The following is a 113,280-nucleotide window of genomic DNA, read 5'->3' as shown; positions in this document are numbered from 1 at the left end:
TGGTTCCCTTCGACTACGAGTACATGCGCAACGCCATGCTGGTCAGCGCGCTGGTCGGGCTGGTCTGCGGCCTGCTCTCCTGCTTCGTGGCGCTCAAGGGCTGGTCGCTGCTGGGCGACGCGCTGTCCCACGCCGTGGTGCCCGGCGTCGCGCTGGCCTGGATCCTCGGCCTGCCTTTCGCCCTCGGGGCCTTCGCCTCCGGCCTGCTGGCGGCGTGGTGCATGGGCTTCATCCGCCGCAACAGCCGCATCCGCGAGGATGCCGCCATCGGCATCGTCTTCACCGCATTCTTCGGCGCCGGGCTGGTGCTGCTGACGCTCTGGCCGAGCAACATCCGGCTGCAGACCATCATCTTCGGCAACGTGCTCGGCATCGACCCGGCCGACCTGACGCAGATGCTGCTGGTCACCCTCGGGGTGCTGCTGGTCCTGGCGCTGCGCGGGCGCGACCTGGTGCTCTGGGCCTTCGACCCGGTGCAGGCCCGGGCGATCGGGCTCGACACGCGGCTTCTGCAGGTGCTGCTGCTGGGCTCGGTCGCCGCGGTGGCCGTGGCGGCGATGGTGGCGGTCGGCGCGGTGCTGGTCATCGCCATGCTGGTCGCGCCCGGCGCCACGGCCTATCTGCTGACCGACCGCTTCGGCCGCATGCTGGCCCTGGCCGGCGGGATGGGCGCCGGCACCGCCTTCCTCGGCGCCTATGCCAGCTACTTCCTGGATGGCTCGACGGGCGGGCTGATCGTCAGCCTGCAGGCGCTGCTCTTCCTGCTGACGCTGCTCCTGGCGCCGCGCCACGGCCTGCTGGCCGGGCGCCGGGCGCGGCGGGCGGCCCTGGCGGAGGGTGGCGGGTGATGGACCTCCTGACCGCGCCCTTCGCGCACGGCTTCATGCTGGAGGCGCTCGGCATCGGCCTGCTGGTCGGCACCGCCTGCGCCCTGCTCTCCTGCTACATCGTGCTGAAAGGCTGGTCGCTGCTGGGCGACGCCGTCGCGCATGCCGTGCTGCCGGGCGTCGTCCTCGCCTCGGCCGCCGGCCTGCCCCTGGCGCTCGGCGCCTTCGCCGCCGGCATGGCTTGCGCGCTGGGCGCGGGCTTCGTGCAGTCGCACAGCCGGGTGAAGGAGGACACGGCGCTCGGCGTGGTCTTCACCGGCATGTTCGCGGCCGGGCTGGTGCTGCTCGCCTTCCTGACCACCGAGGCGCATGTCACGCACATCCTCTTCGGCAACATCCTGGGCATCGAGGCGGAGGACTTCTGGCAGACCCTGCTGGTGGGCGGCGCGACGCTGCTGCTGCTGGCCTTCAAGGGGCGGGACCTGATCCTCTTCTGCTTCGATGCCGGCCATGCCCGCAGCATCGGGCTGAACACCACGGCGCTGCGCTATCTCTTCCTGGCCCTGCTCTCGGCCGCGGTCGTGGCCGGGGTGCAGGCGGTGGGCGTGATCCTGGTGGTGGCGCTGCTGATCACGCCGGGCTGCATCGGCTATCTCCTGGCCGACCGGTTCGGCCGCATGGCGGCGATCAGCGTGGCCGCCGCGGCGGTCTCGGTCCTGGGCGGGTTGGCGGCCAGCTTCCATGTCAACGTCTCGCCGGCCGGCGCCATCGTCTGCCTGCTCTCGCTGCTCTTCGCCGTGGCGCTGCTGCTGGCGCCCCGGCACGGGCTGCTCGCCGCCCGCCGGGCGCGGCGCCGCGCCGCCGCGGTGCCGCGCTAGGCGGGCGCTATCCCGCCGCCGTCTCGCCCGGAAGCCCGCCCGGCACCACCTCCGCCAGGCCGAAGGCGGTGCCGGCGCCGGTCGCCATCGCCCGCCGGGTCGGTGCGAAGGAGCCGAGATCGACCACCACGGCGGCCTTGAGCCGTTCGGGGACGCGGTAGGGCCTGGGTTCCGCTTCCGGGTGAGGATCCGGGATCGGCGGAGAACCGCTGTGCGAACCCCTGCTCTTCATGTCCGGCCCGAAGACAAAGAAAAACGGCCCGCGGCAGGGCCGGGGCCGTCGGTCGGGGCTGCAGGCCGCCTGCCTCAGCGGGGGCCGGCCTCCTCCTCGTTCCGGGTTCGGGGTGTGAGGCTCAGCGCCTGCTCCAACCGGGGCAGCATCCGCTGCAGGCCCGCCAGGCGGTGGCTGGCGGAGGGCACGGCCTCGCCGCCCAGGGTACGCGCGATATGGTCGCGGCGAGCCTGCAGGGCGCTGCTCTTCAGCACGCGAAGATTGTCATTCATGCTCATGGAATTCCTCCATCCCTTGTTCTTGTCCACGGAAGATGTGCCGCCCGCCGGAGCCGGGCAAGGGCCAGCGGGGGCAGTTCAGACCTGCGCCTGATTCAGGCTGCGGCGGATGACGTCGGTGGTCTCGGCGAGAAAGCGCCGCGCGGTCCGTGGCAGTTCGGTGCGGCCGGACCAGAAGGCGTAGGCGATGGAGGGAATGGCCGGCTCGAAGGGCCGGACCGCCAGTTCGCGGGGTGCCCGGCGGGGCGAGAAGGGGTCCACCACCGAGGCGCCGAGCCCGGCCGCGGCCAGGGCGCAGGCGGTGTCGGCATAGCGGACCTCGGCGCGGAAGAGAAAGGGCTGTCGCGCCTCCAGGAAGGCCTGCCGCACCGCCGCCCCCATGCGGCGCCCTGCCTCCAGCGCGATGAAGGGATGCGCGGCCAGATCCGCCGGCCGCACCACCGGCAGCGCCGCCAGGGGATGCTCGGGGCGGCAGACGCAGACCATGCGGTCCTCCAGCAGCGGCTGCGCCGTCAGCCCCGGCCGGTGCTCCAGGCTCAGGCCGAAGCCGAGATCCGTGGCGCCGGCCTCGATCTGCCGCTGGATCTCGTCGAGATCGCGGACATCGAAGAAGATCCGCACCCGCGGATTGTGCCGCAGGAAGAGATCGAGCGCGCGGGGCAGGGCGTGGTGCCCGAGCGGGGGCGTGCTGAGAATGCGCAGCCGGGTGATGGTGTCGTCACGCAGGTCCTGCAGCTTCTGCTCCAGGGCCGTGTGGATGGTGAAGAGCGGCTCCGCCTCCTGCTGCAGCATGCGCGCGGCCTCGGTGGGAAAGAGGCGGTTGTTGACGCGCTCGAACAGGGCGAAGCCAAGCTGCGATTCCATCTGCTTCAGGGCCGCGCTGACGGCGGGCTGCGACATGCCGAGAACCCGCGCCGCGGCCATGGTGGTCTGGAAGCGGAGGACGGCGCGCAGGATCTCCAGTTGCCGCAGGGTCATCCCGAGCAGCTATAGGCGGTTTCCCGGCCCCCAGGGAGCCCCCCAGGGAGCCCCCCAGGGAGCCCCCCCAGGGAAGCCGCGCAGGGGGGAGGAGCCGGGATGCAGGTCGGGCCCTCAGGCGCTGGCCTGATCCAGCCGTGCGATATCCTCCGGCCGCAGGGTCAGCGATACGGCCCTGACCAGGCTTTCCAGCTGGGTCCGGCTGGTGGCGCTGGCGATCGGCGCCGTCACGCCCTCGCGCGCGATGAGCCAGGCGAGCGCCACCTCGGCCGGCCTGGCGCCGTGCCGCTCCGCCACCTCGTCCAGGGCCGCCAGGATGGCGAGGCCACGGGGGTTCAGATACTTGGTGATGCCCTGGCCACGCTGGCTCTGCCCGAGATCCGCCTCCGAGCGGTACTTGCCGGACAGGAAGCCGGAGGCGAGGCTGTAATAGGTGATGACCCCCAGGCCCTCGCGCAGCGCGAGGTCGCGCAGCGGGCCGTCGAAGCCCTCGCGGTCGTAGAGGTTGTACTGCGGCTGCAGCGTCTCGTAGCGCGGCAGGCCCTTGTCGCGCGCCGTGGCCAGGGCCTCGGCGAGCTGCCCGGCATCGAGGTTGGAGCAGCCGATGGCACGCACCTTGCCTTGCCGCAGCAGCGCGTCATAGGCGCCGAGCGTCTCCTCATAGGGGGTGCGCGGGTCCGGCCAATGGGACTGGTAGAGGTCGATCCGGTCGGTGTTGAGCCGGCGCAGCGAATCCTCCACCGCCTTGATGATCCAGCCGCGCGACAGGTCGCGGTGGCCCTGCCCCATGTCGGAGCCGACCTTGGTGAGCAGCAGCACCTTGTCGCGCTTGCCGGGATTGGCCCGCAGCCAGTTGCCGATGATGGTCTCGGACTCGCCGCCGCGGTTGCCGGGCGCCCAGGCGGAATAGACATCGGCCGTGTCGATGGCGTTCAGCCCGGCATCGACGAAGCCATCCAGCAACCCGAAGGAGGTCTTCTCGTCCACGGTCCAGCCGAAGACATTGCCGCCGAAGACGAGGGGGGCGATGTCGAGGCCGCTGCGGCCCAGCGCGCGTTTCTGCATGTCCATTCTCCACAGCTCGGCGGAGGAGCCTCCGCCAGACCCTGCGGCATGTGGGACGGCGGGCCGGCAAGTCCAGGCTGCGGCGGGGCCGTCGGCCGCGCCGGGCGGCCCAAGGGCAACCGAACGGACGATCAACGGGACGATATCGTGCTACCTCAGAAAACACCTTCCCTGGCCGTGCAAGGAGTGGAAGCATGGCGCCGCACCGGGCCAGGGCGCCCAGGAGGGGAGACAAGAATGACCGACCGGAAGCCGGAAACCCGGCACCCCGAGACCCTGGCCCTGCATGCGGGCTGGTGGCGGGACGAGGCCACCAAATCCGTGGCCGTGCCGATCTATCAGACCACCTCCTACCAGTTCGACGATGCCGGCCAGGCGGCGCGGCTCTTCGCCCTGCAGGAGCTGGGCAATATCTACACCCGCATCGGCAATCCGACGACCGACGTGCTGGAGCAGCGGGTCGCGGCGCTGGAAGGGGGCGTGGCGGCGCTGGCCCTGGCCTCCGGCCAGGCGGCCTCGGCGCTCTCGGTGCAGAACCTGGCCAGGGCCGGGGACAATATCGTCGCCTCCACCGATCTCTATGGCGGCACCTGGAATCTCTTCGCCAACACGCTGAAGGACCAGGGCATCGAGGTCCGCTTCGTCGATCCCGCCGATCCGGAGGGCTTCCACCGCGCGACGGACGACCGCACGCGTGCCTATTACGCCGAGGCCCTGCCCAATCCGAAGCTGGAGGTCTTCCCCATCGCCGAGGTCGCGGCCATCGGCCGGCCGCTCGGCATTCCGCTGATCGTGGACAACACCGCCGCGCCGCTGCTGATCCGCCCCTTCGAGCATGGCGCGGCGGTGGTGGTGCATTCGCTGACCAAGTTCATCGGCGGGCACGGCAGCAGCATCGGCGGCATCGTCGTCGATGGCGGCAATTTCGACTGGGCGGCGCACCCGGCGCGGCAGCCGGCGCTGCACCGGCCCGACCCCTCCTATCACGGCGCGCAATGGGTGGAGGCGGCCAGGCCGCTCGGCCCCATCGCCTATATCCTGAAGGCGCGCACCACCCTGCTGCGCGATCTCGGCCCGGCGCTCAGCCCCTTCAACGCCTTCCTGATCCTGCAGGGCATCGAGACCCTGCCCCTGCGCATCCGCGAGCACAGCCGCAATGCCAGCCTGGTGGCGGAGTTCCTGGCCGGGCGGCCGGAGGTGACGCGGGTGATCCATCCGGCGCATCACAAGGGTGTGGCGGCGGCGCGCACCGAGGCCTATCTCCGGCGCGGCCATGGCGGGCTGCTGGGCTTCGAGCTGGCCGGCGGAGCGGAGGCCGGGCGGCGCTTCATCGACGCGCTGCGCCTGTTCCACCATGTGGCCAATATCGGCGATGCCCGCAGCCTCGCCATCCATCCGGCCAGCACCACGCATTCGCAGCTCTCCGAGGCCGAGCAGCGGGCGACGGGCGTGACGCCGGGCTATGTGCGCCTCTCGGTCGGGCTGGAGCATCCGGACGACATCCTGGGCGACCTGCGCCAGGCGCTGGAGGCGGCCGGGCTGGGGTGAGGGCACGCGCCCCGCTTCAGGCGTGTTCCGGCGGGGCGTGTTCCGGCGGGGCGTGCTGCGGCGGGGCCGTGACCGGCGCCTCCAGCCGCGCGCGCAGTTCCGCCTCCCGCCGCCGCGCCTGGATCAGGTGCCGCTCGCGCACCGGCCCATAGCCCCGGATAAGCTGCGGGATGGCGGCCAGCTCCACCGCCACGGCATGGCAGGCCGGGTTCAACCGGGCGCAGAGCCCGGCGATGGTGGCCTCGTATTCCCGGAGCAGCGCCCGGTCGCGGCGGCGCTCGGCCGTGTGCCCGAAGGGGTCGAGCCAGCCTCCGCGCAGCCGGCGGGCGCGCGCCAGCCCCCGCAGCACGGGCAGGATCCAGGGGCCGAAGGCGCGCTTGCGTGGCTCGCCCGTGCGCGGATCGCGCCGGGAGAGCAGGGGCGGGGCGAGATGGAAGACCGGCCGCGCCTCGCCCTCGAAGCCCTCCCGCACCCGTTCGAGGAAGCCCTCCGCCGTGTGCAGGCGGGCCACCTCGTATTCGTCCTTGTAGGCCATGAGTTTGTAGAGGTTGCGCGCCACGGCCTCGGCGAAGCCGCCGAGCCCCGGGGCGCGTTCCGCCTCCGCGCGGCGCGCCCGCTCCACCAGGGCGGCGTAGCGCGCGGCATAGGCGGCATCCTGATAGGCGGTGAGGTCGGCGACGCGGCGGGCCACGATCTCCTCCAGGCCCCGCTCCAGGGCCGGCGGGGTGGCGCCGGGGCCGGCCGCCTGCCGGACGGCGGCCAGGTCCAGCGCGGCGCGGCGGCCCCAGGCGAAGGCGGCGAGGTTCATCTCCACCGCCGCGCCATTCATGCGGATGGCCTGGCGCAGCGCCTCCCCGCCCACCGGCAGCAGGCCCTGCTGCCAGGCATAGCCGAGCAGGAAGAGGTTGGTGGCGATGGCCTCGCCGAGCAGGCCGGTGGCCAGGGGCGTCGCCGCCAGGAAGCTGGCGCCGCCCGGGCCGCAGGCGGCGGCGATGCGCCGCTCCATCTCGGCGGCGGGCAGGCGCGGGTCGGGCTGGCCGGCGGCATCGCCGCTGCGCGCCTGGGCGGCGAAGCCGCGCACCATGTCGCTGGTCGCCTGCTCATGCGCGTTGACCACGGCGCGGGTGTGGCCCGACCGCATCTTCAGCAGGCTGTCCGGCGCTGCGGTCACCACCAGATCGCAGCCCAGCACCAGCCGCGCCTCGCCGGCGGCGATGCGGGAGGCATGCAGCTGCTCCTGCCGCGCGGCCAGGCGCAGGTGCGACCAGACCGGCCCGCCCTTCTGCGCCAGCCCGGCCATGTCGAGCGCCGTCGCGGCCTTGCCCTCCAGCGCGGCCGCCGTGCCGATCAGCGCGCCGATGGTGATGACGCCGGTGCCGCCGATGCCGGTGACAAGGATGCCATAGGGCCGGTCCAGGGACGGCAGGGCGGGTTCGGGCAGCCCGGCATCGGGCGCCTGGAGCGCGGCGGGGCGCGGCCGGGGCCGACCGCCCTCGATGGTGACGAAGCTCGGGCAGAAGCCCTCCAGGCAGGAGAAGTCCTTGTTGCAGGCCGACTGGTCGATGGCCCGCTTGCGGCCGAACTCGGTCTCCACCGGCACCACGGCGAGGCAGTTGGACTTGGCGCTGCAATCGCCACAACCCTCGCAGACGCGGTCGTTGATGAAGACGCGCCGCGCCGGGTCGGGCAGCAGGCCGCGCTTGCGGCGGCGGCGCTTCTCGGCCGCGCAGGTCTGGTCGAAGATCAGCACCGTGGTGCCCGGGGTCTCGCGCAGCTCACGCTGCACCCGGTCCAGCTCCCGCCGGTGCAGGACGGGGATGCCGGCCGGCAGGTCCGAGCCGGCATGGCGCTCCGGCTGCTCGGCCAGCACGACGACGCGCGCCACCCCTTCCGCCGCCACCTGCCGGGCGATCCGTGCCACGCTGGGTTGGCCCTCGACAGGCTGGCCGCCGGTCATCGCCACGGCATCGTTGTAGAGGATCTTGTAGGTGATGTTGACGCGGGCGGCGACCGCCTGGCGGATCGCCAAGATGCCGGAATGCGCATAGGTCCCGTCGCCCAGATTGGCGAAGACATGCCGCGTCCCGGTGAAGGGCGCCTGTCCGATCCAGGCCACGCCCTCGCCGCCCATCTGGCTGAAGGTCTGGGTCTGCTCGGGGTTCATCCAGAGCGCCATGTAGTGGCAGCCGATGCCGGCCAAAGCGCGGCTGCCCTCGGGCACACGGGTCGAGCTGTTGTGCGGGCAGCCGGGGCAGTAATGCGGCAGGCGCTGCGCCGCCGCGGCGGGGGGCGGGGCGTCCTGCGCCTCCAGCCGCGCCAGCGCCGCGCGCAGCCCGGCATCCTCGCGCATCCGCAGCAGGCGGCGGGCGATGACGCGGGCGACGAGCCCGGCGGAAAGCTCGCCGGCGGCGGGGAGCTGCCAGTCATGCACCGGCAGGTCCCATTCGCCCTGGTCGTTGAACTTGCCGACGACGCGCGGCCGCACGTCCTGCCGCCAGTTGTAGAGCTGCTCCTTAAGCTGATACTCGATGAGCTGGCGCTTCTCCTCGACGACCAGGATCTCCTCCAGCCCCTCGGCGAAATGCCGCGTCCCCTCGGCATCGAGCGGCCAGGGCATGCCGACCTTGAACAGGCGGATGCCGGCCGCGGCGGCCGCGCCGTCATCGAGGCCCAGCAGCTCCAGCGCCTGGCGCACGTCGAGGTAGGACTTGCCGGTGCTGGCGATGCCGAGACGGGCGCGGGGGCTGTCGAGCACCACGCGGTTCAGCCCGTTCAGCCGGGCATAGGCCATGGCGGCATAGGCCTTGTAGCGCTGCAGCCGCATCTCCTGCGCCATCGGCGTGTCGGGCCAGCGGATGTTGAGCCCGTCCGGCGGCAGGGCGAAGTCGCCGGGGAAGAGTGTCTCGACCGCCATCGGGTCGAGGCGCACGGCGGCCGAGGTCTCGACCGTATCGGCCACCGCCTTCATCGCCACCCAGCAGCCCGACCAGCGCGACATGGCCCAGCCATGCAGGCCGAACTCGATCAGCTCCTGCACGCCCGAGGGGTTCAGCACCGGGATCATGGCCGCGGCGAAGATATGGTCGCTCTGATGCGGCAGGGTCGAGGACTTCGCGCCGTGATCGTCGCCGACCACCGCCAGCACGCCGCCATGGCGCGCCGTGCCGGCGGCGTTGGCGTGCTTGAACACGTCCATGCTGCGGTCGGCGCCCGGCCCCTTGCCGTACCAGAGGGCGAAGACGCCGTCATGCCGCGCGTCCGGAAAGAGCCCGACCTGCTGCGACCCCCAGACGGCGGTGGCCGCGAGATCCTCGTTCAGGCCGGGCTGGAAGGTGATCCGCTCGGCCGCCAGGGCCTCGGCCTCCTTCCAGAGCGCCTGATCCAGCCCGCCGAGGGGCGAGCCGCGATAGCCGGAGACGAAGCCCGCCGTGTTCAGCCCGGCGGCGGCATCGCGCCGCCGCTGCAGCAGCGGCAGGCGGGCCAGGGCCTGGATTCCGGGGAGGTAGAGCAGCGGCGTGGCCTCGGCCCGCCGCAGGGGCATGTCGGGCATTCGTCGGACCTTCCCTGTCGGCCGCCGGAAGGCGAGGCTGGCGGCGGGGCCGGAGGGTCTGTCGCCCCGCCTGGCCTATGCCGCAGCATAACGGGGCGGCGGCGGAAGAGGCTTCCGAAACCATACGGGAACCACCCTGGCAGGGGAATCATCCCCCGAAGGAGGGCGTATCCTCGGAATGATCATCCGATATTGCGCTGCAACACGGAAAATCCTGCTGCCATACGCCGGCGCGGTCGATCTGGAACGGCCGTCGCGCTGCGGCGTTGAATCGAGCGGACGCCCGGTGTCTCGCCGGGTGGAAGGAGCATCATGGCCAACAATCCCCGCTACAACACGGCCCGGCCGGACAATGTCGGCCCGCACGACCCGAACGAGGACCAGACCGACCCCAAGGCGCCGAAGCGGCGCCCGGAAGAGGCCTACAAGAACGAGACCGAAGGTCAGGCGGCCGCGGTCATCCCCCCCAAGGGCAAATCCGGCGACTGAGGGGCGGCTCAGGCCACGCCGCTGCGCAGCAGGTCATGCAGGTGGATGATGCCGGCCGGCCTGTCGCCTTCCATGACGAAAAGGCTGGTGATCCGCAGCCGGTTCATCAGTGCCAGCGCCTCCTGCGCCAGCAGGTCGGGCGCCACGGTGCGGGGGCTGGGCGTCATTACCTCCCGCACCGGGCGGTCCACGAAGGCGGCCTCGAAGGCGCGGCGGACGTCGCCATCGGTCACCACGCCGATCAGGCGGCCGGCCTTGTCCACCACGCCGGTGATGCCGAAGCGCTTGCCGGTCATCTCGACGATGGCCTGGGAGAGGCTGGCATCGTCCGGCACCAGCGGCACGCTGCTGCCGCCATGCATCATGTCGCGCAGCTTGCGAAGCTGCGAGCCCAGCTTGCCGCCCGGATGGAACTGGCGGAAATCCGTCGCGGTGAAGCCGCGCAGCGACAGCAGGGCCACGGCCAGGGCGTCGCCGATCGCCATCTGCATGGTGGTGGAGGTGGTCGGCGCCAGGCCGTTGGGGCAGGCCTCCGGCATCACCGGCAGGATCAGCGCCACATCCGCCGCGCTGCCCAGCGCGCTGTGGGCGGAGGAGGTGATGGCGATGAGCTTCACCCCGAAGCGGCGCGTGTAGGCGACGATATCCGACAGCTCCGGCGCCTCGCCCGACCAGGACAGGGCGATCACCACATCCTCGTTGCGGATGATGCCGAGATCGCCGTGGCTGGCCTCGCCCGGGTGCACGAAATAGGCCGGCGTGCCGGTGGAGGCGAGGGTGGCGGCGATCTTGCGCCCCACATGGCCGGACTTACCCATGCCGGTCAGGACGACGCGGCCCTCGGCGGCCAGGATCAGCCGGGTGGCCTCGTCCAGCCGGCTGCCCAGCGCCGCCGCCCCTTCCTGGCCGAGTGCGGCGCGCAGCGCGGCGAGCCCCTCGATCTCCAGCTCCACGGTACGGCGGGCCGCCGAGAGGGCGGTTCCGGCGGCGGGGGTGGCCAGGGTCATCCTGTCGCGGTCCTCATGCAGGGGCGGGGCCGGCTGCCATAGCAGAAATGCCGACAGTGGGTACAGACGGGGAGGGCGGAGCTGGCATGTTGCCTGGCGATGAGAATGACACTAAGAATCATTCTCATAATTTCCAGGCAAGGAGTCCTCGCCCATGGCGCTGCTGGAGGTCAGGGATCTCACCGTCCGCTTCGACACCGGGGAAGGCACCGTCCATGCGGTGAATGGCGTCAGCTACGACCTGGAGGCGGGCGAGACCCTCGGCGTCGTCGGCGAGAGCGGCAGCGGCAAGAGCGTGCATGTCCTGGCCATGCTGGGCCTCATCCCGAAGCCTCCCGGCCGCATCGCCGGCGGCAGCGTGCGCTTCGACGGGCGCGAGCTGCTGACCCTCTCGGAGCGCGAGCTGCGCAAGCTGCGCGGGCGCGAGATCGGCATCATCTTCCAGGACCCGATGACCTCGCTGAACCCGGTGCTGACCGTGGGCACGCAGATCACCGAGGCGCTGGTGACGCACGGGCTGATGTCCCGGCGTCAGGCCCTGGAACGCGCCGTCGCGCTGCTCGACCTGGTCGGCATCCCCGAGCCGCGCAAGCGCGTGACGCAGTATCCGCACCAGTTCTCGGGTGGCATGCGGCAGCGCGCCATGATCGCCATCGGCATCGCCTGCGAGCCCAAGCTGCTGATCGCCGATGAGCCGACCACCGCGCTCGACGTGACGGTGCAGGGCCAGGTGCTCGACCTGATGCGCGACCTGAAGAAGAAGCTCGGCATGGCGATGATCTGGATCACGCACGACATGGGCGTGGTCGCCGGCATCGCCGACACGGTGCAGGTCATGTATGGCGGCCGCGTGCAGGAGCGCGGCCCGGTCCGCGCCGTCTTCAACGACACGCGCAGCGCCTATACCTGGGGCCTGCTGCGCTCCCTGCCCGACCACGAGATGCCGATCGCGGCCGAGGGCGAGCGCGTCGCCGTGGTGGCGACGGAACGCCAGCGCCTCTACCAGATCCCCGGCCAGCCGCCGGATCTCTTCCAGCCGCCGGTGGGCGATCCCTTCGCGCCACGCAACCCCTTCGCGACCAAGCGCTGCCTGACCGAGGTGCCCCCGCTGGTGCAGGCGCCGGGCGCGGTGCCCGGCCATCTCGTCGCCGCCTGGTACGACCTCCGCGCCCAACGGGAGAAGGCCGCATGAACGCGATTGCCCCCAAGCCGATCCTGGCGGTCGAGGGCCTGACCCGGCACTTCGACACCGCGCACAACCTCTGGGGCCGCCCGACCCACACGGTGAAGGCGGTGGACGGCATCAGCTTCACCGTGGCGCCGGGCGAGACGCTGGGCCTGGTCGGCGAATCCGGCTCGGGCAAGAGCACGACGGGCCGCCTGGTGCTGCGGCTGGAGAAGCCCACCGCCGGCCGTATCGTCTTCGAGGGCGAGGACATCACCGGCCTGAAGACGCACCAGCTCATCAAGGTGCGCAAGAAGCTGCAGGTGGTGTTCCAGGACCCCTACTCCTCGCTCAATCCGCGCATGCGGGTGGGAGAGAGCGTCGGCGAGCCCCTGCGCGTGCATGGGGTGGTGCGGGGCGGCGCCGAGCAGCGCGACCGTGTGGCGGAGCTCTTCCGGCGTGTCGGCCTCGACCCGCGCTTCATGGACCGCTTCCCCCACCAGTTCTCCGGCGGTCAGCGGCAGCGCATCGGCATCGCCCGCGCCATCGCGCTCGGCCCGAAGCTGATCGTGGCGGACGAGCCGATCACCGCGCTCGACGTCTCGATCCAGGCGCAGATCATCAACCTCTTCCTCGATCTGCAGGAGGAGATGGGCATGGCCTATCTGTTCATCGCCCATGACCTCGGCATGGTGCGCTATCTCTGCCACCGGGTGGCGGTGATGCTGCGCGGCCGTATCGTCGAGATGGGACCGACCGCCGAGGTCTTCGCCAACCCGACCCATCCCTATACCCGCGCCCTGATCTCGGCGGCGCCGATCCCGGACCCGGACCGCGAGGCGGCCCGCCGGCGCCTGCCCTACGAGCCTTCGCCGCCGCCGCCCGAGGCGGAGCTCCGCGAGGTGTCGGCGGGGCATTTCGCCCTGGTGTGAGGCGGGCGGGCGGCCGGAGAGAGGATGACCTTTCTCCGGTCCGCCCGGCCATCAGGCGTCGGCGCGGATATTCGCCGCCCGCGCCACCTCGCCCCAGCGCTTGTGGTCGGCCTTCACGCGGGCATCGAACTCCGCCGCCGTGCCGCCGCCCGGCTCGTCGCCCTGGCCGGTGATGCGCTCCCGCACCGTGGCGTCCTGCAGCGCTGCGTTCATCGCCGCGTTGAGCCGCTGCACCACCTCGGGCGGCGTGCCCTTCGGCGCCGAGAGGCCGATCCAGCTGGTGATGATGAAGTCGTTCAGGCCCTGCTCGGCGGCGGTCGGGATATCCGGGAAGGCCGGCGCGCGCCGCTCCCCCGTCACCATCAGCCCGCGCACCTGCCCGGCCTTGACGAAGGGCGCCACGACCGAGGCGGCGTCGAAGAGGGCGCTGAAGCGGCCGGCGATGAAGTCCTGCATGGCCGGGCCGCTGCCGCGATAGGGCACGCTCTCCATCTGCGGATTGCCGATGCGGGTGCGGAACAGCTCCATCGCGCAGTGCGACATGCTTCCCGCCGCCGCCGTGCCGTAATCGACACCCTTGGGCTGCGCCTTCACCCAGGCGGTGAAGTCCGCGACCGTCCTCGCCGGAACCGAGGGGTGCAGGCACAGGATCAGCGAGCTTTGCAGCGCCAGCCCCACCGAGACCAGCTCCAGCGGATCGATGGTCATGCCCGGGAAGGTGTGCGGGTTGATGGCCATGGAGCTCGAATTGGCCGCCAGGATCGTGTAGCCGTCCGGCCGCGCCCGCAGCACCGCCTCGGTGCCGATATTGCCGCCGGCGCCGCCCTTGTTGTCGATCACCACCGGCTGGCCGAGCGCCTGCGACATGCCCTGCTGGATGACGCGGGCGGCGAAGTCGGTCTGGCCGCCGGGCGGGAAGCCGACCACCAGCGTCACCGGCCGGGTCGGCCAGGACTGGGCCAGGGCCAGGTGCGGCATGGCGAGGCCACCGGCGGCGGCGCCGAGGCCGGCGGCGAGCAGCCCGCGGCGGCGGAGCGGGGGCAGGGCGTCGTTCTGGAACGTCATCCGTGGGTCTTTCCGGGTCCGTGGAGCCGCCCTCGCGGGAACGGGGGCGGGTGTGACGCCGGGATCGGGGCGGGGCGGCGGCATGGCACGGCGCGCCGCTCGGGGGCGGGCAGTGGACCGGCTTTCCTCCACGGACCGCCTCGGGCCCGGTCCGCTTGCTGCGGAACTGTTCTTGTCGCGGTATGGTTAGGGGGCGGGCGGGATGCTAGTAAAGCGCAATCATCGGCGCCCGACATACCGAATCGGATATCCCTGCCATGGCCGCTTCCCCCGCCGGGGCGCCTCGCCCCCTGGCGCCGGACTGGTTCTCCCGCACCCGCCTCAAGCTGCGCCACCTGCAGCTGCTCACCGCCCTGGACGAGGACCGCAACCTCAACCGCGCCGCCCGCCGCCTCGGCCTGACCCAGCCCGCCGCCTCGCGCCTGCTGGCGGAGATCGAGGCGATGATCGGCGCTCCGGTGGTCGAGCGCCGGCCGCGCGGGGTGGAGCCCAACGCGCTGGGCGAGGTGCTGCTGCGGCGCGCCCGCGCCGTGCTGGTCGAGCTGGAGGCGGCGGCGGCGGAGCTGAACGGCCTGCGCGGCGGCTCGGGCGGCACGGTGGCCATCGGCGCCGTCACCATGCCGGCGGTGGATGCGCTGGTGCGGCTGGTAGAGCAGGCACGGCGCGAGGCGCCCGGCATCCGGGTGAGCGCGGAGGTGGACACCAGCCCGGTCCTGGTCGAGCGGCTGCGCGCCGGCCGGCTGGACTTCATCCTGGCGCGCCTGCCCGCGGGGCAGGACGCGGCCGGGCTGGAGTATCGCGAGGTGGGGGAGGAGGAGATCTGCTTCCTGGTGCGGGAGGAGCATCCGCTGCTGGCGGGAGGCACCCCGGCCCTGGCCGATCTCCGGGCCTACCCCTGGGTGCTGGAACCGCGCGGCAGCCTGCTGCGCCAGCAGGTGGAGATGCTGTTCCTGCGCCATGGGCTCGAGCCGCCGGGCCAGGTGCTGAACACCGCCTCGGCCCTGGTCGCCCTGGCGGCGCTGGCGCGGGGCGATGCCATCGGTGCCGTCAGCACCTCGGTCGCGGCCATCTTCGGGCCGCGCGGGCGGTTCCGCCGCCTGCCCGCCCCGCGGGAGGCGCCCCGCCTGAGCGTGCCGCCCTATGGGTTGATCCGGCTGCGCGGCCACCGTCTCTCGCCGGCGGCGCACAGCCTCCACGCCATGGCGGAGGCTTTGCTCTTTGAAGACATACCGAAACCGGCATAGATCGCCCCGAAGTTCCGATTGGAACGATATGCCTCGTCGGCCTAGCCTGCTCGGACGCGGCGCCCCTGCCGTCTCCCGAGGAAACGCGCCATGACACACGACAAGAAAACGCTGCGCAGCCAGGCCTGGTTCGGCCGGCAGGACAAGATGGGCTTCTACTACCGCTCCTTCCTGAAGAATCGCGGCATTCCGCAGGACCAGTTCGAGGGCAGGCCGGTCATCGGCATCTGCAACACCTGGTCCGAGCTCAACCCCTGCAACAGCCACTTCCGCACCATCGCCGAGCATGTCCGCTACGGCGTGCTGGAGGCCGGCGGCTTCCCGCTGGAATTCCCCGTCTCCTCGCTGGGCGAGGTGACGATGCGCCCCACCGCCATGCTCTACCGCAACCTCGCGGCGATGGATGTGGAAGAGGGCATCCGCGCCCATCCGCTGGATGGCGTCGTGCTGCTGATGGGCTGCGACAAGACGACGCCCGCGCTGCTGATGGGCGCGGCCAGCGCCGATCTTCCCGCCATCGGCGTCTCCGGCGGGCCGCAGCTGCGCGGCGTCTATCAGGGCAGGATGATCGGCTCCGGCACCAGCATCATCTCGATGAGCGAGCAGCTCCGCGCCGGCGAGATCACGCTGAAGGAGTTCCATGAGGCCGAGGCGGGGATGAACCGCAGCCATGGTTCCTGCATGACCATGGGTACGGCCTCCTCCATGGCCTCGATGGTGGAGGCGCTGGGCATCGGCCTGCCGACCAACGCCGCCATCCCCGCCGTCGACGCCCGCCGCAACGAGCTGGCCCGCATGGCCGGCCGCCGCATCGTCGAGATGGTGGGAGAGGACCTGACACCCACGAGGATCCTGACGCGGGAGGCCTTCGAGAACGCCATCCGCACCCTGGCCGCCATCGGCGGCTCGACCAACGCGGTGGTGCATCTCATCGCCATCGCGCGGCGCATCGGCGTCGACCTGACGCTGGAGGATTTCGACCGGCTGGGCCGCGGCGTCCATTGCCAGGTGAACCTGATGCCCTCCGGCGAGTACCTGATGGAGGATTTCTACTACGCCGGCGGCCTGCCCGTGGTGCTGCGCGACCTGGGCGAGCAGGGCCTGCTGCACAAGGACGCGCTGACCGTCAACGGCCGGAGCATCTGGGACAACGTCAAGGACGCGCGCTGCTGGAACCGGGAGGTCATCACCACCCCGGAGCAGCCCTTCAAGCCCGATGCCGGCATCGCCATCCTGCGCGGCAACCTGGCGCCCGACGGCGCGGTGATCAAGCCGTCCGCCGCCTCGCCGCACCTGATGCGGCACACCGGCCGCGCCGTGGTCTTCGATAGCATCGAGCACCTGCACCACGCGGTGAACGACGACAGTCTGGAGATCGACGCCGACTGCATCATGGTGCTGCAGAACTGCGGCCCCAAGGGCTATCCCGGCATGGCCGAGGTCGGCAACATGCCGCTGCCGCAGAAGCTGCTGCGCCAGGGGGTGCGCGACATGGTGCGGATCTCCGATGCCCGCATGTCGGGCACCGCCTATGGCACCGTGGTGCTGCATGTGGCGCCGGAGGCGGCGGCCGGCGGGCCGCTGGCCCTGGTGCGGACCGGCGATCTCATCACCCTCGACGTCAAGGCCGGCAGCCTGCACCTGCATGTGGACGAGGCCGAGTTGGCCGCCCGCCGCGCCGCCTGGGTGCCGCCGGCGCCGCATTTCGACAGGGGCTATACCAGGCTCTATGTCGATCACGTGCTTCAGGCGGACCAGGGCGCCGATTTCGACTTCCTGGTCGGCCGCAGCGGCTCGCCCGTGCCGCGTGACAATCACTGAAGGGAAGGAGACAAGACATGGCGCATCCGACGCTGTACCGGGGCGTGTTCCCGGTGGTGCCGACGATCTTCGACGAGCATGGCGCGCTGGACCTGGAGGGGCAGCGCCGCTGCCTCGACTTCATGATCGAGGCCGGCTCGGACGGGCTCTCGATCCTGGCGAACTTCTCCGAGCAGTTCCTGCTCGCCGATGAGGAGCGGGAGGTGCTGACCGAGGCCATCCTGCGCCACGTCGCGGGGCGGGTGCCGGTGATCGTCACCACCACGCACACCAGCCCGCGGATCTGCGCCGCGCGCAGCCGCCACGCGCAGGAGCAGGGCGCGGCCATGGTGATGATCATGCCGCCCTATCACGGCGCCACCTTCCGCTTCGGCGAGGCGGCGATCTTCGACTTCTTCCGCACGGTGTCCGACGCGATCGAGATCCCGATCATGATCCAGGACGCGCCGGCCGCCGGCACGCCGCTGCCGCCGGGCTTCCTGGCGCGGATGGCGCGCGAGATCGCGCATGTCGCCTACTTCAAGATCGAGACGGCGGGCGCCGCCGCCAAGCTGCGGCAGCTCATCGCCGAGGGCGGCGAGGCGGTCGAGGGCCCCTGGGACGGCGAGGAGGCGATCACCCTGCTGGCCGACCTCGACGCCGGGGCCACGGGCAGCATGACCGGCGGCGGCTATCCGGACGGGCTGGTGCCGATCGTCCGCGACTATCTGGCCGGCAACCGGGAGGCGGCCAAGGCCGGATACCATCGCTGGCTGCCGCTGATCAACCACGAGAACCGGCAATGCGGGCTGCTGGCGGCCAAGGCGCTGATGCGGGAAGGCGGCATCATCGCCTGCGACGCACCGCGCGCACCTCTGCCGCCGCTGCATCCGGCGGCGCGCCAGGGGCTGATCGAGATCGCACGCGATCTCGACGCGATGGCGCTGCGCTGGGGGAAGTAGGGCAGGCCTCCGGGGGGGGGCGCGGCTCCCCCGGACGCTTCCCGCGACCCTCAGGCGGTGACGTAGCCGAGCGCGCGGTCCGTCCGCCGCGCCGCCTCCGCCCGATCCTCCGGCCGGCCATAGCCGCCACCTCCCGAGGTCTCCAGCCGGATCACGTCGCCCTTCATCAGCCGCAGGTTGTTCACCTTGGAACCCAGCGGCCTGCGCTCGCCGTCGCGGATCAGCCAGAGCGCGCCGGCGCGGCCGGGCTCGCCGCCTTCAAGCCCGTAGGGGCGGAACCTGAAGCGCTCCAGGTTGGCGGTGAAGATCGCCTCCACGCTGTCGATGCGCCATTCGCGGAACAGGCCGAGCCCGCCGCGCTGCCGCCCCGCCCCGCCGGAATCCGGCAGCAGGCCGTAGCCCGTGAGCGTCAGCGGCAACTCGCTCTCGATCATCTCCACCGGGATGTTCGAGTTGTTGTGCATGCCGTAGGTGTAGCCGCTCAGCCCGTCCGTATCGGCATGGGCGCCGCTGCCGCCCACCTCGATCTCCACCAGCACGCCGCGCTCGCCATCCGCCCCGATGGTCTGGAAGGAGCAGACGTAGGAGACGCCGTAATAGGCCGCCGGCACGCGGTCCGGCACCGCCTGGTGCAGCGCGCCGAGCAGCGTGGTGGCGAGCCGGTGGCTGACCGCGACGCGGTTGGCGACGGGGGCCGGATGGCGCGCGTTGACGATGCTGCCCTCGGGCGCGATCACCGTGACGGGACGGTAGCAGCCGGCGGTGGGCGGAATCTCCTGATCGGCGATGGCCATCACCGCGTAGGAGACGGCCGAGCCCGAGGAGGCGAGGGTGGCATTGACCGGCCCCACCGCCTGCCGCCCGCAGCCGGAGAGGTCGATCACCATCTCCTCGCCCTTCACCTCCACCGCCGCGTGGATACGGATCGGTTCGGGATCGATGCCGTCGTCATCGAGGAAGTCCTCGAATTCATAGCGCCCGTCGGGGATGCGGCCGATCATGGCGCGCATCGCCCGCTCCGAGCCGTCGAGGATGCGGGCGCAGGCCTCGACCAGCGTCGCGGCGCCGACACGCCCCGCCAGCTTGCGCAGATTGGCCTCGCCCACGGAGAGCGAGGCGAGCTGCGCCTGGAGGTCGCCCCAGAGCATGTCCGGCCGGCGGACATTCTGCCGCATCATGGCCAGGACATCCTCGTTCAGCACCCCGCCCTTCACGAGCTTCAGCGGCGGGATGCGCAGCCCCTCCTGGAACACCTCCGTCGCGGCCGCGGCGTAGGAGCCCGCGGCCATGCCGCCCATGTCGAGATGGTGGCAGAGCGTGCCGACGATGGCGACGCGCCGGCCTTCCGCGTAGACCGGGCGGAAGGCCAGGATGTCGGGGATGTGCTGGCCGCCGCAGTAGGGATCGTTGGTGATGACGACGTCGCCATCCCCCCACCCGTCCAGCGGCAGGAAGTCGCGCACCACGGTGAGCAGGCCGGTGCTCATCGAGTTGAGATGCTGCGGGATGCGCGCCGACTGGGCGACATTGTAGCCCTCCGCATCGAAGATCGCCGTCGAGTAGTCGAGCAGCTCGCGCACGATGGTCGAGCGGCTGGTCCGCCAGACCGTGACGTCCATCTCGGCCGCGGCGGCGGTCAGGGCGTTGCGCAGGATCTCCAGCGCGACAGGGTCGAGCGAGGGGCTCATCGGGCGGCCTCCGTGCCGGCGCGGCGGGCGATCAGCGTGGCCTCGGGCCCGGGCGCGCAGTCCCAGCCGGGGCCGAGATAGATGGTGGTGTACTCTTCCTCGATCAGCGCCGGGCCGGCGATGCGGCCGGTGAGCCGCTCGCGCTGATGCACCGGCACCTCCCGCCAGCCATCGCCGAGCCAGACGCGCCGGGCCTCGGGCGCGCGCTCGGCGCCGCGTCCGGGGGCGCGGCGTGCCTCGGCCCTGGCGAGCAGGCCGGTCGCGCTGAGGCGCAGCGCCACCAGTTCCACCGGCGCCTCGGGGTTGCTGTAGGAGAAGCGCTGCCGGTGCGCGGCGTGGAAGGCGGCCAGGAGCCGCTCCAGCGCCGCCGGCTCCGCCGCCGGCTCTTCCCAGGGGGTCACCAGCTCGAAGGCCTGGCCACGATAGCGCAGGTCGGCGGCGACGGCGAGGCGCCGGTCCGCCGGTGCCACGCCATCGGCGTCGAGCAGCGCCGCGCCCTGCTGTCGCAGGGCATCGAGAAAGTCGCCGATGCGGGGCAGGCTTTCGGGCGCCGCCGGCATCACGCGGCTGCGCGCCACATCGTGCACGATGTCGGAATGCAGGATGCCGAAGGCCGAGAAGGTCGAGGCATCGGCGGGGAAGATCACCTCCGGAATGCCCAGCTCCTCGGCCACGGGGATGGCGTGCAGGCCGCCGGCGCCGCCGAAGGAGAGCAGGCTGAAGTCGCGCGGGTCGAGCCCCTTCTCGAACAGGCTGAGCCGGGCGGCGGCGGCGAGGTTGGTGTCGGTCACGGCCAGGATGCCGGCGGCGGCGGCCGGCGTCTCCAGCCCGAGCGGCGCGCCGACATGCTCGGCCACGGCGCGCGCGGAGGCCGCGGCGTCGAGCGGCATGGCCCCGCCCAGGAAGAAGCGGGGATCGAGCCGGCCGAGGGCGAGATTGGCATCGGTCACGGCGGGCTCGGTGCCGCCGCGCCCGTAGCAGGCGGGGCCGGGGCGCGAGCCGGCGCTGCGCGGGCCGACCTTCAGCCGCCCGGCCTCGTCCACCGAGGCGAGCGAGCCGCCGCCGGAGCCGATGGTGCGGATCTCGATCATCGGCAGGCGGACGGGCAGGTGGTCGATCTCGCCCTGGGTCATGCGCGTCACCGCGCCGTCGCGCACCACGCAGACATCGTAGCTGGTGCCGCCCATGTCGACGCCGAGCAGGTTCGGCCGCGCCAGCGCCTCGGCCATGCGCAGCGTCGCCAGGGCGCCGCCCGACGGGCCCGAGAGCAGCAGGCGGGCCGGCTGCAGCGCCGCCGTCTCGGCGCCGCAGACGCCGCTGTTGGACTGCACCAGCAGCAGCCGCGCGCCGATCCCGGCCTCGGCCAGGCGGCCGGTGAGCCTTTGCAGGTAGGCGCCGACCACCGGCATCAGCAGCGTGTTCAGCACCGTGGTGGAGCTGCGCTCGTACTCACGGATCTCCGGGCTGATCTCGCTCGACAGACAGACCGGAAGGTCCGGCCGCGCCTGCCGCAGCGCCCGGGCCAGGAGCTGCTCATGCGCCGGGTTGACATGCGCGTTGAGCAGGCAGACCGCCACGGCCTCCGCCTCCAGCGCCGCCAGGCGGTCGATCAGCGCGGCGATGGCGGCGGGCTCCGGGGCGCGCTCCACACCGCCATCGGCGCGGATGCGTTCCGGCACGCCGAGGCGCCGGTCGCGCGGGATCAGCGGCGCCTCATGCGCCGGCTTCAGGCCGTAGATGTCGCGCCGGCTGTGACGGCCGATCTCCAGGACATCCTCGAAGCCGGCCGTCGTCAGCAGCACGCCACGCGCCAGCCGGCGTTCCAGCACGGCATTGGTGGCGATGGTGGTGCCGTGCAGCAGCAGGCGGATATCGGAGAGGGCGAAGCCATGGCGGTCAGCCGCCTCGCGCAGCCCGGCCAGCAGGCCGATCGAGGGATCTTCCGGGGTGGTCGGCGTCTTCAGGCTGCGCAGGGCGCCGTCGCGCTCGTCCAGGATCTGCAGGTCGGTGAAGGTGCCACCGATGTCGATGCCGATCCGGATGAAGGGAGTGATGCTCACGGAGGCTCCGTGTGAAGGGGAGGACATGGCGGCTCAGCCCATCACGGCCGGCAGCCAGGTGGCGAGGCCGGGCCAGACCATCATGGCGGCCACGGCGATGAGGTAGGCGATCAGGAACGGCATCACGCCGACGAAGACATCGGTGATCGGCCCGCCCTTCGGGCGCATGCCCTGCAGCACGTACATCACCGTGCCGTCCGGCGGGCTGATCTGCGCGATCTCCACCAGCATGGTGACGACGACGCCGAACCAGATCGGGTCGTAGCCGAGGCCGACGACGATCGGGAAGACCACGGGCACCGTCGTGATGATCATGGAGAAGCCCTCCATGAAGGTGCCGAGCGCGAAGTACATGCCGATGATCGCCAGCATGATGGCCCAGGGCGGCACCGGCAGGTGGCTGATCGTGTCGGCCACGGTCTGCGGCACGTCGATCGCCGTCAGGATGTAGTTCAGCAGGTAGGCGCCGAGGATGATCAGCCCCAGCAGCGCGGTGTTGCGCGCCGTGGCTTCCGCCGCCGCGTTCAGCATCCTGAGCGAGAGCCGCCCTTCGATGACGGCGAAGACCGCGGCGCCGACGACGCCGAGCGCCGCCGCCTCGGTCGGCGTGGCGTAGCCGCCATAGATCGAGCCGAGCACCAGGATGATCAGCAGCAATGTCGGCACCAGGCCGCCAAGGGCGCGCAGCTTGATCGACCATGGCAGCGGCGGCGGCCGGTCGAGCGGGTTGCGCAGCCCGTGCACGGTGATGACGCCGATGAAGAGCAGCGTCACCAGGATGCTCGGCAGGATGGCGGCGATGTACAGCGCGCCGACCGAGGTCTCGGTGATCAGCCCGTAGACGATGAAGGTGATGCCGGGCGGGATCAGGTTGCCCATCGCGCCGCCGGCGGCGAGCGAGCCCAGCACCATGCGCGGATTGTACCGGGTGTCGTTGAAGTAGGGCAGGGCGACCGAGCCCATGGTCGCCGCCGTGGCGACGGAGGAGCCCGAGATCGCCGAGAACAGCGCGCAGGAGGCGATGTTGGTGTGCAGCAGCCCTCCCGGCAGGCGGTTCAGCCAGATGTTGAGCGCGCGGTAGAGCCGGTCCGACAAGCCGGCGCGCAGCAGGATCTCGCCCATCAGGAGGAAGAGGGGCACGGCGATCAGCACGAAATTGCTGGACGGGCCCCAGAAGGTCTGGCCGGCGAAGAGCCAGAAGGGGCGGTCCGAGAAGAGCACGCCGGTGATCAGCGCCAGGATACCGAGCACCGCCGCGATATGCACGCCGGCGCCGAAGAAGACCACGAAGACGGCGATCAGGCCGAGGATCTCGGGTAGCGGCAGCGCCGTCCCTCCCGAGGCGGCGGCGAAGACCAGCACGCCGAGCAGGCCGAGGAGGAAGACGATGGCGATCATGCCGGATGCCCCTCGCGTGCCATGGCGACGGCCTCCAGCGCCTCCTCCGCCTCGTCGTCGATGCTGCGGCTGCCGAGCATCTGGTCCACCTCCTGGAAGCGGCCGAGGAGCAGGCCCAGGATGGCCTCCACCAGCAGCGCCACGATCATCACGACGAAGCTCGCCATCCCGAAGGCCCAGATTCCCTGCGGGATCGCCATGGGCAGATGCAGGGCACTGTTGTCATGCGCGTCGAACATCAGCGATTCGTCGAGCAGCGACCAGGCGGCCCAGGCGACGAAGACGGCGAAGCCGCCGAGCAGGACCAGCGCGAAGACATGCAGGATGGTGCGCAGCCGCAGCGGCATGCGGTTCACCAGCACGTCCACGCGGATATGCGCCCGCGAGGCCAGGGTATGCGCCAGGGACCAGGAGATGCCGCAGGCGAGCATGTAGCTGGTGATTTCCACCGTCGCCGCGCTCGAGACCTGCAGGAAGGTGCGGCCGAGCACGTCGCCGGTGATGAAAAGGGCGCACAGGATGTAGTTCCAGCCGGCCAGGTAGGCCATGAACGCGACGGCCCGGGAGATGCCGTGGCGGACCGCCCGCGCGGCGCGGAGCGGCGCCGGGGTCCTTTCCCCGGCCCGGGTCATCACGGCCGGTACTCCACCCCGGCGATCGGCGCGACCACCTGGTTGAAGATCTCGCCGCAGCGCGCGCCGCAGCGCTTGACGAAGCCCGGCAGGACCGTGCTCTGCACCGCCTCCCGCACCAGGGCGCGGTCTGCCTCGGTGGCCTTCACCTCGGTCATCGGCTTGGCGGCGAGGGGATGGATCTTGCACGCCTCGGCCTTGCCGATGCTGCAATCGATGCCGTCCCGCGTCGCCGCGTCGCCGAGCGCCCAGAGCTTGTCGTTCATCTCGGCGAAGGTGCCCTCGAGGAAGCCGCGCACCTGCGGGTCGAGCCGGTTCCACCAGGAGAGGTTGACCATGTAGCCGGCGACGGCCCAGGAGAGCGGCAGGTCGGAGATATGCGTCGTCACCTCCGGCCACTTGGCCGAGGCGCCGCTGCCGGTGCCGGTCACGGCGCAGTCGGCGACGCCGCGCTCCAGCGCGCTGTAGACCTCGGGGAAGCCGATGCTGATCGGCTGGCCGCCGATGGTGTTCACCAGATCGACCAGCGAATTGCCGAAGGTGCGGATCTTGCGGCCCTTCATGTCGGCCAGCGACTGGAAGGGCTGGCGGCAGAACAGCACCTGCGCCGGGAAGGGGTAGAGCAGCACCAGCTTGGTGTTGAAGCGCTCCAGCTCCTTGTTGGCCACCGGCAGCAGCGCCTCGGCGATCCGCCGCGCCTTGCCGATATCGGGCGTCAGGCCCGAGAGATCGATGCCGTCCAGGATCGGGACATCGCCCGAGAGGGTGGAGAGGGTGCCGGCGCCGATATCGACCTGGCCCGAACGCACCAGCCGGACGATCTCATTGCCCGAGAGATTGCGTTCGGCATGGGTGCCGAGCTGCACGGTCAGCCGGCCGTTCGAGCGCTGGGTCAGCGCCTCGCGGAGATAGGGCACGTCGACGCGGGTGTACTGCGGCTGTGTCGGAAGCGGCTGGGTCACCGCGACGATGCGCAGCTTCGGCCCGTCCGGCAGGCTCGCCGGCATCTGCGCCTGGGCGCCGGGAGGGGCGCCGAGAGGGGCGGCGAGGCCCAACAGGGCCACGAGGCCAAGAGACCTGCCCCTGGCCATCCAGCGTGAAAATTCCATGGTTCCGTAGCCCCCATAGCCGCAGTGGTTCCATCCGCTGCTGGCGGTCTCTCCCTGGCCGCGTCTTTTCGGCGGTCCTGTCGCGCTTATCGAAACCAGAGCCCGATGGGCTGTCGAATCGTTAGTTTTGATCGGGGTGATAGATTTCCTTTATCGACCCCGCGCCGTCTCGCAAGCGCTGCGAGGCGATGCTAGCAGGGAGCATGGAGAAGGACAGCGGTATCCGCCCCGGGACGGAGGCGATGCCCGCCGGCTATGCGGCGTGGCTGGCGGCGTTGAAGGCACAGATCCGCGCGGCGCGGCTGCGCGCGTCCCTCTCCGTCAATGCCGAGCTGATCGGCCTCTACTGGCGCATCGGCCGCGAGATCCTGGAGCGGCAGGAGCGCCTGGGCTGGGGCGCCGGGGTGGTCGGGCGCCTGGCCGCCGACCTGCGCGCCGCCTTCCCCGGCACCGGCGGCTTCTCCCGTGCCAACCTGCTCTACATGCGCGCCTTCGCGGAGGCGTGGCCGGAGGCGGAGGTCGTCCAACGGGTCGTTGGACGATTGCCCTGGGGGCAGAACATCGAGCTGCTGAGCAAGCTGAAGGACCCCGCCGAGCGGCTCTGGTACGCCGAGGCGGCGCTGGAGCAGGGCTGGAGCCGCCCCGTGCTGGTCCATCAGATCGAGAGCCGGCTGCATGCCCGCCAGGGCCAGGCGGTGACCAATTTCGACCGGGCCCTGCCGCCCGCGCAGTCCGACCTGGCGCGGCAGATCCTGAAGGACCCCTATCATTTCGAGTTCCTCGGCCTCGGCCCGGCGGCGCAGGAGCGGGCGCTGGAGCAGGGGCTGATCGCGCGGGTGCGGGACGTGCTGCTGGAGCTGGGCAAGGGCTTCGCCTTCTGCGGCAGCCAGCATCACCTCGAGGTCGGCGGCCAGGACTGGTACGTGGATCTGCTCTTCTACCACCGCCGCCTGCGCTGCCTGATCGCGGTGGACCTCAAGACCGGTCCCTTCCAGCCGGAGCATGCCGGCAAGATGAACTTCTACCTCGCCGCGCTGGACGAGATGGAGCGGCAGCCGGGCGACAATCCCAGCATCGGCCTGATCCTCTGCCGCGAGCGCAACCGCGTGGTGGTGGAATACGCCCTGCGCGGCCTGGGCAGCCCGATCGGCGTCTCGCAGTACCGGGTGATGCTGCCCGAGGCCCTGCCCGGCGCGCTGGCCGAGGCGCTGCCCTCCGGCGAGGACATCGCCAGCCGCATGGATCTGCCGGATGGGGATCTGCCGGAGCCGGGCGGGGAGGGCTGAGCCGGCGCCGCCGCTGACGTCCGGGGGCCTCAGCCCGGCGCGCCGGCCTCCGCCAGGAGCCAGTCCCGGAAGCGGGCGAGGCCCGGTTCCGCCGCCCGCTCCGCCTCCTGCTGCAGCACGAAGCAGCGCCGGCTGCGGCGGATGAAGGGCGCGGGGACGACCAGACGCCCGCTTTCCAGGTCCGGCGCGACCAGGGCGCGGATCGCCAGCGCCACGCCCAGCCCGCCCGCGGCCGCATCGAGCGCCAGCGCGACGCTCTCGAAATGGCTGCCGCCCTCGGAATCCACTCCGGCGATGCCAGCCGCCGCCAGCCACCGGGCCCAGTCGCGCGGCCGCTGGCGGGAATGCAGCAGATGCTGCCGGGACCAGTCGAAGGGTGGGCCGGCAAGGGCCGGCGCGCAGACCGGCACGGTCTCGATCGGCACCAGCGGCCAGCAGAGCAGGCCCGGACGCGGACGGGGATCGGCCACGGCGATGACGGCGTCGAAGCGGGAAGGCCGCAGCGCCTGCGGGTCGGCGCTGGTGGTCAGCGCGATGTCGAGGTCCGGATGCGCCGCGCGCAACCGCCCCCAGCGGGGGATCAGCCAGCGGCTGGCGAAATGGGCGTAGGCGCCGATGGTCAGCGGCCGCCGCGCCGGCGGCAGGGCCAGGGCGTCGTCCAGTCCCGTGGCGATGCGGCCCAGCGCCTCGTGCAGGGCGGCGGCCAGGACCGCGCCGGCGGGCGTGGCGTCGAGCCCGCGGGCGCCGCGGATGAAGAGCGGCCGGCCCAGCTCCTCCTCCAGCAGCCGGACCTGGCGGCTGACCGCGCCGGGCGTCACATGCAGTTCCGCGGCGGCCCGGCGCATGCCGCCATGACGGGCGGTGGCCTCGAAGGCACGCAGGGCGGTGAGCGAAGGCAGCCGGCGGGAGACCATGGGGGTGTTGAGCCTAGCGCAACGGCTCCCGTCCTGAAAATCGGTTGCGGCGCCGGCCCGCCGCGCGCAGCGTCCGCCCACCAGGGACGACACCTGTCGGGAACACCGGGAACGAGGCCGCTCACATGCACATCCGCCCCCTCCACACGCCTGCCCCTCAGCCCACCGGTGCCGAGGCGGTGCCGGACAGCCGCGACCTCAACCTCTGGCGGGCCGATCCGGAGCTGGCGCGGCTGGCCGCGCTCTACCTGCCGGCGCCGCTGCTGGCGCATCTGGCGCCGCATCTCGAGCGGCTGGGCGGCCTGGCGGGCGGCCGGCTGGACGAGCTGGCCGGCATCGCCGACCGCAATCCGCCGGTGCTGCATCCGCGCAACCGGCGCGGCCAGGACGACCAGCATATCGACTACCACCCCGCCTATCGCGAGATGGAACGCCTGGCCTTCGGCGAGTTCGGCCTCGCCGCGCTCTCGCACCGCGGCGGCGTGCTGGGCTGGCCGGAGCCGATGCCGCCGGCGGCCAAGTATCTCATCACCTATCTCTTCGTGCAGGCCGAGTTCGGCCTCTGCTGCCCGGTCAGCATGACGGACAGCCTGACGCGCACGCTGCGCAAGTTCGGCGCGCCGGAGCTGGTCGCGCGCTATCTGCCGGCCCTGACCAGCCAGGACCTCGACGCGCTGCACCAGGGCGCCATGTTCATGACCGAGCAGGGCGCCGGTTCCGACATCGCCGCCACCAGCGTCCTGGCGGCCGAGCGGCCGGACGGAAGCTGGTCGCTCACCGGTGACAAGTGGTTCTGCTCCAACGCCGATGCCGGGCTGGCCATGGTGCTGGCGCGGCGCGAGGGCGGCCCGGAGGGTCTGAAGGGCGTCTCGCTCTTCCTGTTGCCCCGGATGCTGCCGGACGGCACGCCGAACCGCTACCGCATCGTCCGGCTGAAGGACAAGCTCGGCACCCGTTCCATGGCCAGCGGCGAGGTGCGGCTGGAGGGCGCGACGGCCTGGCTGGTGGGCGATCCCGGCGCCGGCTTCAAGCAGATGGCCGACATGGTTAACAATTCCCGCCTCTCGAACGGCGTGCGCGCCGCCGGGCTGATGCGCCGCGCCATGACCGAGGCGCTGTTCGTCGCGCACCGGCGGCGGGCCTTCGGCAAGCGCCTCGTCGAGATGCCGCTGATGCAGAGGCAGCTCGCCAAGATGCTGCTGCCGATGGAGCAGGCACGCAGCATGGTCTTCCAGACCGCCGAGGCGCTGCGCCGCGCCGATGTGGGGGAGGAGGGCGCCTATGCCCTGCTGCGCATCCTGACGCCACTGATCAAGTTCCGCGCCTGCCGCGATGCCCGCAAGGTCACGGGCGACGCGATGGAGGTGCGCGGCGGCTGCGGCTATATCGAGGAATGGCCCGATGCCCGGCTGCTGCGCGATGCGCATCTCGGCAGCATCTGGGAAGGCACCAGCAACATCGTCGCGCTCGACGTGCTGCGCGCCGCCGCGCGGGAGGGCTCGTTGCCGGTGCTGGAGTGGCATCTCCGCGGCCTTCTCGGCAATGGCGCCGCCCTGCCGGAGGCGCTGCCGCTGCTCGGCCGCACCCTGGCCCTGGCGGAGCGGGCGCAGGAGGAGCCGGCGCTGGCGCGGCAGGCCGCCTCGGCACTCTACCACCTGACCTCGGCCGTGGCCCTGGCCTGGGAGGGCGGCCATGCCGGGCTGGAACGGCGGGGCGAGCTGGCGCGGCTGGTGCTGCGGCACCGGCTGCTGCCGCGCGACCCCCTGGAGGCCGGGATGGGGGAGGCCGGGATGGGGGAGGAGCTATTGGCGCTGCTGCCCGATCCGGGCGCGGGCTGATCAACCGCCGGCTTCGGCCAGCAGGGCCCCGGCATGGCGCAGGAAGGCCTGCGCCGCCAGGGAGAGCGGGCGCTCGGCGGAATGGATCGCTTCCAGCGCCAGCTCGGCCGGCGCCAGCAGCGGGATCTCGCGCAGGCCGGGGAAGAGCGGGCCGATGCCGGAGAAGGGATCGACGATGGCGAGCCCGGCGCCGGCCTGCACCATGGTCCAGGCCTGGATGATGTGCTCGACCTCGGCCACCGGGCGATAGGCCAGTTCCGCCTCCGCGAAGATCCGGCGCAGCAGGGTGTGCAGGGTCTGCAACCGCGAGAAGCCGATCAGCGGGGCGGCCGCCAGCTCCCGCAGCGTCAGGCCGGCGCGGCCGGCCAGCGCGTGCCCCTCGGGCACCAGGCAGCGCAGCGGGCGGCGCGCCAGCTCCTGTCGCCGCAGCCGGGGATCCTGGCCGCTCAGGAAGACCAGCCCGAGGTCGAACTCGCCGCTCAGCAGGGCCTCGCTCAGCTCGTGCCGGCGCAGGATGGCGAGCCGGCCCTCGATCCCGGGGGCGGCGGCGGCGAAGCGCCCGAGCAGGCGTGGGGCCAGGGCCAGGCCCAGCGCATTGATGCTGGCGATGCGCAACAGGCCGGTCTCGGCATCGCGCAGCATGGCGGCGGCGCGATGCACCCGCCGGACCGCCTCGAAGACCTTCTCGACCTCCGCGAAGAGGCTGCGCGCCTCGGCCGTCGGATGCAGCCGCCCGTGCCGGCGCTCGAACAGGGTGAGGCCGATCCGGGCCTCGGCCAGCCGCAGCATCTCGCTCACCGAGGGCTGCGACACGCCCAGCGCCTGCGCCGCGCCGGTGACGCTACCCTCGTGCATGATGGCGTGGAAGACCTCCATCTGGCGCAGGTTCATGCGCGGCCCTCTTCGAACGGCATAGGATTTTCCTATGACCCCCACAAAGCTGCCGATTTGTCGAGCCGTGGCGGGCGGGACTAGCCTCCTTCCGGCCGCGCCGGAGAAGCGCGCCGGGATGGGGATGCCGGGGGCGGCCCAGGAAGGGAGAGTTCTGTCTTGATCGGACGTCGTGACGTATTCCGGGCCGCGATGGCGGCCGGGCTGCCGCTGGCCGCGCCCCGCCTGGGCCGGGCGGCCAGCGGGCGCGTGCTGCGCTTCGTGCCCCAGGCCAACCTCTCCACGCTCGATCCGGTCTTCACCACCGCCGCCGTCACCATCACGCATGGCTACTGCGTCTTCGACACGCTCTACGGCGTCGATGGGCAGATGCGGCCGCAACCGCAGATGGCGGAAGGCGCCGAGGCGGCGCCGGACGGGCTGAGTTGGCGCATCCGCCTGCGCGAGGGGCTGCGCTTCCACGACGGCGAGCCGGTGCTGGCGCGGGACTGCGCCGCCAGCCTGGCGCGCTGGAGCCAGCGCGACACCTTCGGCCAGACCCTCGGCGCCGCCGTGGAGGCCTTCGAGGCCGCGGATGACCGGACCCTCGTGGTGCGGCTGAAGCGGCCCTTCCCCCGCCTGCTGGAGGCGATCGGCAAGCCGCATTCCTCGCCCGCCTTCATCATGCCCGAGCGGCTGGCCCGGACCGACCCGACGAAGCCGGTGACCGAGATGGTGGGCTCGGGGCCCTTCCGCTTCCTGGCCGACGAATATGTCTCCGGCAGCCGCAGCGTCTACGCGCGCTTCGAGGGCTATGTCCCGCGCGAGGGCGCGCCGGACTGGACCGCGGGCGGCAAGCGCGCGGAACTCGACCGGCTGGAATGGATGGTCATGCCCGACCCGGCGACCGCCGCCGCGGCGCTGCAGTCGGGCGAGGTGGACTGGTGGGAGCAGGTGCTGCCCGACCTGGTGCCCCTGCTGGCGCGCAACCGCGCCATCACGCTGCAGCGGCAGGACCCCTACGGCTTCATCTCGGTGGCCCGCTTCAACCACCTGCAACCGCCCTTCGACAAACCGGCGATGCGCCGCGCCGTGCTCTCCGCCATCCGGCAGGAGGACTACATGCGCGCCATCATGGGCGATGACCGCGAGAGCTGGCGCGAATGCCGCGCCATGTTCCCCTGCGGCCTGCCCGAGGTGAAGCAGCCCTGGACCGAGGCCATGCCGGGCCGCCTCGACGCCGCCCGCGCCGCGGTGAAGGCCGCCGGCTACCAGGGCGAGACCGTCGTCATCATCAACCCGACCGACTACCCCTCGATCGGCCCGCATGGCCAGGTCACCGCGGCGCTGCTGCGCGAGCTGGGGATGAAGGTGGACCTGCAGGAGATGGACTGGGGCAGCGTGCTGCAGCGCCGCTTCTCCCGCGCGCCGGCCGGGCAGGGCGGCTGGAGCCTCTATCACACCAACTGGCCCAGCGTGTCGATCGCCAATCCGGCGATGAACGCCACCATCCGCGGCCAGGGCGAGAAGGGCTGGGCCGGCTGGTACGCCAGTCCGGAGATGGAGCGGCTGACCGCCGAGTGGCTCGCCGCGCCCGACGCCGCCGCCAGCCAGGGGCTGATGGACCGCATCCAGGCGCTCGCCTTCGAGGACGTGCCGAGCCTGCCGCTCGGGCAGTACTTCTCCAGCATGGCCTATCGCAAGGGCATCCAGGGCGTGCGGCCCGGCTCCGCCGCCTTCTTCTGGAATGTCCGCAAGGACGCGGCATGAGCCAGGCTCCCGACCTCGCCGGCCGCTTCGACGTCGTGATCCTCGGCGGCGGCTCGGCGGGCTGCGTCCTGGCCGCGCGGCTCAGCGAGGACGCGCAGCGCCGCGTCCTGCTGGTGGAGGCCGGGCGCGACCTGCGCCCCGGCGCCATGCCGCGCGACATCGCCTCGCCCTATCCCGGCCGCGCCTATTTCAACGCCGCCAACACCTGGCCCGGGCTGCGCGTCGGCATGGGGCGGGACCCCGGCAACCAGGGCGGCGTCACCGAGCGGCCCTACGAGCAGGCGCGCATCCTGGGCGGCGGCTCCTCGATCAATGGCATCGGCGCCAATCGCGGCTCGCCGCACGACTATGCCGAGTGGGAGGCCGCGGGCGCCGCCGGCTGGGGCTGGTCCTCGGTGCTGCCCTACTTCCGCAAGCTGGAGACCGATCTCGACCTGGCCGGGGACACGGCGCTGCATGGCGCCGAGGGGCCGCTGCCCATCCAGCGCATCCCGCGCGCCCTGCACACCGGCTTCGCCCGTCAGGTCGAAGCCGAGCTGAACCGCCAGGGCCACGCCTCGCGGGAGGACCAGAACGGTGCCTGGGAGGACGGGGTCTATCCGATCACCGTCAACCTCGACCGTGACGGCCTCCGCACCTCGACGGCGACGGTCTACCTGACCGAGGCGGTGCGGCGGCGCCCCAACCTGACGATCTGGACCGGGACCCGCGCCGAGGCCGTCCTCTTCGAGGGCCACCGCGCCAGGGGTGCCCGGCTGCGGCGCGGCGCCGAGCTGCTGGAGGTGGCGGCCAGGCTGGTCATCGTCAGCAGCGGCGCGCTGCATGCCCCGGCGCTGCTGATGCGCAGCGGCATCGGCCCCGGCCGCGCCCTGGCCGGCCTCGGCATCGCCGTGGTCGCGGCCCGGGAGGGGGTGGGGCGCAACCTGCTGGAACACCCCTCGATCGGCATGTCGGCCTTCATCCGCCCCGAGGCGCGGCTGCCCGGCGGCGAGCGCTACCACATCCAGTCGATCCTGCGCTGGTCCTCCCGGATGGAGGGCACGCCGCCGGGCGACATGCACACGGCGGTCAACACCCGCTCCGGCTGGCATGCCGTCGGCCACCGCATCGCCACCCTCTTCTCCTGGGTCAACAAGTCCTATTCCCAGGGCCAGGTCACGCTCGCCACGCCGGACCCCGACCGGCCGCCGCTGGTGGATTTCCGCATGCTCTCCGATGCGCGCGACCTGGAGCGGCTGGCCGACGCCTTCCGCCTGGCCGCCGGGGTGCTGCGGGCGCCGGGCCTGGCCGGCACGGTGCTGGAGACCTTTCCCTCGACCTATTCCGAGGAGGTGAAGAGGCTGCTCCGCCCCTCGCGCCGCAACGGCCTGCTGACCGCCCTGGCCGGGCCGGCGATGGACCGCAGCCCGGCGATCCGCCGCCGCATCCTCGCCATGGCGCAGGAGGGGGTGGCGCCCCTCGACCTGCTGCTGGCCGAGGAGGACGCGCTGCGGCTGCATCTGCGCCGGCATGTCGGCGGCGTCTGGCATCCCTGCGGCACCTGCCGCCTCGGCGACGAGGCCGACCCGCGGGCGGTGTGCGACCCGGCCGGGCGGGTGATCGGCGTGGAGGGGCTGATGGTCTGCGATGCCTCGCTCATGCCGACCATTCCCTGCGCCAATCTGAACGTGCCGGTGATCATGATGGCGGAGAAGATCGCCGACATGCTGCGCGGCCAGGAAAAGGCCATCCCCCTCATGGCCCTGGCCGGCCGCGGCTGAGGCCAGGGACGGCCGCCCGCCGGGGGAGGGGAGAGGGAGCGAAACGCGCCGGAAGCACGGCGAGGATGACGTACCACGCCTCAAGGAGGTTGCGATGTCTCTGCCTGTCCGTTGCAAGCCCGGGCTCCGGCTCCGCCGGCTCGCCCCCATCCTGCTTGCCCCCCTCCTGCTCGCCGGTCTCGCGGCGCCGCTGGTCCCGGCCCGCGCCGAGACGGTGCTGCGCTACGCCGCCTCGGCCGAGCCGCGCACGCTCGACTCCATCGTCAACGTGCTCTCCATCACCCATCAGCACAGCTATCTCGTCTACGACACGCTCTTCGCGCTGGACGAGACGCTGACGCCGCGGCCGCAGATGGTGGAGAGTGTCGAGGCGAGCGAGGACGGCCGGCGCCGCACCCTGACGCTGCGCCCCGGCCTGCTGTTCCACGACGGCCGGCCGGTCACCGCCGCCGATGCCGTGGCCTCGATCCGCCGCTGGGCGCGGCGCGACACCAGCGGCCGCAAGCTGGCCGAGATGGGCATGGCGCTGGAGGTGATCGACGAGCGCCGCTTCGCCGTCACCCTCGACAGCGACACGCCGCTGCTGCTGGAGGCCTTCGCCAAGCCGACCTCCACCGCGCTTTTCGTGATGCGCGCCGAGGAGGCGGAGAGCGACATCACCACGCCGGTGAAGCGGATCATCGGCTCCGGCCCGTTCCGTTTCGACAGCGCCGCGCACCGCCCGGGCGACCGGCTGGTCTATCGCCGCAACCCCGACTACCGGCCGCGCCCGGAGCCGGCCAGCGGCTTCGCCGGCGGCAAGGTGGCGCGGGTCGACCGGGTGGACTGGCTGATCCTGCCGGATTCCGCCTCCGCGGTGGCCGCGTTGCAGACCGGCGAGATCGACATCTACGAGACCCCGCCGCTGGATCTGCTGCCGGTGCTGGAGCGCAACCGGGAGATCGTCGTCGCTGTGCATGGCCGGCAGGGGCAGTACGGCTTCCTCCGTCCCAACCATCGCCAGCCCCCCTTCGACAAGGCGGAGGCGCGGCAGGCGCTGGCCATGCTGATGCGGCAGCCGGACTTCATGGCCGTCACCGCGGGCAGCGACGGGAAGTACTGGCGGGAATGCTACAGCTTCCTGTCCTGCGGCGGGCTGAACGAGAACCAGAAGCACGCCGAGTGGCTGCGCCAGGGCGATGCGGCGGCGGCGGCCCGGCTGTTCCGCGAGGCCGGCTATGACGGCCGGCCGGTGGTGCTGATCGCGCCGGGCGACAACGAGATCATCCGCGGCTTCGGCATGCTGGCGGCCGAGCGGATGCGCGCCGCCGGGCTGACGGTCGATCTGCAGACCATGGACTTCGCCACCATGATGTCCCGCCGCAACCGCCAGGACGCACCGGCGCAGGGTGGCTGGAACATCTTTCCCATGTGGTCCTACGGCTTCGAGCTGGACAATCCGGTGGCCAATGTGGCGCTCAGCACCAATTGCACCGATGCCTCCTACGCCGGCTGGGCCTGCTCGAAGCGCATCGAGGCGCTGAAGGATGCCTGGGCGCGGGAGAGCGCGCCGGAGAGGCGCGCGGCGCTCCTGGACCAGATCCAGCAGGAAGCCTCGGCTCTGGTGCCGATCGTCCCGCTCGGTCAGTTCTTCGCGCCTATCGCCTATCGCCGCACGGTCACCGGATTGTTGCAGACGCCGGTGCCGGTGTTCTGGAATCTGGAGAAGACGGCGCCCTGAGGCGGTTGACGGCACCGCCGCCGCGCCCTTCCCTGGCCGGGGAGAAGGGCCGGGGGAAGGAGGGTCGCGATGACGGAACGGCGCGCCGCGGTGCTGGAGGCCTTCAGGAAGCAGATCGCTTGGTGCGAGCGCCTGGGCTCGCCCTTCACCGCCCGCCTGCTCGGCCTGCTGGCGGAGGATATCGCGGCGGGCGGACCCGCGGCGGACCTGGCCGGGCACTGGCCCGGCGATCCGGTCGCCGATGCCCTGGCGCTGCGCCTGGCCGGCGCCCTGCATGCCCTGGTCCTGTCCGGCGAGGCGCCGGCGCTGGCCGCCTGCTATCCGCCCCAGGCCAATGCGCGGGCCGATGCGCCGGATGCCGCGGCCCTGCGCGCCGTGCTCCTGGCGCGGCGGGCGGAGATCGCCGCCTTCCTGGCCTCGCCGCCGCAGACCAACGAGGTCGGCCGCTCCGGCGTGCTGCTGGGCGGCTTCCTGGAGATCGCCCATCGGGCCGGCCTGCCCCTGCGCCTGCTGGAGATCGGCGCGAGCGCGGGGCTGAACCTGCTCTGGGACCGCTTTCACTACACCCTGGGCGATGCCGTCTGGGGCGATCCGGCGAGCCCGGTCCGTCTCGCGCCGCGATGGACCGGGCCCTTGCCGCCCCTGGCGGCGCCGGTCCGCGTCGCCAGCCGTGGCGCCTGCGACCGCAGCCCGGTCGATCTCCGCGACCCGGCCCAGAGGCTGCGCCTGCGCGCCTATGTCTGGCCGGACCAGCGGGACCGGCTGGCGCGGCTCGACGGCGCGATCGCCCTGGCGCTCGGCGCCGGGTCGCGGGTCGAGCCCGCCGATGCGGGCGACTGGGTGGCGGCGCGCCTGGCCGAGCCGGCGGAGGGCCAGGCCACCGTGCTCTACCACTCGATCATGTGGCAATACATGCCAGCCGCCACCCGGGCGCGCATCGCCGGCGCCCTGTCCGAGGCCGGTGCCCGCGCCACGGCCACCGCCCCGCTGGCCTGGCTGCGCTTCGAGCCGCCACAGGCCGAGGCCCGCCCCGAATTGCGGCTGACCCTGTGGCCCGGCGGCGGCGAGAGCCTGCTGGCCACGGCGCAGGCGCACGGCCAGACCGTCGACTGGACGGGCGGCTAGCGGGCGGAAGGTCCCTCTTTGTTCTCGCGGGCAGGCGGTGCTAGGCTGGCTGTTCGATGTCCGCCCTCGCAGCCCTGGCGGCGTATCGCCGCATCCTCCATATCGACATGGATGCCTTCTACGCATCCGTGGAACAGCGCGACAATCCGGCCCTGCGTGGCATTCCCCTCGCCGTCGGCGGGGCGCGGGAGCGGGGCGTGGTGGCGGCGGCCAGCTACGAGGCGCGCCGGTTCGGCGTCCGCTCGGCCATGCCCTCGGTCACGGCGCGGCGGAAATGCCCGGAGCTGGTTTTCGTCAAGCCGCGCTTCGACGTCTACCGGGCGGTCTCCCGGCAGATCCACGACATCTTCGCCCGCTACACGCCGCTGATCCAGCCGCTCTCGCTGGACGAGGCCTATCTCGACGTCACCCACCCGCTGCGCGACCTCGGCTCGGCCACCGCCATCGCCGAGGAGATCCGCGCCGCGATCCGCGCCGAGACCGGGCTGACCGCCTCGGCCGGCGTCTCCTACAACAAGTTCCTGGCCAAGCTGGCCTCGGACCACCGCAAGCCGGACGGCCTCTTCGTCATCACCCCGCGCCTGGGTCCCGGCTTCGTTGAGGATCTGGCGGTGGAGCGGTTCCACGGTATCGGCCCGGCCACGGCGGCGCGCATGCACCGCCTCGGCATCCATACGGGCCGCGATCTGCGTGACCGCGACCTGGCCTTCCTGACGCAGCATTTCGGCAAGGCCGGCCGCTTCTACTACGGCGTGGCGCGGGGCGAGGACGAGCGGCCGGTGAACCCCGACCGCCTGCGCAAGTCGATCGGCGCCGAGACCACCTTCGAGCGCGATCTGACGCAGTGGGAGCCGGCGTGGCAGGCTCTGCAACCCCTGCTGGACAAGGTCTGGCAGGCGGCCGGCGGGAAGGGGCATGCCGGCCGGACCGTCACGGTGAAGGTCAAGTTCGCCGATTTCCGCCAGATCACCCGCAGCCGCTCCGGTGCAGTGCCGATCGCCTCGCGCGAGGCCATGGCCCGCATCGGCGAGGAATTGCTGCGCCCGGTCTTCCCCGCGCCGGGCGGCGTGCGGCTGCTCGGCATCACCCTCTCCAATCTCGGCGCCGAGGCCGTGGAAGGACAGCCGCGGCAACTGGCGCTGGGGTTGTGAGGAGGCGGGTCCCGGAGGGTGCCTCAGCGGACCTGCCGCTTCTCCAGCTTGCGCGCCAGGGTGCGCCGGTGCATGCCAAGCCGCCGGGCCGTCTCGGAGATGTTGAAGCCGGTCTCCGCCAGGGTCTGGTGGATGCGCTCCCATTCCAGCGTCTTGATCGAGGTCGGCGTGCCATCCAGCTCGGCCTCGGCATCGCCCTCCGCCTTGCCGAAGGCGGCCTCGATGTCATCCGTGTTGGAGGGCTTGGCGAGATAGTGGCAGGCGCCGAGCTTGATCGCCTCCACCGCCGTGGCGATGCTGGCGAAGCCGGTGAGCACGACGATCAGCATCTCCGGATCATGCGCGTGCAGCGCCTGGACGCAGGCGAGGCCGGAGGCGCCCTCCAGCTTCAGGTCGACCACCGCGTAATGCGGCGAGCGGTGCTGCAGCAGGGCAAGGGTCTCGTCCAGGCCGCTCGCCAGCAGCACCTCGTAGCCGCGGCGCTCGAAGGAGCGCCGCAGGGTGCGGGAGAAGCTGGCATCGTCCTCGACGATCAGCAGCAGCCGCTCATCCGCCATGCTGGGCCCCGGCCGGCAGGGCCAGCGCCGCCAGCGGCAGCGTCAGGGTCACGGTCGCGCCGCCGCCCGGCCGGTTGACCGCGGCGACGCTGCCGCCGAGCTTGCGCATCACGTTCACCACCAGGAAGAGGCCGAGGCCGCGCCCCTCGCGCCCCTTGCTGCTGTGGTAGGGACGGCCGAGCCGCGCCAGCATTTCCGGCAGGAAGCCCGGTCCGTCGTCGCTGACGGTGAGGACGAGATCGCCATCCCGGCGCCGGGCGGCCATGCGGATGCCGGCGGGAGAGGCTTCATGGGCATTGTCGAGCACATTGGCGATGACCTGCTTCAGCACCGGATCGGCGATGATCGGGACGTCTTCGCCGATCCTGTCGGCATAGGCGAGGGCGGTTCCCGGCCGGCTTCCCTGCCACTCCGCCACGGTGGCCGCCAGGAAGCTCCTGAGGCGGATGAGGGCCGGCGCCTCGCCCCGCGCCTCCCCGGCGGAGCGCAGGATGCCGCCGACGATGGACTTGCAGCGCTGCACCGCCGCCTGCATCTCCTCCATCTCCTGTACCAGATCGGGCATCGCCCGCAAGGCCGGCATCCGGCGCCAGTCGCCCAGGATGACGGAGACCGTGGCCAGCGGCGTGCCCAGCTCATGCGCCGCGCCCGAGGCCAGCAGGCCCATGCGGACGATATGGTCCTCCTCGAAGGCCTGCTGCCGCATGCGGGCGAGATTGGCGTCGCGCTCCCGCAGGTTGCCGCTGATGCGGGTGACGAAGATGACCAGCAGGACGGCGTCCAGCAGGAAGCAGACCAGCGCGCCGCGGAGGTACAGGGCCAGGAAGTCCTCCCGCATCCCGGGCGGCAGCGCCAGCGGATGGTGCACCAGGGCGAGGCTCAGCCCGCAGAGGCTGGCCAGGGCCAGCAGGGCCCAGGTCCAGCGCATCTCCAGCAGCACCGCGGCCAGGGTGATCTGCAGCAGATAGAGCGAGAGGAAGGGATTGGTGGCGCCGCCGCTCAGATAGAGCTGCACGGTCAGGGCGATCACATCCGCGGCGAGGGTCAGGAAGAGTTCCGGCGAGCCTGGCGGGGGCCGCAGCAGAAGGCGGAGCTGGCTGGCCAGGTTGAGCAGGACCAGCCCGCCCAGCACCATGGACATGGCCGGAAGCGGCAGGGCGATGCCGAGGCCCCAATGCACCACGCCGATGGTCAGCACCTGGCCGATGACGGCGAGCCAGCGGAGCTGGATCAGCAGCGACAGGTTCTTGCCGCCCGTGGTGTCCCGCGAGCCCGAGGCCGGCGCGCCATCCGGCGGTGCCGTGTTCCCGCCTTCCCTCATGCCGCCGATGCCCTCCCTACCTTTAGGCGGCGCTCCGCCGCACCCGCCACTCCTCGCGGATCGCATAGGCAGTGCCGCCGGCCACCATCAGTGCCAGGGCATACCACGTCAGGGCATAGACCAGATGGGTGTTGCGGAAGCTGGTCACGGTCAGGCCGCCAACCGGCAGCGTCCCCGGCGGCCCGGCCTCGGCATCGACGAAATAGGGCGCGACGCCCGCCAGGCCGCGGGCGGCGGCGATGGCCGCCACGTCGCGCGAATGCCAGCGGTCCGCCGCCGGGTCGTTGCTGCGCAGGAAGCCGCCGCCCGGCTCGCTCAGCCGCAGCAGGCCGAGGATCTCCTGCGGCCCTACCGGCGTGACGATCTCCGACCGCTGCCCGGAGGCGACGAAGCCACGATTGACCAGCACGGTGAAGCCGGCCTCGTCCCGCAGCGGGCTGAGCACCCAGAAGCCGGCGCCGAGGGCGGTGGTCGCCTGGGTCAGGGCCGGGGGCACCGGCAGGAAGTGGCCGCGCAGCGAGACCCGGCGATACTCGTCCCGCGTGGCGGAGAGGGCGGGCCATTCGGCCGGGCCGGGCGCGGGGGCCGGGGCGGCGTGGAGACGCGCCTCCACCCGGGCGATCAGGTCCAGCTTCCAGGCCCGGCGCTGCAACTGCCAGCTGCCCAGCCCGATCAGGCCGAGGAAGACGAGAAGCGCCGCCAGGCCGAGCAGCAGGCGGGTGGCGAGGCCGCGCCGCGGGGTCTCCTCCCCGGCGGGCCCCGCCTCCGCTCGTCTCAGGGAACGCTCCGCATGTCGTGGAGCATCTGCGGCATCATGTTGGCATTCAGGTGATACATGACCCAGAGCGAGCCGGCGATGGTGATCCCCACGACAACCAGCGTGAAGATCAGCGCCAGCATGTTCCAGCCCTCCTCCGACTGGCTGTTCATGTGGAGGAAGAAGAACATGTGCACCACGATCTGCACCACGGCGAAGCCCATGATCAGCAGGGCGGTGGCCACGCTGCTCTCCAGCACCTCGCCCATCACCAGCCAGAAGGGGATGGCGGTGAGGACGACGGAGAGGCCGAAGCCGATCAGGTAGCCCTTGAGGGAGCCATGGGCACCCTCGTCGTGATGGTCGTCATGGTGGGCGGCATGGGCATGCTGGCCGGCCGCCTCAGGATGAGCGCTCATGGCAGGACCCCGATCAGGTAGACGTAGGAGAAGACGCCGATCCAGATGACGTCGAGGAAGTGCCAGAACAGGCTGAGGCACATCAGCCGCCGGCGGTTCTCGGCGATCAACCCGTGCTTCGCCACCTGGAGCATCAGCGTGACCAGCCAGACGCAGCCGAAGAAGACGTGCAGCCCGTGGGTGCCGACGAGGGTGAAGAAGGCGGAAAGGAAGGCGCTGCGCTGCGGCGTGGCGCCGACATGGATCAGGTGGTGGAACTCATAGAGCTCCAGCCCGAGGAAGGCGGCGCCGAACAGGCCGGTGATGCCGAGCCAGGTCAGGGTGGCGCCCTTCCGCCCCTTCACCATGGCCAGCATGGCGAAGCCGTAGGTGATCGAGGAGAAGAGCAGCATCGAGGTGTTGATCGCCACCAGGCCCAGGTCGAAGAGATCGGCCGGCGAGGGTCCGGCGGCGTAGTTGCGGCCGAGCACCCCGTAGGTGGCGAAGAGCACCGCGAAGATGAGGCAATCGCTCATCAGGTAGATCCAGAAGCCCAGCATGGTGCCGGACCCGGGATGCGCGTGCTCCTCCTCCAGGACGTAGAAGGAGGCCGGACCTTCCGCCGGCTGCGGCGTGTGCATCGACATCAGGCTTACTCCCCGGCCAGCGCGCGGGTGCGGCTGTCCTCGCTCCGCGCCACCTCCTCGGCCGGGATGTGGTAGTCCCGGTCGTAGTTGAAGGTGTGCTCGATGGAAACGTACAGCACGGCGGCGAAGGCCAGCACCGCGAGCCACCAGATATGCCAGATCAGCGCGAAGCCCAGCACCAGCGAAAGGGCCGAGAGGATGACGCCCGTGCCAGTGTTCTTCGGCATGTGGATCGGGCGGAAGCCGGCCAGCGGCCGCGCGTGGCCGCGCTGCTTCATGTCCCACCAGGCGTCATGGTCCTGGATCACCGGCGTGAAGGCGAAGTTGTAGGCCGGCGGCGGCGAGGCGGTGGCCCATTCCAGGGTGCGGCCGTCCCAGGGGTCGCCGGTCACGTCGCGCAGCTGGTCGCGCCGCAGGAAGCTGACCACGAGCTGGACCAGGAAGCAGCCGATGCCGCAGGCGATCAGCACCGCGCCGAAGGCGGCGACGACGAACCAGATCTGCAGCGACGGGTCCTCGAAGTGGTTGACGCGGCGGGTGACGCCCATCAGCCCGAGGACATAGAGCGGCATGAAGGCGAAGTAGAAGCCGACCAGCCAGAACCAGAAGGAAAGCTTGCCCCAGAAGGGATCGAGGCGATAGCCGAAGGCCTTCGGGAACCAGTAGGTGATGCCGGCCAGCATGCCGAAGACCACGCCGCCGATGATGACGTTGTGGAAGTGCGCGATCAGGAACAGCGTGTTGTGGAACTGGAAGTCGGCGGGCGGAATGGCGAGCATGACGCCGGTCATGCCGCCGATGACGAAGGTGACCATGAAGCCCACGGTCCACATCATCGGCACCTCGAAGCGGATGCGTCCGCGGTACATGGTGAACAGCCAGTTGAACAGCTTGGCGCCCGTCGGGATCGAGATGATCATCGTCGTGATGCCGAAGAAGGAGTTCACGCTGGCGCCGGAGCCCATGGTGAAGAAGTGGTGCAGCCAGACGATGTAGGACAGGATGGTGATGACCACGGTCGCGTAGACCATGGAGGTGTAGCCGAAGAGGCGCTTGCGGCAGAAGGTCGAGACCACCTCCGAATAGACGCCGAAGGCCGGCAGGATCAGGATGTAGACCTCCGGATGGCCCCAGATCCAGATGAGGTTCACGTACATCATCGGATTGCCGCCGAGATCGTTGGTGAAGAAGTTGGTCCCCACGTAGCGGTCCAGCGTCAGCAGCACGAGCGTCGCCGTCAGCACCGGGAAGGTGGCGACGATCAGCACGTTGGTGCAGAGCGAGGTCCAGGTGAAGACCGGCATCTTCATCAGGCTCATGCCCGGCGCGCGCATCTTCACGATGGTCACGATCAGGTTGATACCGGAGAGCGTCGTCCCCACGCCCGCGATCTGCAGGGCCCAGATGTAGTAGTCGACGCCCACCCATGGGCTGTGCACCGGCCCCGAGAGCGGCGGGTAGGCCAGCCAGCCCGTGGCCGCGAACTCGCCGACGAAGAGCGACATCATGACCAGGATGGCGCCGGCCGTGGTCATCCAGAAGCTGAAATTGTTCAGGAAGGGGAAGGAGACGTCGCGGGCACCGATCTGCAGCGGCACCACGAAGTTCATCAGGCCCGTGACCAGCGGCATGGCCACGAAGAAGATCATGATCACGCCATGGGCGGTGAAGATCTGGTCGTAGTGGTGCGGCGGCAGGTAGCCTTCCGAGGCGCCGAAGGCGATGGCCTGCTGGGCGCGCATCATCAGCGCGTCTGCGAAGCCGCGCAGCAGCATGATCAGCGCCAGGATGATGTACATGATGCCAATGCGCTTGTGGTCGACCGTGGTCAGCCACTCGCGCCAGAGATAGCCCCAGAGCCCGAAGCGCGTGATCGCCGCCAGGAGGGCCACCCCGCCCAGCGCCACGGCCGCGAAGGTCGCGACCAGGATGGGCTCGTGCAGCGGCAGGGCGGCTAAGGTCAGGCGGCCGAAGAGGAAGGAGGTGGAGTCCGGAGCTGGGGACATGTCTCTACTCTGTCATGCCATCCCTTGTCCGCCACGGCGGCCAAGGGGGGAGGGGAAGGCCCGCGCCATGGCGGCACGGGCGAGGGTCCGGGCGGTCAGTTCACCGCGGGCTTCGGCGGCTCCGCCCGGATCGAGGCCAGCTGCAGCGTCCCGAAGGGGTCGTCCGGATTGCACAGCGCCGGCACGTAGGGACGGCTCTGCCCCCGGCCCGGCGCCGCCGGCGCCTTGCCACGGGCGATGTTCAACGCCCCTCCGGCGATGCCGAGGCCGCCACGCGCGTCGATGGCCATCATGTCGCTCATGCACATCTTGTCCGGGTCGACGCAGCGGTTGACGACCAGCGAGAAGATCTCGGGATCGACCTCGCCGTAGCGGCGGACGGGCTCGCGCTCGCTCGGCTTCTCAAGCTCGAGGTAGGCCGAGCGGTCAAGTCGGGTGCCCTGTTCCGCCCGCGCCTGCTCGACCCAGCGGTCGAAGCCGTCCTGGCTCAGGCCGTGGAACTTGAAGCGCATCTGCGAGAAGCCGCCGCCGCTGTAGTTGGCGGAGAAGCCGTCATAGACGCCCTCGCGGTTGATCACGGCGTGCAGCTTGGTTTCCATGCCCGGCATCGAATAGATCATGCCAGCCATGGCGGGGATGGCGAAGGCGTTCATCACCGAGGCGGAAGTGATGCGGAAGGCGATCGGCGTATCGACCGGCGCGGCCAGCTCATTGACCGTGGCGATGCCCTGCTGCGGGTAGATGAACAGCCACTTCCAGTCCAGCGACACCACCTCGACCTCGAGGGTCCGGGTACCCTGCGGAATGGGCCGCTCGGCATCGAGGCGGTCCAGCGGCCGGTAGGGGTCGAGCAGATGGGTGCCGACCCAGGTCAGCGCGCCGAGGGCGACGATGATGACGAGCGGCGCCGCCCAGATCACCACTTCCAGCGTCGTGGAATGCGACCAGTTGGGCGCGTAGGTGGCCTTGGTATTCGACTCCCGGTACCGCCAGGCGAAGAACAGCGTCAGCAGGATGACCGGGACGATGATCAGCAGCATCAGCACCGTCGAGGCGACGATCAGGTCGCGCTGCTGAACGGCGATGTCGCCCGATGGATTCATGACGACCAGGTTGCAGCCGGCGAGCAGAGCCGCCAGCGGCACCAGGACAAGGAGGCGCGAGATCTTGTGGCGCATGCACACCGCTCAGGAAACCATATTGATGTGCGCCCTCTTAGTGGCGAAGGATGGGGATGGGGATAGGACGTTTTGTCCTATCGGCAGGGCGGGAGGGGCTATGCTCTTTCTCATGGCAGCCTGTAACCGTTGCGCCTCAGTTGGCCGGGACACCGTCCGGACCGGCCGGCTGGGCAGGACCGGAAAACTGCGTCATCCTCGCCGCCGGCCGATGAAGGGCCAGGACGAGCCGGGCCGTATTGGGAGACTACATTGATTACCGACGTCAAATCGCATGACGCGCCCAACTCACGCGGCCTTGAACGGGACGCGCGGCGGATGCATGACGACGGCCACGCCGTCTCATCCGGGGAGATCGCCCTCGGTGTCGTCATCGGGCGCATGTCCGAGTTCTTCGACTTCTTCGTCTATGCGATCGGCTCGGCGCTGGTCTTCCCCTCGCTCTTCTTCCCGGACACCGACCCTTATACCGGCACGCTCTATTCCTTCGCCATCTTCTCCCTGGCCTTCATCGCGCGCCCGGTCGGCTCCTTCGTCTTCGCCATCGTGGACCAGCGCTATGGCCGTGGCGTCAAGCTGACGATCGCCCTCTTCCTGCTCGGCGGCTCCACCGCCTCGATCGCCTTCCTGCCCTCCTATGCCTCGATCGGCGGCTGGTCGATCGCCCTGCTGGCGCTGTTCCGGCTCGGCCAGGGCTTCGCGCTGGGGGGGGCCTGGGACGGGCTGGCCTCGCTGCTGGCGCTGAACGCGCCGCCGCACCGGCGCGGCTGGTACGCCATGGTGCCGCAGCTCGGCGCGCCGCTCGGCTTCCTTCTGGCCGCCGCCCTCTTCGCCTTCCTCTTCTCCACCCTCTCCATGCATGACCTGCTGGAATGGGGCTGGCGCTATCCCTTCTTCGTCGCCTTCGCGGTGAACGTCGTCGCCCTCTTCGCCCGGCTGCGCCTGGTGGCCACCCGCGAGTTCTCGAACCTGATCGAGGAGCGCGAGCTGGAACCGATGCCGGTGCCGGAGCTGCTGCGGGAGCAGGGCCGCAACGTGCTGATCGGCGCCTTCGTGCCGCTGGTCTGCTTCGCCCTCTTCCATCTGGTCACGGTCTTCCCGATCGCCTGGATCAACCTGAACTCCGATCATTCCCCGGCCGAGTTCCTCTCGGTCCAGATGATCGGCGCGGCCTGCTCCCTGCTGACCATCCCCCTCTCGGGCCTGATCGCCGACCGGATCGGCCGCCGCCGCCTGCTCGGCATCGGCGCGGTGCTGATCGCGCTGTTCAGCTTCAGCGTGCCCTTCCTGCTCGGCGCCGGGCTCAGCGGCAGCACCGCCTTCGTCATCATCGGCTTCTCGCTGCTCGGCCTGTCCTTCGGGCAGACCAGCGGCGCGCTGGCCTCGAACTTCTTCGCCCGCACCCGCTACACCGGCGCTGCCGTCACCTCCGACATCGCCTGGCTGATCGGCGCGGGCTTCGCGCCGCTGGTGGCGCTGGCACTCTCCAACACCTTCGGCCTGGGCGCGGTGACGGTCTACCTGCTCTCCGGCGCGGCCTGCACCCTGCTGGCGCTGACCGCCAACCGCCAGCTCGACTACAGCCGCCAGCGGGACGGCCAACGGAACTGAAGGCGGCCGGGCGGTAGCCGGGTTCAGCCGGCGCCGCCAAGGGCTTCCGGTGCCAGCAGGGCGCGGAGGGCGTGGCTGATCCCGATCGGCAGCATGGAGGCGTGGTTCTCTCCCGGCAGGACCTCGAAGCCGGTCCGGGAGGCCGGAAGCGCCCGGCGGATGGCCGCGGCCATCTCCCGCGCGCCCTCCACCATGCCACGTCTCGTCCGGCGGGCGGCGATGCCGGCGCTGTCGGGACCGTGCTCCTCCCAGGGGGCCAGGCGCTGTTCCCATTCGCCGACGCCGATATAGACCGGCGGCGACTGCGCCGGGGAGGCCGCCGCCAGGCCGCGCAGCAGCCGCTCCCGGTCCCACCAGACCGAGGGACTGATGGCGCCATAGCCCTGGAAGAGGGCGCTGTCCCAGGCCAGCAGATCGAGCGTCAGATAGCCCGCCAGGGAGTGGCCGATCACGGCCTGGCGCCCTGGATCGGCGGGCGCGTGGGCGGCGAGAAGAGGTTTCGCCACGTCCCGCAGGAAGTCCCGGAAGGCGTCCCGGCCGCCATGCGGCCCGGGATGCGGCTCGCCGGCCGGCGCGGCGGCGGTATAGTCCAGGCTGCGCCGCCGGCGGTCGAACAGCCCCTCGCCGGGATAGGCGATGCCGACCAGGATGGCGGGGGCGATCCGCGTGGTCTTCTGGCGCAGCATGCCATGGCGCAGGATCTCCAGCGCCATGCCGAAGCAGGCATTGGCATCCAGCAGCCAGACCACGGGAAAGCCGCCCGGCGGAGGCGGGCCCTCGGGGATGGCGGTCAGCAGGCGGTACGCGCCGGAGGCGCCCTGCGCCGGCAGAATGGCGGTGCCGGGCAGGGTGACCAGGCCGTCAGCCACGGAGCGTCGCGCCGCCATCGACATACAGGTCGGCCATGGTGATATGGCCGGCGCGGTCGGACAGCAGGAAGACGGCGGCCTCCGCCACATCCTCGGGCGTGGCCAGCTTGCCTAGCGGAATGCCGGTCTTGTGGATCTCGGGCGCCCCGGCGATCACCCGGCTGGCCCCCTCGCCATCGGCCCACATCCCGGTCTGCATCGGCGTCAGGGTGGAGCCGGGGGCCAGGATGTTGCAGCGGATGCCATGCGGAGCCAGTTCCAGCCCGAGGCAGCGGGTGAACATGGTCGCCGCCGCCTTGGAGGCGGCATAGGCCGCCATGCCGTGGCGCGGCACCCCCGCCGCGTTCGAGCTGACCGTGACGATACTGCCATGCCGACGCGGCGTCATGCGCCGCGCCAGCGCCCGGCCGACATGGAACACGCCCTGGGCATTGACGGCGAAGACACGGGCCCATTCGGCATCGCTGGTCTCCGCCACCAGGCCGGTGGCCAGCACGCCGGCGACATTGGCGCCGAGGCTGATCGGCCCGAGCCCGGCCTCGATCCGCGCCACCAGCGCCTCGACATCCGCGGCCCGGGTGACATCGAGCGCCTCGCGGTGGACGCCGTCCAGCACCGGGATGCCGTCGGTGCCGAGATCGGTCGCGACGACCGTGACCCCCTCGGACCGCAGCATCCGCACCAGGGCGGCGCCGATACCGCCCGCCGCGCCGGTCACAAGGGCGATCCGCCCGGAAAGTCCGCTGGGCCGCATCGCCTCAATCCCTCCTGTCCCTCGCCCCGCTTTCCGCCGGTGCTTCGCGCCGCGTCATGGCGGCGGCGAGCAGGGGGGCGATGCGCGAGGTTGCCGCCGCGCCGGGCAACTCGGCATGCAGGGCGGGAATGTCGATCACCTCCAAGTGCCCGACATAGGGCGCCCAGAACTCGGGCCGGATGTCGCGTCCGGCATGGTCGAGCGCGGCGCGGACATGCAGGACCGGCCCGTCGTAGCGGGCGTGGTGATGCGCCCGCACCAGCCGGTTGTTGCCTTCCACCACGCGCACCACGCCGTCGAGGACCGAGCCGGGAAGCTGGCCGAGCGGGCTGCCGCCCCGGCGAAGGAAGGCCACCACGGCGGCGCGGTCGCGCAGCTCGGGATGCGCCTCCGGGTCGTGCCCGGCGATGGCCAGCAGGGCCCGCAGCGCGGCGGCCTCGTCCGGCTCCGGCTCGGCGCGCCAGCAGTCGCTCGGATAGGCGTCGAGCAGGGCCAGCAGGCCGACCCTGTGCCCCAGGGCCTGCAGCCGTGCCGCCATGGCCTGGGCGATGATGCCGCCGACCGACCAGCCCAGCAGGTGGACCGGCCCCTCTCCGGCCGCCGGCAGGATGGTCTCGACATAGCGGGCGGCCAGGGCCTCCAGGCTGTCGGGCGGCGCGGCGCCTTCCAGCTGGGGCGCCTGCAGCCCGTAGACGTCGCGTCCGGGGCTGAGCGCGCGGGCCAGGGTGGCGTAGCACCAGGCGATGCCGCCGGCCGGATGGATGGTGAAGAGCGGCGGCCGGGTCTCGTCCTGGCCGTGCTGCCGCCGCAGCCGGATCAGGGCGCCGAGGCCGTGATCGGCCTCGCCGGTGCCCTCCATCAGCGGCGCCAGCCGGGCGACGGTCGGGTTCTCGAAGATGGCGCCGAGGCCCGGGTCGCGGCCGAAGCTCTCGCGCAGGCGCCGTGCCAGCGTCACCGCCAGCAGCGAATGCCCGCCCAGCTCGAAGAAATCCTCCTCCGCGCCGACCCGCGGCAGTCCCAGCACCTCGGCGAAGAGGCCGGCGAGCCGCATCTCCGTCGCGGTCTGCGGCGCGCGGCCGGCGGTGCCGCCGAACTCCGGCTGCGGCAGGGCCGCGCGGTCCAGCTTGCCGCTGGAATTCACCGGCAGGGCGTCGAGCGCCACGAAGGCGGCCGGCACCATGTAGTCCGGCACACGGGCCGCGACATGGGCGCGCAGTGCCGCCGGGTCGTAGGCCGGCCCCGGTACCAGATAGGCCACGAGCCGCTTCTCGCCGCTGCCGTCCTGGCGCGCGATGACGCGGGCCTGCGCGACCATGGGGGAGGCGGACAGGGCGGCCTCGATCTCCCCCGGCTCGATCCGCAGGCCGCGCAGCTTCAGCTGCTGGTCGGAGCGGCCGAGGAAGACGATGGCGCCATCCCGCCGCAGCCGCGCCAGATCCCCGGTGCGGTACATGCGCTGGCCGGGATGGAAGGGGTCGGGGATGAAGGCCTGCGCGGTCAGCGCCGGCTGGCCGAGATACCCCTCCGCCAGCTGCACGCCGGCGATGAAGAGATGACCCGTGACGCCCGGCGGCACCGGCCGCAGCCGCTCGTCCAGCACGTAGAGGCGGGTATTCCAGACGGGAAAGCCGATCGGCACCGGGCTGGAGCGGTCCTCCGGCCCCGCGTTCCAGTGGCTGACATCGACGGCCGCCTCGGTCGGGCCATAGAGGTTGTGGAGGTCGGCGCGCAGGGTGGCGTGGAAGCGGTCGCGCAGGGCCGCCGTCAGCTCCTCGCCGCTGCAGAAGACGCGCGCCAGGGACAGCCCGCGCGAGGCGGGCTCGGCCAGGAAGGCCGCCAGCATGGACGGCACGAAATGCGCCGTGGTGATGCCCTCGGACCGGATCAGCGCCGCCATCGCCGCCGGGTCGCGATGCGCCCCGGGGGGCGCCATCACCAGGGTGGCGCCGCTGAGCAGCGGCAGGAAGAACTCCCAGACCGAGACGTCGAAGGTGGCCGGCGTCTTCTGCAGGATGCGGTCGGCGGCGCCGATGCCGTACTGCGCCCGCATCCATTCCAGGCGGTTGACGATGGCGCGGTGGCCGATCACCGCGCCCTTCGGCTCGCCGGTGGAGCCGGAGGTGAAGATGGCATAGGCCGCGTCCTGCGGCGCCGGGCCGGGCGGCAGGGGGCGGGTGGGGAAACGCGGCCAGTCCTCCGGCGGCAGCAGCGGCATGTGGCCGGCGAGATGCGGCGCGGCGGCCGGCGCCAGCGCCAGGGCCGGCCGGGCCGAGGCCAGCACCCGCGCCACCCGCTCCGGCGGGTGCCCGGCGTCGAGCGGCAGATAGGCGGCACCGGCGCGCAGGACCGCCACCAGCGCGATCATCAGCTCCAGGGAGCGGTCCAGCATCACCGCCACCAGGTCGCCTCGCCCGATGCCCCGGCGGCGCAGCGCCTCGGCGAGGCCGGCCGAGCGTTCCTGGAGCGCGGCATAGCTCAGCCGCCGGCCGCCCGGCTCGAGGACCGCCACGGCTTCCGGACTGTCCGCCATGCGGCCCTCGATGAGGGCCGCGAGCGTGGTTTCCGGCAGCGGGTGCGCCGTGGCGTTCAGGCCGTGCACCAGCCATTCCGCCTCCCCGGGCGTGACGGTCGGCACCTCGGCCAGGAAGGGGGCGGCCAGGGAGGGGGCGGCCAGGGCGGCGCCGAGGAAGTGCCGCAGCCGCGCGGCATGACCGGCGAGATCGGCCGCCTCGTAGAGCGTCGGGTTGGCCTCGATCTCCAGCCGCAGCCCCGCCGCCCCGCCGCGGATGTTGAAGGTGATGTCCTCCACCGGCCCGGTGCCGAGGATGTGCAGCTCAGCGGCGAGGCCGGGCAGCACCAGTCTTTCCTCGAAGGGAAGCAGGTTGATGATGGGGCCGTGCAGCCGCCGGCCGCCGCCCAGCCGGCCGAGATCGCGCCGGATCTGCTCGCCGCGGTAGCGACCGTGGCGCCGCAGCCGCGTGAGCTGGCGCGCCACTTCCGCCAGGACGGTGCCGAGCGGCGCCGTCTCGTCCAGTCGCAGGCGCAGGGGCAGGACGTTCATCAGCATGGCCGGGACGCGCGCCGCGCGGCTGCCCAGCCGGGCCATGAAGGCGATGCCGACGACGCTCTCCTCCGCCCCGGCATGGCGCTGGCAATAGGCGCCGATCAGCGCCGCCAGCACGTCCGGCCAGGGGACATCGGCCTCCGCCGCCACCTGCTGCAGGCGGGCTTCGACCTCCTGCCCGATCGGCATCGCATGGCGATGGACGAAGTGGGCCGAGGCGCCGGCCTGCGCGGCGGGCGGCAGGGGCGAGAGGCTGACCACCTCGCCGAGCCCCCGCAGGGCGTCACGCCAATAGGCCGCGTCCTGCGCCCGACGGGGCGAGGCGCGATAGGCGGCGTCCTCCTCCAGCGCCAGGGCGAAGCCGGGCAGCGGAGGATCGGCGCCCGCCTCCGCGCCCGCCGGTCCCTGACGCGACGCCTCGGCGTAGAGCCGGGCCACGCGGCGGGCCAGCAGCGCCGCGCCGAAGGCGTCCACCGCTAGGTGATGCACGCGCTGGTACCAGAAGAAGCGCTGCGGTCCCAGGCGGTAGAGCCGCATCGCCGCCAGGCGCTCGCCGCCGGCGGCCGCCATGTCACGCGCCATGGCGGCACGGGCGGCCGCCTCGGGGTCGGGCAGGGTGGTGAGGTCGATGACCTCGAGCCAGGGCCGCAGGCTCTCGTCCAGGCTCTGCACCGGGCCCTCGGCCTCCTCGCCGATGCGCAGCGCCAGGGCGTCGGCCTCGGCCACGGTGGTATCCACCGCCCGCCGGAAGGCGGCGACATCCAGCGGCCCGCGGATGTCATGGTAGTGGCCGGTGTTGAAGATCGGGTTGGCGGGGTCCAGCCGCTGCGCGTACCAGAGGCCGGCCTGGGCCTCGGTCAGCGGCGCCGCGACGGGTCCGGCGGCCGGTGCGATCCCGCGCTGGTCAGCCGCATCCATGCTGCACGTTCCGCTGAACGTCCCGCTGGGCGACGCGGCGCTGCACGATGGCCCACCAGGCGTCGAGCGTCAGCGTCTCGGCGAACTCGCTGAAGTCGAGGTCGAGGCCGCCCTCGTTCCAGCGCGTCAGCAGGTTCATCGCCCGCATGGAATCCAGGCCGAGGTCGAGCAGGTTGTCGTCGCCGGCGATGGCCTCCGGCTCCTCGTGCAGCAGACGGGCGATATCGGCGCGCATCGCCTCGCGCGTCAGGGGCGGCGCGCTCACAGCGCGGCCACCAGCTGGTCGGTGCTGCGCGGCACGCCGCAGACTCCGGCGATGTAGGACAGGGCCATGTCGTGCTTGTCTCGCGAGAAATCAGCCACCGCGTCGGCGGCGAAGAAAGGTTCGATGTCGCGCATGAAGGCCTCGGCAGCGGTCAGCAGGCAGCCGATATGGGCGTAGATCCCGCAGATGACCAACTGATCGCGGCCCCGCGCGCGCATCAGCGTCTCGAGGTTGCTGCGCTGGAAGGCGCTGTAGCGGTGCTTCACCAGAACGAAGTCGCCCGGCTGCGGCGCCAGAGCGGGCAGGATCGGCTGATGCTCCGGCGCGCCGCTCATGCCCGGCCCCCAGAGATCGGCTTGCAGGCCGCGGTCGCGCCGGTCCTGGTCGCCCTGCTGCGCGGTGTAGAAGACCGGGATGCCCGCGGCGCGGCAGGCCCCGGCGAGGCGCGCGATGTTGCGGATCACCGTCGCGATCGGATCGGCCTCCCGAGCGTAGGGGCGCAGGAAGTAGTGCTGCATGTCGTGCACCAGCAGCGCCGCGCGGTCGCGTTGCAGCGACCAGGAGGCGCGGGCGGCGGGAATCTCCGCGGCATCGGGCAGGGGATAGGGCGCGATCTGCGGCAGTCCGGGCCGGCTCATGCCGCACCTCCCGCCTGCAGGAATTCGGCGCGCAGCCGGGCGCGCAGCTCCTTGCGGCTGATCTTCAGCGCCGCCGTGGTGGCGAAGCGCTCGACGAAGATGATCTGGTCCGGCACCTTGAAGTCGGCGATGCCGCGCTGCCGCATCCAGGCCTTCAGCGCCGCCGGCCGTGGCCGCTCACTGCCCTGTGCGATCACGAAGGCGCAGCTCCGTTCGCCGAGGAAGTCGTCCGGGATGGAGACGATGGCGACATCGAAGACATCCGGATGCGCCAGCAGGTGATCCTCGATCTCCTCGGCGGAGATCTTCTCGCCGGCGCGGTTGATGTGATCGCCGGCGCGGCCCTGCACGACGAGATAGCCGCCGGGCAGCCGCTTCACGATGTCGCCCGTGCGGTAGTAGCCATCCGCCGTGAAGGAGCGGGCATTGGCCGCGTCGTCATTGTGGTAGGCGCGGATGGTATAGGGTCCGCGCGCCAGAAGATGCCCGGCCTCGCCCTCCGCGACGGGGTTGCCGAGGTCGTCGACGACCAGCACCTCGTCATCCGGGCTGATCGGCCGGCCCTGGGTGTTGACGATGATCTCCTCGGGGTCGTCCAGCCGGGTGTAGTTCACCAGCCCCTCCGCCATGCCGAAGACCTGCTGCAGGGTGCAGCCCAGCACCGGGCGGACGCGCTTCGCGCCCTCGGGCGTGAACTTGGCGCCGCCGACCAGCAGCACCTGCAGGCTGGAGATGTCGTGCCGCCGCGCCGGCGCCGCCTGCAGCCAGAGCAGGGCGAGGGGTGGCACCAGCCCGGTGATGGTGACGCGCTCGCGCTCGATCAGGGGGAAGGCGGTGGCAGGGTCGGGGGCCGGGCTGAGAACCACGCGCGCGCCCGCATGGAGCGCGCCCATATGGCCGGGCGAGCTCATCGGGAAGTTGTGCGCCGCCGGCAGGGCCACGAGGAAGACGCTGTCCGCCGTGACGCCGCAGATCTCGTTGCTGGCGCGGAAGCTGTAGATATAGTCGTCATGCGTGCGCGGGATCAGTTTCGACAGGCCGGTGCTGCCGCCGGAGATCTGCAGGAAGGCGACGGATTGCGGGTCGGGGTCGGGCGGCAGGCCCTCGGGCGCGGCGACGCAATCCTCCAGCGCGGTGAATTCCCCCGGCTCGCCGACCACGACGACGTGCCGGACCGCCGGCACCTCCGCCTGGAGGGCGCGGGCGAGGTCGCGGTAGTCGAAGCCGTCCTGACGGTCGGCGACGACATAGGCGCTGGCCTCGGCGCGGCGGGCGAAATGAGCGATCTCGCTGATGCGGTGCGCCGGCAGGGCATAGACCGGCACGAGGCCGGCGCGGAACAGGCCGAAGACCACCGAGAAGAACTCGGCGATATTGCCCAGCTGCACCACCACCCGCTCCCCGGGCCGCAGGCCGCGGGCCAGGAAGCCCGCCGCATGCGCCTCGGCGCGCCGCCACAGCTCGGCATAGCTCCAGCGCCGCTCGCGGTCGACGATGGCGATGGCCTCCGGCCGCTCCGCGGCGCGCTGCCGCAGGAAGCCCGGGAAGGTCTCGCTGCGCCAGTAGCCGGCGGCGCGGTAGCGTTCGGCGAATTCAGCGGGCCAGTCCTGGCGCAGAGGGCGCAGTCCGGTGGGGGGCGGGCCGGGCGGATTCACGGTGGGCACTCCCTGGCGGCATCGCCGGCGCCCAGCGCATCGAGCAGGGCGCCGAACTTGGCGGCGGTCTCGTCAGCCTCGCCCTCCGGGCTGGAGCCGGGGACGATGCCGGCCCCGGCATAGAGCCGCGCGGTGTCGCCGGCAATCTCGGCGCAGCGGATGGTGACGAACCAGTCGCCATCGCCCGAGGCGTCGCACCAGCCGACCGCGCCGGCATAGAAGCCGCGATCCTCCGGCTCGATCTCGCGGATCAGCGCCGCGGCGCGGGCGCGCGGCTGGCCGCAGACGGCGGGTGTCGGGTGCAGCGCCGCCGCCAGGGTGGCCGAGAGCACGGCCTGGTCCCTGAGCTCCCCCTCGATCCGGGTCCCGAGGTGCCACAGGGTGCGGGTGCGGCTCAGCGTGATGCCGTCCGGCGCGGCGAGGCGGCGGCACCAGGGGGACAGGGTGTCCAGGATGTAGTCGGACACGATGCGATGCTCGCGGCGGTCCTTCTCGGAGCGCAGCAGGGCTTCCCCGGCGGCGCGGTCGGCCGCCGCATCCGCGTGGCGCCGCGCGGAGCCGGCCAGGGGATGCGAGAGGATGGCGCCGCCCCGCTTGCGCAGCAGCAGTTCCGGGGTGGCGCCCATCAGCCAGCGCGGCGCGCCGCCGGTCCCCGCGGGCAGGGGCAGGCGGAAGCCGGTCACGGCGGGGTCGGCGGCCAGCCGGTCCAGCAGCGCCACGGTATCGATCGGGCCCTCGGAGCGGGCCAGCAGCCCGCGGGAGAGCACGATCTTGGTCAGCGCCCCCTCGGTCAGCGTCTCGGGCCGCCCCGTCTCGGCCGCCATCCGGGCCAGCGCCTGGCGCACCGCATCCGCATAGGCGGCGGCCGAGGGCCGCGGCACCAGGCGCCAGGCTCCGCCGGATGCGGCGGGAGCGGGGGTGGCGAGACCGGCCACGCGCCCGCCACGCTCCAGCCGGTCGGGTTGCAGCAGGTGGTCCGGTGCCGCGCGGTCGAAGGGCAGGGCGCCGGCCACCACCGCCGGGCCGTCCGGCGCGGCGGCGAAGAACCGCGCCACCCGCTCGCCCAGGCTGTCGGCGCCGCCTGGCGGCAGACGGCGCCGGCAACCCCAGCCGAGCAGGCTGCTCTCGCCCGAGAGGAAGGCCAGGGGAGGCGGCTCGGGCGCCGGGACAGGGCCGGCGGTCCGCCCGTCCGCCTCCGGCATGGAGAAGCCTCCCATCATCATCACCTCAGAGGCGGATCAGGCTGACGGTGTCGCCCTGCGGGTCCTCGACCGGCGGCTGGCCGCGCGGCGCCGAGCGCGCCTTGTTGGTCACCCAGGCCCGGCCGCCCGTCGGATCGACGGCGATGGTCTGCGGATGCGTCCCCGTCACCAGGCTGTCGCGCACCGTCAGCGAGGCGGCATCGACCAGGCTCACCGTGCCGGCCTGGCGGTTGGCGACCAGGACCAGGCCCCGGGGCGGGTTCAGCGCCAGGCTGAGGGCGCCCGCGCCGGTCTCGATGCTCTTCACCAGCGCGCCGCTGCCGGCGTCCAGCACCGTCAGCGTGCCGCTCTTCTGGTTGGTGACGAAGAGACGCCGGCCGGCGGGGTCGTAGGCGACGTTGACCGCGCCCTCGCCGCCGGAGGCGAAGCGGCGCTTCACCGCGCGGCTGCCCAGATCGATCTCGACGATCTCGTTGCTCTGCAGCGCCGTCGCGAAGAGGCGGTTGCCGGCGCGGTCCAGCGCCAGGCCGGTGATGCCGCCGTCCAAGCCATCCTGCAGCACATGCGCGATCTTCTGCGTGGCGCCGTCGATCACCCAGACCTGGCTCGGCGCCCCGCGCGCCCCGAAGACCGAGACATAGACGACATCCTTCTCGTCATCCACGACCACCTGGCGGACATGCGCCTTCTCGCCCTCGGCCAGCTTGCCGAGCAGCTTGCCGCTTTGCGTGTCGATCACCGAGACGCTGCCGCTGCGCGTGTTGGTGGTGTAGAGCCGGTGCCGGCGGTCGTTCAGCCCGAGGCCGAAAGCCGGCTCGTCGCCCAGCTCGAGGAAGCTCTTCGCCTCCAGCGTGCCCGGATCGACGGCGAAGAGACGCGCGTCATCGGCGCCGCGCACGCCCGCGGCGGCGACATAGAGGCGGTTCTGTGACGCGCTGAAGACGATCTCGTAGAGGCCGGCGGCGAACCTGGCGTTCTGCTCGACAGCCGCCTCGCCCTGTGCCTGGGCCTGCGCGGCCGTCAGGCGCGTGGCGCAGAAGGCACCGGCGAAGAGGGCGAGGGCGTGTCGGCGCGAGAGGCGCGGCGAATGGGTCACGAAAGCGAAGCTCCTGGTTGTGGGGCCTGAGGCACAGGCCCGCTTCACGCGGGAAGGAGTGCTCAAGCGTGTCCGCGAAGGCCGCACCGCTTCCCCGAGAGATCGGATGAGGGGCAGCGCGCCGCGGGAACGCGCTTCAGAGCATGCAAATGACAATCGTTCTTAATAATGCCCAGGCTAGTCCTTTCGCTCCGCAAGTCAAGGCGCCGGCCGGCGCGGAACGCCTGTGGCGGGAAAGCAGAAATCGATGGCGCGGTTGGCCGCGGCCGCGCGCACGCTGCCATGCCCCTCACCCGGGAAAGCCTGAACCGACAACGTCTCCAGATGCGCGGGATGATCCCGCAACACGGCGGCGAGCCCTTCCACGCCCTCGCCCATGCCGAGCCGCGTGGTGTCGCCGCGCCGCCGCTCCTCGCTGCCATAGGTCAGCAGCAGGCGGGGCGGCACGGGCGGCGGAGGTGCGCGCAGATAGGCCTCCGCCTCGTGCTCGATGGCGCGGTCCTTCCACCAGACCGAAGGGCTGGCGGCCAGGACGGTGCGGAACAGCGCGGGCCGCGTGAACAGCGCGTGCAGGGCGAAGAGGCCGCCATAGGAATGGCCGAACAGGCCGCGCCGCGCGGCATCGAGCGGCAGCCGCACGGCGAGGGCGGCCTCCAGCTCCGTGGCGATGAAGTCCAGCAGGGCCGCCGCGTTCTGCGGGCCTCCGGGCAGGAACTCCCGGTCCCGACGGCGCCGGTCGGCCTCGTCCTCGGGAAAATCGATGGCGGCGACGATGCCCTGGGCCGCCGCCGGCCGCCAGCGCATGCTCGCTGTCAGCACGTCGAAGAAGGCCGCGCCGTCCAGGGCGTAGAGGACGGGGAAGCCGGCGGCGGGCGGCGGCCCCTCGGGCCAGGAGAGCAGGATGCGGTAGTCGCGCCCGGCCCGGCTGGACACGGCCCATTCCTCGGCGCGCGGAGGCGCATAGGGGCGCGGCGGCGAGGCCGGCCCTGCGAGCGCCGCGCGCTGCGCCAGGGCAAGCCCTGCCGCACCGGACAGCAGGGCGCGGCGGGACGGCAGGAGAGGGGAGCGGCGGATCGGGATCATGCGCGCGCCTATCGCCCGATCCGGCCTAGGTGGCATCTCACCTTCACGGGAGGCCGGTTCATTCGCCCGCCGCCGGTTGCGGCGCCATCACCGGGCGGCGGCGCCAGCGGTCGAGCGCCAGGAAGATCACCGGGGTAGTGTAGAGCGTCAGCAGCTGCGAGACGATCAGGCCGCCGATGATGGTCACGCCGAGCGGCTGGCGCATCTCGGCGCCGGTGCCGATGCCGATGGCCAGCGGCACGGCGCCCAGCAGCGCCGCCAGGGTGGTCATCAGGATCGGCCGGAAGCGATCCTGGCAGGCGGCGAGGATCGCGGCCTCGCTGCCGCGGCCTTCCTCCCGTTCGTGCTCCAGGGCGAAATCGACCAGCATGATGGCGTTCTTCTTGACGATGCCCATCAGCAGGATGACGCCGATCAGCGCCATGACCGAGAAGGGTAGGCCGGTCAGCAACAGGGCCAGCAGCGCGCCAAGCCCGGCCGTGGGCAGGGTGGAGATGATGGTCAGCGGATGGATGTAGCTCTCATAGAGCACGCCGAGCACGATGTAGATGGCCAGGATGGCGCCCAGGATCAGCAGCGGCTGGGAGCGCGTGAAGTCCTGGAAGGCCGCGGCATTGCCGCCGTACTGCGAGCGGATCGAGCCGGGCAGCAGCGCCTCCCGTTCGGCCTGCTGCACCAGCGCCGTCGCGTCGCTGAGCGCCAGGCCGGGGCCGAGGTTGAAGCTGATCGTGGTCGCCGGGAACTGGCCGCGATGCGTGACCCGGAGCGGCGCCACATCGCGCTCCACGCGGGCCACGGCGCCGAGCGGCACCTGCGCGCCGTCCGTGCCGGGGAGGAAGATGCGCTGCAGCTGGGTGGCGTCCCGCTGCAGCCCCGGATCGATCTCCAGCACGACCTTGTACTGGTTGCGCGCACCGTAGATGGTGGAGACCTGCCGCTGCGAGAAGGCGTTGTTGAGCGCCGCGCTGATATCGGTGATGGAGACGCCGAGCCGCGCCGCCGCATCGCGGTCGATCACCAGGCGGTTCACCAGGCCGGACCGCTCCTGATCGCTGGAGACATCGTTGATCCCGGGGACGGTGCGCAGCTTCTCGACCATGACATTGGTCCAGCGCCGCAGCTCCTCGAGGTCGGCCCCGAGCAGGACATAGGAATAGGCGGCATTGCCCGGCCGGCCGCCGACGAAGAGATCCTGCTGCGAGCGCAGGAAGACGTTCACCCCCGGGATCCGGGAGAGCGGCGCGCGCAGCCGGTCGATGACCTGGGTGGCCGAGGCGTCGCGGTCCTCGCGCGGCTTCAGGGAGATGTAGAGCTGGCCGGAGTTGGTGCCGGCGTTGAAGCTGCTGCCGCCGACGGAGGCGCCGACCGTCGCCACGGCCGGATCGCGCAGGATGATCCGCGTCACCTCCTGCTGCAGCGCCGTCATGGCGGCATAGGAGGTGTCCGGCGCCGCCTGGGCGGTGCCCGCCAGCAATCCCGTGTCCTGCTCGGGGAAGAAGCCCTTGGGTACCACCACGTAGAGCCAGACCGTCAGGACCACCAGGCTCAGGCTCAGGAGCAACATGCTGCGCCGCCAGCGCAGTGCCACGGCGAGCGAGCGCAGGTAGCCGCGCACCACGCCCGCCAGCAGCCGCTCGAAGCCGCGTGAGAGCCGGCCGGGCGGCCGCTGGTGACCGCGCCGCTCCAGGAAGGCCGCGATCACCGGCGTCAGGGTCAGGGCGAGGACGGCGGAGATGCCGACGGCGATCGCCAGCGTGGCCGAGAACTCGCGGAACAGCCGCCCGACGATGCCGTCCATGGCCAGCAGGGGGATGAAGACGGCGACCAGCGAGAGGGTGATCGAGACGATGGTGAAGCCGATCTGCCGCGCCCCCTCGAGCGCCGCCTGCATCGGCGGCAGGCCGCGCTCGCGCAGCCGGGCCATGTTCTCGATCATGACGATGGCGTCGTCCACCACGAAGCCCACCGACACGATCAGCGCCATCAGCGAGAAGTTGTTGAGCGAGTAGCCCATCAGCCAGATGATGAAGAGCGTGCCGAGCAAGGAGAGCGGCACCGTGGCGCTGGCCGCCAGAACGGGTCCCGTCCGGCGCAGGAAAAGGGCGACGACGGCGATCACCAGCGCCACGGTGAGCAGCAGCGTCAGCTCGACCTCCTCCACGCTGGCGCGGATGGTGCCGGAACGGTCGCTCATGATCTCGACGTCGATGCCGCCGGGCACCCAGCTCCGCAGCCGCGGCAGCTGGTCGAGGATGCCGTCCACCACCTCCAGCACATTGGCATCCGCCTGCTTGAAGACCATCATCAGGATGGCCGGCCGCTCGTTGAACCAGGCGGCCTGGCGGCGCGAGCGCGTGGCGTCCGTCACCGAGGCGATCTGCGACAGGCGCAGGATGCCGCCGTCCGCGGTCTTGACCACCACCGTCGCGTATTCCGCGGCACGGCTCATGCGGTCGTTGGCGGCGAGGCTCATCGACTGCGCCGGCCCCTCGATATGGCCGAGCGGCTGGGTGACATTGGCCTCGTTGATGGCGGTGCGGATCTCCTCGAAGGAGACGCCGGCGGCGGCGGCGGCGGCTGGATCGACCGCGACGCGCACCGCCGGCTGGTCGGCGCCCCCCACCTGCACCTGCGCCACGCCCTTCACCTGCGACAGCCGCGTGGCGACGATGCTGTCGGCCACGTCGTAGAGCGCGGTGGGCCGCAGCGTGTCGGAGGTCATGGCCAGGATCAGCACCGGCGCGTCGGCCGGGTTCACCTTGCGCACCTGCGGCGGATTGGGCAGGCCGGAGGGCAGGTCCTGGCGCGCGGCGTTAACCGCCGCCTGCACGTCCCGCGCCGCGTCGGCCTGCCGGCGCGAGAGATCGAACTGGATGATGATGTTGCCGCTGCCGCTGCTGGCGTTGGAGGTCATCTCGGTGATGCCGGCGATCTCGCCGATGCGCCGCTCCAGCGGCGCGATCACCGTGGCCGCCAGCGTCTCCGGATTGGCGCCGGGCTGGCTGACGCTGACGAAGATGGTCGGGATATCGACGCGCGGCATGGCCGAGACCGGCAGCTCCCGCAGCGCCACCAGCCCGGCCAGCGCCAGGCCGAGCGCCAGCAGCAGGGTGGCGATGGGCCGGCGCAGGAAGGGCCCCGAGATGGAGAACACCGCCCCGTCCTATTCCGCCGCCGCCGGCGCGCCGCGCCAGCGCCGCATCACCGAAGCATGCACCGCCTCCATGGCGAGATAGACCGCCGGAGTGGTGAAAAGCGTGACCAGCTGCGACAGCAGCAGGCCGCCGACGATGGAGACGCCGAGCGGCAGGCGCAGCTCGGAGCCCGTGCCGGATTGCAGCACCAGCGGCAGGGCGCCGAGCAGCGCGGCGGCGGTGGTCATCATGATCGGGCGGAAGCGCAGCAGCGCCGCCTCGCGGATCGCCTCGCGCGGCGCCATGCCATGATCCCGCTGCACCTCGAGCGCGAAGTCGATCATCATGATGGCGTTCTTCTTGACGATGCCCATCAGCAGGATGATGCCGATCAGCCCGACCACCGAGAGATCCAGCCCCGCGAACTCCAGCGCCAGCAGCGCGCCGATTCCGGCCGAGGGAAGGGTCGAGAGGATGGTGACCGGATGGATCAGGCTCTCGTAGAGCACGCCGAGCACGATGTAGATCACCACCACCGCGGCCAGGATCAGCCAGGGCTGGCCGGCCAGGCTGGTGTTGAACTCGGCGGCATCCCCGGCGAAGCGTCCGGTGACGCTGTCGGGCAGTCCGATCTCGCGCTCGGCGGCAGCGATGGCGCTCACCGCCTGCCCGAGCGACACGCCCTCGGCCAGGTTGAAGCTGATGGTCACGGCGGGGAACTGGTTCTCCCGCGTGACCACCAGTGGCCCGCTGGCGCGGTCGAAGCGGGCGATCTCGGCCAGCGGCACCTGGGCGTTGTCGGTGCCCGGCACGCGCAGCTGGCCGATCGCGGTCGGATCCCCGCGCAGCCGGTCGGCAATCTCCAGCACCACGCGGTACTGGTTGCTCTGACCATAGATGGTCGAGATCTGCCGCTGGCCATAGGCGTTGTAGAGGACGTTGTCGACGTCCTGCATGCTGATGCCGAGCCGCGCCGCGCGGTCGCGATCGACCTCGACGACGAGGCGCAGCCCGTTCTGGCGCTGGTCGGTCGCGACATCGCGCAGGCCCGGAATGTCGCGCAGCCGCTCCAGGACCCGCGGCGCCCAGAGCGAGAGGGTGGCGGCATCGGAATCCGTCAGGGTGTACTGGTACTGGGTGGTGCTGACGCGCGGGCTGATCTGGATGTCCTGCGCGGCCTGCGGCCAGGCGGTGCCGCCGGGGATGGCGTCGAGCTGCGGCTGCAGGCGGGCGATGATGCCCTGGGCATCGAGGTCGCGCTCGGCGCGCGGCCTGAGCACGGCGGTGATGCGCCCGCTGTTCTGCGCCGGGTTGACGGTGCTGGCCCCGGCCACGGCGGTGACGGCGGCGACCGCGGGGTCGGCCCGCACCACCTCCGCCATGCGCGACTGGATCTCGGCGGCGCGGGCGAAGGAGGCATCCTGCGGCGCTTCCGTCGTGATGGTGATCAGCCCGGTGTCCTGCAGCGGCAGGAAGCCCTTGGGCATGACGACGTAGAGCCAGGCGGTCAGCGCGACCGTCAGCGCCGCCACCAGCAGGGTCAGCCCCTGGTGCCGCAGGGTCAGGTCCAGCGCCTTCCCGTAGGCCAGCCGCAGCCGCTCGAAGCCGGCCTCGAAGCGGCGCGACAGCCAGCCCGGATGGTGGCCGGGGCGCAGCAGCAGGGCGCACATCATCGGCGTCAGCGTCAGCGAGACCACCATGGAGACCAGCACGGCGGCGGTCAGCGTCTCGGCGAACTCGCGGAACAGCCGGCCGACGACGCCTTCCATGAACAGCAGCGGGATGAAGACGGCGATCAGCGACAGCGTCAGCGAGACGATGGTGAAGGCGATCTGCTTCGAGCCGGCATAGGCGGCGGCCAGCGGATGCTCGCCCTTCTCGATCAGCCGGACGATGTTCTCGATCATGACGATGGCGTCATCGACGACGAAGCCGGTCGCGATGGTCAGCGCCATCAGCGACAGGTTGTCGAGCGAGTAGCCCATCATGGCCATGACGCCGAAGGTGCCGATGATGGAGAGCGGCAGCGAGACCGCCGGCACCAGCGTGGCGCGCCCGCTGCCGAGGAACAGCCAGACCACGCCGACGACGAGCGCGACCGAGAGCACCAGGGTGAACTGCACCTCGTGCACCGAGGCGCGGATGGTCTCGGTCCGGTCCGAGACGACGGCCAGCCGCGCGCCGGCCGGCATGGCGGCGGTGAGCTCCGGCAGCACCGCCTGGATGCGCTCCACGGTCTGCACGATATTAGCGCCGGGCTGGCGCTGCACGTCGATCAGCACGGCGGGGCGGCCGTTGAACCAGGCGCCGTTGCGCTCGTTCTCCAGCGATTCCACCGCCTCGCCCACGTCGCGCAGCCGCACGGGGGCGCCGTTCTGCCAGGCGATGATGACCTCGGCGAACTCGGCCGCGCTGGCGATCTGGTCGTTGGCCAGGATCTGCGAGGCCTGGCGCGGCCCGTCCAGCGAGCCTTTCGGCGAATTCTGGTTGGCGGCCGCGATGGCGGCGCGGACCGTCTCCAGGCTGATGCCATAGGCGGCGAGCCGCAGCGGATCGACCTGCAATCGCACCGCCGGGCGCATATTGCCCTGCACCGTCACCCGGCCGACGCCGCTCGCCTGGGAGAGCTTCTGCGCCAGCAGCGTGTCCGCGAGGTCCGACAGGCGCATGATCGGCAGGCTCTCTGAGGTCAGGGCCAGGGTGATGACCGGCGGGTCCGCCGGGTTCACCTTGGAGTAGACCGGCGGGTAGGGCAGGGTGGAGGGCAGCGTGCCACGCGCCGCGTCCAGCGCCGCCTGCACGTCCTGCGCGGCCTCGTCCAGATCCTTGTCGAGGCGGAACTGGAGGGTGATGCGGCTGACCCCCGGCCCGCTGACGGAGGACATCACCTGCAGCCCGGCGATCTGCGCGAACTGCCGTTCGAGCGGCGCGGTGATCAGCACGGCGGCGGTGTCCGGCGAGGCGCCGGGCAGCTGGGTGGTCACCTCGATGGTCGGGAAATCCACCTCCGGCAGCGAGGACACGGGCAGCCGGAGATAGCCGAACAGGCCGGCCAGCAGCACCGCGACGGCCAGCAGCGTGGTGGCCACGGGGCGGGCGATGAAGGGGGCGGAGATGTTCACGGCGCGGCTTCGGCGCGGCGCTGGCGGCGGGGCTGGCCGCCGCCGGCGGTGGGCGCGGCCGGCGCGGCCGGGTCAGCCAGGACGACGCTGCTGCCATCGTTCAGCCGGAGCCCGCCCGAGATCACCACCCGCTCGCCGGCCTGCAACCCGTCGCGGATCGCCGCCTCCGTCTGCGTCACGGCGCCGAGCACCAGCGGGCGTTGCCCCACCCTGTCGCCCTCGGGCGAGACGACGAAGGCATAGGGGCCGCTCGGCCCTTGCTGCACGGCCACCAGCGGCACCACCACGGCGTCCGGCACGGTCTCGACGGCGAGGCGGAGGCTGACGAAGGCGCCGGGCCAGAGGCTCGTCTCCTCGTTGGGGAAGACCGCCTTGACCTTCACCGTGCCGGTCGCCGCGTCGACCTGGTTGTCCACCGTCTGCACCGTGCCGCGCAGCGGCGCGGCGCTCCGGCCTGGCCCCGCCTCCGGGATGGTCTCCACCGTCACCGGCCCCGCCGCCATGGCGCGGCGCAGGCGCGGCAGCTCGCCCTGCGGGATGGTGAAGTTCACGCCGATCGGCCGCATCTGCGTCACCGAGACGATGCCGGTGCTGTCGCCGGCGCCGACGAGGTTGCCCGGATCGACCTGCCGCAGCCCGACGCGCCCGGCGATGGGGGCGCGGATGACCGTGTAGTCGAGCTGGGTGCGGGCGGTGTCGATGGCGGCCTGGTCCTGCGCCACCTGCGCCTCGTACATCGCCACCTGGGCGCGCTGCGTGTCCACCTGCTGGCGGGTCACGCCATTGGCGGCGAGCAGTCCCTGGTAGCGACGCAGGTCGGTGCGCGCATTCTCGAGCTGCGCCTGGTCATAGGCCTTCTTGGCGACGGCCTGGGCCAGGGCGGCGGCGTAGGTGCGGTCGTCGATGCGGGCCAGCACCGCCCCGGCCTCGACCTCCTGCCCCTCGTGGAACGGCACCTCCGTCAGGATGCCGCTGACCTGGGAGCGCACGGTGATGGCGTTCAGCGCCTGGACCGTGCCCAGCACATCGAGGGTCAGCCGTAGGTCGCGCCGTTCGGCGGCCGCGACGGCGACGGGGATCGGGATGCCCCCCATGGCGGCGCCGCGGCCGCTGCCGGCCTGGCCGGGCCGTCCCGGCGCCGTCTCCGCCGCCGTGCGGCTCGCCGGCGAGGCCGCCTGCCGCTGCTGCCAGAAGTACCAGCCGCCCGCCGCGAGGCCGAGCACCAGCAGGAGGAGGATGAGGATACGGGAGCGTGTCATCGGGACATCCGCGGCGCTGTCCTCACCGCCAGCCGCCGCCGAGCGCGCGGAACAGCGCGACGGCGGCCTGCAGCCGGGCGAGCCGCGCCTGCACCAGGCTGACGCGGGTGGAGAACAGGGTCTGCTGGGTGTTGAGCAGGGTGATCAGGTCGATGGTGCCGGCGCGCAGCTGCGCCTCGGCGATGTCGTAGGCGCGCTGCGCCCGCGCATTGGCCTCGCCGCGCAGCCGTTCCTGCTCGGCGGTGTCGCGCAGCGCCACCAGCGCGTCCTCCGTGTCCGACAGGGCGGTGACGATGGCGCGCCGGTACTCCACCAGCAGCGCCTCGGCCTGGGCGCGGCTGAGCGCGACCTGGCCGCGCAGCGCCCCACCGTCGAAGACGGTCTGCGCCAGCCCGGCCACCAGGGAGAAGAACTGCGCCTCGGGCCGCAGCAGCGTTCCGAGAGCGGCCGACTGCACGCCGCCGGAGGCGCTGAGCGTCAGGTTCGGCAGCAGCGCGGCGCGGGCGGCGGCGACATTGGCATTGGCGGCGGCCAGGGCGGCCTCGGCGGCGAGCACGTCCGGCCGCCGCGCCAGCAGTTCCGCCGGCTGTCCGGGCGCCGCCGCCGGCACCGCGAGGCGGTCGAAGGCATCCGGCGTCACCCGCAGCGCGGCGGGCGGCTGCCCGGTCAGCAGCGCCAGGGCATTGATCCCCTGGTCGGCGGTCTGCCGCAGTCCCGGTATGCTGGCCTCCAGCTGCGCCACCACGGTCTCCTGCTGCGCCAGGTCGAGGCCGGTCGCGGTGCCGAAGTTCACCTGCTGGCGGATGATGCCCAGGATGCGCCGGGCCGCCGCCAGGTTCTCCTGCTGCGTGCGCAATTCCTCGCGCGCCGCCAGGACCTGGAAGTAGGTGTTGGCGACGGAAGCCTCCGTGGTCAGCAGCACGGTGCCGACGTCGAAGCGGCTGGCCCGCGCATCCGCCGCCGCCGCCTCGGCGAGGGAGCGGTTGCGGCCCCAGAAATCCACCTCGTAGCTGGCCGAGAGCGTGGCGTCGTAGCGCGTCGAGTTGCGGTCGCGCGCGGCGCCGCTGGCCACAGAGCGGGCCTGCGTCACGCCGGCATCGACGCCCACGGTGGGCAGCAGGGCGGCGCCGGTGACGCGGATCTGGGCATCGGCCTGCCGCACCCGCGCCGCGGCGGCGGCGAGATCGAAATTGCCCTGCATGGCGAGCGCCATCAGCCGGTCCAGCTCCGGCGCGCGGAAACCGCGCCACCATTCGGGATCGGGCCAATGCACCGGCGCGGCGGGATCGGCCGCCCGGAAGGCCGGCGCGGGGCCGAGGCCGGAGAGCACCGGCTCGGGGCGTGGGCCGCAGGCGGCGAGCAGGCCGAGCAGCAGCGGGATGGCCGGAAAACGGCCCGGTACCGGCAACAGGGGCATGCCTTACTTCTGCCCACTCCGCTGGCCGCCGCGCCCGCGCATATCCTCCGCGACCCGCCTGCGTCCCTCGGGCGACATGGCGGCAAAGCCTTGTATCATGCTGTTCTCGAACGATGTGCTGAAGGATTGCCAGCGTGCCCGGGATTGCGCCATGGCGGCGCGCATCGCCTCGGGGTCGAAAGGTTCCGCCGCCAGCGCCTCGGCCACGGCGGGCCGGCCCTGGCGGTGCTCGCGCAGCGCGGCCTGGAATTCCGGCCGGCCGGCCTCCATGGCGCGGTGGAAGACGAGACGGTCGGGCTCGGACAGGACGCGCTCGATGCGGGCCTGCGCCCGATCGACATCCGGCCCGCGCTGCGGCCCGGCCTGCAGCAGGTAGCCGAGCACCAGGTTCAGCGCCAGGGAGGCGCCCAGGGAAGCACCCAGGGCGCCCCGCAGCAGCCAGGAACGGGACGGCCTCATTCCCCGCTCTCCATCATCATCGCCAGCAGGCGCGGCGCGCCCAGCACCTCCTCCGGCGCCGGGCCGCGCGGCCAGGAGGAGAGGCCCATGAGCAGCAGGCAGGTGGCCAGCGCCGCCAGCGCGCCGCAGCCCGCCGGCACCAGCGGCCGCAGCCAGCGCAGCACCGGCGGGCCGCGGCGCGGCGCCTCCGGCAGCGGCGCGCGCGCGATCGCCCGGGCCAGCCGGTCCCGCATGCGCGCCAGCGTCTCGGCATCCGGCTCGGGCAGGCTCTCGCGCAGCAGGGCATCGACCGCCGCCGCCGCCGCGCGCCGCCGCCGTGCCTCGGCGGAGGTCTCCAGCAGGGCCAGGGCGGCGGCGCGCCGCGCGGGCGGCCAGCGCGCCGGATCGGCGCCATGGGTCTCGAGCAGGCGGGACAGATCCTCGATCCGCATGCAGGTCTACTCCGGCGTCCCGCGCAGCCGGGCGGCGAGCAGCCCGCGGGCGCGGCGCAGCAGCCCTTCCAGGCCGCGCAGGGAAACGGAAAGCGCGGCGGCAGCCTCCGCGCCGCTCAGGCCTTGGTCGTAGGCCAGCGCCAGGGCGGCGCGCTGCCGCGGCGGCAGGTCGGCCATGGCCGCCTGGAGCTGCTCCTGCCGCTGCCGCTCGGCGAGGCGGGTCTCGGGGTCAGCGGCAGGGTCGGCGGGGTCACCGGCCGCCTCCAGCGGCATCGGCGCCGGCCGCCGCGCGCGGTCGATCGCCGCATGGGCGGTGATGCTGTAGAGCCAGGTACCGGCCCGCGCCCGCGCCGGATCGAAGCGGGCCGCGTTGCGCCAGGCTGACAGCATGGCGTCCTGCACCGCCTCCTCCGCCTCGGCCGGCCGGCCGGTGATGCGCAGCGCCACCTGGTGAAGCCGCCCCAGGTGCCGCAGCGCCAGTTGGTCGAAGGCCATCCGGTCGCCTTCCCCGGCCCAGGCCAGCAGCGTCTCGTCGGGCGCCGCGGCGAGATCGCGCGAGAGGCGGGGCTGAAGGGCCGGGCCGGGGAGGACGCGATCGGAGATGGCGGCCTCCCAGCCGGCGAAGGAAAGCATGGCGTTCAGCATGGTATCCGTCGGGGTGCCATGCTGATACGGCAAGGCAAGCCACAACCCACGCGCGGGGCCAAGCATTTTTTCGGGCACCGGGTTTCAACACCGGCGGCCCATTGTTCCCGGCATCCCGCGCCGCTCCGGGCTTCCCGCCGAGTCGCCCCTTGTGATAAAAGGATTTCATGCCGATCCGGCACGATCTTCGCTGGCTCTATCCGATCGACTGGCCACAGCTCAGCCGCATGATCCGCTTCGTCCGGGCGGGTGGGCGGTGCGAGGCCTGCGGCCGGCCGCATGGCGACCGCATCGCCTGCCTGCCGGACGGCCGCTGGTACGATGCGGGGAAGGGGCAGTGGCGCGACGGGCGGGGCCGACGCTGCGCGGCCCCCGATGACAGCGCCCTCAACGCCCTGCGCGTCACCCATGTTGTGCTGGCCGCCGCGCATCTGGACCACGACCCGACCCACAACAGCCCGCGCAACCTGCGCAGCCTTTGCCAGCGCTGTCACATGCGGCACGACCGCCCCTATCACCGCCAACAGCGATGGCTGACCTATCGGCGCCGCTGGGCGCTGGGCGATCTCTTCACCGGACCCTATCCGCGCGCCTGACCGCGCGCCCCTGAATTTTGCGACGAAGCGATACGATTGCGGCGCGATGAGGTCTGGATAAAGGCCGGCAAAGCCCATAGTATCCCGTGGAAACTATCCATCGCCGCGCCAGCCCGACCTTCGCGCAATCTGGCGCCGCGGAGTTCCACAACCGGCGGGGACAGGTCGGTCGTCCAGCCGCCATCCGTCCTGCTTTTCCCGGCCTGCCGAATGCGGGGAAGGCATCCGACCCGCCGGCAGTCCTGCCTGTGCCGATCCGGCCCGGGCGCAGCCTTCATCGTCCGGCGACCCGCCGGACCACCGTCTCTTTCGACTAGACTGGACTCTCTCTGAGATGAATCTCGTCGTCCCGCCTGCCACGGAAGCTCCCTTGCACGATCCTGTCACGAGCACCGGCGGCCTGTCCCTGCACCGGGCCTTCTGCAAGCTCGCCCTGCCGCTGGCGGCCGTGCCGGGCCACTGGCGGCGCGAGGCGGAGGGCCTGGCCCTGGCGCTGGAGACCGCCGAGCCCGAACAGGTGCCGCCCCATGGCTGGTGCCTGCGTCTCCTGCTGATCCATATCTGCGATCAGGCGGTTCGGCAGGCCAGCCCGCTGGTGGAGCTTGGCGCGGATGTCGCGGCCCTGGCCGAGGCCATGCGCGTGCCGGCGACGGCGCCGGTCGCGGAGGAGATCACCCGCCAGCTGGACCTGCTCCTGGCGTGCAAGCTCACCCTGGGCTTCGACGGGCAGGCGCCGCTCAGCGTCTTCGACGCGCGGGGCCGCAGCCGGAAGACGAAGCCGGAGTGGCGGCCGCAACTGCGCCTCAATGCGCGCTTCCACGCCAGCCTGATGGAACAGCAGATCCGCCTCGACAGCCGCATCCTGCATGTCCTGGCGACCGAGCCGCTGGCGATCGACGCGCATGCCTGGACGCGGCAGGCGCTTGCGGATGCGCCGGCCGGGCAGGTGGTGCAGGTGCCCTGGCCCGAGTTGCAGGCGCGCTACGGCACGCCGGGACAGTCGGCGGACGCTTTCCGCGCCGCCTTCGAGGAGGCGTTGCAGATGGTCTTCGCCGCCGACACCTCGATCGTCCTCGGCTCCGACGATGCGGGCATGCGGCTGCGCGCCGCCACGGCCGAGGATCTGGCGCCCCCGCCCGAACCGCCTCCGCCGCCTCCGCGCGCCGTTGCGCCGCCCCGCCCCGCCGAGCCCGCGGCGCCCCCGCCCGCGCGGCCCGCGGATCGGACCCCCGCGGAGGAGCCCGCGCCCTCCGGCGCCGGTGATATGGTCAGCCTGCGCTCGCACCTGACCGGCCTCTCGGTGGTGGTCTGGCTGCGGCGCGGCCATGGCGCCGAGCAGGTGGTGATCGGCCTGACCCCCGGCACGCGCTACGATCCGGCCCGCCTGACCCTGGTGATCCTGGAGCCTCTCGCCATGCAGGTCACCGGCGGCGTTCCGCAGGCCGAGTTCGAGCGCGTGGCCGCCTGGGCCATGGCCAATCGCGACCTGATCGACCAGTTCTGGGAGGGCGAGATCGACAGCTTCCAGGAGCTGACCGCGCGCGTGAAGAAGGTTCCCGCCGCCAACTGGCGCTGAGCCGTCCCTATTCTCCCGCCCGCCGGCCCGGCGTGCGGGAGAAGCGGGGCGCCGGGGCGGGGCAGGGATGGCCGAGCCTGTCCTGGAACAGGCCGCGCGCGCGGTTGTGCGGGTGGTGCGGCGCCTCGTCCATGTCCAGCACGCCGGTGACGCAGGCATCGCTGCCCTCCAGCAGCGCCACCCATTCGGCGCGGCTGCGGCGGAGGAAGATCCGCGTCATCTCGGCGCGCATCTCCGGCCAGATCGCGCGGTCGCGCTGTCGCTCGACGAAGCGCGCGTCGAGCCCGATGCGCCGCGCCATCTCGGCGAAGAAGGGCGCCTCCAGACAGGCGACGGCGAGATGGCGGCCATCGGCGGTCTCGTAGGTGTCGTAGAAGGGCGCGCCGCCGTCGAGCAGGTTGTCGCCGCGCGCGAGCGACCAGCGCCCGGCGGCCCGCAGGCCGTAGAAGGCGGTGGCCAGGGCGGCGGCGCCGTCGGTCATCGCCGCGTCCACCACCTGCCCCTGCCCGGATCGCTCCCGCTCCAGCAGGGCGGCGAGCAGCCCCATGACCAGGAACATCGCCCCGCCGCCATAATCCGCGACTAGGTTCAGCGGTGGCACCGGCCGCTCGCCGGGCCGGCCGATGGCGGCGAGCAGGCCGGTGAGCGAGAGATAGTTGAGATCGTGCCCGGCGGCCTGGGCCAGCGGTCCATCCTGGCCCCAGCCGGTCATGCGGCCATAGACGAGGCGCGGATTGCGGGCGAGGCAGGGTTCCGGGCCGAGGCCGAGGCGCTCCATGACGCCGGGCCGGAAGCCCTCGATCAGCGCATCCGCGCCGCCGATGAGATCGAGCGCCGCCGCCACGCCCGTGGGGCTCTTCAGGTCGAGCGCCACCTCCCGCCGACCCCGGCCGACCATGTCCTCCGCCGGGCCCAGCGGCATCAGCCGGGCGGGCGGGGCCGGGCGGTCGATCCGCGTCACCTCGGCGCCCAGATCGGCCAGCAGCATGGCGGCCAGCGGCCCGGGCCCGATGCCGGCCATCTCGACCACGCACAGCCCGGCCAGCGGGCCGGCGGCTTCCTTCCGCGTCATGCCTCAGCCCTGGATCAGGTTCAGGCGGAGCAGCAGGTCGCGTTCCCGCGCCACGCTCCGGCGCAGGAAGGCGGCATAGTCGTCCGGCCCCCTGTAGTCCGCCACCATGTCGGCGCGTTCGAGGGCGGCGACATGGGCGGGGTCCTGCATGGCGTCGCGAAAGGCCAGATGCAGCCGCTCCACCACCGCCGGCTCCAGGCCCGCCGGGCCGCAGAGCCCATAGGGCGAGGTGATGACCAGCCCTTCATAGCCCAGCTCCTGCAGGGTCGGCGCCTCCGGCCAGCGGCGCGAGCGCTGGGCCGTCCAGATGTTCAGCCAGCGCGCGCGGCCATCATCCACGAGCTGGCCCAGCACGGCGCTGTTGGCCACCGCATCGACATGACCGCCCAGCAGGGCCGAGATGGTCTCGGCCTCGCCCCGGAAGGGGACATGGTTGAACTGGACGCTCTCGCGCAGGCCGAGCTCCAGCATGCCGAGATGCAGCGAGCCGATGGCGCCGCTGTTGGCGACGCTGACCTGACCCGGCCGGCGCCGCGCATCGGCGACGAAGTCCTGCCAGGTCTTCCAGGGGCTGTCGGCCCGCACGGCGAGGCCGAAGAAGTATCCGGTGAGATGGATGACCGGCGTGAAGTCGCGCAGCACGTCGTAGGACATGGGCTGCAGGAAGGGCAGCCGCATGGCGGGGGTGATCATCTGGGTCAGGGTGTAGCCATCGGGCTTCGCCTTGGCGACCGCCGCCGCGCCCAGCGTGCCGCCGCCGCCCGGCCGGTTCTCGACCAGCACCGTCTGACCCAGCCGGCGCGTGGCGGCCTCGGCCAGGGCACGCATCTGCTGGTCCGTGCTGCCGCCCGGCGTGAAGGGAACGATGATCGAGACGGGGCGGCGCGGGAAGCCCGCCTCGGCGCGGCCGATGCGCGGCATGGCCAGCGCCGCCAGGCCGCCGCCCAGCAGGCGGCGCCGGCCTGGTCCTGACCGGAAGTCCCGGCACGGTTGATCCGCCATGGGCACGTCTCCTCCCCCTCCGGCACGTTGGCCTGCTGTCCCGGCGCGTTGCCCGCGCCGACTGAGGGGCAGCCTAGGGACGGGGATTTGTCTTGCCAAGCGGAACATCGGCATCACACTGCGGAAAACAGGATGGCATGGCGTGAGGCCGGGCCCATGCTAGACAAGGCCGCCTGATCCCTTGGCCAGCGCAGAGCCAATGCAGAGAGAGGTGGAGCACGCGATGTCGAGCAAGTCCCAGGCAGGTTCGGCCGCCTCCCGTTCCGCGGTCCGCCTGGTCTATGACGAGGAGGATGTCGGCTCCGACTATGCCAGCGACCGGCGCTTCGTCTGGGCCCTGGCGCGGGGGCTCGAGGTGCTGCGCGCCTTCGCCCCCGGACGGGGCCCGCTCGGCGTGGGCGAGATCGCCGCGCTGACCGGCCTGCCCAAGCCCACCGTCTCCCGCCTGACCTACACCCTGGCCGAACTGGGCTATCTGCGCGTGCTGCACAAGCAGGGGCGCTACGAGCCGGCGCCGGCGCTGCTGGCGCTCGGCTATCCGGTGCTGGCCAATCTGCGCGTGCGGCAGGCGGCGCACGACCATATGCGCCAGCTGGCGCAGGAGACGGGCACGGCGGTCGGCCTGGCCAGCCGCGACCGGCTGTCGATGATCTATGTCGAGAACACGCCCTCCAGCGCCCTCGCCACGCTGCGGCTCGGCATCGGCAGCCGTGTCGAGATGGCGCGCAGCGCGCTGGGACGGGCCTTTCTCGCCGCCCTCGGCGAGACCGAGCGCGATTTCCTGCTGGACCGGATGGCCAGACGCTACGGCGAGGCGTGGGTGGAGCTGCGGCCGCGCGTGCTGGACGGCATCGCCGAGGTGAAGGCCCGCGGCTTCTGCATCGTCGATGGCGAGTGGCAGCCGGATGTCCGCTCCGCCGGGGCGCCGCTGGTCTCGCTGGACGGGACCACCGTCATGGCGATGAACATCGGCGCCCCCGGCTACCTGCTGGATCGCCGGCGGCTGGAGGAGGAGCTCGGCCCGCGCATCGCCCATCTGTCGCGCATGGTGGCGCCGCTGCTGAGCTTCTGACCCATCACGCGACGGGGTCGAGACAGCGGCGCACGAAGCCGAGGCTGTCGCCGGTCTCGCGCAGGGCCGCCCGGCCCAGGCGCTCGCTCCAGAACGCCTCGCCGCCGAAGGCCGCCCGCCCCCGCTGCAGGCGCAGGGTGAAGAGGTGCAGGTCGTGCTCCTCGGTGATGCCCATGGCGCCGTGCACGGCATGGGCGATCGCCATGGCCCGGGCCGCCGCCTGGCCGAGGCGGATCTTGGCCGCCGCGGTCCGCAGGGGGTCCGGCCAGGGACCGGTTGCCGCCAGCTGGGCGGCGATCAGGCCGGCGGCGGATTCCTCGGCCAGGACCGAGAGCTGCTGCTGGATGGCCTGGAAGGCCCCGATCGCCCGGCCGAACTGGCGGCGCTCACCCGCATAGCGCAGCGTGTCCTCGAGCACCCGGCGCAGCGCCCCGGCCATCTCCACCGCTTCAAGAAAGGCACCCGCCACCCGCCAGTCGGCGCCATCCTCGAGCCGCCGCCCGGCGACGGCGCCGTCCCAGTCCAGCCGGGACAGCCCGCCGCCCAGGGGCGTGACCCGCGCCGCCGCGGCGGGCAGCAGCAGCGCGCCCCCTTCCGTGCCGCACAGCAGGACCTGCGCCGCCAGGTGCGGGGCGGGGAGCAGCGCCGCCGGTGACGGCGCCGCCATGGGCTGGGCTAGGGTGATGGCGCCCTCGGGCGGCGTCAGCCCCTGGCGGGCGAAGGCGGCGCGGGCCAGGATGGTCGCCCCGACCGGCAGCGGCATGGCATGGCTCCCGCAGGCCAGCAGCAAGGGCAGGATGCCGGCCAGATCCAGCCCCGCGCCGCCCTCGGCCTCCGGCAGCAGGGCATCGAGGAAGCCGGAATCGACGATCCGCTGCCAGGGTTCCGGCGGCGCCGCGGCGGGGTCGAGCAGCGCGCGCAGCAGGGCGGGGGGGCAGGCGTGGTCGAGCAGGTCGGCGGCGGCGTCGGTGAGCAGGCTGTCCATGATCCTCGTCCTTTCTCGGCGCGGGCCTCAGCGCAGGCCCAGGCCGCGCGCCACCATGCCGCGCAGGATCTCGCGCGTGCCGCCGCGCAACGAGAAGGACGGCGCCATGCCGGCGACATAGGCCAGGGCGCGGAGCAGCTCGTCGGGCGGGGCGGTGGCCGGATCGGCGGCGATGGCCTCGGTCAGCAGGGTCGGGATGGATTGCTCGAAGCCGGTGCCGAGATCCTTCACCAGCGCCGCCTCCGTCACCGGGCTCGCCCCCACCGCCAGCCGCGCCGTGACGGCGATCGACATGGCGCGCAGCACGGCGAGCTCGGCCATCAGCCGGCCCAGCAGCGCCGCGTGGCGGCTCTCGCCGGTCTCGCGCAGCCAGGCGATCCAGCGGTCCAGCAGCACGATGGAGGAGAGGATGCGCTCCGGCCCGCTGCGCTCGAAGGCCAGCTCGGCATTGACCTGCGCCCATCCCTCGCCCTCGGTGCCGATCAGCGCCTCGGGGCCGAGGGCGACGTCGTCGAACACCACCTCGCTGAAATGCGCGTCGCCGGCCAGGTCACGGATCGGGCTGATGCGGACGCCCGGCAGGGAGAGATCGACGATGAACTGCGACAGGCCCTTGTGCCGGTCGGCCGGCGTGCCGGCGGTGCGCACCAGGGCGATCATGAAGTGCGCGTGGTGGGCATAGGTCGTCCAGACCTTGCTGCCGTTCAGGCGCCAGCCCTCTCCCTCCCGCTCGGCGCGGCTGCGCACGCTGGCGAGGTCGGAGCCGGTGTCGGGCTCGCTCATGCCGATGCAGAAGAAGGATTCCGCCCGGCAGATGCGCGGCAGGTGGAAGTCCTTCTGCGCCGCGCTGCCGTAGCGCAGGATCAGCGGGCCGCTCTGGCGGTCGGCGATCCAGTGCGCGGCGACGGGGGCGCCGGCGGCTAGCATCTCCTCGACCAGGACGAAACGCGCGAAGGCGCCGCGCTCGGCCCCGCCGTAATGGTGCGGCAGGGTCAGCCCGACCCAGCCCTGGCGAGCGAGGGCGCGGCTGAACCCGGCGTCGAAGCCCATCCAGGAGCGGGCACGACGATCCGCCGGCAGGGGCGGGAGATGAGTGGCCAGGAAGTCGCGCACCTCCCGGCGGAAGGCCTCGGCCTCCGGCGGCAGGGTGGCGAGGTCGGGGAAGTTCAGCATCGGTTCAATCCAGCTTCACGCCGCTCTCGGCGATGACCTGCCCCCAGCGCGCGGATTCCTCGCGGATCCAGGCGCCGTAGGCCTCGGGCGTGCCGCCGAGGATCTCGGCGCCCTGGATGGCCAGGCGCTCGCGCACCGTGGCATCGGCGAGGGCGAGGTTGGCGGCCTCGTTCAGCCGCGCGACCACCGGGGCGGGCGTGCGCGCCGGCACCAGCAGGCCCTGCCAGGCGCCCGATTCCAGGCCGGGCATGCCGGCCTCGGCCAGCGTCGGCACCTCGGGCAGCAGCGGCACGCGGCGCGGGCTGGTCACCGCCAGGGCGCGCAGCCTGCCGTCGCGGATCAGCGGCAGGGCGGAGTTCAGCGTGTCGGTGACGAACTGCACCTGGCCGCCCGCCGCGTCGGTCAGGGCCGGGGCGCTGCCGCGATAGGGCACATGCGTCGCCTGCAGGCCGGCGGCGCGCAGAATGCGGAAGTTCGCCAGATGCGTGACATTGCCGTTGCCCGAGGAGCCATAGGCGAAGCGCCCCGGACTGGCGCGCAGCAGGGCGACAAAGCCGGCCAGATCCTCCGCCGGCAGGGCCGGATTGACCGCCAGCACCAGGGGCACCGAGGCGGTCAGCACCACCGGCGCGAAGTCCGACAGGGCGAAGCCGGGCTTGTCGTAAAGCGCCGTGCTGAGCACGATGGAGGAGGTGTTGTAGAGCACCGAGTGGCCGTCCGGCTCGGCCCGCGCCACCTGCTCGGCGCCGATATTGCCGTTGGCCCCCGGACGGTTCTCCACCACCAGCGGCTGGCCGAGCGTGCGCGCCATGTGCTCGCCGAGCACGCGGGCGACGAGATCGGTCGGCCCGCCGGGCGGAAAGGCGATGGTCACGCGGATCGGCCGCTGGGGCCAGGGGGCTTGCCCGGAGGATTGCGCCCGGGCGGGGCGAGCGGCCGGCGGCCCCACCAGGGCGAGGGCCACGGGGGCCAGGAGGGACCGGCGCCGCATCATGCTCATCGCCCCGCCGGCTCGGGCCGGCCGGCCAGCAGGCGCTTGACCGTGTAGGTCATCACCGCCTGGTCGCGCTGGTTCAGCACGGTGATGGCCGAGCCCAGCACGGCGCGGTTGCCCTTGGAGGTCGGGCGCAGCTCCGTCACCTCGACCACCGCGTGGATGGTGTCGCCGACGATGACGGGCGCCAGGGCGCGTTGCTGCACCTCCAGCATGGCGAGGCCGGTGCCCTGCACCATGGTCTGGAACAGCATGCCCTCGACCAGCGAATAGGTCAGCGCTCCCGGCACCGGCCGGCCGGCCATGGCGCCATCGAAATGCGCGTCGATGAAGATCGCCTCCAGCATTCCGGTGACGCCGATGAAGGAGACCAGGTCGGCCTCGGTGACGGTGCGGCGGAAGGTGCGGAAGCGCTGCCCGACGGAGAGATCCTGCCAGTAGAAGCCCTGGCCGAGGACCGGCAGGCTGGCATCGGCGGCATGCGGCTCGGGGCTCGGCGGGGCGGGGCTCGGCATGGGGCGGTTTCCTTCTCCGGTCCTGGATGCGCGGCGGGGTGACGCCCTCGGGATGGCGCCCCGGCACGCGATGTTTCCTTCCCTGCCGAGCAGGCTGGCCCAGCCCGCCGCGCAGGTCCAATATCCTTTTCGTCCGGGGCGATACGAATTGGATATCGGATGGAATTGCGGCAGCTGCGCCAGTTCGTCACCCTGGCCGAGACCCTGAACTTCCACCGCGCCGCCGAGCGGCTGAACATGTCGCAGCCGCCCCTGTCCGTCTCCATCCGCCGCCTGGAGGAGGAGCTGGGCGCCGCCCTGTTCACCCGCGGTGCCGGCGGCGTGCGGCTGACCGGAGCCGGCCTGGCGGCGCTGGAGGAGGCGCGGCTGGCGCTGCGCCATGCCGAGCAGGTCGCCCTGGTGGCGCAGGGCGTTCAGGCGGGGGAGCGCGGCCTGCTGCGGATCGGCTTCATCGGCTCGGCCACGCCGCGCCTGCTGCCCCGCCTCGTGCCGCCCTTCCGCGGTCTCCTGCCGGCGGTCGAACTCACCCTGCGCGAATCCACCACGGCCGCCATCCTGGACGGCGTGGCGGCAGGGGAGATGGACCTTGGCCTGCTGCGCTACCCGCTGCTGCGCCCGGTGCCGGAGCTCGCGGTGGAGCTGCTGGAGCCCGACGCGCTGGTCGCGGCGCTGCCGCCGGGCCACGCCCTGGGAGCGGCGCGGGGCCCCCTGCCGCTCGCCGCCCTGCGCGACGAGCCCTTCGTCACCTTCGACGCCGTGGCGGTGCCGGGCCTCTCCGCCGTGGTCGCCCTGGCCTGCCAGCAGGCCGGCTTCCAGCCCAGGCTGCGGCAGGAGGCGGTGCAGGCGCAGACGGTGATCAGCCTGGTCGAGAGCGGGCTGGGCGTGGCGCTGGTCCCCGGCGTCAGCGCGCGCACCCATGCCGGGCGCGCGCGCTTCCGGCCGCTGGCGGAGGCGGCGGCGCCGGTCATCGGCATCGCCATGGCGGTTCGCCGCTCGGGGATGCCGCCGCTGGCGCAGCGCTTCCAGGTGCTGGCGCGGCAGACGATGCGGCAGCACCGGCAGGTGGGCAGTAAGTCAACCAGCGGACCATTATTCCGCTAGGCAAGACATCTTCCCGTGCCTAGTCTCCCCGGAACATTCAGGGAGGCCCGAGATGGACATGCCAGCAGGGGCCGCCGCGGGCGGCCGCACGGTGCTGAGCGCCGAGCACGAGCTGTTCCGCGACCAGGTGCGCCGTTTCTTCGAGAAGCAGATCGTGCCCCACCACCGGCAATGGGAGCGCGACGGCCAGGTGCCGCGCGAGGTCTGGCGCCAGGCCGGCGCCCAGGGCCTGCTCTGCCCGGGCATGCCGGAGGAGTTCGGCGGGGCGGGCGCCGATTTCGGCTACTCCGCCGTGCTGATCGAGGAGATCGCCCGCACCAATGCCAGCGGCGTCGGCTTCCCGCTGCATTCCGATATCGTCGCGCCCTATCTGCTGGCCTACGCGACCGAGGCGCGCAAGCGCGACTGGCTGCCGCGCATGGCGCGCGGCGAGCTGATCGGCGCCATCGCCATGACCGAGCCGGGCATGGGCAGCGACCTCAAGGCCGTGCGCACCACGGCGCGGCGCGAGGGCGAGCATTACGTCATCAGCGGCCAGAAGACCTTCATCACCAACGGGCAGAATGGCGGCCTCGTCATCGTCGTCGCCAAGACCGATCCCGCCGCGGGCCGCAAGGGCATCAGCCTGATCTGCGTCGAGGAGGGCACGCCGGGCTTCTCCAAGGGCCGCAATCTCGAGAAGATCGGCCTGCACGCGCAGGACACCTCGGAGCTGTTCTTCGACGAGGTGCGCGTGCCGGTGGAGAACCGGCTCGGCGAGGAAGGGCAGGGCTTCCGCTACCTGATCCACAACCTGCCGCAGGAGCGGCTGATCATCGCCATCCGCTCCGCCGCCTCGATCGAGGCGATGCTGGCCGAGACGGTGGATTACGCGAAGCAGCGCGAGGCCTTCGGCGGCACCGTCTTCGATTTCCAGAACACCCGCTTCCGCCTGGCCGACGCCAAGGCCCAGGCCACCATGCTGCGCGTCTTCGTCGATCACTGCCTCGGGCTGCACCTCCAGGGCGCGCTCTCGGTCGAGCTGGCGGCGAACGCCAAGCTGGTCGCCTCCGAGATGCAGAACCGCCTGCTCGACGAGTTCCTGCAGGTGCACGGCGGCTACGGCTTCACCAGCGACTATGCCATCGGCCGCGCCTGGGCCGATGCGCGCGTGGCGCGGATCTACGGCGGCAGTTCCGAGATCATGAAGGAAATCATCGCGCGCACGCTGTGAAGCGCGCGGCAAAGGGCAGCAGAGGGAAGGGGAGACGACATGGCCGCACAGGGTAAGCTCGACGGCAAGGTGGCGCTGGTGACCGGCTCGGGCCGGGGCATCGGCCGGGAGATCGCGCTCAAGCTCGCCTCCGAGGGCGCGCGGCTGGTGATCAACGACCTCGATGCCGGGCCGGCGGAGGAGACGCTGGCCGCGATCCGCGCGCTGGGCGGCGAGGCGGTGGCCTGCAACGGCAGCGTGACGGAGGCCGATTTCGGCGAGCGCTTCGTCCGCGCCGCGCTGGACAGCTTCGGCGGCATCGACATCATCGTCAACAATGCCGGCTACACCTGGGACAACGTCATCCAGAAGATGACGGACGAGCAGTGGTACGCCATCATCGACGTGCACATGACGGCGCCCTTCCGCATCCTGCGCGCGGCCTCCGGCTTCATCCGCGAGGCGGCGAAGGCGGAGGCGGCCGAGGGGCGCGAGGTGTTCCGCAAGGTGGTGAACATCTCCTCCACCTCCGGCGTCTTCGGCAATGCAGGGCAGGCCAACTACTCCGCCGCCAAGGCCGGCATCGCCGGCATGACGCGGGCCATGGCCAAGGAATGGGGGCGCTACAAGGTCAACGTCAACGCTGTCGCCTTCGGGCTGATCATGACGCGGCTGACCGAGGCGGTGGCCAATTCCGGCGCGACGATCGACATCGAGGGGCGCGAGATCAAGGTGGGCGTGCGGCCCGAGGCGCTGAAGACCGCCGAGGCCACCATCCCGCTCGGCCGCGGCGGGCGGCCGGAGGAGGCGGCGGGCTCGGTCTATCTCTTCTGCATCCCGGAATCGAACTACGTCACGGGGCAGACCCTGGTCGTGGCGGGCGGGCGGCCGTGACCGCGCCGCAGATGGGCTGAAGCCCCACCGGCGGGCGGGCGGCGCGTCAGTGCACCTGGCGCGCCCCCTCCCGCCAGAAGCCCGCGCGCAGCGCCTTCTTGTCGATCTTGCCGATCGGCGTGGTGGGCAGGGCGTCGATCAGCACCACGGACTTGGGCGCCTGCACCGGGCCCTTCAGGGCGCGCACATGCTCGGCCAGCGCCGCCTCGTCCGGCCGCCGGCCATCGCGCGGCACCACGAAGGCCTGCACCCGCTCGCCCCAGCGCGCATCCGGCACGCCGATCACCGCCGCCGCCGCCACGTCCGGGTGGGTCGCCAGCGCATCCTCCACCTCGCGCGGATAGACGTTGAAGCCGCCGGAGATGATCATGTCCTTGCGCCGGTCGACGATGTGCAGGTACCCGCCCTCGTCCTCGCGCGCGATATCGCCGGTGTGCAGCCAGCCGCCGCGCAGGGTCTCCTCCGTCTCCGTCGGCCGCTTCCAGTAGCCGCGCATGACCAGCCGGCCGCGCACGCAGATCTCGCCCGGCTCGCCGCGCGGCACGGGCGTGCCGTCCTCCGCCAGCAGCCGCACATCGACGCCGGCCATCGGCTGGCCGCAGGAGGAGAGCAGCGCCGGCCGCGCCGGGTCGTGCTCCGCCCGGCGCAGCAGGCAGACGGTGTTGGGCGCCTCCGTCTGGCCGTAGAGCTGCATGAACACGGGGCCGATCCGCTCCATCGCCTCCAGCAGCGTGGCGGGGGCGATGGGCGCCGCGCCGTAGATGAAGGTCTCCAGCCCGCGCGTGCGGGCGCGCGAGAGTCTGGGCTCGGCCAGCAGGGCGCGGATCATGGTGGGCACGCCGAAGCCGCAGTTGATGCCCTGCTCCCCGATGCGGCGGAGATAGGGTTCCGGCTCGAAGCCGCCCAGTACGTGCACGGTGCCGCCGCGCAGCAGCACCGGGATCACCAGCGAGCCCGCCGCGTGACTCAGCGGCGTCGCCAGCAGCATGCGCGGCACGGCGGGCCAGTCGTATTCGGCCAGCATCATCGTCGCGCATTGCACCAGGGCGCGGTGCGGCAGCATCACGCCCTTGGGCTGACCCGTGGTGCCGCCGGTATAGCTGAGCTGGCCGAGATCCTCGTCGTCGCCGACAGGGTCGAGATCATCGCCCGATTCTTCCGCCGCCGCCGCCTGCAGGTCGCGCCGCCGCCCCTCGCCGCCGCCGAGCGACAGCACCAGCGGGCATCCCGCCGCCTCCGTCGCCGCATGGGCGCGCTCCGCCTCCGCCGGGTCGTGCACCAGCAGGCGGATCTCGGCGTCGCGCAGGATATGGGCGAGGTCGGCCGGGCCGGCGAGGCGGTTCAGTGCCGTGTAGCGGCAGCCGATGAGCTGCGCGGCGGTGCGGACCATGAACACCTCCGGCCGGTTGGCCATCAGGGCCGAGACGCCGTCCCCCCGCCGCAGCCCGAGGCGCAGCAGGGCGCGGGCCATGGCGCTGATGCCGTCCGCCACGTGCCGGCGCGACCAGACCTGCCCATCCTGCGCGAAGGCCGGCCGTTCCAGATGGCGCCGCAGGCCCAGCAGGGCGAGATGGGCGATGGTGACACCGGCCTGCGCCATCGCGCCGCTCATTCGGGCTGGATCCCGGCGGCCTGGATCAGCCGCTGGTTCAGCGCGGCCTCGCGGGTCAGGCGGGTCATCAGCGCCTCCGGCCCCGGCGCGGCGGGCACCAGGCCGAGGCTGTCCAGCCGCGCGCGGGCCTCGGGCGCGGCGAAGGCCTCCACCGCCGCCTTCTCCAGGCTGGAGCGGATGCCGGGCGGCGTGCCCGCCGGCGCCGAGAGGGTGAACCAGCCGCTGCTGACGAAATCCTTCTGCCCCAGCTCCTCGAGGGTCGGCACCTCCGGCAGAACGGGGTTGCGCTGCGGCGAGGGGATGGCCAGCGCCCGCAGCCGGCCTGCCTCGACATGCGGCCGCGCCGGGGCGAAGGTGGAGAACATCAGATCGGCCCGGCCGGCGATGGTGTCGGTCAGCGCGGGCGGCGAGCCGCTGTAGGGCACGTGCAGCAACTCCGTGCCGGTGCGCGCCATCAGATCCACCATCATCAGATGCGCCGTGGTGCCCACGCCCCAGGTCGCGAAGGACAGCCGCCCCGGCCGCTGCCGCGCCGCCGCCAGCAGCTCCTCCAGGCTGGACCAGCGGGGATTGGCCACCAGCAGGAAGAGCGTGTCCGAGATCATCGTGATGTGGGCGAAGTCCTTCACCGCGTCGAAGCCCGGATCGCGCAGGGCGTAGGGCGCGGTCGTGAAGGTGACCACCGTGCCCATCAGCAGCGTATAGCCGTCCGGCCTGGCCCGCGCCGCCAGACGCGCGGCGAGGGTGGTGGAGGCGCCGGGCCTGTGGTCGAGCACGAAATTGCCGCCGAGCCGCCGGTGCAGGCCCTGCGTGAGCACCTGCCCCAGCACATCCGGCGCGCCGCCGGGCGCATAGGGCACCAGGATGCTGACCGGCTGGGTGCCGGGATAGTCGGCCGCCGCCCTGGCCGGGCGCGGTAGGGCGGGCGCCGCCAGCGCGCCGGCGAGGCCGGCCAGCAGGGGCCGCCGTCCAAGATTTGAAAGGGTCATCGTCCTTGTTCGCTCCCGCCAGTCCCTGTCCGAGCCCTCTTCGGGGCCGCCGCGGGGGAGCCTGCGATAGGCTCGGCCCTGGTGTCAATTTCGCTGTGCGATCCGGAAAGATTGCTGGGCGGACATTGACGGCTTCCCCCCGGATGCTCCAGGCTGGCCGCAAGCGGCAGGACAGCCGCGCGACGTCCATGAGGCAGGGGAGTGGTCCGAGGATGGCGCATCTGGCGCGATGGGCCGGGCAGCAGCCCGAGAAGGTGGCGGCATACTTCCCGGATGACGGCACCGCCCTGAGCTTCGCCGAGCTGGACCAGCGGTCCAACCGCATCGCGCAATGGCTGATCGGCCTCGGCCTGCGGCCGGGGGACGGCATCGCCCTGCTGCTGGAGAACGGCCCCGCCTTCCTGGAACTGGCCTATGCCGCGCGCCGCGCCGGCCTCTACTACACCCCGCTCAGCACCCATCTCCGCGTGCCGGAAGTGGCCTACATGCTGGCGGACAGCGACGCGAAGCTGCTCATCACCAGCCCGGCCATGGCGGAGCTGGCGCAGGCGCTGCAGTCGGAGGGCGCCCTGGGCGAGCGGCTGCGCTACGCGACCGGCACGGGGCTGGCGGGCTATGAAAGCCTGGAGGCGGCGCTCCTGGCCTATCCCGGCCCGGCGGCGCTGCCGGAGCGCCCCGTGGGGCGGGAGTTCCTCTATTCCTCGGGCACCACCGGCCTGCCCAAGGGCATCCGCCGCGACCTGCTGCCGCCGGAGCGGCGCGAGGCGCCCGACTGGACGCCCGGCTGGCTCGCCAGCTACGGCTTCGACCGCGACACCGTCTACCTCTCCCCCGCGCCGCTCTATCACGCGGCGCCGCATCGCTACACCACGCGCGCCATCGACCTCGGCGGCACCGCCGTGGTGATGCGGAAGTTCGATGCCGGGAAGGCCCTGGCACTGATCGAGCGGCACCGCGTCACCCATAGCCAGTGGGTGCCGACCATGTTCATCCGCCTGCTGGCCCTGCCGGAGGAGGTGCGGAACCGCCACGATCTCTCGAGCCATCGCGTCGCCATCCATGCCGCCGCGCCCTGCCCGCGCGATGTGAAGCAGGCGATGATCGCGTGGTGGGGCCCGATCCTGGTCGAGTACTACGCGGGCTCGGAGGGCATCGGCGGCACCGTCATCGACAGCCGGGACTGGCTGGCGCATCCGGGCTCGGTCGGGCGGCCGCTGGAATGCCGCCTGCACATCCTGGACGAGGCGGGGCGGGAATTGCCGCCCGGCGAGGTGGGTGGCATCTGGTTCTCGCCGCTCACCCCCGGCGCCCCGCGCTTCCACTACCACAACGCGCCGGAGAAGACCGCCGCGGCCTATGACGCGGAGGGGCGGGGCACCTATGGCGATGTGGGCTCCGTCGACGAGGAGGGCTTCCTCTATCTCAGCGACCGGCGGGCCGATCTCGTCCTCTCCGGCGGCGTGAACATCTATCCCTGGGAGATCGAGCAGGTGCTGGTGCAGCATCCGGCGGTGGCCGAGGCGGCGGTGATCGGCGTGCCGCATGCGGAGTTCGGCGAGACGGTGCGCGCCATCATCCGCGCGGCCGACGGCGTGGAGGCCGGGCCGGCCCTGGAGGAACGGATCATCGCCTTCTGCCGCGACCGGCTGGCCGGCCCGAAATGCCCGCGCCAAGTGGACTTCGTCGAGGAGTTGCCGCGCAGCGAGACCGGCAAGCTGCTGCGCCGCATCCTGAAGGAGCGCTACCGCGCCGCGCCCTGAACCCATACCGAGGAGACGACACCGCATGAGCCTGCCAGCGGGCCGCCCGCGCCCCGAACCGACACCCGAGACGCAGCACTTCTGGGAGGGCGCGCGCGCCGGCGAGCTGCGCCTGCAACGTTGCACCGCCTGCGAGAAGGTCTATTTCCCGCCGCGCCCCTTCTGCCCCGGCTGCGGCTCGCGCGAGGTCGCGGTCTTCGCCGCCAGCGGCCGCGCCACCCTGCACAGCTATGTCATCCATCACCGCAAGGTGCCGGGCTTCGAGCCGCCCTATGCCATCGCCGTGGTCGAGCTGGAGGAAGGGCCGCGCATGATGACCAATATCGTCGACTGCCCGCAGACGCCCGAGGCGCTGCAGCTCGACATGGAGCTGGAGGTGGCCTTCACCCCGATGGACGACGAGATCAGCCTGCCGCTGTTCCGCCCGGCCCAGGGGTCAGACAGGGGAGAGCGGGCATGAGCATCGCCCCGGGCTCCATCGCCATCGTCGGCGCGGCGGAAAGCACCCGCATCGGCGCCGTGCCCGAGATGTCGCAGATCATGCTGCACGCCGATGCGGCGCTGAACGCCCTGGCCGATGCCGGGCTGAAGCCCGCCGACATCGACGGCGTGGCCTGCACCGGCGCGATGATGACGCAACAGATCGCGCACTACCTCGGCATCACGCCGAAATGGGTGGACGGCACCAGCGTCGGCGGCTGCTCCTTCATGCTGCATGTCCGCCACGCCGCCGCCGCCATCGCCGCCGGCTATTGCCGGACGGTGCTGATCACCCATGGCGAGAGCGGCAAGTCGCGCATCAACGCCACGCCGCGCCCGCCGGAGCCGCAGAGCCTGAACGGCCAGTTCGAGGCGCCCTATGGCCCCTTCGGCCCGCCGACGCTCTTCCCCATTCCCGTGCTGCGCTACATGAAGACCTATGGCGTGACGCATGAGCAGCTCGCCATGGTCGCGGTCGTGCAGCGGGAATGGGCGGGGCGGAATCCGCGCGCGGCGCAGCGCGAGCCGATCACCGTGGATGACGTGCTGAACAGCCGCATGATCGCCTATCCCTTCCGGCTGCTGCAATGCTGCCTGGTGACGGATGGCGGCGGCGCGCTGATCCTGACCTCGGCCGACCGTGCGCGCGATTTCCCCCAGCCGCCGGCCTATCTCCTCGGCACGGGCGAGAGCGTCGAGACCAACATGATCAGCCAGATGGAGGACTTCACCTCCTCCCGCGCCTTCCGCGTCGCCGGGCCGACCGCCTTCCAGGCCGCCGGCATCCGCCACGCCGATGTCGATCACCTGATGATCTACGACGCCTTCGCCCATCTGCCGCTCTACGGGCTGGAGGATCTGGGCTTCGTCGGGCGAGGGGAGGCGGGGGCCTTCATCGAGGCCCGCCACACCGCGCCCGGCGGCAGGCTGCCCATGAACACCAATGGCGGCGGCCTCTCCTACACCCATACCGGCATGTACGGCATGTTCGCCCTGCAGGAGAGCGTGCGGCAGGTGCGCGGGCAGGCGCCGGCCCAGGTGCCGGACGTGAAGGTCTCCGTCTGTCACGGGGTGGGGGGCATGTTCTCGGCCAGCGGCACCGTGATCCTGGGGCGGGAGCGGCCCTGAGGATGGCGGGCGGCCAGGCGGCGATCGAGGCGGCCATCACGGGCCGCCGCAGCATCCGCGGCTTCCTGCCGCGCCCGGTGCCGACGGAGGTCCTGCGGCGCATCCTGGCGGTGGCCAGCCGGGCGCCGAGCGGCAGCAACATCCAGCCCTGGAAGCTGCACGCCGTGACCGGCGCCGCCCTGGCGCGGCTGACCGCGGCCATGGGCGCCGCCCATGCGGCGGGCGAGGCGAGCCGCCGGGAATATGAATACTACCCGGTCACCTGGCGCTCGCCCTACCTCGAGCGGCGCCGCAAGCTCGGCTGGCAACTCTATGAACTGACAGGGGTGAAGCGCGGCGATCACGAAGCCGGCGCGCGGCAGGTCGGGCGCAACTTCAGCTTCTTCGGCGCGCCGGTGGGGCTGGTCTTCACCATCGATGCCGATATGGAGCAGGGCAGCTGGCTCGACTACGGCATGTTCCTGCAGAACATCATGATCGCCGCCCGGGCGCACGGGCTGGAGACCTGCCCGCAGGCCGCCATCGCCAACTACCCGGACATCCTGCGGCGGGAGCTCGGCATCCCGGAGAGCGAGATCGTCGTCTGCGGCATGGCGCTGGGCTTCGAGGACCCTGCTGAACCGGCCAACCGGCTGCGCTCGGAGCGCGAGCCGGTGGACGGCTTCGTGACCTTCCACGATCGCTGAAAGGCGGGAGGGGAAGGCCTCTTCCCCTCCGCCCGCCGGCGCGCGGGCTCAGAAGGCGACCTTGTCGCCGCCCTTCAGCGCCAGGATCTCGCGCGCCTCGTCCGGCGAGGCCACCTCCAGTCCCAGCCCCTCGATGATCTGCCGGGCCAGCCGCACCTGTTCGGCATTGCTCTCGGCGAGGCGCCCCGGTCCGCCCCAGAGGCTGTCCTCCAGCCCGACGCGGACATTGCCCCCCATGGCCGCCGCCATGGCCGCGATCGGGAGCTGGTTCCGCCCGGCGCCGAGCACCGACCACTTGTAGTTGTCGCCGAACAGGCGGTCGGCCGTGCGCTTCATGTGCAGCACGTCCTCCTCATGCGCGCCGATGCCGCCCTGCAGGCCGAAGACGGTCTGGATGAACAGCGGACCGGTGACGATGCCCTGGTCGAAGAAGTATTTCAGGTTATAGAGATGCGCGGTGTCGTAGCATTCGAACTCGAAGCGCGTGCCGTTCTCGCGGCAGGTCGTCAGGATGTACTCGATGTCGGCGAAGCTGTTGCGGAAGATGATGCCCTTGTCGGAGAGGTAGTCCTTCTCCCACTGGTGCTTGAACTCCTTGAACCGGTTCAGCATCCCGAAGAGGCCGAAGTTCATGCTGCCCATGTTGAGGCTGGCGACCTCCGGCTTGTGCGTGGCGGCCGGGCGCACGCGCTCCTCGATGGTCATGGTCGGCGCGCCGCCGGTGGTGATGTTCACCACCGCGTCGGTGCGTTGCTTGATCACCTTGAGGAAGGGGGTGAAGCCTTCCGGCGTCTGGTCCGGCCGGCCATCCTCAGGGTTGCGCGCATGCAGGTGCACGATGGCCGCGCCCGCCTCGGCGGCCCCGATGGCGGCATCGGCGATCTGCTCGGCGGTGACCGGCAGGTGCGGCGACATGCTCGGGGTGTGGATGGCGCCCGTCACGGCGCAGGTGATGATGACTTTCCGCTTCGTCGCCATGGATCAGTTCTCCTCCTGGGTCCTCTTGTGCGCGCGCAGCGCGGCCAGCCGCTGGTCGCGCCAGCGCATCTTCGCCGGCAGGTCGCCCTCGGCCGGCCAGTGCGACAGGATGCGCGCCGTCGCCTCCTCGCCATAGACCTCGGGGCCCGCCGGCTCGGCTGCCAGCCGTTTGTAGAAGCCGGTGTAGCGGGCGCAATAGTCCGGGATGCCGCCCGGTGCGTTCAGCTCGATGGTCTCGAAGGGCCCCATGAAGGACCACCGCAGGCCGAGACCGTCCTTCACCGTGTGGTCCAGATCCTCCGGCGTGACATAGCCCCCGGAGACCAGACGGAAGGCCTCGGCCAGCAGCGCGCCCTGCAGGCGGTTGAGGATGAAGCCCTCCACCTCCTTCAGCACCGTGATGGGCACCTGGCCGATCCCGGCATAGATGGCGCGGGCCCGCAGGAGGGTCTCGGGGGCGGTCCATTCGGCGCCGGACAGTTCCACCAGCGGGATCAGGTGCGGCGGATTGACCGGATGGCCGATCAGGCAGCGCGACCGCCCCGCCAGCCCGGCGGCGAAGAGCGAGACGCGGATCGCCGAGGAGGAGGAGGCCAGGATGGCCTCGGGCGGCGCCAGCCGGTCCATTTCGGCGAAGAGCCGCTGCTTGACGGCGAGGTCCTCCGGCCCGTTCTCCTGCGCGAAGCTGGCCCCCTCCAGCGCCGCCGCGAGATCCGGGCTGGCCGTGATGCGCGCGGCGGCGCCGGCCGGATCGTCACAGAGGCCCTGCGCGGCGAGGTCCCGGAGGCCTTCCGCGCAAAGGCCAAGGGCGCTCCCGGCCACGCCCGGTGCGGGGTCGTGCAGGGCGATGCGCCAGCCGGCGCGGGCGAAGATCATCGCCCAGGCGCGGCCGATCAGGCCGGCGCCGATGATGGCGACCTTGCGGGTCTCGGATGTCATGCGGTGATCCTTGAGGGGCGCATCAGAGCCAGAGGACCTTGCGCCGCAGGTCCAGATCGTCCCGCAGCAGGCGGGATTCGCCGCGCCAGGTCACCGCGCCGCGCTCCAGCGCCACGGTGCTGTCCGACAGCGCCAGGGCGAGGTCGAGGTTGTGGTCGACGATGATGATGGAGATGTCCTTGCGCAGCCTGTCGAAGGCTTCGAACAGCTCCTCCGTGACGGCGGGGGAGAGCCCCTCGAAGGGCTCGTCGAGCAGCAGCAGGCGCGTGTCGCCGGACAGCGCGCGCGCGACCGCGACCATCTGCTGCTCGCCGCCGGACAGGGCGTCGGCCGGGGTGCGCCAGCGCTGCCTGAGGCGCGGGAAGGCTTCCAGCACCCGCTCCTCCGACCAGTGCTCGCCGGCGCCGGTCAGCCGCTTCAGCCGGCCGAGCGCCAGGTTCTCGGCCACCGACATGCCGGCGAAGAGGCCACGCCCCTGGGGCACGAAGCCGATGCCGCGCCGGGCGATGCGGTCGGCTGGCAGGCCCGCGATCTCCTCGCCGGCCAGGGTCATGCTGCCGCTGGCGGGCCGGGCGATGCCCATGATGCTCTTCAGCAGGGTGGACTTGCCGGCGCCGTTGCGGCCGAGGAGCGCCAGGATCTCGCCCTGCTTCACGGCGAGGTCCACGCCCTGCAGGATGTGGCTCTTGCCATAGAAGGTGTTGATGCCCTCGAGCCGCAGCAGATCCTCGGGCCGCGCCGAGGAGGTGCGCGGCCGCGCCGCGATGGCGCTGGTGCCGGAGCCGAGATAGACCGCCTGCACCCGCTGATCGGTGCGGGCATCCTCGACCGTGCCGTCCACCAGCACCTCGCCGTCGTTCATCACCGTCACGCGGTCGGCCAGGGCGAAGACGCGGTCGATGTCGTGCTCGACCAGCAGCACCGGGATATCGGCCGAGATGCGCTTGATCAGCTCGCCGACGCGGGCGCGCTCGGCGGTGGCCAGGCCGGCCAGCGGCTCGTCGAGCAGCAGCAGGCGCGGGCGGGTGGCGACGGCCACCGCCATGTCCACCAGCCGCTGCCCGCCATAGGAGAGGGCGCCGGCCTCGGCCTTCTCGATGCCGGCCAGGCCCATCCAGCGCAGCAGCGTCGCCGTGTCGTCGTTCATGTCGTCGTATTCGCGGGCATCGTGCCAGAGGCCGAAGCGGGCCGCGTGCCGCGCCTGGATGGCGAGGCGGAGATTCTCCTCGATGCTGAGGCCGGGGAAGAGGTTGGTGATCTGGAAGGAGCGGCCGATGCCGGCGCGGGTGATGCGCTGCGGCTCGAAGCCGGTGATGTCGCGCTGGTCCAGCATCACCCGGCCCTTGTCGGGCGGGAACATGCCGGAGATCAGGTTGAAGGCGGTGGTCTTGCCGGCGCCGTTCGGGCCGATCAGGGCATGCAGCGTGCGGTCGGCCATCTCGAAGCCGACGCCGCGCACGGCGTGGATGCGGCCGAAGCTCTTCTCCAGCCCCTCGACGCGCAGCACCGGCCCCTGCGCCACGCCGGGCCGGACGAACCGGTTCGGCACGGGGGAGGGATCGACGGTGCGCCGCGCCGACATGGCCGCGTCCTCGACCTCCTTGCGGCGGAAGGGCGCGAGGAGGCGCCGGCCGACACCGACCAGCCCGTTCGGCGAGAAGACGATGAAGCCGACGAAGAGCAGGCCGAAGACCAGCAGCCAGTTCGCCGTGTAGATCGAGAGGAACTCGCGGAACAGGATGTAGAAGAGGGCGCCCAGGGCGGGCCCGAGAAAGCTGCGCATGCCGCCGATGACGACCATGGCCAGCATCTCGCCCGAGAAGGCGATGGCGATGGGCTCGGCGGAGGCGAAGCGGTGGTTGAAGGCGGCGAGCACGCCGGCCAGGCCGGTGACGCTGGCCGAGAGGGTGAAGGCCAGCAGCTTGTAGCGGTCGGTATCGTAGCCCAGGAAGCGGGCCCGCTGCTCGTTCTCGCGGATGGCGACGAGCACGGTGCCGACCGGCGCGCTGTGGAAGCGCCAGAGGAGATAGACCACGCCGAGGCCGATGGCGGCGACGGCGGTGTAGTAGAGGGCCGCGCTGTCGAGCACGGCGTAGCGGGTGATGCCGCCGAAGCCGTTCTCGCCGCCGGTGAGCGAGGTCCAGCGGAAGGCGATGGTGAAGAGCATCGCCGTCAGCGCGAGGGTCAGCAGGGAGAAGTAGACGCCGCGGCGGCGCAGGATCAGCAGGCCGGCGAGGCAGGCCAGGGCGGCCACCACCAGCACGGCGCCGAGGCCGGGGAGCAGCATGTCGCCCGGGAAGAGGCTGCGCTGCAGGATGCCGGCCGCGTAGGCGCCGATGCCGAACCAGGCGCCATGGCCGAAGGAGACCAGGCCGGTATGGCCGACCAGGATGTTCAGCCCCATGGCCGCGATGGCGAAGATCGCCACATCGGTGGCCGAGACCAGGGTCAGGCCGAGCGCCGGCAGCAGGAAGGGCAGGATGATCAGCGCCGCGAGGGCGATCAGCAGCGGGCGGATGTCGCGGGTCATGATGCTCACTCGAACTTCGCGATGCGTTCGCCGAACAGGCCGCGCGGGCGCAGCAGCAGGACGAGCAGCATGAGGAGGTAGATCGAGGCCTCGGTGGCCGGCGGGAAGGCATAGGCGGCGATGCCGCGCACCACGCCGACGATGATGGCGGCGACCACCACGCCCCAGAAGGAACCGAGGCCGCCGATGACCACGACGACGAAGGCGAAGGTCAGCACCTCGGCGCCCATAGCCGGATGCACGCCGAGCACCGGCGCCAGCATGACGCCGGCCAGCGCCGCGAGCCCGACCGCGATCATCACCACGGCCGACATGTAGGGACGGAGCGAGATGCCGAGCGCGCCCACCATGTCGGGGTTCTGCACGCCGGCCCGCACCACGCGGCCGAAATGGGTCTTGCGTAGCAGCAGCCAGAGGCCGAGCACGCAGAGCGCCGCCACGCCCAGGATCATCAGCCGGTAGCGCGAATAGATGAAGTCGCCCACCTCCACCTGGCCGCGCAGCGCGGCCGGGATGGAGAAGGGGATCGGCGCCGCGCCGAAGACCATGCGCAGCGTCTGCTCCGCCACCATCGCCAGGCCGAAGGTGAGCAGCAGGGAGAGCACCGGGTCCGCCCGGTAGAAGCGCCGCAGGAGGAAGCGCTCGATCACCAGGCCCAGCAACGCCACGAGCACCGGCACGGCGATGAAGGCGCCGCCGAAGCCGAGGCTCGGCGCCAGCGCCACGGTCAGATAGGCGCCGATGGCGTAGAAGGCGCCATGCGCCAGGTTGACGATGCCGCCCAGGCTGAAGATCAGCGAGAGGCCGAGGGCGATCAGCAGGTAGTAGGCGCCGATCAGCAGGCCGTTGAGGACCTGCTCCAGCAGATCGAAGAATTCCAAGGGAAGGGCTCCTGCGACGCGACGGGGAACGGCGCCGGGAGGGCCCGGCGCCTCGGCATCAGCTGGGGAAGGTGCAGCTCGCCTCGTCCGGCGTGGAGGCGATCGCCTCCAGGCTCTCGCCCGGCCCCGGGATCGGCGGCGAGGAGGTGAAGATGTCGAAGCGGTCCTTCTGCTCGGCGGGGGGCAGGGCGGAGATCGCGTACATCTCCGTCATGATCTGGTTGTCGCGCGCGCGGAAGTAGCTCTCGCGGTCCTTCAGCACATTGAACCTGGCGCCCTTCTGCAGATGCTCGACGACCTTGGCGACGTCGTTGCTCTTCAGCTCGTTCATCGACTGCGCCAGGATCTTCACGGCGTTGTAGTCGCCCCAGGCCTGGTTCTCCGGTGGCCGGCCGAAGCGGCCGCGGAAGTCGGCGGTGAACTTCTTCGCCGCCGCGTTCTCCAGCCGGTGGTGCCACATGGTCGGCCAGGTGCCGAGGAAGTTGCCCGATCCCGCGCCCCAGGCCAGCGCCGTGTCGAAGCCGAAGCCGGCCACCGGCATGGCGAGGCCGAACTCGGAATACTGCTTCAGGAAGTTGGTGATCTGCGCGCCGGCGAGGTTCGCCACCACCACATCCGGCCGCGCCCGGCGCAGCTTCAGCAGGAAGGGCGAGAAGTCCGTCAGGTCGGTCGGGATCAGGTCCTCATTGGCGATGGTGCCACCATTCTCGCCGAGGAAGCGCTTGGCGACCTTCAGCAGGTCGTGGCCGAAGGCGTAGTCGGCGGTCAGGGCATAGGCCTTCTTGTCGCGGATCAGCCCCTTCTCCATCAGGGCGCGGCCGACCGCCTTCACGTACATCGAGTTCTGGCCCTCGATGTGGAACATGTTGCGGCGGCAGTCGGTGCTGCGGAGCGCGTCGGAATTGGCGCCGGTGTTGATGAACATGGCGCCTTCGCGCTGCACGACCTGGCCGATGGCGAGCGCCGAGGCGGAGTTGATCTCGCCCAGGATGTAGCGGATCCCGTCACGCTGGATGTAGCGCTCCGCCTTGGAATTGGCGGTCTGCGGATTGACGCTGTCCTCGAAGCTGATCTCCAGCTTGCGGCCGTTGATGCCGCCGCCGGCATTGACCTCGTCCATCGCCAGCGTCGCCGCCTGCACGGCGAACTCGCCAAGCGGCCCGAGGAAGCCGGTGCGCGGTGTCAGGTGGCCGAAGCGCAGCGTGTCGGACTGCGCCCGGGAGATGGCGGGGGCGCCCAGCAGGGCGGCGGCGCCGAGCAGGGCACCGCGCCGCGTCACGCGGGGGAGTTCGGTCATTCTCTCGGTTCCTCTCCGTGGCGGAATTCTGTGATCCCGCTTCTTGACCGATCACGGATCGTGATCTGTGATCACAGCAAGGCTTGCCCATCGCCGCCGGCTTGTCCAGAGAGAATCCGTGAACCACGCCATCGCCAGCCTGCCCGTGCTCGAGCGCCGTACCCTGGCGGAGGCCGCCTATGCGCATCTGCGCGAGCTGCTGATCTCAGGCCGGGTCGCGCCCGGCGAGCGGCTGTCGCTGCGCGACCTGTCGGAGGCGCTGGGCGTCTCGGTCATGCCGGTGCGGGAGGCGGTCAGCCGGTTGATCGCCGACCGGGCGCTGGAGGTGGCGCCGAACCGCGCCGTTCAGGTGCCGCGCCTGACGCGTGGCCAGTTCCAGGAGCTGGCCCAGGTGCGGGCCGGCATCGAGGGCTGGGCGGCGGGGTTGGCGGCGGAGCGGTGCGATGCGCGCGCCCTGGAGGCGATCACGGCGGCGGAGGCGGCGGCGCGGCTGGACCGCTCGGCGCCGGAGACCGGGCGGGTGGTGGCGCTGAACCGCGACTTCCACTTCGCCGTCTATGCCGCGGCAGGCCTGCCGACCCTTCTGGAGGTGATCGGCGGTCTGTGGCTCAAGGCGGGGCCGGTGATCAACCTCGACCTGCGCCACTCGCGCGACCGGCTGACCGCCGGTCATGCGGCGCGATGCCATGCCGAGGCGCTGGCGGCCATCCGGCGCGGCGATGCCGGGGCGGCGCGTGCCGCCATCGCCGAGGACATCGTCCGCGCCGCGGAGTTCATCATCGACAAGGGCGGCCTACCGCCCGGCTGAAGGAGGAACGGCATCATGGATCTGGGCATCGAGGGGCTGCGCGTGCTGGTCACGGCGGGGGCGGCGGGGATCGGCCGCGCCGTCGCCGAGGCCTTCGCGGAAGAGGGCGCGAAGGTCTTCACCTGCGACCTGGACGAGGCGGGGCTGGCGACGCTGCCGGCCGGCATCGGCCATCGCCGCGCCGATGTGGCCGACCGGCGCGAGGTGGCGGCGCTGTTCGAGGCGGCGCTGGCGCAGCTCGGCGGGCTCGACGTGCTGGTGAACAACGCCGGCATCGCCGGGCCGACCGGGCGGCTGGAGGAGATCAACCCGGAGGACTGGGACCGCTGCCTGGAGGTCTGCCTGACCAGCCAGTTCAATTGCGCCCGGCTGGCCATCCCGCATCTGCGCCGCTCGGGCAATGCCAGCATCGTCAACCTCTCCTCGGCCGCCGGCCGGCATGGCTTCGCGCTGCGCGCGCCCTACGCGGCCGCCAAATGGGGCGTGATCGGGCTGACCAAGTCGCTCGCCATCGAGCTGGGCGATGACGGCATCCGGGTGAACGCCATCCTGCCGGGGCTGGTCGCCGGGGACCGGCAACGGCGCGTGCTGGAGGCCAAGGCGCAGCAGAAGGGCATCAGCTTCGCGGAGATGGAGCGGCTTGCCTTCTCCTTCACCTCCATCAAGGACTATGTCACGCCGCGACAGCTGGCGGACCAGATCCTCTTCCTGGCCAGCCCGCGCGGGCGGACCATCTCCGGCCAGGCGATCAGCATCGACGGCGATACGCGCATGCTGTCCTGAAAAGGAATTTTACATAATATATCTTATGCAGCTTGTGGCCCGCTGCCTTGGCCTGGCGCCGGCGCGTCCCCTCAGGCCGCGCCCCCTCAGGCCATGTCGGTCCAGTAGGTCCCCTCCATAGGGACCGTGGCGAAGCGCTCGTTCAGCACGGCCTGGCTGGCCGCCGGATCAAGCGCCGCCGCGGCCTGCGGATGGAACCAGCGGGCCATGGCTTCCACGGCGATGACATGGGTCGGCGAATCATTGAAGCCGTGCCACAGCGCATGCGCCCGCCCACCCTGCACCGCCGGCAGGCTGCCCAGGTTCTGGCGGCGGATGACCTCCTCCAGGCTGGCGCGCGCCGCCGCCGCCTCGACGCCCACGCCGAGGCTGACCCCGCCGCGCCCCCCGAAGGGCCCGCCCGTGGCCACATAGACATCCGGATTGCGCGCCAGCACGGCTTCGAGGTTGAGCTGCCCGGTCTCCGCCGGCAGGGTCTCGGCGCCGATGTTCCGCCCGCCGGCCGCCTGGATCAGGTCGTCGAAGACCCCGCGCCCGGGCGAGTAGCAGCAATCCGTGCCGCCCGCATGGACGTGCATGAAAACCGAGGGCCGCGACGCGGCTCCGGCGAGCACGGTCCGGACCGCCTGCATGCGGCCGCGATGGAAGGCCAGCAGCGCCTGGGCCTGGGCCTCGCGGCCGATCAGCGTGCCGAGTGTCTCGAGGCTCGGCTCCGTGTCGCGCAGCGGCGCGATGAAGAAGTCGATGACGGCGGCCGGAATGCCGGCGGTTTCCAGACTCCGCAGCAGACCCTGCGCCCCGGCCTCGCCCAGTGCCATCAGGTTGCGGCGGCTCAGCAGCACGAGGTCCGGCCGCGCCGCCAGGATCATCTCCAGCGAGGCGCCGCCCAGGTTCTGGCCGAGGTTCGGCAACTGGTCGAGCGCGGGGAAGCGCTGCCGGTACTTGGCGTATTCTCGGGCCTCGCCACGCCGCATGTCCTCGCTCCAGGCGACGACCAGGCTGGCGGGATCGGGATGCAGGAGATTGAGCACCGCCAGGTGCCGCCCCTGCCCCAGCACCACCCGGCGCGCCGGGCGCGGCAGCGCCACTTCCCGCCCCAGCAGGTCGCGGGCCCGCACCGGCGCCTCGGCCCGCGCCAGCCGGGGCGTGGCCAGAAGCGGCGATGCCAGGAGGGGGATGGCCATGCCCGCCGCGCCGCTCAGCAGCCGGCGCCGCGACAATCCCGTCCCGCCCGCGCATCCAGCCGCCATACCCTGCCCTTCCATCATGTTCCTGCCCCGCGACCATAGCCGCGCGCCCGCGGCGCACAAGCCACGCCGCCGGTTTGACAGCCCCGCGTGGCGGGGGCGACGATGCCGGCCATTCAGATCGCCAGCGAAGACCGACGGACCCCCATGGACAATGCCCTGCTCGACGCGCTGAGGCGTCACGAAGCCGAATTCATCGCGCTGCGCCAGGACCTGCACCGCCATCCCGAACTCGGCTTCCAGGAGCATCGCACCGCCGGCATCGTCGCCGGCAGGCTGCGCGACTGGGGGTTCGAGGTGACGACCGGCCTGGCCGGCACCGGCATCGTCGGCACGCTGCGCGGCCGCCGGCCTGGGCAAGGCGCCATCGCGCTGCGGGCCGACATGGACGCCCTGCCGATCCACGAGGCCACCGGCCTGCCCTATGCCTCGGAGCGGGACGGGATGATGCATGCCTGCGGCCATGACGGGCACACCGCCATGCTGCTGGCGGCCGCCCGCCACCTGGCGGAGAATCCGGATTTCGGCGGCACGCTGCACGTCATCTTCCAGCCGGCCGAGGAGAATCTCGGCGGCGGCCGCGCCATGGTCGAGCAGGGTCTGTTCGACCGCTTTCCCTGCGACGCCGTCTTCGGCCTGCACAACGAGCCGGGCCTGCCGGTCGGGCATTTCGCCACGCGCGCGGGGCCGATGCTCGCCGCGATGGACAGCTGGGCGGTGGAGTTCCGGGGCACCGGCGGGCACGGCGCCATGCCGCACCGCGCGACCGACCCCACCCTGGCCCAGGCGCAGTTCCTGCTGACGCTGCAGGCCGCCATCGGGCGCAACATCCCGGCGCTGGAGGCGGCGGTGATCAGCGCCGGCTACATCTCGGCCGGCACGCCGGCGGCGCCGAACGTGATCCCCGCCAGCGTGGTGCTGGGCGGCACGGCGCGGACCTTCCGGTCAGAGGTGCGCGACATCCTGGAGCGCCGGCTGCGCGAACTGGCCGAGGCCGCCGCCCTGGCGCAGGGCTGCACCGCGACCATCCGCTTCGAGGCCGAGTATCCGGTGCTGGTCAATTCCGCGGCGGAAGCGGCGCGCGCCGCCGATGCCGCCGCCGCCCTGGCCGGGGAGGCCGCGGTGCGGCGCGAGGCGGCGCCGATCACCGCCGCCGAGGACTTCGCCTACATGCTGCAGCGCAGGCCCGGCGCCTTCATGATGACCGGCAACGGCACCAGCCCGGATGGCGTCCTGCGCCCCGTGCACACGCCGCTCTACGACTTCAACGACGCCGCCCTGATCCATGGCGCCGCCTATTGGGTGACGCTGGCGCGGCGGGAGCTGGCCTGAGCCCCCGCCGGCCCGCTCAGGCCGCGTTGCCGGCGCGGATCGCCTCGGTGAAGGAGGCGTCCAGCAGATCGGCCGCCGCGATGCGCCGCCGCACCAGCCGGGCGCGGGTGTAGAGGTCGATGTTGCGCTGCTCGTCCGCCGCCACGCTGTCGTCGATCGGCACGACGCGGGTGCGCGCGCGGGCGAACCAGTGCTCGGCCACCGGCTGCGGAATGTTCATCAGCGCCGACCAGGACCGGGCATAGGCCGGGATATTGGCATTGGCCCAGGCCCGGGCCTGCGCCAGGCGGCGGACGAACTCGGCCAGATCGTCGCGCCGCGCCGCGATGGCGTCGTCCCGCGCCGCCTGGAAGGACAGGCCCGGCGTCAGCTGGCCGCCATGCACCACGCGCCGGCCGCCGGCCAGCACCTCCTCCTGGCTGACATAGGGCTCCCAGGTGGACCAGGCATCGACGGCGCCACGCGCATAGGCCGCCTTGGCATCGGCCGGCAGCAGGAAGACCAGCTCCACCGCGTCGGTGCCAAGTCCGGCCTCCTCCAGCGCCGCCAGCACCAGCTGATGGCCGATGGAGCCGCGCCCCGTGGCGATCTTCCTGCCCTTCAGATCATCGAGGGAGCGGACCGGGCTGTCCTTCGGCACCACGATGGCCAACCCCTCGCGGTTCTCCCGCGTGGCGGCGATGGCCTTGGCCGGCACCCCGGCGGCGGCGCCGAAGGTGAAGGGGGCATCGCCCACCAGCCCGGTGTCGATGGCGCCGGCATTCAGCGCCTCGACCAGCGGAGCGGCGGCGGGGAACTCGCTCCAGGCGAAGCGCTCCTCGACGCCCTTCAGCACCCCCGCCGCTTCCATCACGGCGCGGGCATTGCCGCGCTGGTCGCCAACCCGCAGGGGCGTCTGCGCCCGCAGGAGGCGCGGCGCGCCCAGGCCCGTGGAAAGCCCCGCGCCCAGCGCGGCACCGGAAAGGATCAAGCTGCGGCGGCGGATCATTCGGCGGCCACGCCCTGCTGCTGGCGGGCCAGCCGCTCCGCGACCAGCCGGCGCGTGGCCGGCAGCAGGGAGCGGCCATACTCCACCGCGTCCTCCAGCGGGTCGAAGCCGCGGATCAGGAAGGTGGTCACGCCCAGCGCGTGGTATTCGAGGAAGGCCTCGGCCACCTGCTCGGGCGTGCCGACCAGGGCGGTGGTGTTGCCGCGCGCGCCGGTCTCCCGCGCGATGGCGGTGTAGAGCCGCCCCTCCGGCCGGTCGCCTAGAGCGGCCGCGGCCAGCAGGCGCTGCGAGCCGGCGTTCTGCGGCTGGCCGTTCGCCGGGCCCAGCGCCGCCGCGCCGCGCACCCGCCGCACCTCGGCCAGGATACGCTCCGCCTTGGCCCAGGCGGCCTCCTCCGTCTCCGCCAGGATCGGGCGGAAGGACAGGCTGAAGCGCACCTGCCGCCCATGCTTCGCCGCCTCGGCGCGCACCCGCGTCACGATCTCGCGCACCTGGGCCTGCGTCTCGCCCCAGAGCGCATAGACATCGGCATGCCGGCCGGCGACGCGCAGCGCCGCTTCCGAGGCACCGCCGAAATAGACCGGGATGTGCGGGCGGCGGACCGTCCGGACCTCGGGCGAGGCCCCCTTGATGCGATAATACGCGCCCTCGTGATCGACCGGCTGCCGTGCCGTCCAGATCGACTTCAGGATCGAGACGTACTCATCCGTGCGGGCGTAGCGGGAATCCTTGTCCAGCCAGTCGCCGTCGCGCGCCTGGTCGGCATCGTCGCCGCCGGAGATGACATGGATGGCGGCACGGCCGCCGCTGAGCTGGTCCAGGGTGGCGAAGGCGCGGGCGGCGGTGCTGGGCGCCTGGAAGCCGGGCCGGTGCGCCACCAGGAAGCCCACCTTCCGGGTCTGCGCCGCCAGCCAGGAGGCCAGTTCCAGCCCGTCCGGGCCGTTGCTGTACCAGCCGATCAGCATGCGGTCGAAGCCCGCCTCGTCATGCGCGCGCGCCGAGGCCAGGAGATAGGCGGGATCGATCGCCTCGCCCTGCGCCGGATGGATCTCCGACTGCTCGCGCGGCTGGATCATGCCGATGAATTCAAGGGCGCCCGTCGGGTTCGGGTCGGTCTGGGTCATGGCGGATCTCCTCTGTCAGGCCAGCCCGAGGGCGGCCCGCCCGGCGGCGAGCCAGGCACTGTCGGGTTGCGGCGTATGGATGCGGGCGCACAGCACATCACGCAGATGCCGCTCCAACGGGTTGGCACGGGCCAGCGCGTGATTGCCGCAGAGCGCCACGGCCTGCTGCACCACGGCGATGGCGTTCTCCGCCGCCAGGGTCTTGATCAGGCCGTAATCGGACACGGCCATGCTCTCGCGCCGGGCGGCATCGGCCACCAGCCGGTCATTGGCCAGCAGCAGCGCCTCGATCCGGCCGACCGCCTCCTGCATGCGGGGCAGCGTGGCGAGCGGCGCGCCCAGGCTGGCCGGCGCGCGCTGGCGCAGGAAGTCGAGCAGCCAGTCGCGCGCGGCCTGCGCCACGCCGGTATAGAGCGCCGCGATCAGCAGGGTGTTCCAGGCGACCTGCTCGGCATCCGGGCGGCCCCAGGCGGCGGGCGGACGGAAGTCGATGGCATGGTCGAGGGGCAGCAGCACCTCCTCGAAGACCACATCGTGGCTGCCGGAGGCCCGCAACCCCGCCTGATCCCAGCTCTCCTCGATGCGCAGCCCGGCGGCGCCGGCCGGAACCAGCGCGATGCCGGTGCGCGGCTCGGCCTCCTCGGTGCGGCACCAGACCAGCATCCAGGACAGCGCCGGCGCGCCGGTCGAGTAGATCTTGCGGCCGTTGAGCCGCCAGCCCTCGGGGGTGCGGCGCAGGGTGGTGGCGGGCAGGCCGCCGCGTGCCGGCGTGCCGAGCTCGGGCTCGACCCGCAGCGCATTGACCAGTTCGCCGCGCTCGACCGCGCCGCGCCCGAGCAGGACGCGCAGATGCTCCGGCCAGCCGGCACTGCGGGCGATCGCCTGATGCTGGATGAACTGCATGGCCAGCACCAGGGCCGTGGCCGGGCAGCCGCGACCGATGGCGCGCACCACCGCGACGGCACGCGGCAGCCCGGCGCCCTCGCCACCCTCCTGCGGACGGACGGTCATTCCCAGCAGGCCGGCCTTGTGGAGCGCGGCGAAGTTCTCGTGCGGAAAGCTGCCCTCCCGGTCATGCGCCGCCGCTCCCCTGGCGAAGGCCTGCGCCAGGGTCTCGAGGCTGTCGGGACGATAGGACAGGCCATCCATGCGAGCGGAACCTTCCGATAGGGCGGGGCGAGACGCGAGATCGGAAGGTAGGCGCGCTGTATTTACCGATAAATAGGCGCTATTTTCGAATTCTGCGGCGCAGGGAGATGATTATTCCCCGAAGGCGGCCCGCCGAGGAAATCTATCCCTCATCGCCGCCGCGCCGGCGGAAGGCACCGGCCTCCAGCGGCAGGGCGGTGGTGTGCTTGATCCGCTCCATGGCGAAGCGCGAGGTGACGTTGCGCAGCGGGACGCTGGCGATCAGGCGCTTGTAGAGCCTGTCGAAGGCGGCCATGTCGGGCACGGTCACCCGCAGCATGTAGTCGACCTCGCCGGCCATGCGGTAGACCTCCATGATCTCGGGGATCTGCCGCACCAGCGTGGCGAAGCGCTCCAGCCATTCCGGGGAGTGATCGCCCGCCTCGATGGCCACGAAGACCGAGAGGCCGAGGCCCACCTTGTCCGGCGCCACCAGGCCCACCCGCCCGGTCAGCACGCCCGCCGCCTCGAGTTTCTGGATGCGCTTCCAGCAGGGCGTCGGCGACAGGCCCACCCGGTCGGCCAGTTGCGCGATCGGCAGGGTGGCGTCCTGCTGCAGCAGCGCCAGGAGCTTCTGGTCGATTTCGTCCATCAACATCGGAGGATGGTCCTCAGCCCTGGGCCTGATGCCGTCGCAGCGCCGCCGGGGAGAGGTCCGGGCGCACCACGGCATTGGCCAGCAGGAGCAGGATGCAGGCCAGCGGCACGCAGGAGACGAAGCCGAGATGGCCGAAGCTGAGCGCCCCCGCCACCCCGCCGCCGAAGAAGCTGGCCAGCAGCCCCAGGAGCAGGCGCAGCTTGGCCCGGTCGGCGCGGATGAAGGGGCGGTCCGGCGTCCGGCGGTCGCGGTTCCAGTAGACCAGCTTGCCGAGCTCGATGCCGATATCGGTGACGATGCCGGTCACATGGGTGGTGCGGATGCGCGCGCCGGAGATCTTGGTGATGGTGGCGTTCTGCAGCCCCATCAGGAAGCAGAGCAACGGCACGGCGGGGATCGCCACGCGCTCGCTCTGCGCCCAGGCGCCCAGCAGGCCGAAGGCGGCGAGCAGCGCGACCTCCAGCAGCAGCGGCGCGGCGAAGGGATTGCGCCGGAAGCGGCGGCGGCCCCAGTTCACCAGCAGGGCCGCGGTGGCCGCGCCGCCGAGGAAGGCGAGCAGCGCCACGAGCCCGCCCAGCATCAGCGCCACGCCGCCCACCGCCAGATGGTCCGCCATGGCGGAGACATTGCCCGACATGTGCGAGGTGTACTGCCCGACCAGCATGAAGCCGCCGGCATTGATGGCGCCGGCGATGAAGGTGAGCGTCAGGCCGAACTGCGCCTCGCTCGCCTCGGCGATCAGCAGCCGCGGCCCGGGGCGCGCGGCGTGGCGCTCCTCCCCCCGCCCCGCCGCCATCACCCTGGGCCTGCCCCTTCGGCCCCGGCCTCCGCCATCCGCAGGGCCGCCAGGATGCGGTCCCGCGTCCCGGCATCGGCCGCGTCCAGCGCCGCACGCAGGCGGCGCATCTGGCGGCGGGCGCTGTAGAGCTGGTCCAGCAGGGAGAGCACGACCGGCATCGCCTCCTCATCCAGGGCCAGGCCCTGGCGAAGCTCGTGGATCAGCCGGGCGCGCGCCACGTCGATCTCGCGCAGGCGGTAGTGGCCGGGGCCGCCCTCGGCGCGCAGCCAAGCGCGGCCGATCCAGAGTTCCACCTCCTCGCCGCGCAGCCCCTGGATACTGTGGCAGAGAGTCTCGATGGTGATCATCGCCTAATCCACCATGCCCTGTCGCGGATTGAAGGGGTGTTCCGCACTCCACTCCCGCAGGAAGTCCTCCAGCCGCTGATCCACCTCGCCCCGGACGATGCGCAGGGAGACATAGGCATCGCCCGCCGGCCGCCCGCCGTGCGCCGGTACGCCGCGCCCGCGCAGCCGCAGCCGGGTGCCGCTGTCGGAGTGGCGGGGCACCGTGACGCTGACCGGCCCGCCCGGCGTCGGCACCGTGATCCTGCCGCCGAGCACGGCCTCGGAATAGGTCACCGGCACCTCCAGCTGGATGTCGTTGCCCTCGCGGCGGAAGATGGCGTGCGGACGGATGCCGATCTCGATCAGCGCGTCCCCCGCCTTGCCATCCGGCCCGGCGGCGCCGCCCTGGCCGCGCAGGCGCAGGATCTGCCCTTCCTCGATGCCGGCCGGCACCCGCACCTCCAGCGTCTTGCCGGTGGGCAGCGTCAGGCGCTGCGTGCCGCCGTTCACCGCGTCGAGGAAGTCCAGCTCCAGCCGGTAGTGCTCGTCGCGGCCCTGGCGGGGACCGGCGCCGCCCCGGCCCGGGCCTTGTCCCGGCCCCTGGCCTCTGCCGAACAGGTCGGCGAAGATGTCGCCCAGATCCTCGGGGTCGAAGCCGGCATAGGCGCCGGAGGCACCCGCGCCCGCCGCGCCGGGCCGGTAGCGCGGTCCCTGCCCGCCCTCGGCATAGCTGCGGTAGGAGGCGTGTTCCGGCTGCCGCTCCTGACCCGCCGCGTCGATCTCGCCACGATCGTAGCGGGCCCGCTGCTCCGCGTCGGACAGCAGCGCATGCGCGGCCGAGGCCTCCTTGAAGCGCTCCTCGGCCGCCTTGTCCCCGGGATTGAGATCGGGGTGGTGGCGCTTGGCCAGCTTGCGGTAGGCGGAGCGGATCTCGTCCTCACCCGCCGTCCGGGCCACGCCCAGCACCTGATAGGGATCCTTGGCCGCCATTCCTGTCTCAACTCCGTCGGCGGCCGCCGCGATGCCGCCCTGCCTCTCCTTCCAAGATAGGCGCGGTCACGCTGGAATGAACAGCGGTCGCGGCGCTGCAACATTCTGTGGCTGGACGGAAGCCCCGTTGGCCTTGCTACCCTGGCGTGCATGTCCTCCGCCGCTTCGCCTCTGCAAGCCGAGATCCGCTTCGGCCTGGGCCTCCGGCCGGATCGCCCTCCGCCGGCCGATCCCCTGGCCTGGCTCGACGCCCAGCTCGAGGCGCCGGACCGCGCGCCGCCGGCCCCGCCGGCCCCGCCGGGACGATCCACGCCCGGCGATCTCGCCGAGGGCTACCGCATCTGGGCGGAGCAGGATGCCATGCGGCCCTTCGAGCCGGGGCAGAAGCGGCCGCTCGAGCTCTACTTCGTCGATGAGGCGAGCACCGCGCTCGGCTGGCGCATCGACAGCGAGGCACCCTATCGCGAGCGCCTGGTGGCGTTCTGGACCAATCATTTCACCGTCAGCAAGCGCGGCGGCACGGGGGTCACGGCGGCGCTGCCCGACTTCGTGCGGCACGCCATCCGCCCGCATGTCACCGGCCGCTTCACGGAGATGCTGCTGGCGGTGGAGCGGCACCCGGCCATGCTGAGCTACCTCAACCAGAACTCCTCGGTCGGCCCGAACAGCCGCTTCGGCCGGCGCAGCGGGCGCGGGCTGAACGAGAACCTGGCGCGCGAGATCCTGGAACTGCACACCGTCAGCCCGGCGTCCGGCTATACCCAGGCGGATGTCACCGCCTTCGCCCGGCTGCTCACCGGCTGGGGCGTGCAGCGGAACCGCGAGCCCTTCGGCGCCGTGTTCCGCGTCGCCAACCACGAGCCGGGCGCCAAGACGCTGATGGGCCGGCGCTTCGAGGAGGGCGAGGCCGCCAGCGAGGCCGCGCTGCGCTTCCTGGCCGAGCATCCGGCGACGCACCGGCACCTCGCCGTCAAGCTCGCACGGCACTTCGTGGCCGACGACCCGCCGCCCGCCGCCGTGGCCCGCATCGAGGCGGTGCTGCGCGACACGGGGGGCGACCTGCTGGCCGTGTCCCGTGCCCTGCCCCGCCTGCCGGAGGCCTGGGCGCCGCCCCTGGGCAAGCTGCGGGCGCCGCAGGACTACATCGTCGCCGCCCTGCGTGCCTGCGGCGCCGAGGGCGAACGCCTGGCCCGCTTCGCCTTCGGCGCCTGCCACGCGCTGAACCAGCCGCTCTGGGTGGCGCCGCAACCCAATGGCTGGCCGGACCTGGCCTCGGCCTGGCTGGGACCCGAGCCGCTGCTGCGCCGGCTGGACTGGTCCTACGACCTGGCGGGCCGCTTCACCCGCGCCGAGCCCATGGCGCTGCTGGAGGCGGCACTCGGCCTCCTGGCCTCGGCCGAGACGCGCGCCGCGGTCCGGCGGGCCGGCGCCCCGCGCGATGCCATCGCCCTGCTTCTCGCCAGCCCGGAGTTCCAGCGCCGATGAGCCAGACGAATCCTCATCTGCCGCGCCTCGGCCGGCGTGGCCTTCTGCTCGGCCTCTCCGCCCTGGCCGTGGCGGGCAATGCCCGCCTGGCCCTGGCCTCCGGCGCCCCGCCGGCCAGCCATGCCGAGCACCGCCTCGTCGTGGTGCTGTTGCGCGGGGCGATGGACGGCATGGCCCTGCTCGCCCCCTATGGCGATCCCGACTACCGCGCGCTGCGCGGCGCCGTCGCCCTGCCCGAGCCGGGGCAGGAGGATGGCCTGCTGGAGTGCGGCGGCTTCTTCGGCCTGCATCCCCGGCTGGGCGGGATGCACCGCTGCTTCCGGGAAGGGTCTCTGCTGCCGATCCACGCCGTGGCCGGCCCCTACCGCAACCGCAGTCATTTCGAGGCGCAGGACATGATGGAGAGCGGCACCGACCACCGGCTCTCCTCCGGCTGGCTCAACCGCGCCCTGGCCGGCCTGCCCGCGCGGCCGGCCGGACGGCCCGAGGCGGCACTCGCCCTCGGCCTCGACCTGCCCCTGCTGATGCGCGGACCGCAGCCGGTGGGCATGTGGGCGCCCCCGCGCCGGCTGCGGCCGGATCCCGACCTCTACGCCCGGATGGCGGACCTGCTGCATGCCGATCCGCTGCTGGGTCCCTCCCTGCGGGAGGGGCTGCGCGGGCGCGGCTATGCCGAGGGCGTGCTGGGCGGGGCGCCGCCGGCCAAGGGCGGCTTCGCGGCGCTGGCCGGCACCGCCGGACGGTTGCTGGCGGCACCAGGCGGGCCGCGCGTCGCCGCGCTGGAGATGGGCGGCTGGGACACCCACGTCGACCAGACGCGGCGCATGGATCCCGTGCTCGGCCAGCTCGACGAGGGGCTGATGGCCTTGCGCGAAACGCTCGGCGAGGCGGCGTGGAACCAGACCGCCATCCTGGTGATGACCGAGTTCGGCCGCACCGCCCGCGCCAATGGCGACAAGGGCACCGATCATGGCACCGGCGGCGCGGCGCTGCTCGCCGGCGGCGCGATACGCGGTGGCCGGGTGCTGGCGGACTGGCCGGGCCTGGCGGAGTCCCAACTCTACGAGAAGCGCGACCTGCAGCCGACGCGGGATCTGCGGGCCATCGCCAAGGGCCTGTTGCGGGATCATCTCGGCCTCGATGCCAGGGCCATTGCCGCCGCCTTTCCGGACAGCGGCGAAGTGGCACCGGAGGCGGGCCTGCTGCGGGGCTGATCGCCTTTGGCTTCCAGCCTTAAAGGACCGTCATAAGCACCTGATCCTGAAGTATTTTCCGTGGATCAGGCAGCGGCGGCCTCCCGCCGCTCCGCCCGGGCCAGATCGGCCAGGGACCGGAGAGCCTGGCCGGACACCGCCCGGCTGAACTGCCGCCGCCCCAGCCGGTAGGCCGCCTCCGAACACTGCTGCCGGACCGTGGTGTCGGTCAGCAGCAGATGGAGCTCCGCCACGAAGTCGCGCCGCGAGCGGGCCAGGCGATAGGCGCCGGGCTCGCCCCCCTCGATGCCGTGCACCGCCTCCTGCGTCACCACCGCGGGCAGTCCGCGGCAGAGGTATTCCACGGTCTTGATCTTCAGGCCTCCGCCATAGAAGACCGGGTTGATGCCGATGTCGGCGGCATCGAGGAAGCGGTCGAGATCCGCCACGGCGCCATGCAGCACGACGCGGCCGGCCGTCGCGGCCGCCGCCCCGAGGGAGGCGCAGACCCCGCCGGCGACGTGGAGCTCGGCCTCATGGCCGTGGAAGCAGGGCCAGACCTGTTCCAGGAACCAGCGCAGCCCGTCGCGGTTCATCGGGCTGTCGCCGCCGACGAAGGCGACACGCCGCGCCGGCCGGCCGGCATCGTGCCGGCAGCGGTGCGGCAGGCTGTGCGGCAGGTAGAGGGCACGCCCCGGCAGGGCGTCGGCAAGGAAGCGATGCTCGGCGGCCTGGATGGCCAGGACCAGGGCGAAGCTGTCCATGATGGCCAGCTCCTCCTGCACCGAGATCTGCAGGTGATGGTCCAGCCCGAAATGGGCGAAGTTCTCCGCCCGCAGCGACATCACGTCATGCGTGTCGAGCACCGTGAGGCGGGGCAGGCCCCGCGCATGGCGCAGATAGCTCAGCCGGATGTATTCCAGGATCACCGCCTCGCAGGGATGCGCCGCCAGATGCGCCTCCAGCGCGGCGAAGAAGACGCGGGCGAAGTGGCGCCTCTCGAAACCCTTGAGCAGCGGAGACGACTCAATCCACGCGACACCCGGAAGGGCGTAGTCGCGGAAGGAGAAGACCCGGCCCCGGCCACCCACCACGCGCCGCGCCGCCGCCCGCTCCGCCGGGCTGAGGCTGCGCAGGACCAGCAGGTCGAAGTCGAGCCATTCCCGGCCGACACGCAGCATCTCGCAGATGCGCGCGTGGTTGCCGAGCTTCTCCTCCCAGAACGGCAGGTCCGTGACCAGCAGGACGCGCGGCCGGTCCAGGGCCAGGCGCAGCGCGGCGGGGGAGCGCAGGATGCCCATCTGCCGCCCGACGGTCGCGGCGTAGCGGTGGAACAGGCGCCGGCTGCCCTCGGCCACGCGCTCCCGGAAGGCGGGTTCGGCCAGGAAGCGATGCAGCGCCGGGGCCAGGGCGGCGGCATCGGCGGCGGCGTGGAACGGCTCCTCCGGCTCCAGCCCGAGCAGGGCGTCGGCGGTGCCGATCAGCGGGCAGCCATGCGCCAGCGCCTCGACCGACTTGATCTTGAGCCCGGTGCCGCCCTGGTGCGGATTGAGCGCCAGGTCGAGCCCGGCATAGAAGGGCGCCGCCTCGGCGACGGGCCCCGCCACCTCGAGCGGCCCCTCCAGCCCCGCCGTCGCCTGCCCCGCACCGCCGCCGATCCGGATCCTGCCGCCCTCCCGCGCCACGGCGTCCAGGTCGAGCGCCCGCAGGAAGGCCTTCAGCGCCGCCTGGTTGATCGGGTTGGCGCTGCCGAGATAGCCGGCCACCCCGCTCCCGCCGCCCTCCCGGCGCGGCGCCGCATCGGGAAGCGGATCGGGCACGAAGCCGAGCGTCACCACCGCGGCGCGGGTGATCTCCTCGAGCTGCGCCCTCTCCTCATCCTGGATGGCCAGGACCAGATCGGCGCGGTCCAGGCCACGTCCTTCCTCCGCCGGGGTGGTGTAGAAGAAGGCGGGCGGGAGGCCGAGGGCGCGCAGCCGCTCCTGCCGGCCCGAGAAGACGTCATGGCTGTCGATGACCTTCAGCGTCGTCTCGGGAAAATACTCCAAGGCCTTGCTGAGGAACACATATTCGACCAGGACCGCGTCGTAGTGCCGCTCGGCCGCCAGCTGCGCCAGGGCCGCGGCGGCCGGCGGCTGGAACCAGTCGTCGATGCCATACACCTCGCCCAGGCTGCGCCGCTCGGCGGCCCGGTCGTGCGGCAGCAGGATCACCTCATCCCAGGCGCCCCGCATCGCCGCCAGATCCTCCTCGGCGACGGCCTCGCGTGCGATGAAGCAGAAGTCGATGCCATGGCCGAAACGGCGCAGGCCGCGCAGCAGCGCCTGGATCCGTTGCCGGTTGCCGGCATTGGCGGGATGGCTCGGTGTCGGGGAGATGACCAGGAAACGCATGGAACGGTCAGCCATTTCCTCAACGAAGAGACGCGGAACCACGCGAAGTCGCGGCGTGGGGTTGTGACACTTCCTTAAGCTTCTAGTCCGTTCTAGGGTGCGGCGTCCATCTCCGCCAGCCAGGGACCGCCGCCCGACCCATGCGCCTCGCCCTGATCATGAGCCATGCCGACCGGTCGATGACCGGCGCCCTTCGGGAGCTGCATTTCCTGTCCCGCCTGCGTGGCATGGGTGTGGAAGCGGCCGCCTTCCGCATCCATGGCGGCCGCGCGATCGAACGGGAGAGCTTCCTGGACGGCGCGGTGGACACCATCTTCTGCCCGGAGGACCTGCCGGCCCCACCGATCCCGCATCGCAAGACCTCGGCGGCGATGCTGGAGACCCTGCGCGGCTTCGCACCCGACCTGCTGATCTTCAAGGGCCTGAGCTATGACATCAACGCCTTCCTCCTGCACGGGCTGGGGGCAGGGCAGCGGTACGGCTTCATCGTCGGCGGCAGCATCCGTGACCGCGTGCTGGACGGCGCGGAGTTCGTCTTCGGCGAATACGAGGAGCAGCTGGAGCGGCACTTCCCGGCCTTCGCCGCGCGGGGCCGGGGCTACGTCATGCCGAAGTACATCGACCTCGAGGCGACCCGCCCGGAGCCCGCCGCGCCGCTGCACGACATCGTCAATGTCGGCAACTTCCGCGAGGCGCGGAAGAACCAGGCGATGCTGCTGCCGCTCACGCGCGACTGGCGTGTCGCCCTGGTCGGCGGCGGCAACCCGTCCGAGGCGCTGCGCCAGGGCGCCCTCTCTCCAGGCCATCTCAGCCTTCCCGGCCAACTGTCCCATGCGCAGCTGTTCCCCCTGCTGAAGCGCTGCCGCCTGATGGTGCACTGCTCCACCATGGATGGCCTGCCGCGCGCCATGGTCGAGGGCATGGCCTGCGGTCTGCCCGTGATCGCCTGCCGCGACACGGTCTATGGCGGGCTGACCGACGGGACGGAGGGCCTGCTGGTCGAGCGGGAGGTCCTGCTGCCCGCGGTGGAGGCGCTGCTGCGCGACGAGCCGCGGCGGCGCCGCATGGGCGAGAGCGCGCGGGCCCTGGTCGAGCGCCGGCATGGCCCGCCCGCCATCAGCGCCGCCGCCGAGCGCTTCATGGCGGCCCTGGCGGCCAGGGCCTGAGGCGCGCATGGCCTCCCCCCTCCGGCACATCCCCCTCCGGCGCATCATCGTCACCGGGGACTTCCTGCGGCCCGTGGAGAAGGGCTTCAGGCCCTCGCAGACGGAGAACATCCGCTGGCTCTACCGGCTGCTGCGCCGGCATCTCGGCGAGGCCAGCCGACTGCCGGTCGACTGCCTGAGCTGGGGTGACGGCCTCGATGCCGCCGCCTTCTACGCCTGGTTCGGGGCCGAGCCCAGCGCGGCGGGCTGGGCCGGCTTCTTCGATGCCGGAACCGTGCCGGCCGCCGTGCTGGAGACCTGTGAGGCCACCTTCGGCGATGCCATCGTGGTCGGCTTCGAACTGGCAGAATGGTTCAAGCGGACCCTGTCGCATCTCGACATCCCCTATGTCGACCTCAACATCCATCCGGTCCGCTTCCTGCCGGACGTCTTCTTCGCCGTGCAGACCAATGACGCGGAGGTCTTCGCCGCGCTGTTGTCGCACCACACCGACCCCGAGGCCTTCCATGGCTGGGCCGACCTGGTCTCGGCCACGGCGCTGAAGCTGCGGCCTGACCTCGCGCTGGAGGCGCCCGCCCTGCTGGTGGGGCAGACCAGCCTGGACCGCTCGCTGGTCGATGGCGGCCGGGTCGTCAATCTTGAGGACCATGCCGGGGCGGTGCGCGCCCTGCTGCGGCGGGACGGCTGCGTCGCCTTCAAGCCGCACCCCTACAACAGCGGCGATTTCGGCCTCTTCCGCACCGGCATCCCCTTCCGGCAGGTGCGGATGGTGCGGGCCAATGCCTATGCCCTGCTGGCGCATCCGGGCCTGCGGGAGGTGGTGGGGGTGAGTTCGAGCCTGCTGGTCGAGGCGCCCTATTTCGATACCGCCGCGCGCATCCTTCACCGCTCGCCCTTCGACCTGGCGGGCGGCCGCGGCGCCGCGCGGCCCGGCCAGCATCTGAGCCTGGTGGACGGCCTGCTGGAGACCGATGTCTGGCGGAGCATCCTGGCCCCCCTCCTGCCCGTCACCCGGCCGGATGGCTGGCGCTTCCGCCTGCCGGCCAACAGCCTACGTCTCTCCCTGCGTAATTTCTGGGGATTCAATGAGTTGAGCACCGATTTTCTGGTGCAGCTTTACCAGGGCGGCCAGGCCAGGGCCGGCTGAGGGAGCGCCGCGCCCTCTCAGCCGGCGCGCCGCTCCAGGGTCAGGCCCACGAAACCCGGACCCAGGGCGCGGGAGTCGGATGGCGTCTCGCCCTCCGCAGCGGCCATGTGGTGCCGGGGTGCCATCAGCACCAGGGAAAGGCTGCCGGTGCCGCCATCCTCGGGCAGGTCGAACTCCGCGGCCAAACGCGGCGCGCGGTCCGTGGACCCCTCCTGCAGCCGGAGGTCCAGCGGTTGGCCATTGGCCAGCAGCGTCGCCGCCTCCAGGTCGAAGGTGGCTTGGAAAGGCATGGAGAGGTGCAGACCCAGGCGCAGGGCGCCCCCGCCGAGCGTCGGGACCAGAAGCGTGCTGTAGGGACCGTGCCGGCCGCCCCACCGCCAGGCGCCGCGGCTCGAGCGCTCCGCTTCATACCAGCCGGCGCCGTTGAAGGCGGCATCGTCGGCGGCGAGGTCGAAGCGGTCCGGCGGCAGCCCGGCCGGCCGGCCGCGCGAGCCGGGAATATAGCGCAGGGGATCCAGCCGGATGGCCGCCTCCCGCCCGCGTTGCGCGGCCTCCACCGCCTGGCGCGCCGCTTCCACCTCGGCGCCAAGCCGCGCCATTTCCTGCACGAGGAGATCCAGCGCCCCGCGCATGGCCGGATCGAGCCGCGCCAGCGCCGGCGCCAACCGGCCATCCAGGGCCTCGGCCCTGAGCCGCTGGGCCGCGCCCGCCACCAGGCGGTCCGCCTCGCCCAACCGTGTCAGATCCAGGCCGGACAGCAAAGCATCCTCGGTCATCGTGCCGGTCAAGCGAGCCTCTCCGTTCAGGCGATGATGCCGAGGCTAACACACGCCAGACGCAGGAGACAGCCTTCGGCAACCCGCGCGGGTGGACATGCGCTGTTATGCCACCATCCAAGGCCAGCGTCGTCCCGCCATGGGAGAGATGCCACAAATCCAATGGATTGAAGAGGGAGGCCGATCGGGCTTTCAGAAGCAGGCCAGACCGCGTGCCGAGGGTTGCTGCCACTCCACGAGCGTCTCCGGCGCCATGCTCCGCAGCTCGGCCAGCGTCAGGTCCCGCAGGATGACCACCAGCGCCTCCTCGCGCCCGATGGCGCCCGGCAAGGGGGCCAGGGGGCTGTAGACGGTCCCCACCCCCTGCACCAGCAGCGGCGGGCCGGAGGGAGGATGCAGCAGCCCCTTCACCCGGAGAAGGCGGTCGCCGCAGAAGGCCGCCAGATCCTCCAGCCAGTCGAGTCGCTCCTCCCAGCTCGCCGCCGGGGTGAAGCGCGCCAGGGCCAGGGTGATGCGGGGATGCGGCGCCGCCTGGGGCAGGCCGGCCACGGGGGCTGCCCCCCGCGTGGACAGGAAGGTGGTGCGCGCCCGGGCGGCACCGTCCGCCTCCGCCACCACCGGCGCCAGGGGATTGACCGCCCGCAGCGCCGCGATGGCGGGTTCGGGCGCCGCGCGGTCCAGCTTGCTGAGCACCAGCGTGCCGGCGGCGGCCACCTGTGCCGACCATTCCTCGAAATGCTCCGCCTGGCGCGGCGCCAGCACCGCGTCGCACAGCGTCACGACACGCACCTGCAGCCCCAGCGCCGCCAGCGGCATCAGCGATCGCAGGATCGGACCCGGCTTCGACAGGCCGCTGCATTCCAGCACGATGCGGCGGAACGGCGGCCCACCGTCCCGCTCGCGCGCCGCGACCAGCTCGCGGATGGTGAAGACCAGGTCGCTGGTCAACGTGCAGCAGACGCAGCCATTGGCCAGCATGGCCATGGGCAGCGTGCCGGACTCCGCGATGATGGCGCCGTCGATGTCGATCTCGCCCGCCTCGTTGACGATGACGGCGGTGTCCTCCGCCTCCGGCAGGGCCAGCCAGTCCAGCAGCAGCGAGGTCTTGCCGCTGCCGAGGAAGCCCGACAGCAGCACGAACTCGGTCGTGCCCCTGCTCACAGGGGGGCGCCCGCCGCTTCCTTCTCCTTCTCGGCCGCCACCATGCCGCGCAGGTCGGCCAGTAGCTCGGCCACGTCGAAGACCAGCCCGGCGCGGATGGTGTGGCGCAGGGCGCGGCGCCATTCCGGCCGGCCGGTCGCATCGTTCAGCCGCAGCGCGCCGGTGCCGTAGAGCAGCTTCCAGTCGTCCAGCGGGTTCTCGTCCAGCACCAGGAGATCGGCCGCCTTGCCGACCTCGATGCTGCCGGTCTCCTGGTCGATGCCGAGCAGCTCGGCGCCCTGGATGGTGGCGGAGCGCAAAACCTCCAGCGCGTTGAAGCCGGCCTCCTGCAGCAGCTCCAGCTCGCGGATGTAGCCGAAACCGAAGGTCTGGAAGATGAAGCCGGAATCGCTGCCGGTGCAGACCCGGCCGCCGCGGTTCTTGTAGGCGTTGAGGAAGGCCATCCAGAGGCGGTAGTGGTGCTTCCACTCCACCTCGTTGGTGACCGACCAGCGGTA

General features: G+C 72.1%; 96 protein-coding genes (2 of these 96 running past the window's edge). 34 read left to right on the top strand and 62 right to left on the bottom strand.

Translation table 11 applies throughout. The features are described 5' to 3' along the window. Both D9598_RS11890 and D9598_RS11885 read left to right on the top strand, forming a co-directional pair. A protein-coding gene (locus D9598_RS11890; RefSeq protein WP_198366729.1) for a metal ABC transporter permease crosses the window boundary here: on the top strand, window positions 1-848 show its 3' portion. The gene continues 16 nt to the left of window position 1, outside the view; the window shows 848 of its 864 coding nt (coding positions 17-864); its start codon lies beyond the left edge, outside the window; it ends in the stop codon at window positions 846-848. Continuing rightward, entirely contained in the window at window positions 848-1,705 is an 858-nt protein-coding gene (locus tag D9598_RS11885) for a metal ABC transporter permease (RefSeq protein WP_198366728.1), read from the top strand. The genes D9598_RS11890 and D9598_RS11885 overlap by 1 nt, the downstream gene beginning before the upstream one ends. Before the next feature lie 7 nt (window positions 1,706-1,712). Here the strand turns inward: D9598_RS11885 and D9598_RS21375 are convergent, their stop codons facing one another. The 4 genes from D9598_RS21375 to D9598_RS11870 form a co-directional block, all read right to left on the bottom strand. Further along, entirely contained in the window at window positions 1,713-1,835 is a 123-nt protein-coding gene (locus D9598_RS21375) for a hypothetical protein (RefSeq protein WP_255528740.1), read from the bottom strand. A 176-nt stretch (window positions 1,836-2,011) separates the two neighbouring features. Then, window positions 2,012-2,215, bottom strand: a complete 204-nt coding sequence (locus D9598_RS11880; protein WP_198366727.1) for a hypothetical protein — start codon at window positions 2,213-2,215, stop codon at window positions 2,012-2,014. Between the two features lie 78 nt (window positions 2,216-2,293). Next, the gene (locus tag D9598_RS11875) at window positions 2,294-3,193 is read right to left on the bottom strand and encodes a LysR family transcriptional regulator (protein ID WP_198366726.1); all 900 of its coding nucleotides are present in this window, start codon (window positions 3,191-3,193) and stop codon (window positions 2,294-2,296) included. A gap of 114 nt (window positions 3,194-3,307) precedes the next feature. After that, window positions 3,308-4,258, bottom strand: coding sequence for an aldo/keto reductase (locus tag D9598_RS11870; RefSeq protein WP_198366725.1), 951 nt, complete (start codon window positions 4,256-4,258; stop codon window positions 3,308-3,310). 237 nt (window positions 4,259-4,495) lie between these two features. Here D9598_RS11870 and D9598_RS11865 point away from each other — a divergent pair, with 237 nt between their 5' ends. Next, entirely contained in the window at window positions 4,496-5,806 is a 1,311-nt protein-coding gene (locus D9598_RS11865; protein WP_198366724.1) for an O-acetylhomoserine aminocarboxypropyltransferase/cysteine synthase family protein, read from the top strand. Between the two features lie 16 nt (window positions 5,807-5,822). Here the strand turns inward: D9598_RS11865 and D9598_RS11860 are convergent, their stop codons facing one another. Next, the gene (locus D9598_RS11860; RefSeq protein WP_198366723.1) at window positions 5,823-9,356 is read right to left on the bottom strand and encodes an indolepyruvate ferredoxin oxidoreductase family protein; all 3,534 of its coding nucleotides are present in this window, start codon (window positions 9,354-9,356) and stop codon (window positions 5,823-5,825) included. A 312-nt stretch (window positions 9,357-9,668) separates the two neighbouring features. Here D9598_RS11860 and D9598_RS11855 point away from each other — a divergent pair, with 312 nt between their 5' ends. Beyond that, the gene (locus tag D9598_RS11855) at window positions 9,669-9,845 is read left to right on the top strand and encodes a hypothetical protein (protein WP_198366722.1); all 177 of its coding nucleotides are present in this window, start codon (window positions 9,669-9,671) and stop codon (window positions 9,843-9,845) included. Between the two features lie 8 nt (window positions 9,846-9,853). Here the strand turns inward: D9598_RS11855 and D9598_RS11850 are convergent, their stop codons facing one another. Continuing rightward, the gene (locus D9598_RS11850; RefSeq protein ID WP_198366721.1) at window positions 9,854-10,852 is read right to left on the bottom strand and encodes an SIS domain-containing protein; all 999 of its coding nucleotides are present in this window, start codon (window positions 10,850-10,852) and stop codon (window positions 9,854-9,856) included. A 154-nt stretch (window positions 10,853-11,006) separates the two neighbouring features. Here D9598_RS11850 and D9598_RS11845 point away from each other — a divergent pair, with 154 nt between their 5' ends. Both D9598_RS11845 and D9598_RS11840 read left to right on the top strand, forming a co-directional pair. Continuing rightward, window positions 11,007-12,044 (top strand): ABC transporter ATP-binding protein, encoded by a 1,038-nt coding sequence (locus tag D9598_RS11845; protein ID WP_198366720.1) that lies wholly within the window; start codon window positions 11,007-11,009, stop codon window positions 12,042-12,044. Continuing rightward, entirely contained in the window at window positions 12,041-12,949 is a 909-nt protein-coding gene (locus D9598_RS11840; protein ID WP_198366719.1) for an ABC transporter ATP-binding protein, read from the top strand. The genes D9598_RS11845 and D9598_RS11840 overlap by 4 nt, the downstream gene beginning before the upstream one ends. 51 nt (window positions 12,950-13,000) lie before the next feature. On the opposite strand, the gene D9598_RS11835 is transcribed toward D9598_RS11840, so the two are convergent. Continuing rightward, the gene (locus D9598_RS11835; protein WP_198366718.1) at window positions 13,001-14,014 is read right to left on the bottom strand and encodes a tripartite tricarboxylate transporter substrate binding protein; all 1,014 of its coding nucleotides are present in this window, start codon (window positions 14,012-14,014) and stop codon (window positions 13,001-13,003) included. Window positions 14,015-14,271: 257 nt separating this feature from the next. Between D9598_RS11835 and D9598_RS11830 the strand changes: the two genes are divergently transcribed. The 3 genes from D9598_RS11830 (at window position 14,272) to D9598_RS11820 (ending at window position 18,020) form a co-directional block, all read left to right on the top strand. Beyond that, a complete protein-coding gene (locus D9598_RS11830; protein WP_198366717.1) occupies window positions 14,272-15,258 on the top strand; it encodes a LysR substrate-binding domain-containing protein in 987 nt (328 codons plus the stop codon). 90 nt (window positions 15,259-15,348) lie between these two features. After that, complete coding sequence (locus tag D9598_RS11825) at window positions 15,349-17,079, top strand: IlvD/Edd family dehydratase (protein ID WP_198366716.1); 1,731 nt, start codon at window positions 15,349-15,351, stop codon at window positions 17,077-17,079. Window positions 17,080-17,096: 17 nt separating this feature from the next. After that, entirely contained in the window at window positions 17,097-18,020 is a 924-nt protein-coding gene (locus D9598_RS11820; protein ID WP_198366715.1) for a dihydrodipicolinate synthase family protein, read from the top strand. A gap of 50 nt (window positions 18,021-18,070) precedes the next feature. Here D9598_RS11820 and D9598_RS11815 read toward each other — a convergent pair whose 3' ends face one another. From D9598_RS11815 to D9598_RS11795, 5 genes are read right to left on the bottom strand one after another with little or no spacing between them, the layout of a single operon-like run. Continuing rightward, entirely contained in the window at window positions 18,071-19,708 is a 1,638-nt protein-coding gene (locus tag D9598_RS11815) for a hydantoinase B/oxoprolinase family protein (RefSeq protein WP_198366714.1), read from the bottom strand. After that, entirely contained in the window at window positions 19,705-21,768 is a 2,064-nt protein-coding gene (locus tag D9598_RS11810; RefSeq protein ID WP_370592003.1) for a hydantoinase/oxoprolinase family protein, read from the bottom strand. Before D9598_RS11810 ends, D9598_RS11815 begins: the two co-directional genes overlap by 4 nt. A gap of 33 nt (window positions 21,769-21,801) precedes the next feature. Further along, window positions 21,802-23,166, bottom strand: a complete 1,365-nt coding sequence (locus tag D9598_RS11805) for a TRAP transporter large permease (RefSeq protein WP_198366712.1) — start codon at window positions 23,164-23,166, stop codon at window positions 21,802-21,804. Further along, window positions 23,163-23,798: a TRAP transporter small permease subunit gene (locus tag D9598_RS11800; RefSeq protein WP_198366711.1), complete on the bottom strand. Its 636-nt coding sequence runs from the start codon at window positions 23,796-23,798 to the stop codon at window positions 23,163-23,165. The genes D9598_RS11805 and D9598_RS11800 overlap by 4 nt, the downstream gene beginning before the upstream one ends. Beyond that, window positions 23,798-24,862, bottom strand: coding sequence for a TRAP transporter substrate-binding protein (locus tag D9598_RS11795; protein WP_370592002.1), 1,065 nt, complete (start codon window positions 24,860-24,862; stop codon window positions 23,798-23,800). The genes D9598_RS11800 and D9598_RS11795 overlap by 1 nt, the downstream gene beginning before the upstream one ends. Before the next feature lie 248 nt (window positions 24,863-25,110). On the opposite strand from D9598_RS11795, the gene D9598_RS11790 reads away from it, so the two are divergent. Continuing rightward, complete coding sequence (locus tag D9598_RS11790; RefSeq protein ID WP_198366709.1) at window positions 25,111-26,193, top strand: YhcG family protein; 1,083 nt, start codon at window positions 25,111-25,113, stop codon at window positions 26,191-26,193. A 29-nt stretch (window positions 26,194-26,222) separates the two neighbouring features. Here D9598_RS11790 and D9598_RS11785 read toward each other — a convergent pair whose 3' ends face one another. Further along, window positions 26,223-27,107 (bottom strand): LysR substrate-binding domain-containing protein, encoded by an 885-nt coding sequence (locus D9598_RS11785; protein WP_198366708.1) that lies wholly within the window; start codon window positions 27,105-27,107, stop codon window positions 26,223-26,225. A 125-nt stretch (window positions 27,108-27,232) separates the two neighbouring features. On the opposite strand from D9598_RS11785, the gene D9598_RS11780 reads away from it, so the two are divergent. Continuing rightward, entirely contained in the window at window positions 27,233-28,945 is a 1,713-nt protein-coding gene (locus D9598_RS11780) for an acyl-CoA dehydrogenase family protein (protein ID WP_198366707.1), read from the top strand. Here D9598_RS11780 and D9598_RS11775 read toward each other — a convergent pair whose 3' ends face one another. Then, a complete protein-coding gene (locus D9598_RS11775) occupies window positions 28,946-29,836 on the bottom strand; it encodes a LysR substrate-binding domain-containing protein (RefSeq protein ID WP_198366706.1) in 891 nt (296 codons plus the stop codon). A gap of 192 nt (window positions 29,837-30,028) precedes the next feature. Between D9598_RS11775 and D9598_RS11770 the strand changes: the two genes are divergently transcribed. The 5 genes from D9598_RS11770 (at window position 30,029) to dinB (ending at window position 37,341) form a co-directional block, all read left to right on the top strand. Further along, complete coding sequence (locus D9598_RS11770; RefSeq protein WP_198366922.1) at window positions 30,029-31,585, top strand: ABC transporter substrate-binding protein; 1,557 nt, start codon at window positions 30,029-30,031, stop codon at window positions 31,583-31,585. Further along, entirely contained in the window at window positions 31,582-33,345 is a 1,764-nt protein-coding gene (locus D9598_RS11765) for a GMC family oxidoreductase (RefSeq protein WP_198366705.1), read from the top strand. The genes D9598_RS11770 and D9598_RS11765 overlap by 4 nt, the downstream gene beginning before the upstream one ends. A gap of 94 nt (window positions 33,346-33,439) precedes the next feature. Further along, the gene (locus tag D9598_RS11760) at window positions 33,440-35,065 is read left to right on the top strand and encodes an ABC transporter substrate-binding protein (protein WP_198366704.1); all 1,626 of its coding nucleotides are present in this window, start codon (window positions 33,440-33,442) and stop codon (window positions 35,063-35,065) included. A gap of 69 nt (window positions 35,066-35,134) precedes the next feature. Then, window positions 35,135-36,190, top strand: a complete 1,056-nt coding sequence (locus D9598_RS11755; protein ID WP_198366703.1) for a DUF2332 domain-containing protein — start codon at window positions 35,135-35,137, stop codon at window positions 36,188-36,190. Window positions 36,191-36,246: 56 nt separating this feature from the next. Next, on the top strand, window positions 36,247-37,341 hold the full coding sequence (gene dinB, locus D9598_RS11750) for a DNA polymerase IV (protein WP_198366702.1): 1,095 nt from the start codon (window positions 36,247-36,249) through the stop codon (window positions 37,339-37,341). 23 nt (window positions 37,342-37,364) lie between these two features. Here the strand turns inward: dinB and D9598_RS11745 are convergent, their stop codons facing one another. The 7 genes from D9598_RS11745 to cyoA all read right to left on the bottom strand — a co-directional run bounded on the left by D9598_RS11745 (window position 37,365) and on the right by cyoA (window position 44,205). Next, on the bottom strand, window positions 37,365-37,898 hold the full coding sequence (locus D9598_RS11745; RefSeq protein WP_198366701.1) for a response regulator transcription factor: 534 nt from the start codon (window positions 37,896-37,898) through the stop codon (window positions 37,365-37,367). Beyond that, window positions 37,888-39,219 carry an ATP-binding protein gene (locus D9598_RS11740; RefSeq protein ID WP_198366700.1) on the bottom strand — a complete coding sequence of 444 codons (1,332 nt, stop codon included), beginning with the start codon at window positions 39,217-39,219 and terminating at the stop codon, window positions 37,888-37,890. The genes D9598_RS11745 and D9598_RS11740 overlap by 11 nt, the downstream gene beginning before the upstream one ends. A 22-nt stretch (window positions 39,220-39,241) precedes the next feature. Next, window positions 39,242-39,922, bottom strand: coding sequence for an SURF1 family protein (locus D9598_RS11735; protein WP_255528753.1), 681 nt, complete (start codon window positions 39,920-39,922; stop codon window positions 39,242-39,244). Between the two features lie 71 nt (window positions 39,923-39,993). Beyond that, window positions 39,994-40,395, bottom strand: a complete 402-nt coding sequence (gene cyoD, locus D9598_RS11730) for a cytochrome o ubiquinol oxidase subunit IV (RefSeq protein WP_198366699.1) — start codon at window positions 40,393-40,395, stop codon at window positions 39,994-39,996. After that, complete coding sequence (gene cyoC, locus D9598_RS11725) at window positions 40,392-41,021, bottom strand: cytochrome o ubiquinol oxidase subunit III (RefSeq protein WP_198366698.1); 630 nt, start codon at window positions 41,019-41,021, stop codon at window positions 40,392-40,394. Before cyoC ends, cyoD begins: the two co-directional genes overlap by 4 nt. A gap of 5 nt (window positions 41,022-41,026) precedes the next feature. Next, window positions 41,027-43,027 carry a cytochrome o ubiquinol oxidase subunit I gene (cyoB, locus tag D9598_RS11720; RefSeq protein WP_198366697.1) on the bottom strand — a complete coding sequence of 667 codons (2,001 nt, stop codon included), beginning with the start codon at window positions 43,025-43,027 and terminating at the stop codon, window positions 41,027-41,029. Window positions 43,028-43,122: 95 nt separating this feature from the next. Next, complete coding sequence (cyoA, locus tag D9598_RS11715) at window positions 43,123-44,205, bottom strand: ubiquinol oxidase subunit II (RefSeq protein ID WP_198366696.1); 1,083 nt, start codon at window positions 44,203-44,205, stop codon at window positions 43,123-43,125. 318 nt (window positions 44,206-44,523) lie between these two features. Here cyoA and D9598_RS11710 point away from each other — a divergent pair, with 318 nt between their 5' ends. Further along, complete coding sequence (locus D9598_RS11710; RefSeq protein ID WP_198366695.1) at window positions 44,524-45,816, top strand: MFS transporter; 1,293 nt, start codon at window positions 44,524-44,526, stop codon at window positions 45,814-45,816. A gap of 23 nt (window positions 45,817-45,839) precedes the next feature. On the opposite strand, the gene D9598_RS11705 is transcribed toward D9598_RS11710, so the two are convergent. The 16 genes from D9598_RS11705 to D9598_RS11635 form a co-directional block, all read right to left on the bottom strand. Beyond that, window positions 45,840-46,685 (bottom strand): alpha/beta hydrolase, encoded by an 846-nt coding sequence (locus tag D9598_RS11705; RefSeq protein ID WP_370592000.1) that lies wholly within the window; start codon window positions 46,683-46,685, stop codon window positions 45,840-45,842. Then, window positions 46,678-47,439 carry a 2,3-dihydro-2,3-dihydroxybenzoate dehydrogenase gene (locus D9598_RS11700; protein WP_198366693.1) on the bottom strand — a complete coding sequence of 254 codons (762 nt, stop codon included), beginning with the start codon at window positions 47,437-47,439 and terminating at the stop codon, window positions 46,678-46,680. The genes D9598_RS11705 and D9598_RS11700 overlap by 8 nt, the downstream gene beginning before the upstream one ends. A 4-nt stretch (window positions 47,440-47,443) precedes the next feature. Beyond that, on the bottom strand, window positions 47,444-51,421 hold the full coding sequence (locus tag D9598_RS11695) for a non-ribosomal peptide synthetase (protein ID WP_198366692.1): 3,978 nt from the start codon (window positions 51,419-51,421) through the stop codon (window positions 47,444-47,446). Next, window positions 51,408-51,686: a phosphopantetheine-binding protein gene (locus tag D9598_RS21115; RefSeq protein ID WP_370591999.1), complete on the bottom strand. Its 279-nt coding sequence runs from the start codon at window positions 51,684-51,686 to the stop codon at window positions 51,408-51,410. Before D9598_RS21115 ends, D9598_RS11695 begins: the two co-directional genes overlap by 14 nt. Then, the gene (locus D9598_RS11690) at window positions 51,683-52,324 is read right to left on the bottom strand and encodes an isochorismatase family protein (protein ID WP_232477148.1); all 642 of its coding nucleotides are present in this window, start codon (window positions 52,322-52,324) and stop codon (window positions 51,683-51,685) included. Before D9598_RS11690 ends, D9598_RS21115 begins: the two co-directional genes overlap by 4 nt. After that, complete coding sequence (locus D9598_RS11685; RefSeq protein WP_370591997.1) at window positions 52,321-53,979, bottom strand: (2,3-dihydroxybenzoyl)adenylate synthase; 1,659 nt, start codon at window positions 53,977-53,979, stop codon at window positions 52,321-52,323. The genes D9598_RS11690 and D9598_RS11685 overlap by 4 nt, the downstream gene beginning before the upstream one ends. Next, window positions 53,976-55,196: an isochorismate synthase MenF gene (locus tag D9598_RS11680; RefSeq protein ID WP_232477147.1), complete on the bottom strand. Its 1,221-nt coding sequence runs from the start codon at window positions 55,194-55,196 to the stop codon at window positions 53,976-53,978. The genes D9598_RS11685 and D9598_RS11680 overlap by 4 nt, the downstream gene beginning before the upstream one ends. Window positions 55,197-55,206: 10 nt before the next feature. Continuing rightward, the gene (locus tag D9598_RS11675) at window positions 55,207-56,277 is read right to left on the bottom strand and encodes a YncE family protein (protein ID WP_198366690.1); all 1,071 of its coding nucleotides are present in this window, start codon (window positions 56,275-56,277) and stop codon (window positions 55,207-55,209) included. A 198-nt stretch (window positions 56,278-56,475) separates the two neighbouring features. Further along, complete coding sequence (locus tag D9598_RS11670; protein ID WP_198366689.1) at window positions 56,476-57,360, bottom strand: alpha/beta hydrolase; 885 nt, start codon at window positions 57,358-57,360, stop codon at window positions 56,476-56,478. A gap of 58 nt (window positions 57,361-57,418) precedes the next feature. Further along, a complete protein-coding gene (locus D9598_RS11665) occupies window positions 57,419-60,514 on the bottom strand; it encodes an efflux RND transporter permease subunit (RefSeq protein WP_198366688.1) in 3,096 nt (1,031 codons plus the stop codon). Window positions 60,515-60,523: 9 nt separating this feature from the next. After that, on the bottom strand, window positions 60,524-63,616 hold the full coding sequence (locus tag D9598_RS11660; RefSeq protein ID WP_198366687.1) for an efflux RND transporter permease subunit: 3,093 nt from the start codon (window positions 63,614-63,616) through the stop codon (window positions 60,524-60,526). Beyond that, window positions 63,613-64,875 carry an efflux RND transporter periplasmic adaptor subunit gene (locus tag D9598_RS11655; protein ID WP_198366686.1) on the bottom strand — a complete coding sequence of 421 codons (1,263 nt, stop codon included), beginning with the start codon at window positions 64,873-64,875 and terminating at the stop codon, window positions 63,613-63,615. The genes D9598_RS11660 and D9598_RS11655 overlap by 4 nt, the downstream gene beginning before the upstream one ends. Window positions 64,876-64,897: 22 nt before the next feature. Continuing rightward, window positions 64,898-66,292: an efflux transporter outer membrane subunit gene (locus D9598_RS11650; protein WP_198366685.1), complete on the bottom strand. Its 1,395-nt coding sequence runs from the start codon at window positions 66,290-66,292 to the stop codon at window positions 64,898-64,900. A gap of 3 nt (window positions 66,293-66,295) precedes the next feature. Then, window positions 66,296-66,751, bottom strand: coding sequence for a periplasmic heavy metal sensor (locus D9598_RS11645; RefSeq protein WP_198366684.1), 456 nt, complete (start codon window positions 66,749-66,751; stop codon window positions 66,296-66,298). Continuing rightward, a complete protein-coding gene (locus D9598_RS11640; protein ID WP_198366683.1) occupies window positions 66,748-67,182 on the bottom strand; it encodes a hypothetical protein in 435 nt (144 codons plus the stop codon). The genes D9598_RS11645 and D9598_RS11640 overlap by 4 nt, the downstream gene beginning before the upstream one ends. A 6-nt stretch (window positions 67,183-67,188) precedes the next feature. Continuing rightward, a complete protein-coding gene (locus tag D9598_RS11635; protein ID WP_232477146.1) occupies window positions 67,189-67,827 on the bottom strand; it encodes a sigma-70 family RNA polymerase sigma factor in 639 nt (212 codons plus the stop codon). A gap of 167 nt (window positions 67,828-67,994) precedes the next feature. Here D9598_RS11635 and D9598_RS11630 point away from each other — a divergent pair, with 167 nt between their 5' ends. Together D9598_RS11630 and D9598_RS11625 are read left to right on the top strand one after the other, a co-directional pair. Next, window positions 67,995-68,423 carry a hypothetical protein gene (locus D9598_RS11630; protein ID WP_198366682.1) on the top strand — a complete coding sequence of 143 codons (429 nt, stop codon included), beginning with the start codon at window positions 67,995-67,997 and terminating at the stop codon, window positions 68,421-68,423. A gap of 370 nt (window positions 68,424-68,793) precedes the next feature. Next, window positions 68,794-69,999, top strand: coding sequence for a replication protein RepA (locus D9598_RS11625; protein WP_198366681.1), 1,206 nt, complete (start codon window positions 68,794-68,796; stop codon window positions 69,997-69,999). 7 nt (window positions 70,000-70,006) lie between these two features. Here the strand turns inward: D9598_RS11625 and D9598_RS11620 are convergent, their stop codons facing one another. Both D9598_RS11620 and D9598_RS11615 read right to left on the bottom strand, forming a co-directional pair. Next, window positions 70,007-71,071 carry a CaiB/BaiF CoA-transferase family protein gene (locus D9598_RS11620; protein ID WP_198366680.1) on the bottom strand — a complete coding sequence of 355 codons (1,065 nt, stop codon included), beginning with the start codon at window positions 71,069-71,071 and terminating at the stop codon, window positions 70,007-70,009. A 3-nt stretch (window positions 71,072-71,074) separates the two neighbouring features. Beyond that, entirely contained in the window at window positions 71,075-72,073 is a 999-nt protein-coding gene (locus D9598_RS11615; protein WP_198366679.1) for a tripartite tricarboxylate transporter substrate binding protein, read from the bottom strand. A 223-nt stretch (window positions 72,074-72,296) separates the two neighbouring features. Here D9598_RS11615 and D9598_RS11610 point away from each other — a divergent pair, with 223 nt between their 5' ends. Beyond that, window positions 72,297-73,145 carry an IclR family transcriptional regulator gene (locus tag D9598_RS11610; protein WP_198366678.1) on the top strand — a complete coding sequence of 283 codons (849 nt, stop codon included), beginning with the start codon at window positions 72,297-72,299 and terminating at the stop codon, window positions 73,143-73,145. A 4-nt stretch (window positions 73,146-73,149) separates the two neighbouring features. Here D9598_RS11610 and D9598_RS11605 read toward each other — a convergent pair whose 3' ends face one another. Genes D9598_RS11605 through D9598_RS11590 form a run of 4 tightly spaced genes read right to left on the bottom strand, consistent with a single transcriptional unit; the run spans window position 73,150 to window position 76,812 of the window. Next, window positions 73,150-74,130 carry an acyl-CoA dehydrogenase family protein gene (locus D9598_RS11605; RefSeq protein WP_198366677.1) on the bottom strand — a complete coding sequence of 327 codons (981 nt, stop codon included), beginning with the start codon at window positions 74,128-74,130 and terminating at the stop codon, window positions 73,150-73,152. Window positions 74,131-74,157: 27 nt separating this feature from the next. Next, window positions 74,158-75,303, bottom strand: a complete 1,146-nt coding sequence (locus D9598_RS11600; RefSeq protein WP_198366676.1) for an acyl-CoA dehydrogenase family protein — start codon at window positions 75,301-75,303, stop codon at window positions 74,158-74,160. 4 nt (window positions 75,304-75,307) lie between these two features. Continuing rightward, window positions 75,308-76,294, bottom strand: a complete 987-nt coding sequence (locus tag D9598_RS11595) for a tripartite tricarboxylate transporter substrate binding protein (RefSeq protein ID WP_232477145.1) — start codon at window positions 76,292-76,294, stop codon at window positions 75,308-75,310. Window positions 76,295-76,299: 5 nt separating this feature from the next. Next, entirely contained in the window at window positions 76,300-76,812 is a 513-nt protein-coding gene (locus tag D9598_RS11590; protein WP_198366674.1) for a MaoC/PaaZ C-terminal domain-containing protein, read from the bottom strand. 159 nt (window positions 76,813-76,971) lie between these two features. Between D9598_RS11590 and D9598_RS11585 the strand changes: the two genes are divergently transcribed. The 3 genes from D9598_RS11585 to D9598_RS11575 are packed head-to-tail and all read left to right on the top strand — an operon-like array spanning window position 76,972 to window position 79,999. Further along, window positions 76,972-77,913: a LysR family transcriptional regulator gene (locus D9598_RS11585; RefSeq protein ID WP_198366673.1), complete on the top strand. Its 942-nt coding sequence runs from the start codon at window positions 76,972-76,974 to the stop codon at window positions 77,911-77,913. Window positions 77,914-77,965: 52 nt separating this feature from the next. Further along, window positions 77,966-79,126, top strand: coding sequence for an acyl-CoA dehydrogenase family protein (locus tag D9598_RS11580; protein ID WP_232477144.1), 1,161 nt, complete (start codon window positions 77,966-77,968; stop codon window positions 79,124-79,126). A 39-nt stretch (window positions 79,127-79,165) separates the two neighbouring features. Continuing rightward, a complete protein-coding gene (locus D9598_RS11575) occupies window positions 79,166-79,999 on the top strand; it encodes an SDR family NAD(P)-dependent oxidoreductase (RefSeq protein WP_198366672.1) in 834 nt (277 codons plus the stop codon). Between the two features lie 46 nt (window positions 80,000-80,045). Here the strand turns inward: D9598_RS11575 and D9598_RS11570 are convergent, their stop codons facing one another. Together D9598_RS11570 and D9598_RS11565 are read right to left on the bottom strand one after the other, a co-directional pair. After that, entirely contained in the window at window positions 80,046-81,611 is a 1,566-nt protein-coding gene (locus D9598_RS11570; protein WP_198366671.1) for an AMP-binding protein, read from the bottom strand. Then, on the bottom strand, window positions 81,608-82,600 hold the full coding sequence (locus tag D9598_RS11565) for a tripartite tricarboxylate transporter substrate binding protein (protein ID WP_198366670.1): 993 nt from the start codon (window positions 82,598-82,600) through the stop codon (window positions 81,608-81,610). Before D9598_RS11565 ends, D9598_RS11570 begins: the two co-directional genes overlap by 4 nt. Window positions 82,601-82,812: 212 nt before the next feature. On the opposite strand from D9598_RS11565, the gene D9598_RS11560 reads away from it, so the two are divergent. From D9598_RS11560 to D9598_RS11545, 4 genes are read left to right on the top strand one after another with little or no spacing between them, the layout of a single operon-like run. Further along, complete coding sequence (locus D9598_RS11560) at window positions 82,813-84,360, top strand: acyl-CoA synthetase (protein ID WP_198366669.1); 1,548 nt, start codon at window positions 82,813-82,815, stop codon at window positions 84,358-84,360. 25 nt (window positions 84,361-84,385) lie between these two features. Beyond that, the gene (locus D9598_RS11555; RefSeq protein WP_198366668.1) at window positions 84,386-84,820 is read left to right on the top strand and encodes a Zn-ribbon domain-containing OB-fold protein; all 435 of its coding nucleotides are present in this window, start codon (window positions 84,386-84,388) and stop codon (window positions 84,818-84,820) included. Beyond that, a complete protein-coding gene (locus D9598_RS11550) occupies window positions 84,817-85,968 on the top strand; it encodes an acetyl-CoA acetyltransferase (protein WP_198366667.1) in 1,152 nt (383 codons plus the stop codon). The genes D9598_RS11555 and D9598_RS11550 overlap by 4 nt, the downstream gene beginning before the upstream one ends. 2 nt (window positions 85,969-85,970) lie before the next feature. Next, window positions 85,971-86,654, top strand: coding sequence for a nitroreductase (locus D9598_RS11545; protein WP_198366666.1), 684 nt, complete (start codon window positions 85,971-85,973; stop codon window positions 86,652-86,654). Window positions 86,655-86,702: 48 nt separating this feature from the next. Here D9598_RS11545 and D9598_RS11540 read toward each other — a convergent pair whose 3' ends face one another. Genes D9598_RS11540 through D9598_RS11520 form a run of 5 tightly spaced genes read right to left on the bottom strand, consistent with a single transcriptional unit; the run spans window position 86,703 to window position 93,279 of the window. After that, window positions 86,703-87,632, bottom strand: a complete 930-nt coding sequence (locus D9598_RS11540; protein WP_198366665.1) for a 3-keto-5-aminohexanoate cleavage protein — start codon at window positions 87,630-87,632, stop codon at window positions 86,703-86,705. A gap of 3 nt (window positions 87,633-87,635) precedes the next feature. Further along, a complete protein-coding gene (locus D9598_RS11535) occupies window positions 87,636-88,571 on the bottom strand; it encodes a 3-hydroxyacyl-CoA dehydrogenase (protein ID WP_198366664.1) in 936 nt (311 codons plus the stop codon). Window positions 88,572-88,593: 22 nt separating this feature from the next. Beyond that, entirely contained in the window at window positions 88,594-91,101 is a 2,508-nt protein-coding gene (locus tag D9598_RS11530; RefSeq protein ID WP_198366917.1) for a branched-chain amino acid ABC transporter ATP-binding protein/permease, read from the bottom strand. A 5-nt stretch (window positions 91,102-91,106) separates the two neighbouring features. Beyond that, entirely contained in the window at window positions 91,107-91,982 is an 876-nt protein-coding gene (locus tag D9598_RS11525) for a branched-chain amino acid ABC transporter permease (RefSeq protein WP_198366663.1), read from the bottom strand. 58 nt (window positions 91,983-92,040) lie between these two features. Beyond that, window positions 92,041-93,279, bottom strand: a complete 1,239-nt coding sequence (locus tag D9598_RS11520; RefSeq protein ID WP_198366662.1) for an ABC transporter substrate-binding protein — start codon at window positions 93,277-93,279, stop codon at window positions 92,041-92,043. A gap of 118 nt (window positions 93,280-93,397) precedes the next feature. Between D9598_RS11520 and D9598_RS11515 the strand changes: the two genes are divergently transcribed. Together D9598_RS11515 and D9598_RS11510 are read left to right on the top strand one after the other, a co-directional pair. Further along, complete coding sequence (locus D9598_RS11515; RefSeq protein WP_198366661.1) at window positions 93,398-94,087, top strand: GntR family transcriptional regulator; 690 nt, start codon at window positions 93,398-93,400, stop codon at window positions 94,085-94,087. 15 nt (window positions 94,088-94,102) lie between these two features. Further along, on the top strand, window positions 94,103-94,870 hold the full coding sequence (locus D9598_RS11510; RefSeq protein WP_198366660.1) for an SDR family oxidoreductase: 768 nt from the start codon (window positions 94,103-94,105) through the stop codon (window positions 94,868-94,870). A gap of 86 nt (window positions 94,871-94,956) precedes the next feature. On the opposite strand, the gene D9598_RS11505 is transcribed toward D9598_RS11510, so the two are convergent. Further along, complete coding sequence (locus D9598_RS11505; RefSeq protein ID WP_198366659.1) at window positions 94,957-96,054, bottom strand: ABC transporter substrate-binding protein; 1,098 nt, start codon at window positions 96,052-96,054, stop codon at window positions 94,957-94,959. Between the two features lie 210 nt (window positions 96,055-96,264). On the opposite strand from D9598_RS11505, the gene D9598_RS11500 reads away from it, so the two are divergent. Continuing rightward, window positions 96,265-97,449, top strand: a complete 1,185-nt coding sequence (locus D9598_RS11500) for a M20 aminoacylase family protein (RefSeq protein ID WP_198366658.1) — start codon at window positions 96,265-96,267, stop codon at window positions 97,447-97,449. 16 nt (window positions 97,450-97,465) lie between these two features. Here the strand turns inward: D9598_RS11500 and D9598_RS11495 are convergent, their stop codons facing one another. The 7 genes from D9598_RS11495 to D9598_RS11465 all read right to left on the bottom strand — a co-directional run bounded on the left by D9598_RS11495 (window position 97,466) and on the right by D9598_RS11465 (window position 103,462). After that, entirely contained in the window at window positions 97,466-98,419 is a 954-nt protein-coding gene (locus D9598_RS11495) for an ABC transporter substrate-binding protein (protein WP_232477143.1), read from the bottom strand. A gap of 14 nt (window positions 98,420-98,433) precedes the next feature. Continuing rightward, window positions 98,434-99,561, bottom strand: coding sequence for an LLM class flavin-dependent oxidoreductase (locus D9598_RS11490; protein WP_198366656.1), 1,128 nt, complete (start codon window positions 99,559-99,561; stop codon window positions 98,434-98,436). Between the two features lie 15 nt (window positions 99,562-99,576). Beyond that, window positions 99,577-100,710 (bottom strand): acyl-CoA dehydrogenase family protein, encoded by a 1,134-nt coding sequence (locus D9598_RS11485; protein ID WP_198366655.1) that lies wholly within the window; start codon window positions 100,708-100,710, stop codon window positions 99,577-99,579. Between the two features lie 142 nt (window positions 100,711-100,852). Beyond that, complete coding sequence (locus D9598_RS11480; RefSeq protein WP_304621603.1) at window positions 100,853-101,347, bottom strand: Lrp/AsnC family transcriptional regulator; 495 nt, start codon at window positions 101,345-101,347, stop codon at window positions 100,853-100,855. 13 nt (window positions 101,348-101,360) lie between these two features. Continuing rightward, window positions 101,361-102,143 carry a YoaK family protein gene (locus tag D9598_RS11475; RefSeq protein ID WP_198366654.1) on the bottom strand — a complete coding sequence of 261 codons (783 nt, stop codon included), beginning with the start codon at window positions 102,141-102,143 and terminating at the stop codon, window positions 101,361-101,363. After that, on the bottom strand, window positions 102,143-102,493 hold the full coding sequence (locus D9598_RS11470; protein WP_198366653.1) for a chaperone modulator CbpM: 351 nt from the start codon (window positions 102,491-102,493) through the stop codon (window positions 102,143-102,145). Before D9598_RS11470 ends, D9598_RS11475 begins: the two co-directional genes overlap by 1 nt. Before the next feature lie 3 nt (window positions 102,494-102,496). Beyond that, window positions 102,497-103,462: a DnaJ C-terminal domain-containing protein gene (locus D9598_RS11465; RefSeq protein WP_198366652.1), complete on the bottom strand. Its 966-nt coding sequence runs from the start codon at window positions 103,460-103,462 to the stop codon at window positions 102,497-102,499. A gap of 150 nt (window positions 103,463-103,612) precedes the next feature. Here D9598_RS11465 and D9598_RS11460 point away from each other — a divergent pair, with 150 nt between their 5' ends. Both D9598_RS11460 and D9598_RS11455 read left to right on the top strand, forming a co-directional pair. Further along, entirely contained in the window at window positions 103,613-104,947 is a 1,335-nt protein-coding gene (locus tag D9598_RS11460) for a DUF1800 family protein (RefSeq protein ID WP_198366651.1), read from the top strand. Next, window positions 104,944-106,161 carry a DUF1501 domain-containing protein gene (locus tag D9598_RS11455; protein ID WP_198366650.1) on the top strand — a complete coding sequence of 406 codons (1,218 nt, stop codon included), beginning with the start codon at window positions 104,944-104,946 and terminating at the stop codon, window positions 106,159-106,161. Before D9598_RS11460 ends, D9598_RS11455 begins: the two co-directional genes overlap by 4 nt. Before the next feature lie 65 nt (window positions 106,162-106,226). Here the strand turns inward: D9598_RS11455 and D9598_RS21485 are convergent, their stop codons facing one another. Then, window positions 106,227-108,533, bottom strand: coding sequence for a glycosyltransferase (locus D9598_RS21485; RefSeq protein WP_198366649.1), 2,307 nt, complete (start codon window positions 108,531-108,533; stop codon window positions 106,227-106,229). A 140-nt stretch (window positions 108,534-108,673) separates the two neighbouring features. On the opposite strand from D9598_RS21485, the gene D9598_RS11445 reads away from it, so the two are divergent. Both D9598_RS11445 and D9598_RS11440 read left to right on the top strand, forming a co-directional pair. Beyond that, entirely contained in the window at window positions 108,674-109,699 is a 1,026-nt protein-coding gene (locus D9598_RS11445; protein WP_198366648.1) for a glycosyltransferase, read from the top strand. 7 nt (window positions 109,700-109,706) lie between these two features. Next, window positions 109,707-110,846 carry a hypothetical protein gene (locus tag D9598_RS11440; protein WP_198366647.1) on the top strand — a complete coding sequence of 380 codons (1,140 nt, stop codon included), beginning with the start codon at window positions 109,707-109,709 and terminating at the stop codon, window positions 110,844-110,846. Between the two features lie 17 nt (window positions 110,847-110,863). Here the strand turns inward: D9598_RS11440 and D9598_RS11435 are convergent, their stop codons facing one another. The 3 genes from D9598_RS11435 to D9598_RS11425 form a co-directional block, all read right to left on the bottom strand. After that, a complete protein-coding gene (locus tag D9598_RS11435) occupies window positions 110,864-111,634 on the bottom strand; it encodes a hypothetical protein (protein ID WP_198366646.1) in 771 nt (256 codons plus the stop codon). A gap of 180 nt (window positions 111,635-111,814) precedes the next feature. After that, entirely contained in the window at window positions 111,815-112,783 is a 969-nt protein-coding gene (locus tag D9598_RS11430; RefSeq protein WP_198366645.1) for a GTP-binding protein, read from the bottom strand. After that, window positions 112,780-113,280 carry the 3' end of an amidohydrolase family protein gene (locus tag D9598_RS11425; protein ID WP_198366644.1) on the bottom strand. It continues 1,101 nt past the right edge of the window, so 501 of the gene's 1,602 nt are visible here — the last part of the coding sequence; its start codon lies beyond the right edge, outside the window; the stop codon is at window positions 112,780-112,782. Before D9598_RS11425 ends, D9598_RS11430 begins: the two co-directional genes overlap by 4 nt.

The sequence above is a fragment of the Roseomonas sp. KE0001 genome (genome assembly GCF_016107285.1).
Taxonomy (GTDB): domain Bacteria; phylum Pseudomonadota; class Alphaproteobacteria; order Acetobacterales; family Acetobacteraceae; genus Pseudoroseomonas.
The sequence above is the reverse complement of the archived record's forward strand: the minus strand, read 5'-3'. Positions and strand labels throughout refer to the sequence as shown.

Coding starts and splice junctions, on each gene's coding strand:
- D9598_RS11885 (WP_198366728.1), top strand. CDS start 848: ATGGACCTCCTGACCGCGCCCTTCGCGCACGGCTTCATGCTGGAGGCG.
- D9598_RS11880 (WP_198366727.1), bottom strand. CDS start 2,215: ATGAGCATGAATGACAATCTTCGCGTGCTGAAGAGCAGCGCCCTGCAG.
- D9598_RS11875 (WP_198366726.1), bottom strand. CDS start 3,193: ATGACCCTGCGGCAACTGGAGATCCTGCGCGCCGTCCTCCGCTTCCAG.
- D9598_RS11870 (WP_198366725.1), bottom strand. CDS start 4,258: ATGCAGAAACGCGCGCTGGGCCGCAGCGGCCTCGACATCGCCCCCCTC.
- D9598_RS11865 (WP_198366724.1), top strand. CDS start 4,496: ATGACCGACCGGAAGCCGGAAACCCGGCACCCCGAGACCCTGGCCCTG.
- D9598_RS11860 (WP_198366723.1), bottom strand. CDS start 9,356: ATGCCCGACATGCCCCTGCGGCGGGCCGAGGCCACGCCGCTGCTCTAC.
- D9598_RS11855 (WP_198366722.1), top strand. CDS start 9,669: ATGGCCAACAATCCCCGCTACAACACGGCCCGGCCGGACAATGTCGGC.
- D9598_RS11850 (WP_198366721.1), bottom strand. CDS start 10,852: ATGACCCTGGCCACCCCCGCCGCCGGAACCGCCCTCTCGGCGGCCCGC.
- D9598_RS11845 (WP_198366720.1), top strand. CDS start 11,007: ATGGCGCTGCTGGAGGTCAGGGATCTCACCGTCCGCTTCGACACCGGG.
- D9598_RS11840 (WP_198366719.1), top strand. CDS start 12,041: ATGAACGCGATTGCCCCCAAGCCGATCCTGGCGGTCGAGGGCCTGACC.
- D9598_RS11835 (WP_198366718.1), bottom strand. CDS start 14,014: ATGACGTTCCAGAACGACGCCCTGCCCCCGCTCCGCCGCCGCGGGCTG.
- D9598_RS11830 (WP_198366717.1), top strand. CDS start 14,272: ATGGCCGCTTCCCCCGCCGGGGCGCCTCGCCCCCTGGCGCCGGACTGG.
- D9598_RS11825 (WP_198366716.1), top strand. CDS start 15,349: ATGACACACGACAAGAAAACGCTGCGCAGCCAGGCCTGGTTCGGCCGG.
- D9598_RS11820 (WP_198366715.1), top strand. CDS start 17,097: ATGGCGCATCCGACGCTGTACCGGGGCGTGTTCCCGGTGGTGCCGACG.
- D9598_RS11815 (WP_198366714.1), bottom strand. CDS start 19,708: ATGAGCCCCTCGCTCGACCCTGTCGCGCTGGAGATCCTGCGCAACGCC.
- D9598_RS11805 (WP_198366712.1), bottom strand. CDS start 23,166: ATGATCGCCATCGTCTTCCTCCTCGGCCTGCTCGGCGTGCTGGTCTTC.
- D9598_RS11800 (WP_198366711.1), bottom strand. CDS start 23,798: ATGACCCGGGCCGGGGAAAGGACCCCGGCGCCGCTCCGCGCCGCGCGG.
- D9598_RS11790 (WP_198366709.1), top strand. CDS start 25,111: ATGGAGAAGGACAGCGGTATCCGCCCCGGGACGGAGGCGATGCCCGCC.
- D9598_RS11785 (WP_198366708.1), bottom strand. CDS start 27,107: ATGGTCTCCCGCCGGCTGCCTTCGCTCACCGCCCTGCGTGCCTTCGAG.
- D9598_RS11780 (WP_198366707.1), top strand. CDS start 27,233: ATGCACATCCGCCCCCTCCACACGCCTGCCCCTCAGCCCACCGGTGCC.
- D9598_RS11775 (WP_198366706.1), bottom strand. CDS start 29,836: ATGAACCTGCGCCAGATGGAGGTCTTCCACGCCATCATGCACGAGGGT.
- D9598_RS11770 (WP_198366922.1), top strand. CDS start 30,029: ATGGCGGCCGGGCTGCCGCTGGCCGCGCCCCGCCTGGGCCGGGCGGCC.
- D9598_RS11765 (WP_198366705.1), top strand. CDS start 31,582: ATGAGCCAGGCTCCCGACCTCGCCGGCCGCTTCGACGTCGTGATCCTC.
- D9598_RS11760 (WP_198366704.1), top strand. CDS start 33,440: ATGTCTCTGCCTGTCCGTTGCAAGCCCGGGCTCCGGCTCCGCCGGCTC.
- D9598_RS11755 (WP_198366703.1), top strand. CDS start 35,135: ATGACGGAACGGCGCGCCGCGGTGCTGGAGGCCTTCAGGAAGCAGATC.
- dinB (WP_198366702.1), top strand. CDS start 36,247: ATGTCCGCCCTCGCAGCCCTGGCGGCGTATCGCCGCATCCTCCATATC.
- D9598_RS11745 (WP_198366701.1), bottom strand. CDS start 37,898: ATGGCGGATGAGCGGCTGCTGCTGATCGTCGAGGACGATGCCAGCTTC.
- D9598_RS11740 (WP_198366700.1), bottom strand. CDS start 39,219: ATGAGGGAAGGCGGGAACACGGCACCGCCGGATGGCGCGCCGGCCTCG.
- cyoD (WP_198366699.1), bottom strand. CDS start 40,395: ATGAGCGCTCATCCTGAGGCGGCCGGCCAGCATGCCCATGCCGCCCAC.
- cyoC (WP_198366698.1), bottom strand. CDS start 41,021: ATGTCGATGCACACGCCGCAGCCGGCGGAAGGTCCGGCCTCCTTCTAC.
- cyoB (WP_198366697.1), bottom strand. CDS start 43,027: ATGTCCCCAGCTCCGGACTCCACCTCCTTCCTCTTCGGCCGCCTGACC.
- cyoA (WP_198366696.1), bottom strand. CDS start 44,205: ATGCGCCACAAGATCTCGCGCCTCCTTGTCCTGGTGCCGCTGGCGGCT.
- D9598_RS11710 (WP_198366695.1), top strand. CDS start 44,524: ATGCATGACGACGGCCACGCCGTCTCATCCGGGGAGATCGCCCTCGGT.
- D9598_RS11700 (WP_198366693.1), bottom strand. CDS start 47,439: ATGCGGCCCAGCGGACTTTCCGGGCGGATCGCCCTTGTGACCGGCGCG.
- D9598_RS11695 (WP_198366692.1), bottom strand. CDS start 51,421: ATGGATGCGGCTGACCAGCGCGGGATCGCACCGGCCGCCGGACCCGTC.
- D9598_RS11690 (WP_232477148.1), bottom strand. CDS start 52,324: ATGAGCCGGCCCGGACTGCCGCAGATCGCGCCCTATCCCCTGCCCGAT.
- D9598_RS11680 (WP_232477147.1), bottom strand. CDS start 55,196: ATGGGAGGCTTCTCCATGCCGGAGGCGGACGGGCGGACCGCCGGCCCT.
- D9598_RS11670 (WP_198366689.1), bottom strand. CDS start 57,360: ATGATCCCGATCCGCCGCTCCCCTCTCCTGCCGTCCCGCCGCGCCCTG.
- D9598_RS11655 (WP_198366686.1), bottom strand. CDS start 64,875: ATGACACGCTCCCGTATCCTCATCCTCCTCCTGCTGGTGCTCGGCCTC.
- D9598_RS11650 (WP_198366685.1), bottom strand. CDS start 66,292: ATGCCCCTGTTGCCGGTACCGGGCCGTTTTCCGGCCATCCCGCTGCTG.
- D9598_RS11645 (WP_198366684.1), bottom strand. CDS start 66,751: ATGAGGCCGTCCCGTTCCTGGCTGCTGCGGGGCGCCCTGGGTGCTTCC.
- D9598_RS11640 (WP_198366683.1), bottom strand. CDS start 67,182: ATGCGGATCGAGGATCTGTCCCGCCTGCTCGAGACCCATGGCGCCGAT.
- D9598_RS11635 (WP_232477146.1), bottom strand. CDS start 67,827: ATGCTGAACGCCATGCTTTCCTTCGCCGGCTGGGAGGCCGCCATCTCC.
- D9598_RS11630 (WP_198366682.1), top strand. CDS start 67,995: ATGCCGATCCGGCACGATCTTCGCTGGCTCTATCCGATCGACTGGCCA.
- D9598_RS11620 (WP_198366680.1), bottom strand. CDS start 71,071: ATGACGCGGAAGGAAGCCGCCGGCCCGCTGGCCGGGCTGTGCGTGGTC.
- D9598_RS11615 (WP_198366679.1), bottom strand. CDS start 72,073: ATGGCGGATCAACCGTGCCGGGACTTCCGGTCAGGACCAGGCCGGCGC.
- D9598_RS11610 (WP_198366678.1), top strand. CDS start 72,297: ATGTCGAGCAAGTCCCAGGCAGGTTCGGCCGCCTCCCGTTCCGCGGTC.
- D9598_RS11605 (WP_198366677.1), bottom strand. CDS start 74,130: ATGGACAGCCTGCTCACCGACGCCGCCGCCGACCTGCTCGACCACGCC.
- D9598_RS11600 (WP_198366676.1), bottom strand. CDS start 75,303: ATGCTGAACTTCCCCGACCTCGCCACCCTGCCGCCGGAGGCCGAGGCC.
- D9598_RS11595 (WP_232477145.1), bottom strand. CDS start 76,294: ATGCGGCGCCGGTCCCTCCTGGCCCCCGTGGCCCTCGCCCTGGTGGGG.
- D9598_RS11590 (WP_198366674.1), bottom strand. CDS start 76,812: ATGCCGAGCCCCGCCCCGCCGAGCCCCGAGCCGCATGCCGCCGATGCC.
- D9598_RS11585 (WP_198366673.1), top strand. CDS start 76,972: ATGGAATTGCGGCAGCTGCGCCAGTTCGTCACCCTGGCCGAGACCCTG.
- D9598_RS11580 (WP_232477144.1), top strand. CDS start 77,966: ATGGACATGCCAGCAGGGGCCGCCGCGGGCGGCCGCACGGTGCTGAGC.
- D9598_RS11575 (WP_198366672.1), top strand. CDS start 79,166: ATGGCCGCACAGGGTAAGCTCGACGGCAAGGTGGCGCTGGTGACCGGC.
- D9598_RS11570 (WP_198366671.1), bottom strand. CDS start 81,611: ATGAGCGGCGCGATGGCGCAGGCCGGTGTCACCATCGCCCATCTCGCC.
- D9598_RS11565 (WP_198366670.1), bottom strand. CDS start 82,600: ATGACCCTTTCAAATCTTGGACGGCGGCCCCTGCTGGCCGGCCTCGCC.
- D9598_RS11560 (WP_198366669.1), top strand. CDS start 82,813: ATGGCGCATCTGGCGCGATGGGCCGGGCAGCAGCCCGAGAAGGTGGCG.
- D9598_RS11555 (WP_198366668.1), top strand. CDS start 84,386: ATGAGCCTGCCAGCGGGCCGCCCGCGCCCCGAACCGACACCCGAGACG.
- D9598_RS11550 (WP_198366667.1), top strand. CDS start 84,817: ATGAGCATCGCCCCGGGCTCCATCGCCATCGTCGGCGCGGCGGAAAGC.
- D9598_RS11545 (WP_198366666.1), top strand. CDS start 85,971: ATGGCGGGCGGCCAGGCGGCGATCGAGGCGGCCATCACGGGCCGCCGC.
- D9598_RS11540 (WP_198366665.1), bottom strand. CDS start 87,632: ATGGCGACGAAGCGGAAAGTCATCATCACCTGCGCCGTGACGGGCGCC.
- D9598_RS11535 (WP_198366664.1), bottom strand. CDS start 88,571: ATGACATCCGAGACCCGCAAGGTCGCCATCATCGGCGCCGGCCTGATC.
- D9598_RS11530 (WP_198366917.1), bottom strand. CDS start 91,101: ATGACCCGCGACATCCGCCCGCTGCTGATCGCCCTCGCGGCGCTGATC.
- D9598_RS11520 (WP_198366662.1), bottom strand. CDS start 93,279: ATGACCGAACTCCCCCGCGTGACGCGGCGCGGTGCCCTGCTCGGCGCC.
- D9598_RS11510 (WP_198366660.1), top strand. CDS start 94,103: ATGGATCTGGGCATCGAGGGGCTGCGCGTGCTGGTCACGGCGGGGGCG.
- D9598_RS11505 (WP_198366659.1), bottom strand. CDS start 96,054: ATGGCCATCCCCCTCCTGGCATCGCCGCTTCTGGCCACGCCCCGGCTG.
- D9598_RS11500 (WP_198366658.1), top strand. CDS start 96,265: ATGGACAATGCCCTGCTCGACGCGCTGAGGCGTCACGAAGCCGAATTC.
- D9598_RS11490 (WP_198366656.1), bottom strand. CDS start 99,561: ATGACCCAGACCGACCCGAACCCGACGGGCGCCCTTGAATTCATCGGC.
- D9598_RS11485 (WP_198366655.1), bottom strand. CDS start 100,710: ATGGATGGCCTGTCCTATCGTCCCGACAGCCTCGAGACCCTGGCGCAG.
- D9598_RS11480 (WP_304621603.1), bottom strand. CDS start 101,347: ATGTTGATGGACGAAATCGACCAGAAGCTCCTGGCGCTGCTGCAGCAG.
- D9598_RS11475 (WP_198366654.1), bottom strand. CDS start 102,143: ATGGCGGCGGGGCGGGGGGAGGAGCGCCACGCCGCGCGCCCCGGGCCG.
- D9598_RS11470 (WP_198366653.1), bottom strand. CDS start 102,493: ATGATCACCATCGAGACTCTCTGCCACAGTATCCAGGGGCTGCGCGGC.
- D9598_RS11465 (WP_198366652.1), bottom strand. CDS start 103,462: ATGGCGGCCAAGGATCCCTATCAGGTGCTGGGCGTGGCCCGGACGGCG.
- D9598_RS11460 (WP_198366651.1), top strand. CDS start 103,613: ATGTCCTCCGCCGCTTCGCCTCTGCAAGCCGAGATCCGCTTCGGCCTG.
- D9598_RS11455 (WP_198366650.1), top strand. CDS start 104,944: ATGAGCCAGACGAATCCTCATCTGCCGCGCCTCGGCCGGCGTGGCCTT.
- D9598_RS21485 (WP_198366649.1), bottom strand. CDS start 108,533: ATGCGTTTCCTGGTCATCTCCCCGACACCGAGCCATCCCGCCAATGCC.
- D9598_RS11445 (WP_198366648.1), top strand. CDS start 108,674: ATGCGCCTCGCCCTGATCATGAGCCATGCCGACCGGTCGATGACCGGC.
- D9598_RS11440 (WP_198366647.1), top strand. CDS start 109,707: ATGGCCTCCCCCCTCCGGCACATCCCCCTCCGGCGCATCATCGTCACC.